The organism is Vibrio sp. 1167 (assembly GCF_033340375.1).
Lineage (GTDB): Bacteria > Pseudomonadota > Gammaproteobacteria > Enterobacterales > Vibrionaceae > Vibrio > Vibrio alginolyticus.
On record NZ_JAWOWK010000006.1, the window covers coordinates 115,343 to 230,685 of the forward strand.

Below are 115,343 nucleotides of genomic sequence, written 5' to 3' on the forward strand. Positions count from 1 at the left end.
TGCAAAGAGGCGACGTTTAACGTCGCGGTGGAGAACGTAAAAGTGGATACCTGGTTGGTTTGCGGTATTGAATCCCACATTTGCGTCTATCAAACCGCGGTTTCTCTGCGTCAGTCCGGTTATCGCGTTGAATTAGTCACGGATTGTGTATCTTCCCGAACCGCTGCCAATAAGGCGCTCGCTCTTGCGAAGTTAACCGCTAACGGTGTGGTGCTCACTGGGCTAGAAATGTGTTTGTATGAAATGGTCGAAGATTGCCGAGCACCTGAATTCAAAGAAATTCTGGCGCTCATCAAATAGTGGAATCGCTGTAATCAGCAACAACTTTATTTGAACACGCTATTCAAATTCTCGTTGATATCTTGGCAACATCGACTCGTTGCCAAGTAACCCGCCTTGGTGAATGTAAATCACCGTTTTATCTGTGTTCTCTTCGAACCAAGGTGTTAGGCATTGCCACATATACGGGTCGTATAACAGGTCAAATTCGAGGTCGGTTTGCTCAAAGAGTGCTTTCCATGTGATGTAATCTTCTTCGTACAAGCGACCAAAATGGTGTTTGTTGCGGATGGTTAAAATGGTTGGGTGGCTATTTTCACCGAGCTGGTTGAACTGCTCAGTTAAGTAATCTGCATCGCCTACGCAAGGGCAAGTTAGCACTTCAATGCCGTGTGGACATAAATGTTTATGAAGATATAAAGACGTCGTGCCAGTGCCTGATGGCAGGGCGACCGCAAACTGCTCTTTACCTCTCAATCGCGTCCAATCAAGAATTTCTCGTGCTAACTGTTTGATGCCAGCTTCAGCGAGGTGGGAACGTCCACCTTCTGGAATAAGCAATGTCGACTCATCTAATCTTCGTACCTGGTGGATGTATTCACTAGGGTGGAGTTCGCTACCGATGTCTCGCATGGCGGTGATTTTCATACCCAAATCGAGAGCGCCGCGATAGTTTCCGATGGGGGAGCTTTTTAGCCAAGATGGAATGTGATGAACATAAAACTCAAATGCCCAACCTTTAATCTGGGCGAGAGCTGCTAGCGAATACATCGCGTTGGATTGAGCAGAGCCGTAACTGATGAGGGTTTTGATGTCGCTGTTTTGCGTTTCCATCAACGCCATAAACTTACGTGCTTTGTTCCCTGAAAAGTGAGAATGCAGCATGTCATCACGCTTAAGAAAAAACGTATGACCGTTGAAGTTGTGTTGAGTTATCGGGCTTTCAGAGAGTTTCATGTGACTGCTGACGTGTCCAACCACGCGACCTTGCCGTTAAAAAGGGCGCGTAGTGTAACGCCATTAAACCCAGATAAAAAGTCTGTGTTTCAGTACAACCATTTCGGTTATTCCTGATGCTCTGACGCAAGATCAATTACTGCCTCACAACCACCTTCTGGATGTGTACCAATCTTAAATTGCCAGCCATAGCGTTGGCACAAATCGTCCACAATCATCAAACCTAATCCGTGCCCATCAGAATGTGGAATGGTCGAAAAGCCTTCACCTTCATCGCGCACCGAGATGGTGTTTTCATCCATATTGATATGAATTGATCCCGAAGGTGTCGCAGCGATGCCGTTGCGAATCAGGTTGCCAAGAATAATGGTCAACACGGCATTGGTCGCGCGCGTTCTAGGGTTGCCGTCGATCTGTACATCAAAGCTGAGTGCTTTCTCATCCGCCTGAGCTTGGCTTTGGAAGATGATTTGGTTGAGTTCTTCTTCGGTGATGCTGCGCACTGGTGAATCATCTGCATTACGCTCGTAACGCACTAAGCCGAGTAGGGCATCTACCATGGTCGACATCTGCTGCGTTGCATCTTGAATTCGGTTCACTTGGCGAGTCTGGAAATCCGTGTTTGCACTTCTCGCCAGTAGGCTGCTTGAGCCTTTCATTACGGTTAACGGTGTACGCAGTTCATGGCTTGCGTATCGTGCAAAGGCTTGCTCACGCTTGATGACTTGGTTGATTTTTTGGCGATACTCATTCAACTCATCCGCGAGGGTTTGGAACTCTTTGGCCGAGCCCTCGGGCACACTAAAGGTCTGCGTGGCATCGCCTTGGTGATGATCGAGTTGAGTTTTGAGCGCATTGACGGGTTCAATTAAGCGCTGTGACAAACGCAGTAGCAGGCTACCAAATAGGAACACCAGCACGGCGACAATGGACAGCACCATAGCGACGACGAGAATGAATTCCTCTGAGGTGATCTCGATTTCATCAATCAAGGAAACCAGAATCACAGGATGTTCAACGCCTTTGTAGGTGTAAGTGCTCATGTAAACCATGCGCGAGTATTCACCGTCTTCTACTTCATCGAGAAAGTGCTTTTGACCAATCAGGTATTTTTGGTAGCGCTCGGCAACCAGTGAGATGTCGTTGTAAGCGGTGGTGAGCAGATCAAGCTGAATACTTCCTTGCTCTGGGTGGGACTGGAAATGTTCAATCGCTTCCTTTTTGTCGACCATAATACGACGCTCGCCCACGCGGTCTTCAGACCAAAGCAGGGAGCCGGTAATCAACAAAAAGCAGAAGATGCCAATCACGACCGACACAAAAGAGAAAAACAGAGCGAGTCGCCCTGTCATACTTTGTGTGCTTTGCGTGCTAGCAAGTAAGCGATTGATCATGCACCTGTCTCCAAGCGGAAGCCGACTTTCGGTACGGTGATCAGCACATGTTGTTCAAATGGCTTATCAAGTTGGTTACGCAGTTGGTAAATGTGGCTGCGCAGAACGTCGTTGTTCGGCTCGTTCTCTTGCCAAAGTTGGAAGGCGATTTCTTCGCGTGTCACTACGTCTGGCGCGCTTTTCACAAGCATTTCCAGAATGGTGTAAGTGGTTGGGTTTAGCGCTAGCAGTTTATCTTGGCGGTAAGCTTTACGTGTTTTTTGGTCGATAGAAACTTCACCGTATTCCAACTTACTCGATGCGACAGTGCCACGGTAACGGCGGATCAGTGCCATCATGCGCGCTTCAAGAATATCCAGATCGAAAGGTTTGGTCAGATAGTCATCCGCACCGTGTTGGAAGCCTTTGAGCATATCGTCACGGCTATCGAGCGCCGTCAGCATAAGTACCGGTGTGTTGTTGCCCGCGTCTCGAAGTTTATTACACATGGTCAGGCCATCCATGCGTGGCAGCATGAGGTCGAGCAAGATGATGTCGAAGGTGTTTTCCATCGCCAGTTTCAGGCCGAGCTCGCCGTTGTCTGCATAATCGAGTTCCATACCTGCACACTCAAAATAATCGAACAGCATGCCTGCGATTTCTCGATTATCTTCGACTAAAAGTACGCGTTTCATGTATTTCTCTCCAAGTGGGCAGGTGTTCGAAAATAAGACTTCTTTTTAACCGAACATTATTCACTAAGGGCGTGAAAAAGATGTCAATAACATCTCTTTCACGTTGATGTTTGTAGACTGGATTCATTCATCGGATTTAGTGGAAGAGTAGCATGTCAACCTTCAACATTCACGCTGCAACCTTTTCAAAGGTGAGCCAACACACTGAGCCTAAAACAGTTTTGTCTGTTGTGGTGCCATTCTTTAACGAGCAAGAAGTCTTACCTGAATTTCATCGTCGTTTAGCCGCCGTTTTGGATGAAATGCCAGAACGCTGTGAAATCGTTTATGTGGACGACGGCAGCAAAGACGACAGCCTAATGATCGCGCAAAACTTTTCTCAATCTTCTAGCGACGTTCGTTGTATTGCATTAAGCCGTAACTTTGGCAAAGAGTCCGCCATGAGTGCGGGTCTGGAACACTGCCAAGGTGAAGCGGTGATCGTGATTGATGCCGACTTGCAAGACCCACCGGAGTTGATCCCGCAAATGGTATCAAAATGGCGTGAAGGGTATGACGTGGTGAACATGCAGCGCAGTGAACGCCACGGTGAAACTTGGTTCAAACGCTTCTCGGCCGCTTGCTTTTACAAAGTGCTTAATAGCATGGCGAAATTGGATGTGCCGGAGAACGTGGGCGATTTCCGTCTACTGAGCGCAAAAGTGGTCAAACACATCAATGCGCTGCCGGAACGTAACCGATACATGAAAGGTATTTTTTCTTGGCCGGGTTTCAAGCAAGTGACGGTTCAGTTTGAGCGTGACGCTCGTTTCTGTGGTGAAACAAAATGGAACTACCTCAAGCTGATTGGCCTTGCAATGGACGGCATTACCTCGTTTTCCATTCGTCCTTTGCGCTTAGCGACACTTGCCGGTGCGTTAGTGGCGTTCAGTGCCTTTATCTATGGCGCATTCATAGTGATAAAAACTGTTGTGTTTGGTGAGCCTGTCACTGGCTACCCATCCATGATGGTCGTCCAACTTGCCTTGGGCGGTGTGCAACTGCTGTCGATTGGCCTTTTGGGCGAATACATTGGCCGCATTTTTGTCGAGACCAAGCAACGTCCTCTTTATCTTGTTCAGTCTGTTTACGAGCAGCCTGCAAAACATCAATCCATCCAAACCATGAAGTTTAAACTGGAAGAAACCGCGTAATCATGAGTATTAATAAAACCCATCTGTGGTTGTTGTTGGCGTTTGCTCTTTTACTCCGTCTTATTTCACTTGCCGCTTACCCTTTGATGGACACCACGGAAGCCCGCTACGGCGAAATGGCGCGCTTAATGGTGGAAACCGGCAATTGGCTTACCCCACAGTTTGATTACGGCGTGCCTTTCTGGGGGAAGCCACCCCTGTTCACTTGGATGAGTGCTTACGGTATTGAGCTGTTTGGATTGAATGAATTTGCAGTGCGCGCGCCTCATTGGTTAGCGGGTGTTGCGACGATTGTTTTTGTTGCTTTCATGGCGCATCGCGCTGGCTTTAATGCAGTCATCGCAGCGTTGGTACTGGCGACGTGTGGCATCTTTTCAATTGCTGCGGGTGCGGTGATGACAGACATGGCACTGACGTTGGCAATGACGATGGCGATGGTTGGTTTTTACTATTGCTGGCTCGGCAAAGACAAACACAGCCGACTGTGGGGTTACCTCGGTTTCTTTGGCTTGGCTTGCGGGCTGTTAGCAAAAGGTCCAGTGGCGATCGTGATCATGGGCATCGCAGTGTTTCCTTGGCTTGTGATTCAGCATGGTTTTTTTGGTGCCTTCAAAGCCTTGTGGCAGCGTTTTCCAATTGTATCGGGGTTGGCGCTCATGCTAGCGATTGCTCTGCCTTGGTACATCATGGCAGAAATGGCGACGCCTGGATTTATTGATTACTTCATTGTTGGCGAGCACTTTAAGCGTTTTGTTGTCAGCGGTTGGGAAGGGGACCTGTATGGCTCTGCTCATGATCAACCACGTGGGATGATCTGGGTATTCTGGCTGCAGTCGGCTGCGCCTTGGTCAATCGTATTGCCTATCTTGGCGTGGAAACGTCGTAAGGTGCTCAAAGCCATTGAAACCGATCATCAAGGTTTGTTTAGCTTCCTGATGTGTTGGCTGATTTCACCAATGATCTTGTTCACCATGGCTGGGAATATTTTGCCTGCTTACGTACTACCGGGTGTGCCTGCATTGGGGATCTTGATTGCAATGCTGGTGGATAAACACGATTTCAAATGGCTGACCGGAACGGCAGCGGTGTTGCCAGCCCTGCTTATGATTGCGATGTTGGTTTTGAATATGGGCAAAGCAGACAGTCGCAGCGACCGCATCATCTTCGCGCAAATTAATGACAACGCTCCGGTCTTTTATATTGGTAAGCGTCCGTTCTCAGGCCAGTTCTATAGTCATGGTCAGGCGAAAAAGCTTGAAGATAAGAATGACTTAAACAATCTGAAGAAATTCCACCTGATTGGTAAATCGCAGCAAGTGGATGGCATGATTCATGAAAATGCGTTGAGTTGTACCAACGAGTTCACAGCAAAATCGAAACGCTCACTCTACACCTGTGTGGTTGGATAACGGAATGCGCAAATTACCAAAATTTACTTCGCTGGAAAGGTTTGCTTCGTTAACAAGGTTTGCTCTAGTAGGTGGTGTCGGCTTTATGGTCGACACCCTTATCTTTTCTGTGTTGTTCCATTGGTTTGGTCTGGAGTTGATGCTGGCTCGTGGGATTGCATTTTTGTTTGCGGCAACCACGACTTGGCTTGGCAATCGCTGTCTGACTTTCTCTCAAGCAGAAAAAACCAACCCTTTCGCTCAATGGCAAAAATTTATGGCGAGTGCCTTTATCAGTGCTTTGCCTAACTTTATTGTGTTCAAAGGCGTAACGCTCGCGCTAGGAACGCAAGGGGTGATGGTCTATTTGGCTTTGATCTTAGGCATATTGGCAGGCATGGTGAGTAACTATTTACTCAGTGCAAAATGGGTGTTTAGTTGAGGATAGAAAGGTTCGGGCTTACTATCCTATCCTCGAGTTAAAAATTCGTTATTTGAACCAATTTTTCTTTTTGTACATCAGAGTAAACCTAAAGCTTTTCATGGGGGGATGTAAAAAGGTAAACAAGCCAAGGTTTATACCTTGGCTGCCGTTAGTTCAGATTTTGATTGTTCGATTTCAGACTCGGTTTGCCACTTGCCGTTATATAGGTACTCTCGCTCTGGGAGCGGGGCATTTGACGCCCTTAAATCAAATACCTCATCGGTTTGATATTCTTTATAACAAACTGGCGTACCAAACAGTCTAGCCTCTGGCTTAGCTTCAAATAGCTTTTTGTGGTCGGCGACTTCTGTACAGTCAAGCTTATATTCTGTAGCTAGCTGATTGACCATAGACTCTAAGTCAGACACGGTTTTGAAAAATACGTAATAGTGGAATCGGTTGTGTAAGCGTAAAATCTTAGTATGTTCTATATTAATATATTCGCATGTGTCATGCTTAAAAAAGAACTTAATTACTTTTCTTTTCTTATTGTAATCAGCAAAGAGCCAGTCTTCACGTTCTCCGACCCTCACTTCTGTTGGTTCATCTGGTTGGCGTTTAAGCATTTTAAAGGAGACTAATATAAAAGCACCAGCGCCTGCTAACGCCATCGGGCCAACCATCGCTACCATCACCACACACACCACTGCACCTATCCAGCCAACGGCTTGCGTGGCGGTATTCACCCACTTAGGCATGTTGCGACGTTTCTTCATCACAAAGCCTTTGTCAGAAAAAATATAGTCATAGCGATAGTCGAGGCCAATCGTAAGGTAAAAGGCTCCAGATACAATCACCGACAAAATAAAAGAAAAAATAGTTACGTCAACCGTGTCACTCGTGTGTATAAACAAAGTTAATAGGAATGGAGCGATCACAAATGGAAGCGCAAAAAGTTTAAAGTAATAGCGAAATGGTTCCTCTACATCATACTTGTGCCATGTTCTGACATTATCGCCTGCGAGTATTTCTTGCTCTTGCGCCTCTTGATAAACTGCTAATTCTTCTGGGGTGACGTAAAATGGTGAATATGCCAAGGGTTACTCCTTGGTTGTATTCAGTTCTGTTTTGCGCTGGTCGATTTCCGCTTCGCTTAGCCATAAGTCACCACGCAAGTATTTTAGTTCGGGTAATGTGGCATTCTTATTTCTCAGGCTATCTACTTCGCTTAGTAGATATTTAGTTCCTCTTACTGGAATATCTTGAAGTTTTTCGTACATTAGGCCTGTATTGAAAAGCTGTTTAATGTTGTTTTCTTCAGAGCATTCGATGTTCCACTTGTTAACTAACAACTTCAACAAGTAATCCACTTCTGATTCAGTTTTGCAAAATATATAACTTCGACCACGAGTTTGGTTTCGACTGACTTCTTTATGCTCAATGTCAAAGAAATAGCAGTCGTCAAATTTGTGATAAATCACAATGAGTTTTCGCTGTTTGTTGTATTGAGCAAACAATGAATCTTTGCGAAGCCCCACTCGTACTTCAGTTTCTTCTTCAGGTTGGCGCTTCAGCATGCGAAATGAAACTAAAATAAATCCACCAGCACCGACTAGAGCCATTGGTCCTACTGCGATTACCATAAATACGCAGACTACTGCTCCAAACCAACCCATCACTTGCGCTGCTGAGTTCACCCAAGTAGGGAGATCACGTCTCTTTCTCAAGACCATGCCTTGCTCGGATATGGTGTAGTCATAACGATTGTCTAAACCAAATGTAAGATAAGAAACACCGGACATGATTATCGTTAAGCCTGATAATATGTAGGTCAAGAGCATCTGACTACTATCGTGCAGAAAGTAGGTAAGGAAAAATAATGGGCTGACTGCGGCTATAGCAATTGATAAGTATAAGTATCGAAAAGGCTCTTCAATATCGTGCTTGTGCCAGGTTGTGAGCTCTTTCCCTTTTAGAATTTGTTGCTCTTGTTCTTCTTGATAAGCCGAAAACTCGTCTGGCGTGATGTAAAAAGGTAAATAAGCCAAGGGTTACTCCTGTAAGCTAAGTTCACTAGCATCTGAAGTTAATGAACTTCTGATCGTTGCTTGTTTAGTATTGTCTGAAATCGCCGTATAAGTTGCACGCTGTTTTGCATTATTTTGGAACCAGTACTTACGGCTTAATTCGTTTTCATCATCGAGGATGTATTCTATCTCAAATGCTAGATAGTCAGCTGAGTCTTTCATAGGTAAACTCAATTTATACACGCTTTGAGAGTTTGTGGAGTTCATCGGGCTATTCAAGGTTTCTAGATCTACTCCGGTGTACCAAGTTCCTGATATCAATTCTCCCTTAGTTACAGAAGTATTTGTCCGAAGTTTAATTCCATCTCTTGCTATTTTGGTAGGAACTTGGATATGCAACTCAATACCAAACAGCTCCTGCATTGCTGATGGGTATTGCGTTGATGAATTGGGAACAACCCGCATCATTGGCACTTGGTAGATTGATGGTTTATCTATGATGGTTTGTAAATCAAATAGTGCCTTTTGTACTAATGAAGAGTTGTGTTTTTCTCGTTCTAACAGATCTGGAGACTGACTCCATTGTGCTCTGGCGGAATTATATCCCCACGGTAATTTATCTAACCATTTTTGAAAATCGTCTTGTTTGAACTTGCTCATTACATAGTTGCTCAAAAGGTAAATTGCAGTTAGCCCCATAATGACAAACATGATTGGCCCACCGAAAAGAACGTTTGCTGACCATACGCCAGTTATTCCTCCTACAGCTTGAAAGGTCCCTACTGCTGTAAGTCCAACTAAAGAAGAAAAGTTGAAGTATCCCGCAATTTTTGCAGTGCCATTCAAACTATCAAGTTGTTGTAACGACCGGTAAGCTTCTATCCCTGAAGCTAAAGCACCTATTATTCCTGTTACCGCAAGCCATTTGTTGAAAATTTTAAGATCACTCAAAGAAGAAATAGGTATTGTGGTATCACGTTTCGCCATTTCTTTTAGGGCAGATAAAGAACGTGCTCGTAGCGTTTTATCTACTCTTACGTTGTCCCAAAGTTTACCGGTGCGAATACCCGTCCAAGCGTTGACTGTATAAAAAAGCTTTTGTTGGATATCCAAAAATTCATCTGAGGACATTAATCCAGTGTCTTGAATACTGCTCATGGCATCACCAAGCGCGATGCAGTTAAATACTAATGCCATAAAGCCTAGACCACCGGCATTCTCGAACAGTTTATTCAAATCATTGAGCTTATTCATCACGATCCGCGTTCTAAGCTCGATGGTTCTTTGAGGTAGATCATCAGGTAACTCAATGTACTGTGGGTACTCCAATGTAGCTACAGCGAGTGCCTTCTTAATTCTCTTTTTATTTTTTAAAGCTGTTGTGTATTTAGAGTCGGCTTTGCGGTTGTTTTTCTGGAAGTCAGCAATGACCGCATCGTTTTTCTTGAGCTCACTTGGGTAATCATTTACGCGTGTTTTCCATTTTTTAAAATCGCGAGCGTAGCTTTCATTTACAGTAACTGGCATATTGTGTGCCATATGTTCTGCAATAACGGCAAATAAATAATAGCTATGACGGTTCAGAGGTTTAGCGAAAACAGGCATCAGCGAAATTGATACTTGTGAGGTCATGCTAACACCAAACTCTACAACGCCTTTTGCAAGCGCACCTATTGCAGATTTAAAAATAATATCCAGCTCTTGGAAACCTTTGGCGATATCTTTGAGAAAGGCTGTTTCCGCAGTGTTTGGGTTGGAAACAAAGTCCATGATCTTAGAGTACATATTCACGCGGTTGCTGGTATCAGATATCTGGTCCATCAACTGATTATCAGGATCAGGGTTTTCTGAGACGATCGACTGTTCATCAAGCGCCTCTGTAATATTCTTCTCCATCACTTTAAATAAACTACGACTAAACCCAGAGGCATAGAGAGCAAGTAAACTGGTTGGTTTCTCCCATTGGCTTTCAGCCCATTGGCGGTCTTCTTCTTGTATCACCAAAGTAAATGACTCAACCGCTTGCTTGTGTAGTTGATACAAGCTGTACTGCGTGTCTTCGCTGTATAGGTCGAAGGTTCTTTCGAGATGATGCGGCGTTAAGGACTCCATTACTGCGATAAAGTCGCGTTTGACCGAAACCACTTGGGCTAGCATGGTTTCTTTTTGTTCTGACAGCTCTTGCATCTCGCTCAGCATTTGCTTCCAGTTGAGCTGCTGACGCCAGCGTTCAGTCGCTATCCATTGTTCGTATTTACCAAAACGGCTCGCAGAAATTCGATATTTGTCCTGTATCGCTTTAGCAATGTCACTTTGGGTATGTTGGTGTGATTCAATCGCTCCAGCGGAAAATTTAGCAGGATAGCCGGACTGAACTGAGCTTTTGTTCTGCTCTGCCAAATCAAGTTGGTGAGAGGAGTCATAATAGTCAGCCATGTCGGTATAAAACGACAGCTCTTCGCCGTTACGCTTAACGCTAGCTGGCATGTCTATCTCGTCACTTGCACCAAACATACACAGTTGCATGGCGGTCTGCATCAAGTTCCACTGGTTTGAAAACTGGTCAGTGAAAAGGCGGTAAGGGCTTGCGGCACCAACAAAATGCAGTGACATATCTTGAATGTCTGCGGCGTAATCTTTTATCGCGACGAAGTAGCCTGATTCTTCTTCTGGAATCGCAGAGGTTAAATCGCTTTCGACTGCGACAGGTTTAAAGACAGAACCATCTTCATCTGCTTTGGTGGCGATGCCAGAATCCGCAAAGCGACCATCATCGACGGCAGAAGATTCAATATCAGCGACTTGGGTTAACTTATCTATTGGTGCAATGTTGTGCTGATTCTCGTTTGAGGACAGAACAATGGTTTGCATGCGATCGATATGATTACTCGGATTGTTAAGTACGCGCATGAACGTGTGCCATGTCCACCGGTGCTCAGAGAAGCAAATCGATAGTACGCTTCCGTTGACGTAAGTAAGGAAGGGCTTTGCATCTTGTGGTGTCCCACGCTGCTCTGATTTTGGGCTTTCTGATTCTCCCAACTTATAGAGCGTGAATTGCGTTCCTTTGATTTCGTATTCGTCTAAGCTTTTGTTGATTGCATCATAGACATACAGCCAACCGTCGCGCAGTTGACGCAGGGTGTAACCAACGGTATTGAGTTTGGCTGGGTCTTGGCCTTTCCATTCTTCAGGCAAACCAAAAGGTTGTGTCTCTTCTGTTTCTAGCTGATCGATGGCATAGCGGACAGGGATAAAGTGCGCAGGTGATGCTTCCGTTGCTTCTTTCTCAGTTTTTAAATTGAGAGGCTCTGGTTCAGACGGCGGTGGCGGATCGATTTTTTTTGTTTCTCCCTCCCAAAACATACTGCGCTCTGGGGGTGAGCCAGCAAGATCATCAGATTCCGTGGTTGGAACGATATTCAGCGATTTCAGTGTACCATCGCTTTCAAATGCCTGAACGGCCTCCTCATAGGTATAGCTGTTGTCATACCAGAACATAGAAGTTTTTGGGGGAAGTGGATTATTCATCGTTAGCCCATGTTTAAGAGTTTTACTCTGTTACGCAAATATCGCACCAAAATAAAGCAATTAAAAATCAATGAGTTAGATTTTTATGGTTTTGCGTCAATCAAATAATTGTTTGTTTTTCCAATAAGTTGGTTGGTGTTTACCATTTTTTGTATTGATTGAATCAAAGTTTGAGTTGTGAGTGATGCCTCAATGAGCCGACAAAACAAAAGGGCTCCAGAGTTACCTCTGGAGCCCTTTCTAGTATTAAGCTCTAAATAATTAGCGACGCTTTGGTTTACGTTGACCAGCTGGTTTGCCTTGTCCTTGTGGGCGACCTTGGCCTTGCGGCTTGCTACCTGCCGGGCGGTTTGCACCGTTGCCGCTAGGACGTTGGCCGTTGTTTGCAGGGCGTTGACCACCTGTAGCTTTGCCAGAACCGTTACGGTTACCAGATGGTTTACCATCTTTTGAACCGCCTTCAGAGCGTTTGTTCAAATGACCACCGAAGCCTGGTTGGTTTTTGGTATGTTTGGTTGCAAAGCGGTTTGCCCCGTGACGACCAGATTTACGACGTTGCGCAGGTGTTTGTGCTTCAATGTCTTCTGCAGGAACGAGACAGCCTTGTTTGTCACCAATCAAATGTTTTTTACCCATACTGACTAGGGCTTCGCGGATCATTGGCCAGTTTGCTGGATCGTGATAACGCAACAGCGCTTTATGCAGGCGACGTTGACGTTCACCTTTTGCTACAGGTACATCTTCACGTTTTTTGTACTTCACGCGTTTCAGAGGGTTTGTCTCTGAGTAGTACATCGACGTTGCGTTACACATTGGCGAAGGGTAGAAGTTTTGTACTTGGTCACATTCGAAGTTGTTCTTTTTCAGCCACAGAGCAAGGTTCAGCATGTCTTCGTCTTCTGTGCCTGGGTGCGCAGAGATAAAATAAGGGATTAAGTACTGCTTTTTGCCTGCTTCTGCACTGTATTTCTCGAACATCTCTTTAAAGCGATCGTACGTACCCATGCCTGGCTTCATCATCAGATCAAGAGGACCTTTCTCTGTATGTTCCGGTGCAATCTTCAAGTAACCGCCTACGTGGTGAGTCACGAGCTCTTTCACGTATTCTGGTGATTCAATCGCAAGGTCGTAACGTACGCCAGATGCAACCATCACTTTCTTCACGCCTTCAACTTTACGCGCTTCGCGGTATAAATCGATCGTGTGTTTGTGGTCTGTGTTTAGCTTGTTACAGATGCCCGGGAATACACAAGAAGGACGACGACAGTTCGCTTCCGCTTTTGGATCTTTACAGCCCAGGCGGTACATGTTTGCAGTCGGGCCACCAAGATCGGAAATTGTGCCGGTAAAGCCTGGAACTTTGTCGCGAATTTCTTCAATCTCGTTGATGATAGACTCTTTCGAACGGTTTTGAATGATTCGACCTTCATGCTCGGTAATCGAACAGAAAGAACAGCCACCAAAGCAACCACGCATGATGTTTACAGACGTCTTGATCATGTCGTACGCAGGAATTTTTGCTTTCCCGTACCTAGGGTGAGGGACACGCGCGTAAGGCAGGCCAAACACAAAGTCCATCTCTTCGGTCGTCAATGGAATTGGAGCTTGGTTTACCCAAAGTTCACGATCACCATGGCTTTGAAGTAGCGCTCGACCAGAGTACGGGTTCGTTTCTAGATGCAATACACGGCTTGCATGCGCATAAAGAATACGATCGTTTCTTAGCTTTTCAAACGAAGGTAAACGGACCGCAGTCGTCGCAGCATCGTGGCGTGATGGGCGAATCGTGATTGGTTGTGCAACTGGCTCGTCTTTTTTAGCTTCACACTGAGTTTCTACTTCGTATGGGTTCTTTGGTACGAACGCTTCTTTACGAGGTTTTTCAATGCGAGAAGAATCAATAACCGTGTAGCCTTCTGGCGCGGTTGGCAAGTTCACAGCAGTACCACGAATATTGGTCATGGTGCTGATGTCTTCGCCGTTTGCGATGCGATGTGCTACTTCGACAAGTGCGCGTTCTGCGTTACCAAAAAGTAGGATGTCTGCTTTTGCATCAAACAGTACTGAACGACGAACTTTATCTGACCAGTAATCGTAGTGTGCCACACGGCGTAGGCTGGCTTCGATACCACCTAAAACAATAGGTACTTCTTTGTAAGCCTCACGACAACGTTGAGAGTAAACCAACGTTGCGCGGTCTGGGCGTTTACCACCTTCGTTATTTGGTGTGTACGCGTCATCGTGACGAAGCTTTTTATCCGCGGTGTAACGGTTGATCATGGAGTCCATGTTACCCGCAGTGATCCCGAAGAACAGATTTGGCTTACCAAGTTGCATGAACGCATCTTTATTTTGCCATTCTGGTTGAGCAATGATACCGACACGGAAACCTTGTGCTTCTAGCAGGCGGCCAATGATAGCCATACCAAAGCTTGGGTGATCCACATAAGCGTCACCGGTTACAATGATAATGTCACAGCTATCCCATCCTAGGGCATCCATTTCTTTGCGACTGGTCGGCAAGAAAGGTGCCGTACCAAAACACTCTGCCCAGTATTTTTTGTACTCATGAATAGGAGTGATGTTATTGGTCATATTTTGCTCTCTGTTCCAGGGAGCGCGAATTATAGCGATTTGATTATCAGGTATCTATAACAAACTCATCTATTCCAGCTTAGTTCATCGAGTTTTATTTGGTTTGTAAAAATATCAATGCTCTATCGGCGATTTTCTGTCTAATTTCACCTTGAAAGCCTCATGGTTATAGATCGGTTCATGAAAAATGTCGCAATCTTAATACAAAGCATAAGCAATGGTGTGCTTATATGGGGTAAAGCCTATAATCAAACTAGTGCATATTAAATGCAAAAGGCTGAGCTGCTCTGGAAATAGTTCTAAGTCGATAGGCTTATCGTTGACACAATCCATCTATAAAGAGGATCGGCAGGTCCCAACAGGAATGTCGCGAATTGACTGTGAATTTTGAGCCTTGGGCTAATTACAAGAAAAGGGGCTAGGGTATGAGTGAATCTACGACAACAGTGCATCCAAAAATGCAAACGACTTCCAGTCTAACTCCTGTTATAGAGTGGTCTTACGATATTGATACTCGCGAGTTCGAATGTGATCAGCAAGGAATGGCAAATGCATTTGGGATAAGTACGCCAGTAACCAGCCTAAATAACTTGTTTGATCATATGCTGATGGGGCAACAAGAAACGCTAAAACAACGAATTCTAGAAGTGGAACTCTTTGGCGGACGGGGACGGTTTTCTTGTTGCATGATGCTAAAAAACGTTAACTTAGTGCACGTTACTATTAGTTTTGAAAGGCTCAATAAGCGCATTATCCAAGGCACTATTATTCCACAATTAACAATCACTGGTTGCGAGGAGTTAGCGAAAATTCTCGAAACGATTTTTGATTTGCCAAATGTAGGAGTTTTAGTTGCCGATGAAGATACGCGCATCTTAGGTTGTAACCGTGCCTTTGAGTTACAAATGGGCTATCAAAACCGAGATCTGGTTGGGCTTAAAACTCATATTTTCAGTACCTCTCACCATAGCCAAGCGTTTTATGATCAGCTGTGGCAGCAAATTAATGATGAAGGATGTTGGTGTGGTAACTTGCTGAGCAAAACAGCAAACGGTAGCAACCAAGCTCATCATCTTTGTATTTACCGACTTACGTTTCACTCTGGACGAATTCTTTATCTCGGATTTTCTACGGATATTTCTGCTTCGTTGTTGTGGATGAAAAATCGTTGTGAACAACAGCATGATTGGGCTGCCTTTTTACCGACGAGGAAAGAATTTGAACTCCAATTAGCTACCTTAGCGAATGAAAGCAGAAATAAAGAACTCAACATTGTTATGACACTAAGACCCAAGTTTTCGGAGAGATACTTGCTTGAACAGCAATTAGGTTTTGCAGATTTTATTATGCGAAGTCGCTACACCAGTATTGCGGGGCAGTTATCTCGGGATGTGTTTGTCGTATGCTTGCAGACCCCTCATTGTCAATGGTTGAGCCCGGTTCGTTTGATCCAAATTGCCATGAAAGGGTTCTTTAATGAGCTTAGAAATGAAATGGGCACAAAAATGCATGCCACTATCGTTAAAGGCCAAACTGGTGTGTCAATCCTTGGCTATGATACGAACCGACCAAGACAAGCGCTAGCACATGCAGCGCAAGCGATGTTGTCCTCTATTTCCGGTGAAGGCAGCTATTTCAACTTTTACGATAGTGAACTTCACTCTGAATTAGTGAAGCGCCAACATCTCGAGGCGTTTTTGGAGGCGCAAATAGAGAGTGGGCTAGTGGATGTTTACTTTCAACCGATTATCGACGTTCAAACCGGAAGAGTGGTTAAGTTCGAGGCTCTCGCACGCTTCTATGATGAAAATGATGCGTATTGTACGCAAAAGATGATCGCTATTATTGAAGATCTAGAACTCATAGCGGCACTTGATGATGTGGTCTGCCAAGCTGCGTTGAAGCACTTTCCGCGCTTACAAGAAATTTATGGCGAGGAAGTGGGCGTGACCATCAATCGCTCCCTCAATACGAAATTGGATTCTCTTCAGATCCTTCAGCGGTCGCATGATTTGATTAAAGCCAGTGGTGTAGACCCTAAGCGAGTAACTATCGAGCTAACAGAAACCGCGTATTTTGAACAAGATGAGGAGCATACTCGAGCTCTAGAGGAAGTGCGGAAAGAGGGGATTGAGATCGCGATTGATGACTTCGGTACTGGGTATTCTTCTTTTTCTTATCTAGAAAAAGGGCAGTTTGATTTACTGAAAATAGACCGAAAATTCGTCAAGAACATTCATAAAGGGAGCACTAGCTATAACATTGTGAAAATGGTCACCGAGCTTGCACAGCAAATGAATGTAAAAGTGGTTGCTGAAGGCGTGGAATCTAAGCAAGAACTTCAAGTATTGGCAGAAATCGGTGTCGATTACATGCAGGGCTTTCTATTTTCTGCTGCCGTGCCTGTCGATTTGATGGATAAAGCGGACAGTTATGAGCATCTGTTCTCTGACATCGCGATTGAGTCTAAGCAAAGTGATGTGTTGCAATCTTTGAGCCATGAACAAGTCAGGTCTATGGACCCTGGAGAACCGCTCTCCTTGGCAGTTGAGTACATGAATTTGAATCCAAGCTTGCCTTTAGTTGTTCTCAATGAAAATCGTTGTGTTGGGTTAATTACGAAAGAGACGGTGAATTTACACCTAACGCCCTCGATGGGCACAGAGCGAGAAACTGAACGAGAAAGCCGAATTTGGAAACGTCCTGTTAATCAGATAATGAGCACCGAATTTGTGTTGGTTGATGAGGATTTACCTGTCTCTGTTATTCGAGAGTTGGTTAAAACCGGCATTCGCTTCCCTTGGGTATTGTGTAATACCAAAGAAGAGTACCGTGGAGTTTTAACGCAGGAAGACGCGTTGAAGTATCTTGCTTCTCTGTGAATAAAATTGTCTTACCGTTTTAGCTCATTTGGGGGCCGACTTTCGGTGGTTTGGCGATAGTTGATTTGATATTATCGCCCCCCAAAATGACTTTTGAGCGTGCATTCAACATGATTCAACAATTGCTGGTTACTTTCCCTCCGATGCTATTTGGCGCACAAGCGCTACTGACTTTGCTTCTAATAAAGGGCGATATTTGTCCTGGTCAGCGAGGACGTCTTCATAAAATGTTGCCAGCAGTAGCTGTATTGTGGCTCGCTGTTGCGTCACTTCGCATTGAAGCATTTATGATCGTGTTTGCTATTTTCTACTTCTATTCTCAGGTTCAAACCAAGAAAACGCGTGAAAAAGGGCCACTATGGGCGATGCATTTAGCGAATGGTTTGGCCTTTGCGTATGTGAGTATTCAAGTATTTGAGCAATCAAGCTGGCCAGCATCGATAGCGATGGCGCTAATGATATTTTTCCTTGGGGCGTCATTTTCTCAATTGCTGCTTACGATAGCTCGCAGCAGATTACAGGCATTTCACCGTATTTTACCAGTTACGGGCATCGTGTCTGGAATGCTATTAGTCATCGCAACGTTGTTTGCTTCTTACCAGTTAAATGAAGCTGCACTGAACGCTGCAACACAGCCAATCTTGCTGTCTTTAGCTATGTTAATTTCTTCAATTATTGTGTGGTGTTGGCATATTTTTACGCATAAGAAACCAGAAAAGGTGCAACTGAGCGTTGCCTTGTTGCTAGCACTCGCGTCGATGACGAGCCTGCAAGGTTTATTCTCTCTCGCGGCTTAACCTCTATTCTAAAGACAAAGCTAGACGGCTTATATCCAAGTGCTTTCTTGGTGCTTGGGTATAAGGTGATCACGTTTTAGATCGCACTCACTTTAAATTCGCGTGATTACTACTACGCTTGTTTATATACCTTGTCGAAGAGGAGAGTCGCGATGGATTTAAGCAATGTAGGTAATCTGGACAGCACTATTTTGCTAGGTATCGTCAACGAAAAGCTACGTTTAGAGTGCGACAGTTTTGACGAGTTAGTATCAGTGTATGAGATGGATGTAGAGTCTGTAGTCGGCAAGCTTGATATGCTCGGTTATCAGTACGATCCATTGACTAACCAATTTAAAGCATATCAACGCTAAGCCTTTCATAACGCAAATCTTTTAAGCCACCTTGATTCCGTCAAGGTGGCTTTTACATTGTAGCCTCGCGGTTGCGAAAAAAGCTTGTAAGTAACGCTTCTCTCTCTCTGAGTGACGCGTTGCTGCAAACAAGCGACGCCATAAGCCTTGGCCGAAAGGTTTACTGGTAATAAGACCTTGGCGAGAAAATTCAGAAATCGCCCAATTGGGTAGTGCCGCCACCCCTAATCCAGCAGAGACCATCTGAACTAACATGAGAGTATTGTCGGCTTGCTTCCATTTCGCAGGTTCTATTCCTGCTGGCTGAAGAAAGTGTTTTACGACGTCCAGCCTTTGTTTTTGAACCGGATAAGAGAGCATGGTTTGATCTGCGAGATCTTGCGGATCAATAATTTCTTTTTCCGCCAATGGGTGATTGGTTGCGGTAATTAAACGCATTTCAAAGTCGAATAGAGGCTCGTAGTGGACTTCAGATCGAGGTTGGATATCGGAAGTAATAACGAGATCAAGTTCGCCTGCCAATAGAGCTGGTAGTGGTTCAAAGCCAAAACCAGAGGAAAAGTCCAATGTTACGCTTGGCCAAGCAAGTTGGTACTCCCTAAGTGCAGGCATTAGCCATTGGAAGCAAGAGTGACATTCAATGGCCATATGTAATCGGCCATTGACGTCTTCTTTCAAGCTCGCTAAATCATTTTCTGCTCTTGCGAGTTTCGGAAGGATATCTTCTGCAAGACGCAATAGGATTTCTCCCTCTGAAGTGAACTTCACCGGACGAGTCTTTCTCAGGAACAGTTGCCCTCCAATTCGCGCCTCCAAATCTTTGATCTGATGAGACAGTGCCGACTGAGTGAGATGCAAAGCGGTCGCTGTCGCCGTTAGAGAGCCAGTGTCTCGAAGCGAAGTGAGTGTCCGCAAATGTTTTAGCTCTATCATGAATTCCTTTCATCCTTTGTTGCTCGCTATGAACAGAATAGCAATCGTGTAAATAACTTAACGACAAAAAATGGATATGTAAACGTCTAGACGTCTATTTGTTGTTTTTATTTGCGAATCATGTCGCTTCATGATGAATTTTTTTAATAAACAAGTTGAATAAATGGACGTTGTTCTAATATCAGATGAGAGCGATAGTTTAGCCATCCAGACATCTTATCATTTACCGAAAGATGCTCTGACCCAAACAAATTGAACAAAATTGAGAAAGGAATAGGGACATGGCGACAACGACTCACATACTAGGTTATCCACGCATTGGTGAAAAAAGAGAATTAAAATTCGCTCAGGAGAAATACTGGCGAGGAGAAATTGATCAAGCTGAGCTTAAAAAGGTTGGGGCAGATCTACGCGCCAAAAACTGGCAAACACAAACGGATGCTGGTCTGAGTTTTGCCACCGCTGGCGACTTCGCTTGGTACGATCATGTACTGACGACCACGTTGCTATTGGGTCATGTGCCAAAGCGTCACGCTGATGGTTTCCCTAACCTGGATACGTTGTTTAAAGTGGGTCGCGGTCAATCTCAGGCGGGTTGCAGCTGTGCGGGCGCTGCGGCATCGGATATGACCAAATGGTTCAACACAAACTACCATTACATTGTCCCTGAGTTCAGCAAGGACGATACGTTTGAAGTGAGCTGGCCGCAACTGTTTGAAGAAGTCAACGAAGCGCTTCAAGCTGGCCACCAAGTGAAGCCTGTTTTGCTTGGCCCAGTCAGTTACCTTTACTTGGGCAAAGAGGTCGAAGAAGGGTTTGACCGCTTAACCCTGCTACCACGCTTACTTACTGCTTACCAAGCTATTTTGGCAAAGCTAGCAAGTCAAGGTGTTGAGTGGGTTCAGATTGATGAGCCAATTTTGTCACTGGAGCTAGAAAGCAAATGGGCTGATTCGTTTAAGCTAGCCTACCAAGTGATTCGAAGCGATGTAAAAGTGCTGCTAACGACGTACTTTGACTCCGTAAGCGATACGCTAGACAAAATTGTAGAGCTACCGGTGGATGGTTTGCATATCGATTTATCTGCCGTCCCTCAGCAGCTTGACGATGTGGTTGCCAAGTTACCGGAGGGGTGGGTGCTTTCTGCCGGCGTTGTGAATGGTCGTAACGTGTGGCGTTCAGATTTAAGTGCCCAACTCGAGCGTCTACAGCCAGTCAAAGAGAAACTGGGCGACAAACTTTGGGTTGCCAGTTCATGTTCTCTGCTACATAGCCCTGTTGATTTAGCACTGGAAACAGAACTGAGCGAAGAAGTAAAAAGTTGGTTTGCCTTTGCAAAACAAAAAGTGGCAGAAGTCGCCTTGCTTGGCCGAGCGCTCGATGGTGACCAAAATGCGATTCTCGCTTGTGATACCTATAGCCAGCCAATCAAAGCGCGCAAGACAGCAACACATGTGAATAAACCTCAAGTACAAGCGCGTTTAAACAACATTACCGCGTCACTTGCCGAGCGCAACGCACCTTATGCAGAGCGTGCTGCGCATCAAGCTGAAGTATTGGGCTTGCCTTTGTTGCCAACAACGACAATCGGCTCTTTTCCTCAAACGGGTGAAATCCGGGTGCAGCGCAGCGCTTATCGTGCAGGTCAATTATCTGAGTCTGAATATATCCAAGCACTTAAAGGACATATTGCTGACGCAGTAAAACGTCAAGAGGCGCTCGACCTAGACGTGCTTGTTCACGGCGAAGCAGAGCGTAACGACATGGTGGAATACTTCGCTGAGAACTTGGCGGGTTTTCAAACGACCAAATTTGGTTGGGTACAGAGTTATGGTTCTCGCTGTGTGAAACCTGCCATTGTAGTTGCTGACATTGAACGTGAAAAACCGATCACAGTTGAATGGTCGACGTACGCACAATCGCTAACCAGCAAACAGATGAAAGGCATGTTGACTGGACCAGTAACGATTTTATGTTGGACGTTCCCACGTGAAGACATCACACGTCAAGAAATTGCGCAGCAACTTGCTTTGGCACTGCGTGATGAGGTGTCTGACCTGCAAGATGCAGGCATCAATATCATTCAAATTGATGAGCCAGCCATTCGAGAAGGTTTACCACTCAAAAAACGCGATCACAAAGCGTACTTAGAATGGGCCGTAAATGCGTTTAAGGTCTCTGCGGCAAGTGCAAAACCAGAAACTCAGATTCACACTCATATGTGTTACAGCGAGTTCAATGAAATCATTGATTCGGTTGCGGCACTCGATGCGGACGTCATTACCATTGAAACATCTCGCTCGAATATGGAGTTGCTGAAAGCATTTGAAGAGTTCAATTACCCGAACGAAATTGGCCCTGGTGTTTATGACATTCACTCACCAAACATTCCTACGGAAGAATGGATTGAAGGTTTAATCAAGAAAGCGGCAGAAAAAATTCCGGCTCAACGTTTGTGGGTAAACCCAGATTGTGGTCTGAAAACACGAAACTGGAAGGAGACAGAAGCCGCATTGGCAAATCTGGTTTCAGCGGCGAAGAAGCTCCGTGCTGAGCTGGCGTAACACATCGTTACAGCAAATAAAAACGGAGACTGTGGTCTCCGTTTTTCTATTCTTAATTGTTAACTTTCGTTTTCAGATTATCCAATAATAGCGAATCATCGTCTCATGCCGAAAGCAACAAAAATTACTGTAGCTACTTCACCTGAGTACAAGTCTGTGCGGAAACCAACTCATCTGCCATCAACTGACCGCGAGAATTACGTACCTTAATACGATACATCAAGCCCATATCAATTTGCTTGCGAACTTCTGGGTTGCTGCAGTAGGTATAGATACTGGTATTCAGTACTTGATTTAACGGCTTTGCACCGAGTGCGCCATCGTTATAAATCATCATCATCTCTACAACATTTTTGTTGGATGAGACACGCATTATTTGCAGTGGACCGTACTCTAAAGGGAGGCCCGCTGACAAGACTCCTGCTCGGTTTGATGCCATAAGCTCAAGTTGGCGCTGATTATCATCGGTTGATGAACAGCCAGCCAGAGCACCAAATACCAAGAAAAGACACAGTAATTTTTTCATAAATTAAAACACTTTTTTGAACGGTTTCACGATTACATTATCGTAAACACCAGCCGCTACATAAGGATCGGCTTCTGCCCACGCTTTAGCATCCTCTAGAGAGGCGAATTCAGCGATGACAGTTGAGCCCGTAAATCCAGCTTCACCAGGATTGTCAGAATCTATCGCAGGCATCGGACCAGCTGTAAGAAGGCGACCTTCGTCTTGTAGCTTTTGTAAGCGATCCAAGTGTTGTGGGCGAACGCTCATGCGTTTTTCCAACGAGTTCTCAACGTCCTGTGAAAAGATGACATACCACATAGCATAGTTCCTTAATTGGTAGGGTAAAGTGTTAATTTAACGCCTTTTTTGTGTCTCTCACAAGTGAACAACAGAAAATGTGAGATCCTTTCTAACTGTTAGCGTTGTAGGTTGACTAATTCTGAACCGGACGTGGTTTACCTTCACTGTCAATGGCTACGTAGTTGAAGGTCGCATCACAAACCATGAAGCGTTCGCCAACACCGTGAGCTTTGACGGGTTTGACCCATACTTCCAAATCGACACTCATGGATGTGCGGCCGATCTTAGTGCATTCGCCGTAGCAGCATACGACATCGCCCACACCAACAGGTTTTTTGAACGTAATGCTTGATACCGAAACGGTGACAACGCGACCACAAGAGATCTCTTTTGCCAGAATCGCGCCCGCTAAGTCGAGCTGAGACATTATCCAACCGCCAAAAATATCGCCATTGGCGTTTGTATCTGCAGGCATTGCAAGGGTACGAAGCAGCATTTGACCTTTCGGAGAGCTAATTTCTTGACTCATTGTGACATCCTAAATCTTAAAGGCGCTCAAACTAAGCGCCAACATAGTAAATACCTAGAACCAAAGGTCCTTAAAAAACCGCAGATACCGGACCAGAGAAAGTTGGTTTACAGCAGCAAGAATGGTCTGAAAACGGTACGTTGTTTGAGCGGTTTACTGATACATGGAGCAAAACAGCGACCCTAAGGTCGCTGTGAAGTCGCGGATTATAGCAAAACTGAGTTTTTAATCATCAGTGGACACATCGGATGAGTTATTTTTTTGTTCTTTTGGCATGTGTTTATAAATGTAAAAGCCAGTCGCAATCATGTAGGCAAATGTCGCGATCAACATTCCAAATACTTTGAAGTTAACCCAAACATCCAACGGCAATTCGTAAGCAATATAAATGTTTAGGCCAGCGAAGAATGAGAAGAAGCCAACCCAAGCCCAGTTAATCTTTGCCCAAACAGCGTCAGGTAACGTAATTTCCTTGCCTAGCATACCTTTGATGGCTGATTTTCCCAATGCGTGGCTCACTGCTAAGCCAATCGCCAGAATCGCGTAAATGATGGTGACTTTCCACTTTATAAAATTGTCGTCGTGGAAGAAAAGGGTCATGCCGCCGAAGATAGTGACGATAACAAATGTTATTAGCTGCATCTTTTCGACTTTCTTATACAGCGCGTAGGTGACGACAAGTTGAATGGCTGTTGCTACGATCAGTGCACCTGTCGCCACGTAGATGTCGTACAGCTTGTATAAAGCGAAGAAAACGATGAGTGGTATAAAGTCTAGGATCTGCTTCATGATGGCAAAATCTACCTAATTATTGAATTGAAGACAGTCTAACGGAATCTGACAAGATGTGAATACTGAGGAAGTTAAGGTAAGAATAGTAACGCTTAGTATATCGTATAGACCGCAAGATTCTTCCATGTCGAAACAGCATATGGAAGGAATAAAAATTGCCGCGATGAGGCGGCAATAAAGTTGAGAGTTTTAAACCTTAAGCAACACGTTGATATTGGGAAATAAGCGTTTTTACATCTTCTAAATAGCCTTCCCGTAGTAAGTTATCGACCGTTGCTTCTAGCTCTTCAAGAGACATCGTGAAGCAAGTGGATTTACCAGTCATCAGGCTCAGATAGTGATGATACTCTTCTTCTGTATAGTGGCCTAAGCGATCAAGTAACAGTGTTTTGATTCCATGATGAATCAGGCCGTAGTATGTATGTCGATGAAGTAACATGGCGATCTCCTTATCAAGCTCATACGCTACTCTTTTGTAGCCTGCTTGACCTTCTGGATAATTCGATTTACTCCAATAATGCACATCTAGTGCCAATTCTATATTTGCAGATTAAAAAGTGTTGGAAGGTGCAAAATTCTCGTTCTGTAACCATCTTTGGATGACGACTTGAAGTGCATTTAACGTGGTGGGCTTTTCGAGTCTGTCATCCATGAGTTTCGAAATTAGCTCCAACTCTCTAGCTCCAGACTCACCAGATAAGGCAATGATTGGAACGGAGGATGTGATTTGCTTAATCCGTTGGCTTGCGTCAAATCCATTCATTACCGGCATTTGGACATCCATAAGAACGAGATCAATCTTGTGAGAGTGGAATAGTTCTACCGCAGAGGCTCCATTATTTGCTTGTAAGCTGTTGACTCCCAGCCTTTTTAAATACATCTGTACCAAGGTGCGTTGCACCTCTTTGTCATCAACAATGAGCACTGTTGGTGCATCTTTAGATACTTGTACGTGTTGAGCTGAATGATTTTCAAAATGTGATGCAGTTGCTTTCCAGCTATCAAAGTCCGGTGCTCTTAATGTCTCTGGTTTTGGTGCGTTTGGTACGACTGGGAAATACAAGTAGAATTCTGTGAACTCGTTCAATTCAGACTGGCACTCTATTCGTCCTCCGAAGGAGCGCATAACACGTTGGCAATAGCCCAAACCTAAGCCACTGCCTCCGCTTTTTTGATACGAGAAAAAGTCATCAAATATCTTGTGTAAGATACTGCTATCTATACCTGGCCCACTATCTCGGAAGATCAGAATGTTTTCGTAAGCCCCCGTCTGGGTACGAATCTCAATTTGACTGTCGGGATAAGAATCAAAATAGTAGATAGCGTTACGAATCAAATTGAAAATGACAAAGTTAAACAGGGTCTCATTTAACTTCGCGACAAAATCGTGTGCCTGTGGCAGGTTAATTCTCTCTATTATTTGATCGTTTTCAAAACCATAACGGCTTACTGCTTGGTCGATGGCTTTATGTATGGAAGTGAGAGCTAAAGGCTCATGCTCTGGTGAACTGTCGCTAACTTCTCGTAAAATAATATCGATAAGTTGTCTACCGCGTTGTATAGCGGCTTCACCTTTATCAATTTCTCTTTTTAGCGTATCCAGTGAGGCGTTTGACTCTATATGCTGTTTTAAAGCTTCAAATTGTAATTGTACTTGAGCGAGAGGGTTACGCATTTCATGTGCAATGGAGTTAGCCAGCGCACGGCTTTGGCGTACCTTTCTATCGGCTTCAATGGTGCTCTGGATGCGAACTAATAACGTTTGCAGAGCTGAGATTTCTTCATTAGAAAACAGCTTATTATCTATTTTATGTGAAGAAATTAGTAAGTGAGTAACAGACTTTCCACGACCGAAGAGAGGCATAACGAGCGCAGTATTGCTTGAGCGCATACGCTCGTAGAGCTTTCTCATAGACCCTTTAGAAGAGGAGGCATAATCAATTTCTTCAGACAACTCATCAAGCACGAGAACTGACTTGCTTGACGGCAGGTACTCTTCGTAAAACGTTTCTGTGTAATTGCTAGTGACTAGCTGTAGCTTGTTGTTTGGTATGTTAAGTAACGATGCCAACTGATGCATAGCATCATCTATTGAGCGTTTAAACTCTTCCTCTAACCCAAGGATTTGCTGAACGGGAGTGTGTCGTTTCCCATAAATAAAATACGAAGCGAAACGACTGACTCGCTTAAAAAGCAAGTGCCAAGTGATACCGATAAGCGCACATAAAGGTACCGCAACAAGCCATTGGTTATCTTCAGAGATAGGAATAAATATCGCCCCTAGCGGCAGAACAAAAATGGCGCAGACTAAGAGCGCGCTTACCGTTAAGTACGTGAGATATTTAGCGCTGTAGAAGCGAGAGGTAAGTAGGGCATAGCCGACAAACAACATTTCGCTGATTGAAAGTGCTGGTGGTAACCAAGTTAGGGAGAAGTCGCCAAGGAAATACGTCATTCCAAGGTGTATCACTGCCGTAGATAACATGAATACCAAAATGCCAGCGATCATATAGTTGCTTTTTGCTAGCGTGAGCTTGCTGCTGTTAGCGCGCATGGCAATCAAGTTAAGCAGCGTTAGTACCACGAAAGCTAGCAAACTAATGAAAAAATATGAGGTATGTGGGCCAAATTCAATGACGAACTGGCTTGGACCACTAATGGTGACATTTTCGACAGTAAGATTCGGCACTAAGTTGATGTACAGTGAATACGTTGCTAGTGCGACAAAGACGACTTTTTGCCAGACTTTGACCGCTGTTTTTTTAACATCTGCGGTTAACTGGCAAGAAAAATAGAATGCAAACGCAAAGGCGAAAAAAGACGCTAAGTTCGCTAACTTAGCCATAAAAATGCCACCAACAGAGCCTAATTCTGGCAATAAATCGGTATGGAAATAGGCGTTGCTGCTTATCCAAACAATGATACAGCTGGAATAAGCGATGTAAGGCGCGTGATGCGAGCCTAAGATTGATTCACTCTTCTGTTTTAGGCGATAGCAGTAATACAGTAGCCAAGCGAATACTATTAGTACAGTCGCGTACAATGCCATTGCTTTTGGGTAAAAGAGACCGTGCAAATGAACATCAAGCATGCTCATTCACCTTTTTATCCATTCTTTTTGTTCGTACGCAATGTTTGTAGTCGCGAAATTGTATGTCTTGAAATGCTTCAACCATCATACCTAAATTCCAGAAACCGCGGTATGTCTTGGTACCGTCACCGTTAATGTCGCGGTATCCTGAGTGAAAGTAGGCACTTAAATCAATAGATTGATAGAAATTTAACATAAATACTTGCTCAATAATGGTAAAGCCGAGCTTATAGCCTGCTTTATAGAGCTCGCTCATCATAGTTTTTTGCGCCAGATACAAAAAATACAGCTTTTGTTGAATGTTGCCTCCCACCGTAAGACGCAGTACTTCGCAAACCGCTTCACTGTTCTTTACACGAGATTGAAACTGAGCATCAAACTCAATAAGAGTGTGCTCATGAGTTAGAGCACGACACTCCAAAATACCCAGTTGATTGAGAACACTGTACCCATGATTAGGAAAGCAAAACTGCCATTGTTCGTTACTAAACTGTGGTGAGTAACTGAGCCAGTTATTTCGTTGATGCCAGCCTTGCACTAAAGCGGAGGAGACCATGATTGGTGAAGATGACGATTTGAGCAAGAGCGCAAAGTGCTGCCCTTTTTGCGAGAGTGATAAAAGAGGCAAGATTTCAAACCATTGTTCAGTTTGGACGAAAAGCTCAAGATTACTCAGTGTGATCGCTTCGGAAATCGGCATTAACGCTGCATGATTTGGCAGCATTACCTCAAGATCGCAATCTGCGATATCTTCAATTAACACGCTAGTATAGCTGTGGTCGTCAAACGGAAGCGGAGTAGGAATCGCAGCTTCGTTTGAAGGATATTTTTGCTTGATTGCTTCGATCTCGCATTGACACCAGAAAACCATCCAATGCGGGTAACAATCTGCGGCAAGTTGTTCAAGTAAACGAATCTCTTTGGAGAAACCTGTCGGATACTGTTGCACTAAATCTCGATAATCCATTAACTCAAATAGTGCAGAAAGACTTTTTGATGCGTGTTTAGGAAAGAGAGATTTAAGCAGTTTTATTCGATACAGAGCAACCTGTTGAAAAAGAGCATCTCGTTTTTGTTTCGTTAGGGTAAGAATAACTGAGTCAACCAGGGCCTGCTGCTTTGATTCGATCGGCAAATTTATTTTGGTGAGATATTCCAAAGATTGCTCAAGACTCATGATATAACCTAGCTCTAACGTTTTGTTATATTTTGTAATGGTTTATATCATTTTGAAAAATTTATGCCATCGGTTTCTATTTGTATAGTTACGTAATGCAAGAAAAGACAAAAAAACCGCTCATTATGAGCGGTTTTTGGTCTATTCAAGAAAGGGTTAGGCTTCTTGCTTTTTAAGCTCAGCTTCTGCCGTTTCTTCTTCAATTAGCGCATCAACGATAACTGCACATGCAGCATCACCTGTGATGTTCAGTGCTGTACGAATCATATCGAAAATACGGTCAAGAGCGAATAGCAGCGGTAGACCTTCAATTGGAATGCCAGCGGCAAGAAGCACGGCAACCACTAGGAAAGAAGGGCCAGGAACACCCGCTTGACCAACCGCACCCAATGTAGACGTTACGATAATTGCAATGTAAGCGCCCATGCCTAGATCGATATTGAACAGTTGAGCAAAGAAGATAGCAACCAAGCCATAGTAAATCGCATTACCTGACATGTTGATCGTTGCGCCTAGAGGCAGAACAAATGATGCAGTTGAATTTTTTACGCCCAGCTCTTTTTCACAGGTGTCCATTGTAACAGGCAGTGTTGCCATAGAAGACGCTGTTGAAAGCGCAACTGCTTGCGGTTTCTTCATTGAAGACAGGAATTTCTTCGCAGATGTCTTCGTGAAAACATGCACCATTGCTGGGTAAACAACGAAACCGAAGATTAGGATGGCGGCAACGTAAACAACGAACAGTTTAAACACCACCATTAGTGCACCAAAACCGAACGTACCGACGGCTTCTGCCATCAGACCAAATACACCGATAGGTGCAATGATCATTACTTTGTTGATCATCCAAACCATTGCGTCAACGATGCAGTTAACACCATTGATGATTGGTTCACGACGCTCTTTTGCTTGCTTAGAAATCGCAATACCAAAGAACATACAGAAAACGAGGATCTGTAGGATGTTTGCTTCATTTAGTGATTGGAAAACGTTGGTTGGGATCATACCAGTGATGGTTGCCCAGAAAGTAGGTAGTTCACCTTTTGAAGCGTATTCTGCTGAGAACATGCCTTCAATGCCAGAGACGTCGATACCCATGCCTGGTTGGAATACTTCACCCATAAATAGTGCAAGCGCAACGGCTAGGGCGGATGTTAAACCAAAATAACCTAGAGTGACGATGCCAACTTTACCTGCTGACTGGCTGTTCCCAAGACCAGCGGCGCCAGAAATCAAGGCTACAGCGACCAAAGGAATAACCAACATTTTGATTAAGTTGATAAAGATAGCACCTAAAGGAGCGAACACTGTCGCATCATGACCCATCATGGCACCAACGGCTGTGCCCACGATCATGGCGATTACGACTTGTACGCCAATGTTGTTTAGCAAACTCTTTTCTTTTAACACTTCCATAACCTCTGTGCTAATAAAATGTAAAATCCTAAAATTACCCACTAACCATAAATGGATTTACGGATAATTATCTCGCCTTGCTTTTTACACTTATCGTTTACAATTGGCAATATGCAGCAAGGTATTATTGATGGATTAATCGATATTTTATTGACGAACGATAAAGTTTTGTTCAATAGCAAACGTTTGCTATTGATTTTTCTTATAAGGGTCGCGCTTAGGATTGTTCAAGTTTATTTTTCTTTATTTGTTTTCTTTTTGTTAATTTTAACCGCTTTTGTATTTGCTATTGCAGTCAGAGTTTTTAGTGAATTGGGTTGATATTTATAACAATTCATCTCTTTCAAGCTCACACTTTTATTAATTTGCCTTCTGAAATGTTAATTGCTTTACATTCTTGGCTCTAATTGCGTTGTAAACATAATGTTAAATTGTAATGACTGGTGAGACTCAAATGCTGACGATCCAGTGTTAGAGATAACTTGCTTAGTTAATGCTCCTGAGCTGATTAGACGAGAAAGACAAGTAAGAGGTGAAGAGACTATGATGAATCTTGCTGCTGCGTTACAAAGAAATGCTGCGAGTAAACCAGATAAAACGGCGTTGATATGTGGCACTGAAAAGATAAATTATGCGCAGTTTGATGCGATCGCCGGCAAGATCGCAGCGTCTTTAATCAATAAAGGCGTAAAGCCAGGTGACCGCGTTGCGATTTCATGCCCAAACATTCCTTTTTTCGCGTTTGTTTATTATGCAATACAAAAAGCTGGCGCGGTTGCAGTCCCATTAAATGTGCTTTTGAAAGCGCGAGAAATTAAGTATCACTTAGAAGATTCAAAAGCGAAGTTTTATTTCTGCTTTGAAGGGACGAAAGAACTGCCAATGGCAAAAGAGGGTGTCAAAGCCTTTGAACAAGTCGATACATGCGAAGGCATAGTCGTATTGACTCAATCTCAAGATGAAAGCTATTGGAATGGTGTAATAACTCTCAATGCGTTTATAGCCGATGTCCAACCGTTGCCGGATTATATACCGCGTAATGCGGATGATACATGTGTGATTTTGTATACATCAGGGACGACAGGCTTACCAAAAGGCGCTGAACTGACTCAGCAGAACATCATAATGAACGCTCTGGTGGCACAAAACATTATGGGCAGCCAGGCCGATGATATTCACTTAGTAACTTTGCCTTTATTTCATACATTTGGTCAAACCGTCCACTTAAATGCTAGTGTTTTGGGCGGGGCAACATTGGTGTTAGTGCCTAGGTTTGAGCCTAAACATGTTCTTGAGCTGGTGGAAAAACATAGGGTGACGATATTTGCTGGTGTGCCAACGATGTACATCGGTCTGCTTCATGTGCAGCATCAATTTGATACCTCGTCATTGCGTGTTGCAGTAAGCGGTGGTGCGCCATTACCAACCGAAATCTTTCGAACCTTTGAAGAAACATTTAATGTGCCGATCTTAGAAGGATACGGGTTGTCGGAGACAAGTCCTATTGCATGTTTTAATCATTTAGATCAGGAGCGAATACCAGGCTCGGTAGGTCAACCGGTTCAAGGCGTCGAAGTAAGAGTTATCGACATTGAAGGCAATGCACTACCGATAGGCGAAGAAGGTGAGATTGTTGTGCGTGGTCATAATGTTATGAAGGGATATCTTGACCGCCCAGAAGTTACTGAATCTGCGCTACAAAATGGTTGGTTCCATACTGGTGATGTGGGCCGCTTTGACAGTTCAGGTAATTTATTTATTGTCGATAGAATGAAAGATCTGATCATTCGAGGTGGATTTAATGTTTATCCCAGAGAAATTGAAGAAGTTTTCATGACTCATCCTGCAGTTTCAATGGTAGCGGTGATAGGGATTCCAAATGAAGAGTATGGAGAAGAGATAAAAGCTTACGTTGTACTTAAACCAAAAGAATATATTGACGCCGATTCATTACAAAAGTGGGGTAAAGAGCAATTAGCCTCGTTTAAATATCCTCGTTATGTCGAAATTCGTGAGCACCTCCCGATGAGTGCGACAGGAAAGATTTTGAAACGTGAGTTGAAGTCTGAATTGAATATAGCTTAGTCAATTCAATGGTCTTTGTGTCACAGCGCCACTTGCCTAAGCGCAAATGGTGTTGTGCTCTTGACCAATTAGATGCATAAGATTTTTAGCTATCGTTAGACAATACTTACCGTTTGTTGAATGGATCTATTGCTCGAGTTCTTTAAAGTATTCTTCTAAGCGTTTCGGATTGGTAATGGTTACTGAGCCATAGTTTAGCTCTAGCATCCCGATACTTTCTAATCGTTTTAGTATCTTGTGTACGCTCTGACGAGTTAGCCCCATCATGTTAGCGATATGTTCTCTTGTTACCCTGACAACGCATGGTCGAGTATCGATCGCTTGATTAAGTTGGTATTCTGCAAGCAGCAGTAACCTTTTGGCGACTCGTTCTTCAATTCCTCTAATCGCGTCATCTTCGATAACAGAAATAGCAGACCACAAGCGGCGGCTAAGTAAGTCGAGTATAGTGGGGTAACTTTGAGGGTATTTGGCGAGTAATTGGCGAAATTTATCTCCAGGAAGCTCCATTACAGTCACGTCAGAATGCGCGGTCGCACCAAAAATACGAGGCATACCGGGAGAAAAAACATTGTCTCCAAACCAGCCACCAGCTTCGAAAATCATCAGTGTGACTTCTTTGCCTTTTGAACTAATTGAGTTCACTCTCACTGCACCTTGAGCTATGACCATAAGAGAAGATTGAAGCGCACCTTTATTGCAAATCAGTGCTTTTTCGTCGAAGCAGCGAACCTTAGTCATTTGCGCAGCTTCACTAAGCCCTTTATCTGGCAGCCCTGATAGTACAGGACATTTGGCTAGCAGTGTTTTGACTTCTTCCATGTAGCAACCTTACTGCACATTGCTTTATTGAGTTAGTTAAGTTACCCAAGCTTAACACTCTTTGAGTGCTCTGCTTGAGATAGATTTGGAAAGTGCGGGCGTTGAACAAAAAATGACGTGGTATAAACACGATAGTAAGAAAACGCCCACTAAACATAATGTTAAGCGGGCGTTGTTGTGTCATATCAAACTGAAATTATTTTTGAGTGGCAGCTTTCATTGCAGAAACGAATTCACCAAGTTTATCGAGCATAATTTGTGGCTGCTCAACGTTCGCTTCAATAATTTTTACCACGGCTGAACCAGAAATTGCACCAGCGGCGCCAGATTCTAGTGCTTGTTTCACCTGTGCAGGCTCTGAGATGCCAAAACCAAGTAGCGCTGGTGGCGCATCAAATTTGTTCAGTCTATCCAGCATATGACCTACAGGCATGTTTGCTTTGGTTTCTGCGCCAGTAACACCTGCACGAGAGAGTAGGTAAGTGTAGCCGCCACCTAACTCAGATACTTGCTTCAGTGTTTCATCACTTGCCGTTGGTGGTGCGATGAAGATTGGGTGAATACCAAACTTCTCTGCAGCAGCAACAAATTCAGCACTTTCATTAGTTGGTACGTCTGCAATCAAAACAGAATCGATGCCTGCTTTTGCACAACGCTCATAGAAGTTCTCGATACCACGAGAGTAAACAAGGTTCGCGTACATCAGAAGGCCAATAGGTAGCTCTGGGTACTTAGCTCGGATCTTACCAATTTGTTCGAAGCAGATATCCGGTGTTGCGCCTGAATCTAGAGCACGAATGTTCGCACCTTGGATAGTCGGGCCATCCGCAAGAGGATCTGAAAATGGAATACCGAGTTCAAGGGCATCTGCGCCAGACTCGACCAGTGTTTCCATGATTTTGTAAGATTGCTCTGCGTTTGGATCGCAAACCGTTACGAACGGTACAAATGCGCCTTGGTTCTTTTCGTTTAGGCGCGCAAACATCTTCTCATAACGGCTCATTAGATTGCTCCTTTTTCTTCTAGGATGGCATGTACAGTGAAGATATCTTTATCACCACGACCAGATAGGTTAACAACCAACAATTGCTCTTTTTCTGGGTTCTCACGAGCCATACGCAGTGCATGAGCCAGTGCGTGAGAAGATTCTAGAGCAGGGATGATACCTTCGTGACGCGCAATTTCTTGGAATGCTTCTAGTGCTTCATCATCCGTCACGTTGTCATATTCAGCACGGCCAATTGCGTTTAGATGTGCGTGCTGTGGACCAACTGAAGGGAAATCAAGACCAGCAGACACCGAGTAAGACTCTTCTACTTGGCCGTTTGGATCTTGCATCAACGGTGCTTTCATGCCGAAGAAGATGCCCGTTTTACCGTGTTTAAGTGGTGCACCGTGCTGGTCAGTATCGATACCTTTACCTGCTGGCTCAACACCAATTAGGCGAACGCTTTCTTCTTCGATGAAGTCAGCAAACATGCCAATCGCGTTTGAACCACCGCCCACACATGCGATAACCGCATCAGGAAGACGACCTTCACGTGCCAAAATCTGATTCTTCGTTTCTTCACCAATCATGCGTTGGAAGTCACGCACGATTGTTGGGAATGGGTGAGGACCTGCCGCTGTACCTAATAGGTAGTGTGCATCTTCATAAGTTGCAGACCAGTCACGCAGCGCTTCGTTACATGCGTCTTTAAGTGTTGCTGAACCCGAGTGGACAGGAATAACTTCTGCGCCCATTAGCTTCATACGGAATACGTTCGGGCTTTGACGTTCAACGTCTTTTGCACCCATGTAAACGCGACACTTGAGGCCAAGTAGTGCACACGCTAGTGCGGTTGCAACACCGTGTTGGCCTGCGCCTGTTTCTGCGATGATTTCGTTTTTACCCATGCGTTTCGCAAGCAGAGCTTGACCTAACACTTGGTTGGTCTTGTGCGCGCCACCGTGAAGTAGGTCTTCACGTTTTAGGTACAGTTTGGTTTTCGTACCTTTGGTTAGGTTACGAGTTAGAGTCAAAGCCGTTGGGCGGCCCGCATACTCTTGAAGAAGCGTCATGAATTCGCTGCGGAATTCTGGATCTTCTTGCGCGTCGATAAACGCTTGCTCTAGTTGCTCCAGTGCTGGAACTAGAATTTGCGGAACGTACTGACCGCCGTATTCGCCAAAGTAGGCATTCAGTTTTGCCATCGTTATATTCCTTCTCGTATTTTTCGCTACGAATAGCTTTAAATTTTTTAGCTGATATCCAGCTTTAGTAGTTGCGAATAGCGGTGAATGCCGCGAGCAACTTCTGTGAATCTTTTTTGCCTGGTGCGCTTTCTACACCAGAGTTTAAATCTAATCCCAAGCAACCTAGTGTCGCTGCTTGTTGAGCATTTTCTGGCGACAGTCCGCCCGCTAGCATAATTTGACTTGGGTCGCCGATCAGTGACCAGTCGAACACTTGACCAGTTCCGCCAGTTTGAGTGCCAACTTGCGCATCTAATAGATGGCGATCAATGTTGTCTGCTAGTAGTTCTGGCTTGGCATCAGTAACGCCGTAAGCTTTCCAAATTTCTACCGCTGCTGGCAGTTCGGTTTTGAGTTGGTTTACGTAAGCTTGGTCTTCTTGACCGTGCAGTTGCACCGCTTTTAAACCCAAAGAGGTCACGACAGAAGCAACAAAATCGATATCGTGATTTTGGAAAACGCCTACATAGTTCAGCGGAGCACCGCTCATGGTTAAGCGCGCACTCTCAAGGTCGACCGCACGCTTCGACTTCTCGACAAAAATCAGGCCACCAAATACTGCGCCAGATTGATACGCTTTTGCTGCGTCATCTGGATGAGTGAGACCACAGACTTTATTTTCGCCCAGCGTCACTTTGCGTACTGCTAGCTCTAGGTTATCTTCCGCCATCAGTGAACTACCAATCAAGAAGCCGTCTGCGTATTCCGCTAAATCACGAACTTGTTGATGTGTATAAATGCCAGATTCTGAGATTACTGTTGCGTTAGGAGCCAGTTCACGAATTGTCGGTGCCAGTTCTTTCGTACGATTCAAATCAGTACTTAGGTCGCGAAGGTTACGGTTATTGATGCCGATAACGCGTGCGCCTAGCTTAACAGCACGATGAAGCTCTTCTTCGTTGCTGACTTCGGTCAGGATACCCATGTTCAGGCTGTGTGCTGCTTCTTCTAGCGCTTTGTACTCTTCGTCATTTAGGACAGAAAGCATCAGTAGCACGGCATCAGCACTGTAATGACGTGCTAGGTAAACTTGGTAGGTATCTACCATGAAGTCTTTGCACAGAACGGGTTGTTTGACTTGACCGCGCACTTGAGGAAGAAAGTCAAAGTTGCCTTGGAAGTACTTTTCGTCTGTCAGTACCGAAATCGCGTCAGCATGGTTGTTGTAAACTGATGCAATGTAATCCAAGTCGAAGTGATCACGAATCAAACCTTTAGAAGGAGATGCCTTCTTACACTCGGTGATGAATGCCGTCTTTTCGCCACTCAGAGCATCGTAGAAACTGCGATCCGATGGCAGCAAATCAGACTGAAATGTGCTTAGCGGTTGAGAAACCTTACGGTCTGCTACCCACTGATATTTGTCGCGGACAATTTTCGCCAGTACTTCTGCCATTTCTGCTTCTTTTTTAGAAACGTGTTCAGACAGGTTGTCAGCTTGCTGAGTGTTGAAGTCAGTCATCTTCTTCAATTCCTTAAGCGTGTGCGGCAAGTTGTTGTACCAAATGGTACGCCTTGCCTGAATTCATTGCCTCAATCGCTTGTTGCGTGTTGGCTTTTAAATCTTCGTGGCCGAATAGACGCATTAGCAGAGCAACGTTTACTGCCACTGCACCCAATTGTGCGTCTGTACCTTTACCCGTCAGAATATTGGTAATGATCGCTTTGTTTTCTTCAGGATCGCCACCTTTGATTGCTTCTAGTGGGTGCGCGTCTAGACCGAAGTCTGCAGGCGTTAATTTGTATTCTGTGATCTCACCGTCTTTGATTTCGGCAACGGTTGTTTCACCGTGAATCGCGACTTCGTCCAAGCCACTGCCGTGTACTACAGCGGCGCGCTTCATACCCATTTGTAGCATGGTTTCTGCGATAGGACGAACCAGTTCTTCACTGTAAACGCCCATCAATTCGATGTTAGGACGAGCAGGGTTAATCAGTGGGCCAAGAATGTTAAAGATGGTGCGTGTTTTCATGGTTTGACGCACTGGCATCGCATGGCGCACACCACCGTGGTATTGAGGTGCAAATAGGAAAGCAACACCGATATTGTCTACCGCTTTGCGCGTATCTTCTGCGCTCATAGCTAGGTTGATACCAAATGAATCAAGAAGGTCAGAAGAACCCGATTTGCTCGAAACGCTGCGGTTACCGTGTTTTGCTACTTTTAGACCACATGCTGCAGCAACAAACGCCGCAGTGGTTGAAATATTGATGGTGTTGTGACCGTCGCCGCCAGTACCTACGATATCTGCGAAATCGTAATCTGGGCGAGGGAATGGGTTGGCGTTTGCCAGCAGTGCTTTCGCTGCGCCTGCAATTTCATCCGGTGTCTCGCCTTTGATTTTTAGTGCAGTCAGTGCTGACGCCATCAAAATTGGGTCTAGCTCCCCACGGATAATGATGTCGAATAGCTGTTGGCTCTCGTCCTGAGTAAGCGATTCTTGCTCGTACAGTTTGGTAATAATAGGGTTGATGATTGCTTCCATATTTCCTCTCCTAAATTTCTTATGTGCCAAGTGCTTTTTAAGCAGTGAGTGGGTTCGCTGAAGTTTGTTCTTCAAGTGCCCATTCAATGGCATTGGCCAACAGTGTTGCTCCGTAGGTCGTCATAATAGATTCCGGGTGGAACTGGAACCCGCAAACTTTATCTTCTTCATGTACAACAGACATGACCAAGTCATCCACTTCTGCTGTGATGGTTAGGCTCTCAGGAACCTTGGTCGCAACCAGCGAGTGGTAACGTGCAATTGCAAGTGGTGATGGTAGGTTTTGGTAAATCGCATGGTTTTGGTGCTCCATCATAGAGACCTTACCGTGAATGATTTCGCCCGCGCCAGCAACAGTACCGCCGTACGCTTCAACAATTGCTTGATGACCAAGACAAATGCCGATCATCGGTACTTTGCCTTTCATACGTTGGATAAGCTCTGGCATTGAGCCTGCCTCTGACGGTGCACCAGGACCTGGTGACAGCAGAACCACCGGGTTTTCAAGCTCGTTTATCGCTTGTTCAATGGTTTCTGCTGGAATGTTGTTTCGGTAAATCTTGACTGAGTGACCTAGCGAGCGGAATTGATCCACAAGGTTGTAGGTGAACGAGTCAAAGTTATCGATAAAAATGATATTAGCCATCTCTGAACCCTATTCCTTATTGTGACTTATGCGCTGCTTGGATAGCAGAGATTACCGCTTGTGCTTTGCCGCGCGTTTCGTCTGCTTCCGCTTGTGGATCAGAGTCGAACACCACGCCAGCACCAGCTTGAACTTGAGCAATGCCGTTCTCAACGTACGCTGAGCGGATCACGATACAGGTGTCGAGTGTGCCTTCACCAGTGAGGTAGCCAACAGCGCCGCCGTAGCTACCGCGTCGTGCGCCTTCTACATCGCGAATCAACTGCATGGCACGAATCTTAGGTGCGCCGGTGAGCGTACCCATGTTCATACATGCTTGGTATGCGTGCAGGGCGTCTAGGTCTTCACGCAGTTGACCAACCACACGAGACACCAAGTGCATTACGTGGCTGTAGCGGTCGACTTTTAGAAGGTCTGCTACGTGGCGAGTACCAGCTTGAGCAATACGAGCGACGTCGTTACGTGCCAAGTCAACCAACATCATGTGTTCTGCGTTTTCTTTCATGTCTGTGCGCAGTTCAAGTTCGATGCGGCTATCTAGGTCGAAATCAATCTCTCCATTCGGGCGTTTACCACGGCGACGTGTGCCTGCGATTGGGTAGATTTCAATTTGGTTGGTATCGGTTTCATACTTAAGCGCGCTTTCTGGTGATGCGCCAAACAGAGTGAACAGCTCATCTTGCATGTAGAACATGTAAGGGCTTGGGTTACTTTGTTTCAGTTCTTTATAAGCCGCCAGTGGAGAAGGACAAGGTAGAGTGAATCTACGAGACGGTACAACTTGGAATACATCGCCTTTCACTACGAACTCTTTTAAGTCGCGAACGGTTTGGCAGAAGTCTGCATCAGACACGCTAGGTTCTACCGTTACATCTGTTATTTGCTCTGCACTCGGCAACAGTTTTGGCGCTGCACACTGGGCGCTAATTTCTGCAATACGAGTCTCCAACGTTGTTTTCTCTGAACCATCAACAAACAACGTCGCTTGAAGCTGGCAAGATTCCGTTTGATGGTCGACAACAAGTAGTGTTTCCGCGACGTAGAAAACGTAATCTGGACACTGATTTGTTGCTTCGGCATTACCAAGCGGCTCAAAGTTTGCGACTAAGTCGTAGGCAAACAGACCACCAAGGAAAATTGCGTGTTTGTCTTGCTGTGAAATATCAAAACTATGCTGAACCAAACGCAGCGCATCGAAAGAAGAGGCTTCACGTAGGCGAGAGTCTTCATCTAACGTGTCGCATGGCTGGTTAAACTGCAAAGTTAGCGTTTCGCCATCGAACTTGCTCTCAACGTCACCACGGATGTTCTGGTTTAGGTGAGACAGTAGGTTTTTACCGTTATTGGTCAAGGCGTGCATGCTAACGGTATGGCCGAAGCAAACAATGCGAACCGCTGAATCTACGATCAGCAGGGATTTTAAATTTTGCTTTGAATCGATCTCAGCAGATTCCAGCAATAGGCTGTCAGTTTTGTTCTCACATAGTGTGTGGAACAAGCGAGTCGGGTCTTGAGTATAAGGGACGGAAGCCGTTAGCGCTTCAAGCTGTCCAAGTTTCTTAATTTCAATGGCCTTGTTCACAAGACCTCCTTGTAGCTGTTTAAATCTTCCTGCCGTACATAGTCGCATAAAGCAAACGTTCTCCCAATCTAGAGTTGGCTATATTCGATTAATGTTTAGGCAGTTGAATGTGAAATGAGCAACAAAACAAAAAAGCCCGCTTAAGTAGCGGGCTTTACAACGTTTGGTTCTATAAACTAGAAGTATACGTTTGCCCACCAAGAACTAGTCCAAGTGCGCCACCAAGCAAGATCTGATGAGTTTGCCTTATTAAGACAAACCGCAACTTTCGCTTTTTGGTTTTGGTTAAATTCTTGTAACATGGTGAACCTTAAATTACGTACTTTGTATTTGTGTACTAGTTAACTAGTGCGAGAGTAAAAAGTCAACCCCAAAACGGCATTAAAACGATAAAAATATGAGAATTGATTTACATAGTCACACCACTGCATCGGACGGTCGGTTAGAACCTAAAGATTTAGTGGAAAGGGCGCTGAGTTTTGATATCGAGGTTTTGGCGATCACTGATCATGATACGGTTGACGGTTTGGCGTTAGCTAAGCAATACGTTCAAGATAATAATTTGCCGATAAAAATCATCAATGGCATTGAGATATCGACCGTCTGGCAAAACAAAGATATTCATATTGTCGGCCTGAATATCGATCCGGAAAATGAACAATTATCTGCCCTCATAGAACAACAGAAGCAGCATCGCATAACACGATCTGAGTTAATTGCAGAGCGACTACAAAAAGCAACTCGAGTAGGTGTGCTTGAAGAGGTAAGGCAAATCGCCGGTGATGCTCCAGTGACAAGAGCGCATTTCGCGAAATGGTTGGTAGATAATGGTTACGCAAAAACCATGCAAATGGTGTTTAAAAAATACCTAACGCGTAATAACCCAGGTTATGTACCACCGAATTGGTGTTCGATGAAGGATGCGGTTGATGCTATCCATGCGGCTGGTGGAATGGCGGTATTAGCGCATCCTGGTAGATATAAGTTGACAGCGAAGTGGATTAAGCGTCTTCTAGCAGCGTTTGTCGAAGCGGGTGGTGATGCGATGGAAGTTGCACAGCCACAGCAAGCGCAACAAGAAAGGCGCAACTTGGCTGATTATGCTATACAATACAAACTATTAGCCTCTCAAGGCAGTGATTTTCACTACCCATCACCGTGGATGGAGCTAGGAAGGAACCTATGGTTGCCTGCTGGCGTCGAACCAGTTTGGAAAGATTGGGGAATAGATCCTTCGTTGAATAATACTCAGTAATACGAAGTCGAGAACCCATAAAAATATAGAGCCGAGAGGCTCGATAATGAGGAATTACAATGAGCCAGTTTTTTTACGTTCACCCAGAAAACCCACAGGCTCGCTTGATTAATCAAGCAGTAGCAATCATTCGTAACGGCGGCGTTGTGGTTTACCCTACTGATTCAGGGTACGCACTTGGCTGTCAGTTGGAGAACAAACAGGCACTGGAACGAATCTGTCAGATTCGTCGTCTGGATGATAAGCATAACTTTACTTTACTGTGTCGTGATTTGTCGGAGCTTTCTCTCTATGCGCGAGTGGATAACTCTGCATTCCGACTGCTGAAAAATAACACACCAGGTCCTTACACCTTCATCTTCAAAGGTACTAAAGAAGTACCGCGTCGTTTGATGAATGCAAAACGTAAGACCATCGGTATCCGTGTCCCAGACAATCAAATTGCCTTGGACTTGTTGGAAGCATTAGGTGAGCCGATGATGTCTACGTCGTTGATTCTACCTGGCAGTGACGTAACAGAATCTGATCCAGAGGATATTCGCGATAAACTAGAACATGCGGTTGATGTGATTCTTAATGGCGGTTACCTAGGTGAACAACCTACGACTGTAATTGACTTTAGCGAAGGTGAACCTGTTGTAGTTCGTTTGGGATCAGGTGACCCTGCACCATTCGAATAGTAGACGCACACCACCGCCAAACAAAATAGGAGGCATCGCGCCTCCTATTTTAGTTGTCATATCGAATATCTCATTGAACTTAACTGATTGAGGTTAAGCGAAATCGAAAATGTCGATACCATTTTGTTCTGCATAGTTGATGTATGCAGAGCTCACACCGTTTAGTGTCACTTCAACATTGTATTCATCACTTGAGAATACTGCCCAGCCACATTCATTGTAAGATAAAGTCAGATCATCCGCTGAATCCAAGAACGTATCTCGAATGCCATCGTTATCAGTGTCTCGGCCCATATCAAAGACAAGTTTGTCATGGAAGATATTAAAATCGACAATGTCGGCTTTGACATCAATATCGTTGGAAGATACTGGCTGATCAGGTACACCAATAGCCAGGCGGTTTGTAAGCACGAAGGTGTCGTCTCCACAGCCACCGCTCAGTACTGATTCACCATCACCAACAACGAGTGTGTCGTTACCCCAGCCACCATTCAAGTAGTTGTTGCCTGAATAATCAAAAATTGTGTCGTCGCCACAGCCACCAAAGAGTTTGTCGTTTCCTAATCCGCCGGATAGGAAATCGTTTCCAAAGCCGCCAGAAACAAAGTCGTTACCTCGGCCACCAAGCAAGGTATCGTCTCCCCAGCCACCGAAGACAATATCATTACCTCCGTATCCTACAAACTTATCATCACCACAGAAGCCGAAGAAAATATCGGTTGTTTCAGAGCCTTTTGTGCCTGTCATATCGTCATCTTGAGATGTCCCAAAAATCCAATTTAGGTCGAGATTTAGCATAGACATTGTTCTATTCCTTTTTGTCTGATTTATGCCAATCACCGAGAGTGCAGAGCGAACCTAGTGAGTCAGAGTACACGATAGCATTAGTGTTATTTTTGATGTGAACTAATGACTTAAAGACAATTTTTGTCTTGTTACCCACGACCTTGCTTTGCTATGAGCGCTCATTGTCTGCGGTGATTGGTATTACTTAGCAGCAAACAGGGACGGCTTATTCTTCGTTGCTTTCTAGCAATACGAACAGTAAACACACCCCAAGTGGTTATTGTTGTAACCCTGACAATTTTATCAGGTACCGCGTGGTTAAAGTGGTTCAGGAAGACCGATATTAGTGGGATTCTCGTTGAGCAATGCCTGCTTTAAGTAGTAAAAAAGTTGCAGAATAGGACAAATATTTCGGTCATTTTTGAAGTGAATTTTGGTGTGGAGAATGGCGCCGATTTAGCTTACATTAACTAAGAAAGTTACGTATAATGTCCGACCGAAAAATCCCACTGAAATGGGTAAATAGCAAAATACAGACCAATCCTGGTCTAGACGTCTGTGAAGACGAAATTTAAATACAATAAAGTCAACCAAATCAGCAAGTTACTCAATATTTTTATGTGTTACACAAAACTTAGTTAATGTGTGATAGTGATTATGGCATAAATTTTTAATATTGAGCAAACAAAAGCCCCACCAAAAAGGCAGGGCATTCTCATAGTTTTATCACACAGGGTGCTATGTTTTAGTTACTAATTTGAAGCTGAGAGATTTTGATAAAAGCCTATCATCCTTTGCTCTTCAGCGTTGTCTATCTCAGAACGAATTGTGTTAACAATGTTCCCGTTATGATTCACATCGGATACGATATTGAGGTTAACATCTACTTTTTGATGTTGTGTTTGAATTGAACTAATCTCTCTACCAGCACGACCAAGTAGATCAAAGATATCGGTATTTAAGAACTCGGTAAATTTATTTCTACCAAAGAAGTTTTCAGGGTCTAACAAGCCGCCTTTTCTGCCCTCATATACAGCGTACGCCCCAGCAAGGTAAGGGTTCGCTCTAGATGCTAAACCTAAACCTGCTGCTGCTCGTGCTCCACCTGCTGCTCGTGCGGCTGCACCACCTTTAACACTTGCACTTGTTGCACTACCAAATCCTAATGCACCAGCGGCTCGACCTATTAGTTTGAACAAACCTTTGAATGCATTTGTTAATGTATTTACAACACCCAAGCCACCGCTTAATACAGTAAAGATTTTCGAACCGACCCAAATTGAAGCAATTGTTTTACCAATCGTGATAATCTCATCACCATGTTTAACAGCTGTGTTAACGAAAGACCTTACAGATTCACCCATTTGTCGGAAAGTAGGCTGTAATTCTTTTAAGTCAGTCATAATGGAGTTGATATTACCTCCACCAAACCCAACAAGAAATTCATCCATTAGGCGACCAAACCCTTCCCCGATTAACGAAATGTTTTGACGTGCTTTTACTAATGTTTCAATATCTTGCTGTGTGAGGTTGAGGTTAAATCGTTCTCGTTGTGCTCGAATTTCCTCAATGTTTGCCATCGCTTTGAACTGGAGGATTGCGTCATTTCCGAATGATTCCATAATGAAGGTTAATTTATTCATGTCCGTTCCACGGCGTTTAGCTTCTTCTTGAATCAACTTCATTGCTTCGAGAGGTTTTAGCTCTTTTAGCATCTCCTCGGAGATCTTATTGCTCTTCTTCAACCACTCAGCCACATCGGAGAATTCGCCTCCACCTGTTAGTTGGTAGTCTCCGAGCTTGTCTGCGAAGTCCTTATATTGATCAGATACTTGATCCATGCTCAATCCATACTTGGCACTAGCTGCCGCAATATCTTGGAATGTTTTAATATTATCTAAACCACTCTTCTTGAAAGCAGCGTCCAGCTCGGTAGCTCGTTGTAACGATTGTTGCATACCTAAAGCGGCTAAACTACCAACCGTCAAACCTGCCGCCATTCCTGCATTTTTAAGAGATGATGCTGCCGCCATTCTACGCTCATTGTTTTGGCGAGTGATTAACGCTGCTTGTTTAGATAGTTCTCGTGTTCGGGCTTTCTCTTTTCGATTGGTATCACTTACTTGATTCTTGAGCTTCTTCTCAAGGTGTAACAACTCATCGGTAGTTTTTGCTTGCTTGAGCTTATTTAATAGAACCTTCTTTTCTGCCCCATTCATATCTCGAATTGCACTTGTGGATTGTGTAAATCGTAGCAACACTTTCTTCTGGGTGGCTTCGAATTTCTCTTGTTCAAGCTGTAATTTTCGATAATGTTTTATGTGAGAATCTTGATCTTGTTGTCGTTGTCGCCTAGAGCTAGGCGAACCACCAACACCAAGAACATTTTCAGGGTTAGCTTTCTCAAGTTGTCTTGCAAGCTGCTTGGACTGTTTTAATACTGAGTTCCAACTGGGGCGATCTAATTTCCATGCAACGGTATTTGTAAATTTATGGAGTTGTCGAGCCATAATTATTAACCTTCTCTGTTAAAAAATTCTTTAATCTTTTGTTCATTCGATTTTTGTTCTAACCCCATGAGATTTACATAACCATCTTTATATAAATCAGGTAGTTTATTCACCTTCGAACTAAAGCCATTATTAGAGCTGTTAGTTTTACGTTGACCATCAAGTGACTTTTGTTCATCGGCAAACGTTAGAAGGTATCCCTTTTCATAAGACACGTTGCGGATATGTTCTAATAGGAGTCGATATTCCATAGAATCAGTTGTGTTGACTTGTCGAGGCGTATATTTAACAATGACGTAGTCATTTAAATTGTAAAACTCATTCACGATTGTTAACTTAGTGCTTTTGTTAAACCAAGTGAGAAGAATTTCATGGGCATTCAAAGGGCGTTGCTCTTTGTCATCAATACTTAACAAATTACCATTTATATTTGAGAGGGGATTCTTACCAACGTAACAGGTAAGTGATAATGTAGGGTTGCTCTTAACTACATTTGAAGTGATAACGCTCTTATCGCTTACTGGGTATTTGGTAGCATTAGCTTGATAACTAGGTAGGATTTCGGTAAAAGCATCGGCATAAAATCTACCAAGGTCATCATTAGACATCAAATAGGTAGGTGTGATCATAATCTTTCCTTATTTTCTCAGTTCTTCATCCACAATCTTCTTTATCTTCTTCAATACTGTTCGATAATCTTCTTTAGGATCTTTCTCTTTTGGTTTACCAAATAGGGTATTGATAATTAGAATAGGGATGAGGATCAGAAGGAGGGGAGGTAGTTGTATAAATTCCATAGGCATTTTATTAACCCCTTAGTTAAAAGGGGCAGTTATCATTTTATTTGTTATATTCGATACTCTTGTAATCGAGATTTTCAGCTTCACTTTCTTTCACCCAAAGTTTATGCTGTTTATCATCAGCGAGATATTTACGAAGAGGGATGAAATTTAAATGGGTAAGAACTTCTTCAATATCTTTATTCGCAGCATCACCACACATTGCTTGTACATCCTCGAAGAACCAATAATCTCTTGACTCAATGCTATCAAAGTATTGTGAGAAATTAACATACATATCATTTAGGCTATTAGCTTCACTAGCGGCTAATTCAGCAATAGCTTTATCATAAGCTGCTTTCTGTTCAGAATGCTTGTTTTGAGCCCAATTCGTTGCTTTTACAACATCCATTTTTTCTTTACGTTCGATTTCGTTGAGTTCATCAAGAAGAGATACAACTTGCTCTTTGATAAATTTAATATCTTTTTCAATCAAGCAATCAGGCTTCTTCATGATAAGCTTATTAACACTCAATTGATGGAATAAATTGTGTTCTTGACTAGAGACTGTTTTATATCCTTCTTTCAACAATTCATCATGAGTCACTAAAAGGTGTTGCAAACCCAAATTGCAGTGCTCATGATGGTAGGCACACAGTTTATTTTCATTGACAAAGTTATTACCACTTAAAAGATATGTAATTTGATCTTTGCGTGAGATAAATGGTTTAGGTGCTCGTGATGACATGTAAGGTAGGTTGTAAGATGCTAGGTTGAAATTAACCACTTTATCTACACGTTCTAGATCAATCTCTGATTTAACTTGAGTGCGGTAATACTCTTTAATTAATTCTTCAACAGTTTGGACATTTGGTAGGGTGTTAGTAGTTGCAATGCTCATTATTGTTATCCTTATTTTTGTTTTTTAATTAGAGATTGGAGGGCTTTAAGTTTTTGTAATACTAGTTTTGTTTCGTCTGACATATTACAAACCTCGTTTCTCTTTCGCTCGTTTCACAGCTTGTTCTAACTTGATGCGGTGTTGTTCTTTCTCTTGCTCATAAGTTAGTTCTGGTTCTGGCTCATCACTCTTGACTACGGGCTTAACACTTGCTTGTGCTACGGCTTTAGCACGTTCATAGCCAGTTAAAGTACTTGAAGTTGGTTTAGAGGTTGATGTAGACGCTTTTGTTTGTGAATTAACAGGTTGATGTGGTTTTGAATTTTTCAAAAACCGAAGAAACTCATCTGGTGTTTTGATTCCATTAACTAAGCCAATATCTAAACATTTATTGGCAGAGAAAACCTTAGCTTGCGTATCTCTTACTTGTTTAGCTGACATAGGGCGGTTAGATGCTACATGATTGATAAAATCTGTATAAAGTTCATCGACGCTTTGCTGAAGGTCTGCTAAAAACTCATCTTTGAAGTGCCCTGATGAATTCACGCTAATTTTGGACTCACCTGCAGTTACGAAAATTCTTTTAATTCCCGCCATATCAAGAGCTTTTGATGTATCAGTAAGCTGAACAACTACACCAATAGAACCAAGTTGACCCATAGGATGTGTATAAATGCTTTCACAAACCGCTAAAAGTGCATAACAAGCGCTGGCTGCCATTCCATCGCAGTACCCAATTAGATTGATATTATTCTCTTTGGCAATACGTTTGATTGTGGTTGCAGCTTGAAACACTCCCATAGCCTCACCGCCGCCAGAATCGGCAAGCATGACAATGGTTTTAACTCCATTAGCTGCATAGCTTTCCATCTGGGATACAAGGTTTTGGTATGAACAGCCACCACACAACATTTGATATGGGTTGCTACGATACGTACATGCACCCTCTACATTTAAAACCTTCGTGTTGGGTAATGCCTCAATTTTATCAATCAAAGTGTTTGTAGATTTAAAACCGCTATTATCAGAGGTTAATTGTTTTCGAAGTTCTCTATCTTCAAGAATTTCACCAACAGTTGTAAAAAGTTCAACGCTCGCTAATTGAGGCCGTGATAAGATTTCTTTTGAAAGGTAATTCATGATATTCCTTGTTATAGTTATTTGATGTAGGAAATTTTGATATAGCCACTTGTTACGCCATCGGTTACAGTAATAATTTTATTATCTTTTATACGACGATATAAGGTGGCAAGTGAAATGTTTAAGACATGCTTATTGATTTCATAGAAAAGATTAACACTATTGAAATACTCGACCTTTCCAGTCAGACTGTCGTAAATCTTGAATTCATATCCAGAACTTTCTCTAATGTTTTGCTTCCTACTACGAATAATACAGTTAGTCGTGGAATACTCACCTTTATCGAAGAGTCTACAAACATGTGGATTTTTGATTGTAAAGTAATCACGACCTTTCGATTTTTCAGATAGAATAAAGTCGATGAATTCAATTAAGTCTGTAAAGTTAAAATCAACATCGTGATAGTGTTTATGATGATCACATTTACTATTACAGCGACCTTTAATACTGTAAAAATGACTTCTCAATTTAATTAATTGTTGTTTGTTTAGCTGTGGGTATAGTTCGATAAGCGCAGTTATCTTCATGTTACTTCCTTTTTATTATTATAGTGTTGCTGCTATTGGTAGGGGATAGATTAGAAATCGATTAATTTTATTTTGTTTGATGCTTGGTACATTTTTATAGCTTCGTCTATGATCTGAAATTGCTCATAGTCATCATAAACGTTCAAAGCTCGATAACGTAATATGTAAGTATTTTGGATTGTTCGTTTACCTGTAATAAGCTCATCAAGTAAAGCTTCAGGGGAATTATACAAAAGCCTTTTTCGCATGGTTTTGTCTCCATTAATTGGATTAGGTTTAATTTAAATTAGGTAAGTTTTGATAACTTGGTTTCACTGGAGAGGTGAATAGGTATGTATAGAGTATTGTAATCAAAATGTTTACAATTCAATCTTGCAAAACCTCAACTTAAATAATAGCTAAGGGAAAGGAGGTGCCCGTCACTACTAATTAAGTTGAGTAAACATGAGAAATGTTTAAAGCATTGCAACACTAGAGATAACAAAGGAAAATTTTATCGAAAACATAGGAAGGATGTCGAATAAAACTAGAGAAGTCTTTTAAATCACTCTATACAACTATTATATCAAAAATATATTTATTTGTATAGTAAATACATTAAAATAATATAGACTATTGCTTATTTTTGTGTTAACTGATCATGAATTTCTTGAATTAAAATACATAGTTCAGCATGGGGTATCTTAGTATTATAAAACCAATCGTAAACGGTAGGCTGTCTTTTACAGTTTATAACATTCTTCATATGTGGAATTAATCGGTTTACTTCGGTTAAAGTTGGCATGTGTTTATCTACACCTGCGCCAGAGTCGAAGTCTTTGAGCATCTTAATGAACCTTGCACTCAGTGCCTTAACGGGTTTTTGTCTCTTAGGAGGTGATAAAGAACGTTCTAACCAGTTATTTAAATAAGGCATTCGTGCCTTTTCAGGTTTGCTTTTATAAGCGTTGAAACCTACATCTAAAAGAACGGTTTTGCATGTCTGTGAGTGTTTTAGGTAAGCTTGAAACCTCATCTTAGAAACTGATAATCCACCACCCATAGGTATCAATTGAGGGCTTTGCTCGATGACATAATCAGTGTTAGCTAGGACACAAACTAAATCTTGTTTGTAGATTGGTAGCCACTCATTAACCAGTTCCTCAAGTTTTACCTGTTTCTTTGGCTCTAGTTTTGAAAGAAGCATTTCATATCGTTGTTTTAAATTTTCCATTAACCCACCATTGCATAGTTAAAACGGCGGCGAAATTGCTTCAGCTTTCTAATTCGGTATTTCTTCACGTTATGATTTCCTTATTGTTATATCTGCCCTATGTAACGTGCGAAAACGTGCCTACAAGCGATTAAGCACGTATAGAGGGCGATTGTATTAGGTTTTATTTAGATGGGTGTTAAGGTGGTGCAGAGAGAGAGTATTAAGGAGAGTTTAAGCCTTCTTACAGTTCTTCAAGGAAAAACTTATACAATTCTTGCTCTAGTTCTTCAGTGATTTCTTTACACCCCTTGTAACTGTCAACAGTGATCATTTTGTTCAACATATTTGGGTGCATAACAAGAAGCCCTAAAAACTGTTCACTTGATAGAGTTGCATATGTGTAAACACTACCGTTCTTTTCACAAGGATATTTAAACTCATTGAGATGTAGGTCTAACCACTCATTCTCATATAGTTCGACAAGATCTTGTGTGTCTTGATTAGTAATTGGCATCCCAGCAATTTGTAAAGGTACGGTTGAATTATTAAAAACTCGTTTAGCTGTATCTTCATCTTGAGTGATAAAAATAGTGTTAAGATCTTGTTCTGGTTTTAATACAGTGAAATGTGTGTTCATAAAATTTTCCTCTGTGTTGTTTTTGGTACATTTTCAAAGCTCACTAGAGTGTCTACGTTGTGCTCAAAGCATGTATCAGATTTATTTCAGTGTAGTCTATGGTAGCTAGGTAAGTTTTGGTGTCAGCGTTGCGCTAAAAGGGGATGGGTAGATTATCTCTATTGTTTATCATTAATGGGGTTAACTCACGACCTGACTGCCGCCAAACTCCTGCAAGTTGTTCCCAATCAAAGAAGTGTTGAACCGCACCGTTAACAAATAATCGGCGTTCTTGCTCGGTAGTTGTTTCCATCCAAAGATCATAATCTTCACGTTCTTCTAGTTCTTCCGTTGGTGCTGGTTTACCGTATTTGAAATCAACCTTACAATTCATGTCTGAACCCAATACTTCTCGCCAGCCATAAAACATTGCATCAACTAAGGCTTTCCATGCAGATGAGAAAGTAATGAAACTATCATGTATACAGATGTATGGTAGGCCATGCGCTTTCAGGTAGAGCATTACTTGCTCTGCAATACGACTATCATAATTTTGTAGTAGGGCAGCCGATTTACCATCAAAATACTTTTCTATCTTATGGTTCTTTTTCCGTAGCTGGCGAACAATATCATGACACTCAGTTTCTGTTGGTTGTCTGTGCAGGTCTTTGAAGACTAAAGCCTTATCACCGACAATTTCAGAGGGTAAATAGTTATCCAGTTTAGTGAAAATCTTATCTATTTCATTGAATAAACTCTTACCAGGATTACCACTGTTAAACATCATCATCATTGCGAGTTTATACACAGCACGTTTAGCCTCTTGGGTTCCTTTAATTGGGCTATCACAATCAGGGATCATGTATGGCTTAAACTCTCCGTGCGCTTGCTCTGGCCTAATGCCTTCTAATTCGTAGGCAATGAAAGCATGATTCGATGAATAGTCTCCTTCACATACTGGTAAATCATTAATCGTAATGTCCTTACGCTGTGGCTGTCTCATACTTTGAAATGCATTCACATAACGACCATAGCTATCGAACATCGTTAAACCATTATTCTTTTTATCATTGGAGTACAAGGAGAATTTTCTACCCATTTGTGGATCGACAATTACACCAAGATGATTTTTGAAAGTGAAATCGAGTAGATGTGTGTTCAGTTCGTTCAATCGTCCCTGTTGAATCTTTTTACCCTTTGCTGGAACTTCTTCTTCCCAAACTTTACTGTGTTTGATAGTTGTACTTACGCTGTTTCTAAGGGTTTTAATCTTGGTATTCGGTGCTTTATCTTCGTTCATCCCATCAAGTAAAGTGAATGCTTTATCACTAAGTTGAAACACGCTTACGTATTGTTTACAGATCCCTTCTTCGTTTGTACTGTCGCCAATGTAAAGTGCCCCATATCCTTCATTGACCGCAACCTGAAGCATGTCTATCCATGATTGAAAAGATACATCATCCTTACCTTTGTCTTTGAATAGATGTTTATCTAGGCTAACTTTGAACCCTACGTTATTACGGCTTTTTGCAAGATTAACCATGTAAAGGAAAAGCCTTGCACCATAGGATTTTTTACTACCTGATAGGGTTTGTAGTTGTGTAATGACACGGTTGTATTGTCTGTGAAACTTAACACCGCCGTTATATTCTATATTGATTTCGGTTTGTTTTAATGAAGAGTAAACGTTGTCAATGAAGTGAGGGGATTGCTCTCTTACTTTAGGGTGAGATTTATTATCGTACTTCGTTCCCTGCATATGTTTCCGTCTCCTCTTGTTGGGATATAGCTTTGTAAACAAGTTGGTTAATGATGTAACTAATAGATTTGTTTTGTTGCTGTGCCATTTCTGCAATTACTTGCTTTGATTGCTCGTTATATATTGTTGCTCTCATTGATATTCTCCGTTGATTTTTAATTTCAGTTTATAGTTAAAATTAACTCAATCCCTTATGTGGCTTGGGTTACAGAGTATCTATAGTGTATATGAGTGGAGGATTAGATTAATAGGATAGGAATGATTCAGGAGTAAGCCATATCATATAATTCCCAGTTACTAAGTAAGCATATTCCTCACCGTCTTTATGTTCCCATTGTCCTTTATAGAATTTACGTTCTAACTCAATAACACGGTCTATAGTTTTCTTTCTCTCTTCATCAATTTTATTCATCAAACTTCCTCTTCAATATTACTGTTAAATTCTTCAATCAATCGAAAGATATACACTGCTAACCCATAATGAATAGCCTCGCTGAATTTGCCTTCTTTAGTTCTAACACTCTTTCGTTGACTAACATTAGCTGGAGTGGTGTCACCATTCATTAACCGCCGAAGTTGTAACTGAGTAATAAGCGGTAGGGTAGTTAAGTTGATTTCATCTGGTAGTGTGTATGTCATATTAAAAATCCTTATATTGCAGATACGAGAAAACCACCAACGTGTGGTTCTGAACAAGTTCAGCACGTAGTGTATAAATTAGATTGTGAGGTGGTAAGGTGATCGGGGACGATCTGAATGCTAGAGTAGTAAACTGAATTACTATTCTTATATAATAACACTAAATGAGAATGATTGTCAACAACTATTTGTGATGAATGTCGCTTTTTAAGTTATTTGAGTTGACTTTTGTTTATATCTATACCTACCAATCTACCATTTAAAAATAGTTTGTCAAGCGAGGGTAGGTAAGTTGTTGAAATCACTGGCAACGCTGTTTTATAGCGTTTCCGAATATATCAACCACGGACAACGATTTCCGACAACAATGTCGAAAAGTCCATCCCATCTTGACGAATCTTTGGTAACACTTCCTCGCACACCCAATCTTGGAACTTTTCAGCGTCGGGTTTGTTAGAGCGCATAACTAGTCGGTAAATATCGTTCTCAGGTATCCAAACATTCTTGACGATAATTTCATTATGACTTAAACCTTCACTGACAAGTGTCTGATAAGGTGTTCGTAAGTTACTGTTTTTACTAGAAAGCTCTTTTTTAGAGCTTTCTTCTTTAAGTATATCCAACTTAGAAAGTTTAATTTTATTTTTACAAAGCTCGTAAGATTTACTGATCTTCTCATAACCTAAAATAGTGGCTACAGCCTCAGCTTTAAAGTAAGGAACAACCTTACCCTTGTGGTTCTCCCACATGATAGTTTCAATGTCCATGCCATCGTAATCAAAAATCTGCATTTCTTTGTTCATATATATTATTTCTCCTCCTCTTCCATCCTCCACTCATATACACTATGTAGTAACCAGAACCCTTGATACATAAGACTTCCGAGTAATTTTAACTAGGAAATCAAATTAAAACTTGATGATATTGCTATACTCAAACATGTTGTTTGGACCCTGTTCAGAAGTACAAGAGTCATCACCATGAAACGATTATTACTAGCTACTCTCTGTCTACTCCCAGTTGTTACCCAAGCAGAAACCATCTGTAAAACCGATGCGATAGGAATAACACGTTGTAAGGACTCCAATGGGGTAGAGACAAGGTACAGGACGGACACTCAAGGCACTGTTAGATCATCGGACGGAACAACGTATAAGGTTGACGCTCATGGAGCTATACGAGGCTCTGACGGCTCAATATATAAGACTGATGCAAACGGAATCATTAGGGATAACAAGGGTAATACATGGCGTGAGGATACGCATGGTAAATTGAGGGGGTCGGACGGATCAATCTGTAAGAAAGATCCTCACGGTGCCGTAAGATGCACAGATTAAGATAGTTGAATAAGTAAGTTTCTACGTTGATTTCCTTGTCACAATCTTGTTGCATATAAGCTGGTACAGTTTCCTTATTCAATCCAAACAAAGGAATAAAAGGTATGAGTTGGGATATAAACAAGGCTATGGAATTCCTACCAGAGATAGTCAACAGACCATTCAATGAATCGACCAACCCTAAAGGTATGAAGTGTTTTACATGCGACCCAATCTACACATCGGGTAATATTTATAATAATAATATGATTTCATATTATGGTTACGGTTTAGAAAGTGGAGAGATACGCCTCTTAGAATTAGGACTTTCTACACAAAGTGAGAAGTACTTAAATATGGCGATGACTAAATTTAAAGAGCTAGTATTGTCTTTAATTGAGTTATCAACAGGTAGTATTATTAGTGGTGTTGAACTATCCAAGGATACAATATTAAACTTAGGCGAATACCAAGTTAATGTATGCTCTCCTGAAGATTTCACGGTAAAAGTATTCGTTACTAGAACAAGTAGTAGTGAGCAAGATCTATTGCTGAGAAATTGTTTTTTGTATCCTGACAATTACAAGTTTGAAGAGATAAAGCAGTACTAAAATTCATATCAAAATTCTGGAGAGGTGCTAAACAAACCTCTCTATCCATTCTTACCCCACAGATTAAAACTTTTCATAAATGGTAATCAACTTACCAAAAATGCAACAATCGCCACTGAATAATAATTCAATAAATGCATATAACCCATTTGTGCAATATAAATGCAAATACTCAGATATTAAGTCGATTTGTGCACTGGATGTATGATTGTGGGGTAATTGGTGTGCAAATGCTTCTGTGTCGCCAGTAGAAGCGTTTTAGCGGTGAATTAGTATGAATGTATTAATGTTGATTAGGATGTGCTGAGAGGACAGGGATAATGAACGATGAATTAGTAAATTCTAATTTATCTTTATATACGATGTTGGTGAGGTATCTATACAAAGCTACCTGTTTTTGCAATGCCCCAATATAGTGCAAATAATTTCAAACTTTTCTTGTTCAAAACTCCCAACTTTAAAGATAGAAAACTATCGAAAATACACCATTCAACCTCAATTCATAAATATTAGAATGGCCTAATTTAACATAATGGATCTATCGCGCACTTGAAATGTTATTATTACGGTAATAAAACGCTCGAATCCCTTACTGTATAAGGCTTGGTGTATGATTGTGGTTTGGTGCGCACATAATAATTTTTGTATTGTTAAATGAAATTATGTTGGTCACACCGTGACAATGTATTGTAGCTGCAACATCGTTGCAAAGGGTAGTGTTTAAAGCTTATGTACGCTTCTGAGAGAAGGTTAATTGTGTGAAGAATGCACTTGCATCGAGTTGTCCTAAAGCGGCTGTGTGTGCTTGTACGGACGTACATAGAGTGGGGTGTTTGAATAGAGTGTCTTCTGTATGCAGGTAAGGTGCATAAATATTTCTACATTTCTACGATTTTCACATCTGGGCGTGTGTGCTGTGCTCAGTGAGTCGATCTCTCAATTTTGAACTTCAAAACCTTGCCACCATTAACTTATCTATCCATTTAGATATTTTGCCATATCTACACTAGAGCCAATATTTTAAATGTTTATGTATCATATTTTACTTTATAAACATGCAGACTTTCAGGAATAAATATGCTGTTTATGGTATAATTGGACATATAGAAATATTTCTATCCTTCCCGAACTAGTCCAAATACCCCAATTTTAAGCAGTACACCAAAAATTTACATAAGGCACTGAAATGTAAGTAAATTTTATTAAATCTTGGCGTATTTACACAAAAGTAAGCAGCACACCTTTTTACACGATATTTCAGCACATCAAGGTATCCCAATGACAGCAAAACAACGCCTTGCAGAATTAATTCAATCAGATTTAAGAACTCTTACGTTCTCATTGATAGGTGATACACCAAGGATCGCAGAGAGTACGGTAATCACAGTCTGGTTATTAGGTTTGAACCTAACTCCTAAGCAAGTGGTAGAGCTTCAGCCAGCCGTACACAACTCATCCCCGACACTAACAACCGTTTATAAGATTTCTAGTCGATTCAAAGACACAGTGAAGTTACTAAAGATCGAATCTCACGAACTCTACGCAAAAGCCAACCTACTATAAAAATAAGGAAGTAACACAATGTCAGCCGTAACAGTGAACATCCCAGTTCAACCAAAAAATACAAGCCAGCGCATTCTTGACAATCAACTAGATCAAATCCTAGACCTGATTACGCAGAAAAATAAAAGCTTAGGCGATCTCACGAAAGCATTCCCAAAGCTCACAAAGGTTATCCTCGACGCTGCCACAGGTAAGAACAAGGATATTTCAGGAGTCCAATTGAAAGCGGTTCAAATGGCCTTATCAATGGTTACAGATTTAGAAAAATCTATCAAAGACAGTGAGCAGATTGTCTTAGCTCTTGAAGCTGTCAAAGAGGCAGAGAAGGCAACACCGAAAGCGAGTGATAGTAAAACATCTGCAAGCTTACTTCCTAAACTGTAATCGAGAGGTGTACTATGCAAATCCGATTTATAGGTGAACACATCTCACTGTTATACAGGTACTTAACACATATTGGTTATAGCGAGGAAGACGTTCAGGAGAAGGGCGTTTATCGTCCCTTAATCACACTCACATCTTCAGATACTTCTCAAACGATGTTTGACTTCTTACTCACTAAGCATGAAACACTGTTCGAAATCCTTAAAACTGGTGGGTTCAATCATCTGGTGTTTGTGCTACAGCAATTTGTTGAAAATACAAGCTTACCGTTCACCCCTCCAACACAAGAAGAACTCACACAAGCGTTCAATGAAGCTGTGAAGCTATACGACAAAGAGAAGGTTGTGGGATGTGAGATTGTAATGGGTTTTTGGCGAAGTAATTGAGAGATTAACCGCTACGTAAATCATTGAATATATAATAAATTATTAAGTGTAAGGTCGCATTCTACAGAGATAAAATGCGGCGCACATACGTATAATTAACGTTAGGCTTTCGAGGGAATTTCATAAACAATATGTGGCATAAAAAGCGTTAGATCACTTATATTCAACATGAGATTGTGTATAATGCTCGGCATAATAATTAACAATTACTAGAGATTGTCCGCTTGACTACAACAATTTTCCGTAAAAACAATGATCAAGCATGTATTGCAAGTGATAGTCGTGTAACGTGGGTTGATAAGAATCAAGGCTTACCGACGAAGTGGTTTGATTCAATTGATTTCTTGAAAACCATGATGATAGATGGTGTTATGTACGGTTTTGCTGGTACTAACGTGATGTTTAAGCTTTTTTTGCAAAATTACACAACTAAAGCTGATTCTGAGTTTCTACTTGATACAATCGTCCAATTAGCTCAGGTTAATCAAGTTCAGTTTTTTATCATTAGATTTGATGGTACTAATTTGAAGTTGTTCGCCTACTCCCCACCCGGAGATGCTCCAGAGATATTGAGAATATCTACGGACCCAGCTATCGATAAAGGAATGTATGCTATTGGGTCTGGTAAGTATTCTAAAGAATACAAAAAAAACCGTGCGAACAAAAATGCACAAGTACCTATTCGTAAAATTATTACAGCGAACCGTCTAGGCTTAAAGAAAGCTCGTATACTAGACTTGGATAAAAAAGTATCTTCAGGTGTGCTTACACATGAAGAATCTCAGCAAGCTTATTTTGCTTGCCAAAGTAAAGGTGGTGACTTATTCACCGGTGGAGAAGTGAAGATGACAAAAAGTGTAACAAGACAGCAAATGGATGAACAAGTTGCAATTTTGGATCGCATGGATCAGCAAGCGAAAGCTACAGGGGCAGTATGTGCCAGCCCAGTAGACGCAAGCTTAGAAGTGAAACAACTTCATTCCTTAGGGCAATACGCTGTCAGTCCTAATTCAATTGAAGTATCTGAAAAACGTACTGTTTTGTTAGAGAAAATGCAAAGTGTTCTTCATGCTTCTATCTAATCACATATGAGATTTAATCAAGCCGCACTCTTAAGTGCGGCTTTTTGTCTTTGGCATTTGTATTAAGAAGCAGCCTAGCACATATGAGCCTTAAGCCTGTCAATAGACAATAACAACAGCAAAGTTATCTGATATGACGAGGAGCCTATTGGCTCCTTTTTAGTGCCTGTAAGAAAGGTTCTGGCTAGAGATTTCGGTGTGTAACCTCATGTTACTTGTGCATGTAACGCACAGTTACAAGAACACGATCTACGATCTAATAGATTAATAACAATACGATTTTTCTACTTTAAATCTTGCAGTATTCCGCTTTCCTGTTGTAAGATCTCTGTGTTGGCGTAAGAACCCAACACCAATGTTTATCAGCGTAAGAACCTGATAAGCAAACTTTAACGGGGTAAGAGCCGTTGAGGGAAAACTAGAGAAAATACATATCTGATTTCTAATGCTTGCCATATACGGGAAGTGTTTTTCATATACAGGTCGGGCAGGGGTCATAGTACGCCTGTATCTACATGATGTTCTCTCTAGTCGTCAAGTAGCTTTGCAGCTCCTGCCCTCCCTAACGGTTCTTATCTCTAAAAACTAGAGAACAGAACTATGATCATCAAACACCATTCCCAACTAGTGAACGCTTGCGCCAGTGCATGTATTCAACACATATCTCCAGCCGAAAAAGCCGTGTTAGTGTCGTTACTATCACACCTGAACTTATCACATAATAAAGCTTTCCCATCTCAACAAAGACTTGCTTCTATCACTGGATATTGCAGGGCAACAGTTAACCGATCTATCCAGAAGCTAAAGAGCTTAAACCTTATTAAAATTAGTAAGATAGCGCGTATTAACGGGATCGGGTTACGCAATCAATACTCAATCACAAACAAACTATTAACTCTATTGAATGTTGTGTTAAAAGCTGGATTTGGTGTAAAGAGTAGTAAATCAAAAGTACCTGCCACCACTACTACACCACAACACAAAACACCTTCTCAAACCTCCCTGATTGATGCTGCTAACGCTGATTTCGATAAACATTACCAATCTATTGCTGATACAAAAAGGTCAGACATAAGCGTTGTACAAGCACTCAGAGCCACTATTAAACGTGGGAGGGTGTAACCATGTCTAGCAAACAACTACTAATTATTGCACATCAAGTAAGGCAAGCATTCGAGCAACGTACACCATGTAAATTACCTGCATTGAGTAGAGAAGATTTGATTATTCTGTTGGTACTGATACATAACTGATAATTGTATATGTTGGAAAGGTGGGGGAGGAATATCACGCCTCCCCCAATGACAGCAAGCAAAGGTGTCACAACCAGTAATCTAACCCAGCTATAACAATGTTCCAACTTCAAGGGCTGAACATTGCGGGTGAGTGTGCAGTTTAAAAATAATTCAGGCGGCTAATACTTCACCTTATCAATAGCCGTCTTCAATGCCTGTATGTTGGTTAAGTGTGCATAGTGGGCGGTCATGTCACCAAATGTAGAACCGGAAGAGTGACCAGTTATAGCCTTTATAGCAAGGTCATGTACGCCTACTTCTATCAAGCTTGTGTTCATCCTGTGTCGTGCTGAATAGGCTGATAACTGTAGGTCTGCATTATCTGTGTCTGGTAGGTTAATTGCTTCTTTTGCTTGTTTATAAACTAAGGTCAGACTCAAGTTAGTAGGGAATAGTCTTCCGTCTTCACATGATGCTAACCAAGTTTCAAACCCTAGCTCGATTAAACGTTGATGCACTGGGATATTGCGGTTACTGCCTTTAGTTTTTACCTTACCTGCTTTCTCCGATACTCGGATATATAAGATCCCTGTGTCATCATCCCTGAGCACATCTTGTTTGCGCAATTGTTCTACTTCCGCATTTCGGCAACCAGTAAAGATCTGAATTAGTGCAGCCCAATTATCCAGTGTTTTATCAGTGGTATTGTGATAATCAATCAGTTGTCGTGTCTGTGTTAACGTAAAACATCCACGTTTAGTTGTTGCTTCAAGTTTAATGGTGAGTTTTGGGGCTTGTTCGATGTACTCTTGATCAATACAGTATGTGAAAATTGGGCTTAGATGCTTCCATCCATTACGTAAGTTAGCCCCTTGTGTTTCTTCTGGTAGTAGGTTGCCTTCTTCAGCTACTTCAATGAGCTGCTCTACTGTCATCTTATAATATGGACTACCAACCTTTAGATGGGGGAAACTGCACAATTGGTTGAACATACCATTCAAAGTTTTACGAGTAATCTTATCAACTGGTAGCTCCCCAAGATAATGAGTAAACCACTTGTAGAACTTCTCGCGCTCTCGTAGCATCCTAGGGGTAAGCTTCCACGTTTTCCGCCATTCTTCCAACACTTCATTGAAAGTAGGGGCATTATTAACAGGTTCTTTCAATTCGCCCCGTAGCGAATCAGAGTAACGTTCCTGTATTGAATTTGATTTCTGTTTAGATCTGACAATGTCGCTAGATAGAATGGACTCACCCAGTTTCATTACTAAATCTGTAGCCTTTTTTAGTTCTGTAAGCACGATTTGATTTTGTCTGGATGAGTTAATCTCGTGTTTTGTTAGCTGATTTACGAACCATCGTTCAAGGTCTGGTAAAGAGATTTTAGCTAATTCCTCTGAATCATTATCTACCTGATTGCAAAGATTCTTTATTTCATAATATGGCTTAGATGTAGGCTTTAAATCACAACCAGAAAGATAGGGTGTGTGTCCCACTTTATCAGTTAAAAGTGTTTCTATGACGTCACTCAGAGATTCTTTTGTGATTGCCTCTTGACGCAACATCTTATGCCTGATTTGACCAATAATATTTTTAACCAACCGTTTGCAAACCCTTGAGCTATCAGTTCGTAAGCTCTTTTTAAAAACCGTACCACACTTAGGTAATCGGAAATTGAAATAATATATACCACCTCTTTGGATAGTGTGTTGAACCGCCATTGTGTTACACCTTATGTGTTACAGTCATGTGGTACACATCAATATTGAGTAATTTTCCTATCCTTAATCATCAACCCTGTTAACGTATAAAGTTATGTGTCCTAGCTTTGATCCCCAAGGGATTAGGTTGAATTTTGGTGTGGAGAATGGCGCCGATTTAGCTTACATTAACTAAGAAAGTTACGTATAATGTCCGACCGAAAAATCCCACTGAAATGGGTAAATAGCAAAATACAGACCAATCCTGGTCTAGACGTCTGTGAAGACGACACATAGGTAGATAAATGAGCGAAAAGTTACAAAAAGTATTAGCACGTGCTGGTCACGGTTCTCGTCGTGAGATTGAATCGTTAATTAAATCTGGTCGCGTTAGCGTGAACGGTGTAGTCGCTAAGCTTGGTGAAAGACTTGAAGACGAGAGCAGCGTAGTTCGTATCGATGGTCACATTGTCTCTGCAAAGATTCAAGAAGAAGTGATTTGTCGTGTACTTGCGTACTACAAACCTGAGGGTGAACTGTGTACTCGTCACGATCCAGAAGGTCGTCGTACTGTTTTTGATCGTCTGCCAAAAATTCGTGGCTCTCGTTGGATTTCAGTTGGTCGTCTGGATGCGAACACTTCTGGTCTTCTACTTTTCACAACGGATGGTGAACTGGCGAACCGCTTAATGCACCCAAGCCGCCAAGTTGAACGTGAATACCTAGTACGTGTGTTCGGTGAAGTAACTGAACAGAAAGTTCGTAATCTAGTAAAAGGTGTTGAACTGGAAGACGGTTTAGCTCGCTTTGAAGATGTTGTTTACGCGGGTGGTGAAGGCATGAACCACACGTTTTACGTTGTTATCAACGAAGGTCGTAACCGCGAAGTTCGTCGACTATGGGAATCGCAAGAGTGTACCGTTAGTCGTCTGAAACGTGTTCGTTACGGCGACATCTTCTTAGACAAGAAACTGCCTCGTGGCGGTTGGATGGAGCTTGACCTGAAAGAAGTAAACTACTTGCGGGAGCTTGTAGAGCTTCGTCCAGAGAAAGAAACCATGCTTGATCTGAACAAAGACAACACGTCACGCAAACGTGAGCGTGCACGCAGCCAAAAAATTCGTCGCGCAGTTAAGCGCCATGAAGAGCGTGTTAACACGCCAAAAGGTCGCAGCAACAACCCTTCTCGTCGTAAGCCGAAGAAGACTGCTGGTGACCAAGGCGCACGCAACAAGCATCGTTAATCGATAGCAAAACATCAGAAAGGCTTGCCAATTCGGCAAGCCTTTTTCTTATCTGTTACATAACAAAAGGATCTAAAGCCTATATAGAGCAGGGTGCTTTGTATAAACATATATCTCAGCTAGACGAAAACAACAGATAAAAAATACCAGCACTAGGCTGGTATCTTTGTTCATGATGAAGAAACGTTAATCGCGTTTCCAAAGCATATGGCAGAACTTATGTTCAGGGTCTCGGCTGATTAGCATACGAGCAAATACGTCATCAAGAACGTCATTTTCCTCATTTACTAGGCCGATACGAACCTCTGCATATACTTCTTTGTCGATCTCGAAGCCAACATGTTCAACCCAGTCATCACCGGTTTCAACAAGTTCTGCGGCACCACGATCTTCAAATTGCGCAGTAAACAGAATCACGTCAGCAGGCTCTAGGTTATCTGGAGCCATCTCAAGGAAAATGTCGTACGCTGCGTCGATGACGTCGTCGTAAGAAATCAAATCAGACATGCTTATGCTCGGCTCATGTATTTACGTTCAGCTGTGTTAATGATAACACGGTCACCAGTTGCAATGTACTCAGGAACCTGGATGACAAGACCTGAAGCGAAGCGTGCTGGCTTAGTGCGAGCAGATGCAGAAGCACCTTTGATTGAAGGGTCAGTTTCTTCAATCACTAGCTCAACAGAAGATGGTAGTTCAATACCCACTGCAGCACCGTTAACAAGGATAATGTGGATACCTTGTGTATCTTCGTTGATGAACAGCATGTCGTCTTCAACTTCATTGTGCTTGAATGTGTATTGTGAGTAGTCTTCGTTATCCATGAAGATGTGCTCATCGCCGTCAGCGTATGAGTACACAACTGCACGTTTGTTCATTTCTACCGTTTCAACAACGTCATCAGACTTGTAACGCTCATCTACACGTGCGCCCGTGTTTAGATCTGTACAACGCATTTTGTAGATTTTAGCGCCGCCACGACCGCCTGGAGTCGTTACTTCGATGTCTTTAACTAGAAGAGTTTTACCATTAGACTCGATTGCGAAGCCTTTTTTGATTTCACTTGCCTTTGGCATTGTATATTCCTATTCATACTTATTAAGCAAAACTCGGTGATTATAGCGCTAAGTTAGCCGCCTAGCATTAAAATTCATTGCAGAAATTTGTTGTTACTCCCATGACTAAACACCTGAATGGACTTGATTCAGTGAGTCGGCTAAGAGAACATATAGTCCAACTTCTTGAACCATCTGAGAACACGTTTTAAGTCATGTCTCTGCCTGTTATCGATCCTAAACAACCATTTCAACCAGAGTTTGCGCCTTTAATTAGGGAAGTCATCGCTTGTCTCAAAGGTGGACTGGGGCAAAACTTACACAGCGTTTATGTATACGGTAGTGTTGCTCGTAAAACAGCGATCGTTGGGAGGTCGAACTTAGACCTGGTTGTCGTTACTCAATCATCCTTTGAGCACAATCTCGCGACTTTGCTCAACACAATTAAGTGGCGTGCGCAGCAGAGTTACCCTCACGTGAATGGTGTATCGGTCCGTACAGCCTTAGTGAGCGAAGTAGCTAATTTAGACAGTATTTTCACTTGGGGTTTTATGCTTAAGCATTGCTGTGTCTGTGTTTATGGTGATGATCTAGCAGACTGTTTTGGTGATTACGTCCCAAGTTGGGAAATTGCTAAGCACTGGAATATGGATGTGGAAGATTGGATTACGGTGTATCGCAAAAAAATCGTACAAGCGAAGACGATAGAAGAGCAGGTGGCCGCCCAGCGCGTGATTGCAAAAAAGTTACTAAGAGCGTCATACTCTTTGGTGATGTATCGAGATAAACGTTGGTTTGATGACCCTATACAATGTGGCAAGGTATTCTTAACTTATCATCCTGAAAAGCAGCTTGAGATCGAGCGGCTAGAAATTTTACTTTCTGGCCGGGGTATTCCCAAGCGTTCTGTTATCGGGCTAATTGATGCGTTTGGTGATTGGTTAGTCAAACAGTACCAGAAAACAGAGTTTCGTATCGGCTAAAACAACCCCATTTGTGGCGCTGAAAGCCTGTCAAAGTCCGTCCCAATGAAAGGGAGAATCGCATCCGCAACGGGTTTGAGTTGTTTATCAATGTAATGTTGATAATCAATCGGGCTATTGAGGTACTCATAAGGTTCAGGGCCGTTCACGGTAATAATGTATTCAATTCGCCCTTTGTTTTGATACTGTAATGGGCGGCCAAGCTTGGCATTTATCTCATCGGCTAAACGAGCTGCACGCACTTGTGGCGGGACGTTCTTCTGATACTCATGCAGTTTTCTTCGCAGTCGCTTTTGATACACCAACTGTTCATCAAATTCACCGTTGTTAGTTTTCTCAACCATCTCTCGGACATAGTCGCTTGGATCTTCACCATGGAAAATCATGCTATAGAGTGTATTTTGAAATTTCTGTGCTAACGAGGTCCAGTCAGTACGGGCACTTTCTAACCCTTTAAATACAATCCGTTCTTGCTCTCCTTCACCGATTAAACCCGCATAGCGCTTTTTCGAGCCAGTTTCTGCGCCACGAATCGTTGGCATAAGGAATCTGCGATAATGGGTTTCATACTCGATTTCCAACATAGATGTTAGGTTGTACTCAGAACGCAGGTGTTCTTGCCACCAAGAGTTGATGTAATCAACTAATTGATTTCCAACAGCGTCAGCTTCTACTTGACTGTATGGTCGATTCAACGACACGAATGTGGAATCCGTATCGCCGTAAATCACTTGATATCCTTGCTCCTCAATCAGCACCTTAGTTTGCTTCATGATTTCATGTCCGCGCATGGTAATACTAGAAGCTAACCGAGTATCAAAGAAACGACATCCCGATGAGCCCAGTACGCCATAAAAGGAGTTCATGATGATTTTGATTGCCTGAGAAAAAGCTTTTTCATTGTTCTTCTTTGCCACATCACGTGCTGCCCAAAGCTTTTCAATCATTTCTGGTAAAAAGTGTTTCGTACGATGGAACTGCCCACCGCGAAAGCCAGGTACAGCCTGATTTTCTTCTTTTCCAATATCGAGCAATAACCCCTCAACTAAACCCATAGGATCAATCAAGAAAGAGCGAATAATCGATGGATATAGACTCTTAAAATCCAATACTAAAACAGAATCATATAGGTTAGGGATGGAGTCCATCACGTAACCGCCGGGGCTGGCAATCCAATTTTCAGGGTGTAGGTTCGGAGCAACGTAGCCTGCTCGGTGTATCTGAGGCATGTATAGGTTTGTGAATGCTGCAACCGAACCGCCGACACGATCCAGTTCGACACCAGTGAGACGAGAGCGCTCTATTGCAAAGTCGAGCAGGTGAGTGTGATTGAAAATCTTATTCACTAACACGCAGTCTTGTAAATTATATTTAGCCAGCGATGGTTTGTCGGAGCGGTACATACGATTGATCTCATCCATGCGGTCATGAACGTTGTGGATTTCTTTCCCTTCCCCTAAGAGTTCTTGAGATACAGACTCTAATGACCAAGACCGAAAGTGATAAGTCGCCGTTTTTAACGTATCGATACCGTCCATTACAACTCGCCCTGGAATGGAAATAAACCCTTGTTGGCTTTGAGATGAACTTCTGAAAAAGCTGGCTTGGTCTGCTCTACCAAGCATTAGCTTCATGTTGTGCCATTCTGCTCGTTTGTGTAGTAGACGAAAGTCAAAATCAATGACGTTCCAACCGACAATGACATCGGGGTCGAATTGTTTAAACCAAACGATGAGTGCTTCTAGAAGCGCTTTTTCATCCTTAACCCATTGTATCGGTGTCTCCGAAGGTTCTGGTTCTCCGATCATGATAACGCGGGAATCCATGACGCTGTCTAATCCGATTGAGTAAAGAATGCCTTTCTCAGAGCATTCTAGATCTAGCGAGACAACGTTTAACTTCGGCTCATATTGCCCCGAACGGCATTTTGCGCTCTGGACGCGTTGGTAGCCATTGGTGCGAGTCACATTGCCTGTAAACTCGATACTGCCTTTGATAAAACGCTCCATTAGGTAGCGATCGGCGAGGCGAATATCACTTTCATACGTAGTGATATCTTTTTGAGCGAATGTGTCTTTGAGTGCGAGAGCGTCTCTGGTTACATTGGTATAGCAGGCAGCAAGAGGCGTATGTTCAAACGTTTTGAGATCCAAAAGGCGGATGTCGACGAATATGTTTTTTTCTCGTGCGAGTGTCTTTGCTTGCTCTGAGTGTTTCTGAGCGATGAAAAATACTGGCTTCTCACCATTAATAAGTAACTGAGTAGGACCTGCTTCTGTCGAAAGCCACAACTCGATTTGAGTTTGACCTTTGATGTCTCGTGCCTGTCGAGTAAGCAGAAAGCCTTGTTGGATATTCAAATGTGAGAAACCTTAGAAAACTTGAAGAACGTTAGTTTAACACTAAGAACTGTAAAAATAACCAGTAAAGAAAGCGTCTCAAATTTTTGCTGGAATTAGTGATTACAAGTTAGTCTTTGGTGCAAGAGGGACAGTGTCATTTTAAGTTATAGCGTGTTTCTCTGGGCAATATGAAACCTAGTTACTTGATTTATTGTACTTAATGTTGTTAATTGTCTTTTCTTAGATTTCGGTTCTGCTCATCACGCTCTAAAATAATAGAGTGGTTTATGAATAAGTTCTTGCTAAAGTTTGCGTTTCAGCACATATTCATAGAAAGCAATTTTTTGTCGATTACGTTAGTATATAGGCAGTCATACTGATATCCACATTTAACAAATAATGGTTATGTGGGTGCAGAACCAATACAAAGTGTGGAGATACAAGTTTGATAAATGTTTTCCTTGTAGATGATCACGAGCTGGTTCGCACAGGGATACGACGTATTATTGAAGACGTCCGTGGAATGAACGTAGCAGGAGAAGCTGACAGCGGTGAAGATGCAGTAAAATGGTGTCGCAGTAATCATGCTGACGTCGTTTTAATGGACATGAACATGCCAGGAATTGGCGGCTTGGAAGCCACTAAAAAAATTCTTCGCGTGAATCCTGATGTGAAAATCATCGTACTTACCGTTCATACAGAAAACCCGTTTCCAACCAAGGTGATGCAGGCAGGTGCGTCTGGTTATTTAACCAAAGGTGCTGGCCCTGACGAAATGGTGAATGCGATTCGTGTAGTTAATAGTGGGCAGCGTTACATCTCGCCAGAGATTGCGCAGCAGATGGCATTGAGTCAATTTTCTCCAGCCTCTGAGAACCCTTTTAAAGACTTATCCGAACGTGAATTGCAGATCATGCTTATGATCACCAAAGGCCAAAAGGTAACGGATATTTCTGAGCAACTTAATTTAAGTCCAAAGACAGTCAACAGCTATCGCTACCGACTCTTTAGTAAATTGGACATTAATGGTGACGTTGAGTTAACTCACTTAGCGATTCGCCACGGAATGCTGGACACCGAGACCCTTTAGCGTGAATCCTCCTTTCGATTCGGCTTCCTTTCTCAAGACAGTAACTCATCAGCCCGGCGTTTACAGAATGTACAACGCCGAAGCTGTTGTAATCTACGTAGGTAAAGCCAAAGACCTTAAAAAGCGCCTTTCAAGCTACTTTCGAAAAAAAGTAGACAGTGAGAAAACTCGCGCGCTTGTCAGTAATATCGCCAAAATAGACGTCACGGTGACTCACACTGAGACAGAAGCGCTGATCCTAGAGCATAACTACATCAAGCAGTATTTGCCGAAATACAATGTGTTGCTGCGAGATGATAAGTCTTACCCTTATATCTTTATTAGCGGTCATAAGCACCCACGGCTTTCTATCCACCGTGGTGCCAAGAAGCGCAAAGGTGAATATTTTGGCCCCTACCCAGATTCTGGTGCAGTAAGAGAAACATTGCATTTGCTGCAAAAGATATTTCCTGTGCGCCAGTGTGAAGACACTGTCTATTCCAACCGAACGCGCCCATGTTTGATGTACCAAATTGGTCGTTGTGCAGGACCATGCGTTAATACCATCATTTCTGATGAAGAATATGCAGAGTTGGTTGGCTTTGTGCGCATGTTTTTGCAAGGCAAAGATCAGCAAGTACTCAAACAGTTGATTGAGAAAATGGAAGTTGCCAGTCAGCAATTGCGCTTTGAAGATGCCGCTAAATTTCGCGATCAAATCCAAGCGATTAGGCGTGTTCAAGAGCAGCAGTACGTCTCAGAAGACAGCATGGATGATATGGATGTACTCGGGTTTGCTCAGGAGAATGGTATCGCGTGTATCCATATCCTGATGATACGCCAAGGCAAAGTGCTTGGTAGCCGTAGCCATTTTCCGAAAATCCCACAAAATACAAGCCAGCAGGAAGTGTTCGATAGTTTTCTGACTCAATACTATTTGAGCCATAACGAAGCACGTACAATTCCTTCTCGTATTATTTTGAATCAAGAGTTGGCAGAAGATATTGCGCCAATACAGAAAGCGTTAAGTGAAGTGGCAGGCCGTAAGGTTCATTTTCATACGTCGCCAACTGGCTCTCGAGCAAGGTATCTCAAGCTTTCGAACACGAATGCACTAACGGCGATTACCACCAAAATCAATCACAAGATGACGATTAATCAGCGTTTTCATGCGCTTCGCGAAACATTGAAGTTGGAGTCTATAGCTCGAATGGAATGTTTTGATATCTCCCATACGATGGGGGAAAGCACGATTGCGTCATGTGTGGTGTTCAACAACGAAGGCCCCGTAAAGCAAGAGTATCGTCGCTACAACATTACTGGGATTACCGGTGGTGATGATTACGCAGCAATGGGACAAGCGTTGGAGCGCCGTTATTCGAAGCAATTGGACGTAGAGAAAATTCCCGACATCATCTTTATCGATGGCGGTAAAGGTCAGTTAAATCGTGCGCATGACATCATTTCGCAATATTGGGGGGATTGGCCAAAGCGTCCCATCATGATTGGTATTGCAAAAGGCGTTACTCGCAAACCAGGTTTAGAAACGCTGATTACAGTCGATGGGGAGGAGTTTCATTTACCAAGCGATGCTCCTGCGCTGCACCTTATCCAACATATTCGTGATGAAAGCCATAACCATGCTATAGCGGGGCACCGTGCTAAGCGAGGTAAAACCAGACGTACGAGTGCACTCGAAGGGATTGAGGGAATCGGCCCTAAACGACGTCAGGCGTTACTCAAGTACATGGGTGGGTTACAAGAACTTAAACGTGCAAGTGTCGAAGAAATCGCCAAAGTACCGGGAATAAGTCACTCTTTAGCAGAAATTATTTTCCAAGCATTGAAACAATAAGGAAAATCGCGCAACATTAAGCCGCAATGTGTAAGAGAATAATAAAATGCGTTTGAATATCCCGAACATTCTGTCTCTTCTTAGACTGTTCCTAATCCCTGTTTTTGTGGTTGTCTTTTATCTACCTTATTCATGGGCACCGTTTGCAGCAGCAATGGTGTTTTGGGTAGCGGGTTTTACTGACTGGCTTGACGGCATGTTGGCCCGTAAACTTGGCCAAACTTCTCGTTTTGGCGCGTTTATTGATCCTGTCGCTGATAAAGTGCTAGTGGCAACGGCATTGATTCTAATCACGGAACATTATCATTCAATTTGGGTGACCATTCCTGCGGTAACGATGATTGCGCGAGAAATCATTATCTCAGCATTGCGAGAATGGATGGCTGAAATCGGTAAGCGAGCAAGTGTTGCGGTATCTTGGGTTGGCAAAGTAAAAACTGTTTCGCAAATGTTCGCCTTATGGGTGTTGATATGGCGTTACGATGAATGGATGGTTTGGCTAGGCTTTGCGGCCTTGTATGTGGCAACTTTCTTGACATATTGGTCAATGATTCAATATTTGGCTGCTGCGAAAGACGATCTGTTGAATGAAGAGCACCATTAAATTCTGATGTTAGAAAGCAGGCTTAATAGCCTGCTTTTTTGTATCTAAGACAATCTACAGCATTTTTTGGCTTCTCTCGCTTTTCAATGCTTGCTAACGGCCATGTTTGCAATTTGTATCTGGGGCTTTTGCTTCGATAGAGTTCTATTTGTGATCTAAGTCTTGTTTTTGTCCTTGGAGAGTCTTAGAGAGGCGAGTCTTCTGATTATTAATACTTCAATGCACGCAACGCACGGCCAGCAGTGTAAGGCGTAGCCAAAGTTTTATGATAAACAAGTGTATTTAAGCGATTTTTAGTATTAAAACTAAGCAATCCATCGTCTTTCGCACAAATTCTAGTCAAACGATTTAAAAAAATAAAAATAGTGTTGACTCGATCGCTCGAATCCGTAGAATGCATCCCGTACCCAAGAGAGCACGGCTCGAAAGGGTGGTGAAAAAGCTTAGCTTTATTCACAAATGAGGCGCCTTGGCAGAGTGGCTATGCAGCGGATTGCAAATCCGTGGACCTCGGTTCGACTCCGGGAGGCGCCTCCATTATTCTTTTGAGAGTGAATGGCTTTCGAGAATAAATGCGACACTAGCTCAGTTGGTAGAGCGCAACCTTGCCAAGGTTGAGGTCACGAGTTCGAACCTCGTGTGTCGCTCCAAATTTTATTGATATGGCATTTAGCGGTATCAGATGGTGTTTTACTTTTCTGTAAAGGCATCACAAAGAATATTTGTGTGCCCTGGTGGTGGAATTGGTAGACACAAGGGATTTAAAATCCCTCGACGTTCGCGTTGTGCCGGTTCAAGTCCGGCCCGGGGCACCATCTCATATTAAATGCGACACTAGCTCAGTTGGTAGAGCGCAACCTTGCCAAGGTTGAGGTCACGAGTTCGAACCTCGTGTGTCGCTCCAGATTTAAGGCCTAACATGAAAATGTTAGGCCTTTTTCGTATTTTTTGAAAATCTCAAACTTCTTTTCTGTCACAGGCTTCGTTAAGTAACGAACCCTTTGTCTCATTGACTCAAGTGATTGTTCATTCTGCCATTGCAAAGCATCTTAGCCATTCCTACTAGTCTATGTTTAAACCATCACTTGTGGAGAATAACTACTCTTGATCCAGGCAAAGCTGTGACGAGAATGCTATCTTTTTAAATGTTCCGGATATAGAAAGGAATGTTTTACGATTAAGCAGCACAACCTTAAACCTCTGTTAGATGAGGTGATGATATCTCAAGAATATTTGTTTAAATAACAGCTATTTGAGAGAAGCAGAAAAGCATAGCTCATGAATATGAACATGTGAGTTGCAATGGGGTATGTTTTGTTGTGATTTACATCACTGTTACTAATATGAAAAATCGTTGCCAGAAGATTTTATTTTGTGATAAATTCGCGCGCAATCTCGGAGCGTAATTAACAACGTTTGATCTCTGGGGGATACGCGTAGTGACCATTCAAGCTGATTGTGACACTGCGTAGGGTAGGTATCGGCAAAGCCTTTTGTCGATAGACGGGATACTAATGCTGTAAACGCGGCATATTAATGGGAAACCCAACATTGAAACCTTTGAATAAACACACACTAATCAGCTTCATACTGCCGAAATGTCCTGTTTTACAAAACGGGTGCATTACAGAACCTTGATTAATCCCTTTTACATATAAAGCCGCGAGTATCGTGGCGGATGATCTGTATTTGTCATTTATGCACTGACAAATGCGGAGGGGTATTCACACCTCCTGTAATTTCATTCTAATGATTATTAATACAGGATACAGAATTATTATAATTCAAGGGATTATGTAGTATGAGCACTGCCTTTGAAGTCGATAGCAATATCGCAAACATTTTTTCGTCTCAGGTTCCTATCGTTGAGGGAACGTATGACTTAACGCCAGATCAAGTATTGATTGATCAGGCTGAGCATGAATCTGAAGTACGTTCTTATCCACGTCGTTTGCCGATCGCAATTAAACAAGCCTTTGGGTGCTTGGTTGAAGATACGCGTGGACAGATCTTTCTAGACTGCCTTGCGGGGGCAGGCACTCTAGCTTTGGGGTATAACCATCCTGAAATAAACCAAGCGCTGAAAGAACAATTAGATTCAGGACTGCCATATCAGACGCTAGATATTGCAACATCAGCAAAAACGACGTTTATTCAATCCGTTAAGTCTTTTCTTCCTCAAGAGTTAAGCGAGAACAGCGTTATCCAATTTTGTGGCCCGTCTGGAGCTGATGCGGTTGAAGCTGCTATCAAGCTCGCGAAACAGACTACCGGTCGCAACACTATGTTTGCCTTCCGTGGCGCATACCATGGTATGACTAATGGTACGATGGGGATGATGGGTAACTTAGGCACGAAAGCTCGTCGAACTGGTTTGATGTCGGATGTGCACTTTATGCCTTTCCCATACAACCTGCGTTGTCCTTTTGGGCTTGGCGGTGATGAAGGTGCGAAAGCAAGTATTCGCTATATCGATCGTCTTTTAAACGATGATGAGTCAGGCATTATGAAGCCTGCCGCGATTATCGTGGAGCCAGTGCAAGGTGAGGGTGGTGTTGTTCCTGCGCCAGCATTCTGGCTACGAGAGTTACGTCGTATTTGTGATGAACACGGTATCTTACTGATCTTCGATGAGATCCAGTGTGGTGTTGGTAAAACTGGCTACAATTTCGCGTTCGAAGAGTCGGGCATTGTTCCAGATATTCTGTGTTTATCAAAAGCAATTGGTGGTGGCTTACCAATGTCGCTATTGGTTATCAACAAGCAACATGATACATGGAAGCCGGGCGAGCACACAGGTACATTTCGTGGTAACCAGCTAGCTATGGTCTCTGGTGCGAAAGCATTAGAAATTATCCAGCGTGATAATCTTGTTGAGCATGCCAATATTGCGGGTCAGTACTTGCGCTACGGCCTTGAAAGTATTCAAAAGCGTGTGAACTGTATCGCAGAGGTTCGTGGCAAAGGTTTGATGCTAGGCGTGGAGATTAAAAATCCAGACGGTGAGCTCAATAAATTTGGTGAACCTCAAGCGGATAGTGAACTCACACTTTCTATTCAACGCGCAGCACTCGAGCGTGGTTTGATCGTTGAGAAAGGTGGACGCGAAGGCGCAGTAATTCGTTTCCTTCCTCCTCTTATCATCTCGTTTGAGCAAATCGACTTTGCTTTACGTGTATTTGAAGACGCGATTTTAGCCGCTGGCGGTAGTCACATCGAAACTCAGCCACAAGATGAATGGAAGAAGCATTTCATCCACACTGGAGAGATGGGCAGCAATGAATTTGCTTCGGTGATGAATCACACGACTACGGCAATGAAGTCAGTGTTTGAACAAGTGACTGCACCGTATTCAGGTATGGATCCAAAAGCATTGGAAGCAGCGATTCACGACGTTGATCTTGATAATGGAAATGCGCCTCTTAAAACCGTTATCGACGATGCTGCTGAGCTGGTCGCGAAAAACGCAATTTTTACTCAACATCCAGATTGTATTGCTCACCTACATACTCCACCGTTGATGCCAGCGATTGCGGCAGAGGCAATGATTGCGGCTTTGAACCAGTCGATGGACTCATGGGATCAAGCTTCATCAGCGACTTATGTTGAACAGAAAGTTGTGAACTGGCTATGCGATAAATATGAGTTAGGTGAAAAAGCGGACGGTATCTTCACGAGCGGCGGCACGCAAAGTAACCAAATGGGTTTGATGCTTGCGCGAGATTGGATTGCTGACAAACTCAGTGCACACTCAATTCAAAAGCTTGGCCTTCCTGAATACGCAGACAAGCTACGTATTGTATGTTCGAAAAAATCCCACTTCACGGTTCAAAAATCAGCGTCTTGGATGGGGTTGGGTGAAAAAGCGGTCATGACTGTCGATGCTAATGCCGATGGAACGATGGATGTCACTAAATTAGACGAAGTTCTCAATCAGGCCAAAGCAGAAGGTTTGATCCCATTTGCCATTGTTGGTACAGCGGGTACAACGGACCACGGTGCTATTGATGACTTAGACTTTATCGCCGATATGGCAGCGAGACATGACATGTGGATGCACGTCGACGGTGCATACGGTGGAGCTCTGATTCTAAGTAGCCAAAAAGCGCGTCTGAAAGGTTGTGAGCGTGCACATTCCATCAGCGTAGACTTCCATAAGCTGTTTTACCAAACCATCAGTTGTGGTGCGCTATTGGTAAATGACAAGTCTAACTTTAAATTCCTGCTTCACCATGCAGACTATTTGAACCGCGAACACGACGAACTACCGAACTTGGTGGATAAGTCTATTGCGACAACTAAGCGTTTTGATGCGCTCAAAGTGTTTATGACGATGCAAAGCGTAGGGCCAAAAGCCCTAGGCGATATGTATGATCATTTGCTTGAACAGACGCTTGAAGTGGCGGACATGATTCGAGATAACAAACACTTTGAGTTGTTGGCTGAACCATCACTATCTACGGTTCTGTTCCGCGCGACACATGAATCAGCGGATCTTGATGAACTGAACAAAACGTTGCGCTTAGAAGCGTTAACACGCGGTATCGCGGTATTGGGTGAAACCATTGTCGACGATAAAACTGCATTGAAATTTACGATTTTGAACCCGTGTCTGACGACAGCGGACTTTGAATCTTTGCTCTCAAAAATCAATACGCTAGCGGCAGAGCTAGTTTAACAAAGGTAACGGAAAACTATGGCAATTCTACAGATTGGTGCAGGCGGCGTTGGCTGGGTAGTTGCACATAAAGCAGCACAAAACAACGACGTTCTGGGTGATATCACAATCGCATCACGTACCGTAGGTAAGTGTGAGAAAATCATCGAATCGATTCAGAAGAAAAACAATCTGAAAGATTCAACTAAGAAATTAGAAGCGCGAGCGGTAAACGCGGACGACGTAGATTCTTTAGTTGCTTTAATTAAAGAAGTACAACCTGACTTAGTGATCAACGCAGGTCCTCCTTGGGTGAACATGTCTATTATGGAAGCATGTTACCAAGCTAAAGTGTCATACCTTGATACATCTGTTGCGGTTGACTTGTGCTCTGAAGGCCAACAAGTACCTCAAGCTTACGATTGGCAGTGGGGCTACCGTGAGAAGTTTGAAGAAGCGGGCATTACAGGTATTCTTGGTGCTGGTTTCGATCCGGGCGTAGTATCGGTGTTTGCCGCATACGCAGTGAAGCATCTGTTCGATGAAATCGATACTATCGACGTAATGGATGTAAACGCAGGCGACCACGGTAAGAAGTTCGCAACTAACTTTGATCCAGAAACGAACATGCTTGAGATTCAAGGCGATTCGTTCTACTGGGAAAACGGCGAGTGGAAACAAGTACCTTGTCACTCACGTATGCTTGAGTTCGAATTCCCGAATTGTGGTTCACACAAAGTGTACTCAATGGCGCACGACGAAGTTCGATCTATGCAAGAGTTCATCCCGGCGAAACGCATCGAATTCTGGATGGGCTTTGGTGACCGTTACCTAAACTACTTCAATGTGATGCGCGACATCGGTCTACTCAGCCCAGATCCACTAACGCTTCACGACGGTACGGTTGTTCAACCTTTGCACGTGCTAAAAGCACTACTACCAGATCCAACATCTCTCGCACCAGGCTACACTGGCCTAACGTGTATCGGTACTTGGGTTCAAGGTAAGAAAGATGGTAAAGAGCGCAGTGTATTTATTTACAACAACGCTGATCACGAAGTCGCATACGAAGATGTTGAACACCAAGCTATCTCATACACCACTGGCGTACCTGCGATCACTGCTGCTTTGCAGTTCTTCCGTGGCAAATGGGCAGACAAAGGCGTGTTCAACATGGAGCAGCTAGATCCTGACCCATTCCTAGAAACCATGCCATCTATTGGTCTAGATTGGCATGTTCAAGAACTGGAGCCAGGACAACCTGTTATCCATAAATTGAAGTAAGAATTTAGCGACTCTTATTTGTACGTTTAAGCCGATGCACTTGCGTCGGCTTTGTTCGATTTTATAGTGTCTTTGCTAAGGCGAAGGGACGTAAGGTATCAAAATGCAACAAAACGAACTAAAAACGCCATACTTCATGATCAATGAAGACAAGCTGATTGAGAATCTAGAGAAAGCAAAACAGCTAAAAGACATCTCTGGTGTGAAGCTTGTATTAGCACTGAAGTGCTTCTCAACATGGGGTGTATTCGACATCATCAAGCCTTACCTAGACGGAACAACAAGTTCTGGCCCGTTTGAAGTGAAGCTTGGCTACGAAACGTTCGGTGGTGAGACACACGCATACAGTGTGGGTTACAGCGAAGATGACGTTCGCGATGTGGCGGACATCTGTGACAAGATGATCTTTAACTCTCAGTCACAGCTAGCGGCTTATCGTCATATTGTCGAAGGTAAAGCATCGATTGGCTTGCGCCTAAACCCAGGTGTGAGCTATGCAGGGCAAGACTTAGCAAACCCAGCGCGTCAATTCTCTCGTCTTGGGGTTCAGGCTGATCACATCAAACCGGAAATTTTTGATGGTATTGATGGCGTAATGTTCCACATGAACTGTGAGAACAAAGACGTAGATGCGTTTATCGGCTTACTCGATGCTATTTCAGATCAGTTTGGCGAGTACCTAGATAAGCTGGACTGGGTGAGCATGGGCGGCGGCGTGTTCTTCACATGGCCGGGGTACGATATCGAGAAGTTGGGGTTAGCACTTAAAGCGTTCTCAGAGAAACACGGCGTACAAATGTATTTAGAGCCGGGTGAAGCGATAATTACTAAGACCACTGATCTCGTTGTAACAGTGGTTGATATTGTAGAGAACGTAAAGAAGACGGCGATTGTCGATTCAGCCACAGAAGCTCACCGCTTAGATACGTTGATCTACAATGAGCCAGCGTCAATTCTTGAAGCATCTGAAAATGGTGAACATGAGTATGTGATCGGCTCGTGTTCTTGTTTGGCTGGTGACCAGTTCTGCGTAGCGAACTTCGAACAGCCTCTAGAGATAGGACAGCGTCTACATATTCTAGATAGTGCCGGTTACACCATGGTGAAACTGAACTGGTTTAACGGTCTACGTATGCCGTCGGTTTACTGTGAACGCTCGAATGGTGACATTCAAAAACTGAATGAATTTGACTACTCTGATTTCAAACGTTCACTGTCTCAGTGGTCAGTGAAATAAAACGTATTGAGTATTAGAACGACAAAGAGCAGCTGAATTGCTGCTCTTTTTATTGGGGAAGCGTTAAAGGTATGCAGTTAGCTTTCTACAATTACACGAGTGTCTTCACTCAGAGATTCTAATTCATTGGCTATGTCTTCAATTTCTAGCTCGCTAGGTAGTTTTATCGCCATTTTAGCGCTGAATAAGCTAGAGCTTACCCCTCCGCCTCCAGCAATGAATACACGCTGACAATCCATATCTAAAATTGAGATACCTTGATTATCGAGAACGTGAGTAATTTCATTCACAATACCCGCTCTATCGTTGGCATCTAAACGAAGTTGGAAGATAGTGTCTTCACGATATGAATGAGGTTCAGAGTCGACGAACCTAACAACAAGAGTCTGACAAGAAGAGAACGCCTGTTTAACGATGTCGGCATTTTCTCTTGGAAGCTCTACTTTGATGACACCTGCAACTTGGTCTTCGATAAAGTTTACTTTGCTGATCAGCCATTTCCCGCCGTTTTCGTGTGTGATTGCAGCGAGCTCTTTAATCGTGGCGGGTGACGCTTGTCCGACAAAATTAACAATAAATACGGTGTTCATAATGTCCCCTCCTGGAATCAAGGTTTGGACGCAGTACGAATAAACGTGCTACTTAAGTTATTGGAATAAATCCTTTTATTTAGTGTAGGTGCTAAGGGCGGGTAAGGTTTGATGAAAGTCAATTTTTAACACTAATTCGTGATGCAAATAATTAAAACAATGTTCAGAGCACAAAAAAGCAGCCATCGTAAGGCTGCTTTTTACCGAGTATCAACTTAGGATTAGAACGTTACTTTTAACTCGACACCATAAAATTGACTGTCGTAGTTTGCGCCTGCGTCCATGGCGAATTTTGCAACATCTTGGTTTCCAAACCAAGGTGATGAATTGAATTGTAGTTCTGCACTACCGCCCCATGCATCAGTTACCCAATAATGAATATGTCCAACAGGGTTTAAGAAGAAGAGCGAAACATCACCTGCGGTTTCAGAGCCCATAACTTCGCCGCCGTTTGCAATAATGTCTTGCTCAGCCGTTAACATCATTTCACCAACAACAGCACCAAAGAATGGTGTGATAAAAATATCCTGCCAAGATGGTACTTCTGCGAACGCCTCCACGCCATACTCCCAAAAGAACGTCGACATAGTTGCGGAGTACAAAAACGACTGAAATTCATTATAGCCAGCATGACGTGCTGCCGTGTAGTAAACGCCGCCAAAATATGGGTGCATGATGTAATTGAGAACATGTTCATCACGATCCCAAACGGGGCCGTCAGAGACATTATCTTTCCACTTTTGCCCCAACTTACTCATGTCTCGGTCTTCTTCGTCCCATTTGGTGATACTTTCTGGAAGAAAAGTCATCATGCCTACGGTCGCGATACTGAGACCTAGAATGGTGTAGGTTTGACCCATCAGATAATCCCAGTCTTTATCTTGAGGGATGATGAGATGTTTAGGCTGAAGCCCTGCGTCAAGGTTTAGCGAATCATCATTATTCTGTTCATACATAACACCGCGATTTTGAGCCTCGAAGGTGTACAGAGTCGTCGTTTCGCAGTAACCTGACAAGCAATCAGGTGTGTAAGAAAACTCTGTATGACGGCTTAGGTCATAGTGACTTGCTTGCGCAAGCGCTGACGAAGCCAAGCAAAGGCCTGTTAGAGTCGTCTTGAACATGGATGATTTTGACACAAAGGTCTCCGAGTTAATGGTGTATGTTCGGGCTCGTAATTATCCCTCAAAACATCAATCATTTAAACACTTGACCCTTATTTAGTCCCAACAAACCTCGGCGAGATTTGTCCAAATAAAAAGAAAAATAAGCGCTATAACGAAAATAGGATTGTGCTTACGTTCAGGAGTCAGTTGTGAAAATAGCAATGCTTAGTACTGGTGAGGAAGTCCTCCACGGTGATATTGTTGATACTAATGCGGCATGGTTGTCTAGCCTGTTTTATCAACATGGATTTGGCTTAACAAAGCGCTCTACGGTTGGTGATAGCCTATCGAGTTTGGTTGAAGAGTTTTTAATGCTCAGCTTTAACAACGATGTGGTTATTGTTAATGGTGGTTTAGGCCCTACAACGGATGACATGAGTGCTGCCGCCGCCGCGAGAGCCGCCGATTGTAAACTGGTGCTATTCAAAGAGTGGTTGCAGCATCTAGAAAGTTTGTATGCTCGACGTGGCATCCCTATGCCGGACAGTAATTTAAAGCAAGCAATGCTGCCAGAAACGGCAGAGATATTGGACAACCCGATAGGCACTGCTTGCGGTTTCAAAATGCTGATTAATGATGCCATTTTTTATTTCACACCGGGTGTACCAAGTGAATTTAAGCTCATGGCAGAGACGCAAATTCTTCCCGATCTGAGAAGAGTGTTTCCCGATGTGCAAGGTTCATGTTGTAGCCGAATCTACACGTTTGGTCTGTCTGAATCCGGTATTTCAGATAAGCTAGATCAGCTAAAACTTCCTCAAGGCTATGAGCTAGGGTATCGCTCTTACTTGCCTTTTATTGAAGTGAAACTTTTTGGTCCTTCAGATCAGCTTGAACAGCGTTTGAAACTCGTACAGATAATTAATAAACACCTTGAGAGTAATACCGTTAGTATTGATTTACCTATGGTTGAAAATGTCGGCCAGTTGTTGGTCGATAAAGGACTAACAGTGTCGACCTCCGAAAAAAGTAGCAGGGGATACTTAACGTACTGGCTAAACAGTGATGAAAACGCTGAAAAGCAACTAGGGCATGGTTGGGTACTACCGAGCCTGACTCAGGCGATGGGCAACAGCGGAGATCCATTAGCAGAAACGTTTGCTCTGGCTGGTGCTACGCGAGAGAAGTGTGGGACGGATTTATCACTCGTCACTGGCCATATTGAAGAGGGCGTTTTTTCCGTCGCTTTATCGACACCGTCAGGCGAGTGGGGAGCATTATATAAACTCTCGAAAAAGTATCAGCGCAATGATCAAGTTAAAGTGATCAGCACGGCAGCACTAGACTTGTTGCGTCGCTACCTAGAACGTAAACCGATGTTTGCGCATTATGCATTTTTAGAGAAAGTTAAAGAGATGCACCTCCCGAGCAGTGCTTTATAACCAAAGCTCTCTACAGTAGTCTGAGAGACAAAACACAGAGACAAAAAAGCCAAGGTGATTACCTTGGCTTTTGCATTTTATACCGTCGAGTCAACGTTATGCGCGCTGCTTTTCTTTCATCGCGTAGTTAACGCCACTAAGTGACAAATCTGATTTTGCTTTACAGATACAAGGTAATATTTCATCACTTTGTGTGTAAGCCATGGCAAAACCAACATACTCCACTTCACCAGACTCCAATTTGCAGCGACAGGCGCCGCAGTGCCCATCACGGCAGTTGTATTCTGGTAATAGGCCAGCTTGCTCCATTGTTTCCAAAATCGTATTGGAAGGGTTGGATTCAATGCTGATCAGTTTGTTGATTTTGAGTGTTGCCATTACAGCTCGAATCCTTCGAAGTCATCTGCGCGAACTTCATTGTCAATTTGACCCACAAGGTAAGAAGAGATTTCTGCTTCTTGAGGCGCAACTTGAACGTTATCTGAAGACAACCAAGCGTTAATCCATGGAATTGGGTTAGTTGTTGCTTCTGGATACGCTGCTGGTAGACCTACCGCTTGCATACGAATATTTGTGATGTATTCAACGTATTGGCTTAGGATGTCTTTGTTTAGACCGATCATAGAGCCATCTTTGAATAGATACTCTGCCCACTCTTTTTCTTGCTCAGCCGCTTCTTTGAATAGGTCAAAACAGTCCTGTTTTGCCTCTTCTGCGATTTGCATGAAAGTGAAGTCATCTTGACCGTTACGTAGCAGGTTGATCATGTGCTGCGTGCCATTTAAGTGAAGTGCTTCGTCACGAGCGATCAGCTTGATGATTTTCGCGTTACCTTCCATTAGTTCGCGTTCTGCGAAAGCGAAAGAACATGCGAAACTTACGTAAAAACGAATAGCTTCTAATGCGTTAACAGACATCAGACAGATGTACAGCTTCTTCTTAAGATCGTACAGACTAACCTTAACCGTTTCACCGTTAAGGACATGCTCACCTTCACCGTAGCGATGGTAATCATTCGTCGCTTGAATCAAATCGTCGTAGTAGTGCGCGATGTCTTTTGCACGCTTCAGAATGTGCTCGTTCTCAACGATATCATCAAACACTACAGCAGGGTCGTTCACGATGTTACGAATAATGTGTGTGTAAGAACGAGAGTGAATCGTTTCAGAGAAAGACCAAGTCTCAATCCAAGTCTCTAGTTCTGGTAGAGACACAAGCGGCAGCAGTGCCACGTTAGGGCTGCGGCCTTGGATAGAGTCAAGAAGCGTTTGGTACTTCAAGTTAGAGATGAAGATGTGCTTCTCGTGATCTGGCAGTTTGTTGTAATCGATACGGTCGCTAGATACGTCTACTTCTTCTGGACGCCAGAAGAAAGAAAGTTGTTTCTCGATAAGTTTTTCGAAAATCTCAAACTTTTGTTGGTCGTAACGTGCAACGTTTACTGATTGACCTAGGAACATTGGTTCCTTCAATTGGTCATTCTTTTTTTGGTTAAAAGTACTGTAAGCCATAATGCCTCAATTCCTTTTAAACCTCCCCGTAAGGGGGAGGTTATCGATAGTCTGTCTTTACGGGTTCGCTAGGTACGGGAAGATTAAATCTTACAACCGCCGCCAGCACAATCGTCATCTTGTGGTTGAACAGCGTCTTTCTGTTCATCTTTCGCGCCATCACGAGTGTTGTGGTAGTAAAGCGTTTTCACACCAAACTTATACGCTGTTAGCAGGTCTTGAAGTAGTTTCTTCATTGGAACCTTGCCAGTCTCGTAACGTGACGGGTCGTAGTTAGTATTAGCAGAGATAGCTTGGTCAACAAACTTCTGCATAATACCCACAAGGTGTAGATAACCGTCGTTCGAACCGATATTCCAAAGCAGTTCATAGCTGTCTTTAAGTTCTGTGAACTCAGGTACAACTTGCTTCAGGATACCGTCTTTCGAAGCTTTTACTGAAACGTAACCACGTGGTGGCTCAATACCGTTAGTTGCGTTTGAAATCTGAGAAGAAGTCTCAGAAGGCATTAGTGCAGTCAGTGTTGAGTTACGTAGGCCGTGCTCCATAATTTCTTTACGTAGGCTGTCCCAGTCGTAGTGCAGCGCTTCGTCACAAATTAGATCGATATCTTTCTTATACGTATCAATCGGCAGTAAGCCTTTCGCGTAGTTCGTCTCGTCGAATGAAGGACACTTACCTTGTTCTTTCGCCAGTGCTACAGATGCTTTCAATAGGTAGTACTGCATTGCTTCGAACGTACGGTGAGTTAGGCCGTTCGCGCTACCGTCAGAGTATTTCACGCCATTCTTCGCTAAGTAGTAAGCAAAGTTAATCACACCAACACCTAGCGTACGACGGTTCATAGTCGATTTGTATGCCGCTGGTAGAGGGTAATCTTGGTAATCAAGCAGTGCATCTAACGCACGAACAACAAGATCGGATAGCTCTTCGAAATCATCTAGAGACTTGATAGCACCTAAGTTGAATGCAGAAAGCGTACACAGTGCGATCTCGCCTGAGTCATCTTCAACGTTAGTTAATGGTTTCGTTGGCAGTGCGATTTCTAAACATAGGTTCGACTGACGAACTGGAGCGACTTCAGAATCAAATGGGCTGTGAGTATTACAGTGGTCCACGTTCTGGATGTAGATACGACCCGTTGATGCACGCTCTTGCATTAGCAGAGTGAACATTTCAATCGCTTTAACCGTTTCTTTCTTGATTGAAGGATCGTTCTCGTACTTCACGTATAGACGCTCAAACTCTTCTTGGTTTTCGAAGAATGCGTCGTACAGACCAGGTACATCAGATGGTGAGAATAGCGTAATATTGCCGCCTTCAACTAAACGTTGGTACATCAGTTTGTTTAACTGAACACCGTAGTCCATGTGACGAACACGGTTTTCTTCAACACCACGGTTGTTCTTAAGTACCATTAGTGAGCGTGCTTCACCGTGCCACATTGGGTAGAAAACAGTAGCTGCGCCACCACGTACACCACCTTGTGAACAACATTTTACTGCTGTTTGGAAGTACTTGTAGAACGGAATACAACCAGTGTGGAATGCTTCACCACCGCGAATCTCTGAGCCTAATGCACGGATACGACCTGCGTTGATACCAATACCAGCGCGCTGAGATACATAACGAACAATTGAGCTTGCTGTTGCGTTAATAGAATCAAGACTGTCTCCACACTCGATCAGAACACATGAGCTGAACTGGCGAGTAGGGGTACGCACGCCAGACATAATTGGCGTAGGTAGAGAAATCTTAAATGTCGATGTCGCATCGTAGAAACGTTTGATGTAATCAAGACGTGTCGCTTTTGGATATTTCGCAAATAAGCACGCTGCTACAAGGATGTATAAGAACTGAGCACTTTCGTAAATTTGGCCCGTAACACGGTTCTGTACGAAGTACTTACCCTCTAGCTGCTTAACTGCCGCGTATGAGAAGTTTAGGTCGCGTTTATGGTCGAGGTACGCATCAAGTTCGTCGAGTTCTGCTTTTGTGTAGTCTTCTAGAATATGTTGATCGTACTTACCCATATCGACGAGGCGAGACACGTGATCATAAAGCGTTGGTGGCTCGTATTGGCCATACGCTTTTTTACGCAGATGGAATACCGCTAGGCGAGCAGCTAGGTATTGGTAATCCGGAGTCTCTTCAGAGATCAGGTCTGCCGCAGACTTGATGATTGTCTCGTGAATATCTGTCGTTGTGATGCCGTCGTAAAACTGGATGTGAGCGCGAAGTTCTACTTGAGAAACCGAAACATTATCTAGACCTTCTGCAGCCCAAGTGATAACGCGGTGGATTTTATCCAGATCGATACTTTCTTTACGGCCATCACGCTTGGTGACGGTAAGTTGTTGGTTCATTCTGCTTTATTTCCCTAAGAAAACTGATAAAAGCCGTATTTTTGTTTGTTTATGTGCAATATGAGTAAAGCTTGCGGCGGCTTTGTGATCAAAGTCTATCTATATATTGTCGCTTAAACACAACATATAGGGGTTCATTTGTTTGCGGGTTACAAGATAGTGCTATTACACTGATTTATCAAGGTACAGTTCGGGGATGACTTGTGGATAACTGACAAAATGAAAAAAATCAGTAAGTGAACACTAACCGATGAGAAAAGGGCAGACTTGAATGGTTAAAAGTACGGTTTCGAGATCGGTTTAGAAATAACCGCATGCAAAAATATTTTCCTTGATCTTTGGCCGTTTTTATCTACGAAAAATGGCTTGGTCAAAATGGAATCTAGAGCACGAATTTTAGCCATAAAAAGACAAAAAAAGCGGCAACTTTGTGCTACCGCTTCCGATTCATTTTCTTTAAAAAATGTCAATCACAAAACTCATTTTTTAACTTAATAGCGTTCAGTATTTTTTAGTATGAACGATGTAGTTTACATCTACATTACGACCGAGTTTGTAGCTGTCATTTAGAGGGTTGTAATGAAGCCCAGTAATGCCCATTTCCGTCAAGTCAGTTTGGTCTATCATCTTCATCATTTCGGCTGGCTTGATAAACTTATCGTGCTCATGAGTGCCTTCAGGAACAATCTTAAGAAGCTTCTCAGCACCGACAATAGCAAATAAGTACGACTTAATGTTTCGGTTCAAAGTTGAGAAAAACACGTGACCACCGGGTTTGACTAGCGCAGCACAAGAGCGGATAACGGAGAGAGGATCTGGAACGTGTTCAAGCATCTCCATACAAGTCACGACATCGTAAGTTCCTGCGTTTTCTATAGCGTGGTCTTCTATTGTGCTCTGAATGTAGGTCAGTTGAGTGCCTGTTTCTAATGCATGTAGTCGCGCGACTTCTAATGGTTCTTTACCCATATCAAGCCCCGTCACAATAGCGCCTTCTTTTGCCATGCTTTCAGCAAGAATGCCACCACCACAGCCGACATCAAGTGCGCGCTTGCCAAACAAGCCATTTGCTTTTTCAAGTACATAGTTCAAACGAAGTGGGTTAATTTGATGAAGTGGCTTAAACTCGCCTTCTAAATCCCACCATCGAGAAGCCATGTCCTCGAATTTCTTAATTTCACTTGGGTCGACGTTTTGTGCTTTAGTCATAATTGGTTTTATTGCATTCAATCTGAGTCCTTTAGAGGGCGCCAGTATACTCCAACGTTTTATACCCAAACAACCTCGATGTGCTTAGTTAAGGGACAATGACAGAGTTCACTGGCGCGGCAATCGAGACAGGTGCCTGTAATTTGTAAAGCGCTCGCTATTGTTTTTGGTTCATCCTTGAACTGGTGCCAGTGACAATAACTCTAAAACCTGCATTTTCGCGTTGTGTAGTTAAAGGAATTTACCTCGCTTTTCCGCGTAAAGAGTCCGATTTTGCTCAATATTGACCGAAATGTAACCACTAATCAGAAAGATATGGGATGAGTGTGCAAATTCTCGACATTTGATTCATAACCAAGCTCACAACCTGATAAAAGGAGAGGGAAAGTGATGCCGAAGTGATGAATTGTGTGTTATATTTTTGCACCTTACACGTATCGTAATTACGATCAGATAATAGAGGGATAATGGCTCTATGAGCGATTTAGCTAAAGAGATCACGCCCGTAAACATTGAAGATGAGCTTAGAGGTTCATACCTAGACTATGCGATGTCAGTCATCGTGGGTCGTGCTCTTCCAGATGTGCGTGATGGCCTAAAACCAGTACACCGCCGCGTTTTATTCGCGATGAACGTACTAGGCAACGATTGGAACAAACCATATAAAAAATCAGCCCGTGTTGTCGGCGACGTAATCGGTAAATATCACCCACATGGTGATAGTGCTGTGTACGACACAATCGTACGTATGGCTCAGCCGTTCTCGCTTCGTTACATGCTGGTCGATGGTCAAGGTAACTTTGGCTCGATCGATGGCGACTCTGCTGCGGCAATGCGTTACACCGAAGTTCGAATGGCAAAAATTGCCCATGAACTATTGGCTGACCTAGATAAAGAAACCGTAGACTACGTACCAAACTACGACGGTACTGAGCAGATCCCAGCGGTTCTTCCAACTAAAATTCCAAACCTATTGGTTAACGGTGCTTCTGGTATCGCAGTAGGTATGGCAACCAACATCCCGCCTCATAACCTTGGCGAAGTGATTGATGGCTGTCTTGCATACATCAATAATGAAGAAATCACTATTGATGAACTAATGGATTACATTCCTGGTCCTGATTTCCCAACGGCGGCGCTTATCAGCGGTCGTAAAGGCATTGTAGACGCGTACAAAACAGGTCGCGGCAAAATCTACATGCGTTCGAAAGCGGACATCGAAGTGGAGAAGAATGGTAAAGAGACCATTATCGTCACTGAAATTCCTTACCAGGTGAACAAAGCTCGCTTGATCGAAAAGATCGCTGAGCTAGTTAAAGATAAGAAAGTAGAAGGTATCAGTGCACTACGCGACGAGTCAGATAAAGACGGTATGCGCATTGTTATTGAGTGTAAGCGCGATGCTGTGGGCGAAGTAGTTCTAAACAACCTTTACGCTCAGACTCAGCTGCAAACCACTTTCGGTATCAACATGGTGGCCCTAAACAATGGCCAGCCACAGCTATTCAACCTAAAAGATATGTTGAAGTGCTTTGTTGATCACCGTCGTGAAGTTGTGACACGCCGTACTATTTTCGAACTGCGTAAAGCGCGTGAACGTGCTCATATCCTTGAAGGTTTAGCTCTAGCGCTTGCTAACATTGATGAAATTATTGAGCTTATCCGTAAGGCACCTACACCGGCTGAAGCAAAAGCGGGTCTTATCGCTCGTGGTTGGGATTTAGGCAACGTTTCAGCAATGCTAGAGCGTGCTGGTACAGATGCTGCGCGCCCTGAATGGCTAGAGCCTGAATACGGTATTCGTGATGGTCAGTACTTCCTGACTGAGCAACAAGCACAAGCTATCCTAGATCTACGTTTACATAAACTAACAGGTCTAGAACACGAGAAGATTCTTGGCGAATACAAAACACTTCTAGAAGAAATCGCTGAACTCATGCATATCCTTGCGAGCACTGAGCGTTTGATGGAAGTGATCCGTGAAGAACTTGAAGCGGTTCGTGACGGCTTTGGTGACGCTCGTCGTACAGAAATCACAGCTGCGAGCCATGATATTGACATGGAAGAGCTGATCGCACGTGAAGACGTTGTGGTTACTCTATCTCACGGTGGTTACGTTAAGTACCAAGTACTGAGCGACTACGAGTCACAGCGCCGTGGTGGTAAAGGCAAGAGTGCGACTAAGATGAAAGATGAAGACCATATCGAGCGTCTTCTAGTGGCGAATACCCACGATAACATCTTGTGTTTCTCTACTCGTGGTAAAACATACCGCCTGAAAGTTTACCAATTGCCTCTAGCGAGCCGTACTGCGCGTGGTAAGCCAATCGTAAACATCCTTCCACTCGAAGAAGGTGAGCGCATTACCGCGATTCTACGTGTTGATGAATTCTCTGAAGACAAATTCATCTTCATGGCAACAGGTGACGGTACGGTTAAGAAAACGCCGTTGAACCAGTTTGCAAACGTACGTTCAAACGGCCTAATCGCTGTGAACCTACGTGAAGACGATTCGTTAATCGGTGTGGATATCACTAACGGCGAAAACGAAATCATGCTGTTCTCTAAAGCGGGTAAAGTGGTTCGCTTTAAAGAAGCAGAAGAGATTCCAGTACTTGATGAAAATGGTAAACCAGTTCTTGATGAGAATGGTCAGCCAGAGATCAAGTTTAAAGGTGTTCGTCCTATGGGTCGTACCGCCTCTGGTGTTCGTGGTATGAAACTGGCTGAAAATGACCAAGTTGTATCACTTATTGTTCCTTCGCACGAAGGCGACATCCTAACGGTTACAGAAAACGGTTATGGTAAACGTACAGCACTTAGCGAGTACCCGACAAAAGGTCGTGGCACTCAAGGTGTAGTTTCTATCAAAGTTTCTGAGCGAAATGGCCCGGTAGTTGGTGCTATCCAGGTTGTTGAAGGTGATGAAATGATGATGATCACCGACGCTGGCACGTTAGTACGTACTCGTGTGGGTGAAGTTAGCCAGGTTGGTCGTAACACACAAGGTGTAACGCTTATCCGTACTGCGGAAGATGAATCAGTTGTTGGTTTGCAACGTATTGAAGAAGTTGATGATGAAGAGCTGCCTACTGATGAAGATGCAGAAGCGTTAGAGTCAACAGGCGAAAATACGCAGCAAGACGCTTCAGAAGCTCCAGCTGCTGATGATGCAGAGGAAGGTAACGAAGAGTAATCTTACATCGTTATCCTGATATGAAAAGCCGAGCCTTAGTTGCTCGGCTTTTTTGTATCTGTATCAACGCATTTAAAGTAAGAAATGCGTACACTGACGTTATCTTTGTTTACAGGACGTGTTATGTCTGTTTGGTTTTTCGCTGCCATCACTCTGATGGGGCTGTTTATCGTACTCTTATCACTGAGTGCATCAAAAGTTAAACCTGCTCAATGGTTTGGCTTTTGCCTGTTAGTACTTGTCGTGACGAGTGCCAGTTTCTTATTGCTGCATCAAACTCCGCCTAAACCAATACAAGCGGAAATGTCACGAATGATGACTGCTCGTGACATCATGAAAGAGATTCAAGACCAGTTGCGTGAAGATCCGAACAACGCTGAATTGTGGTTCCAACTCGGGCAGGGCTACCTGCTAGAGGGGGAATTTGATGGCGCGCTGATTTGTTTTGATTACGCGATCCAGCTGACTGAGCCAGTCAGTGCCACGCAATTTGCCGCAAAAGCGACGACCTTGTACTACATTCACCAGCAATCAATGACGCAAGAAGTTAGCTTGCTTTTGGAGCAAGCTTTGCAGATAGAACCGCACAATGAAGCCGCTTTGTCTTTGATCGCAAATGACCATTTTCTGTCATTCCGCTTTCAGGAAGCCATTGATACTTGGGTACTATTATTAGATTCTAATGATCCAAATTTAGATAGAGTGCAAATCATTAACTCTATCAACAAAGCAAAAGAGCTGTTGTAAGCGTACAATTTAATAAGCAGTAGAGGGAAAGGTGGGCAACGAATGAAAAATAAGGCACTAAGCATATTGGTTTTGCTGTGCGGCTCTGTGCTGGCGGGTTGTAGCTCTTCCGATCATTCTGGCTCTTCCTCTACGGTTTATTATTCATCGGGTTACTACGACCCGTGGTGGTACGATCATGACGACTACTGGATTTATTACTATCCGGGCTGTTGCGATAACGACGATGAATACAAAGAGAAACTGGAAGAGTGGTGGAATGGTTTAGATGAAGACCAACAGCAATCCATCAAAGACAAAATCGAAGATTGGAAAGACGACGATATGTCCGCCAATATCGATAACATGAAACGCCAACTTGACGATCATTGGCAATCACTGCCTGACGAGCAAAAGCAAGAGATTCGAACCCAATGGGAGAATCGTCCGGAGCATATTGAACCAGCGACTTTACAAGGCAAGGCGGTGAAAGAAAAGGTTCAACAAAGAAAAGCATTACCGGAAACGAAGATCCAGCGTCCAGTTGCTCGTCCAAATGTGCAGATACCTAAAGCACGTCCAAATATTCAACCTAGACCTAGGCTTCCTCGTCGCTAGTACATTCGATTTTTGTCTCTCGATAGAATCAGGATGAAGAGATAAAGATAATAAAGAAAGAAAAGGGGCGTTCAGTACGCCCCTTGTTGTATCTATAAGTTAACCGTTGCCAGTTAGACTAATACGTGGCTTCGCGTTCAGCTGCTGCTTTATCCCACTCTGGCGCTACTGTTTCTAGGAAGTGTTTCTTGTCTGCGTTCATCTTATCCATATCCATGCCCAGTGCTTGTTGTGCTTTCGCTTTGGTCGAGATATCTGGAATTTGAACAGGGTCAGTAATGCCTTTGGTTGCCAGTAAACGAACCAATTTGGTACGGGCGTCAGCAGCGCGGTCAACTGCAGTACCTAGTACTTCAAGTGCTACCTCAGGAGCATGCATGTGAACACCGTGAGAAGCAATCGCGTAGTCCCAACGCCATTGTGCATGGCGAATATCTTGTAGGATAGGTTCCATCTCTGCTTCTGTTGCACCTGCTTTCCACGCTGCTCCTGCTTCAAAGTGTGCCGCTACGATTTGCTTCTCGGCGGTTAGCTTCATGTTCAGTACTTGCGCTTTGCGAGTCGAGACGATGCCTTGTAGCTGCTCTTTAGTTTGGGTATGGCATTGCGCACAGGTGTCTTCAAAACGATCAAATGGGTTACCCACTTTGTGGTCTGTGTACACCGTACCGTCTTCTTTGGTCACTTTAGGCATGTGGCAGTCCACACACACCACTTTGTTTTTACCATGAATACCCGCTCTCCAAGTTTCGAAACCTGGATGTTGCGCTTTTAGCATCGGCGCTTTAGATACGGCATGCGTCCAATCTTTGAAATTCAACGCGTCGTAGTATTTCTCCATGTCATTAACGGTGGTGCCCATATCCCATGGGAATTTAACCGCTTTAGTTGGGCCGGTGAAGTAGTATTCAACGTGACATTGAGCGCAGACCGATGCTTGCTTATCTAGGCGAGACTGTTCATCAAAGTTTTTACCAATAGTATCAAAAGCACGCTCGACGTATGGGCGAGTCAGTGCTAGCGCAGGTTCGCCTTTCTTGAAGGCTTCAGAGCCTGTGTTGTGGCAATCGGAACAACCGATAGGGTTGACGATTTCTGAGCCTAAGCGTGCCCATTTACCTTCGAAATAACCGTCTTCACCACGTTCATCAATCACGCGAGCAACGTCTGGGCTTTTACAGCTCCAGCACGCCATCGGCATAGGCCCGGACTTCTCGTCGGTTGGTGCGCCAGTACGTAAGGTTTGGCGAACATCATCAAGTGCGTAAAAGTGACCGCGCGCTTTGTTGTAGTCTTTCGCGAAGCCATAACCTGCCCACAGGATAACCATGTTTGGGTCTTCACTTAGAGCATCTTCAATGTGCTCACTTTCGGATGTTGCTTTCCAAGAATGGTATTGATCAGGGTGGTTCTGTTCAAAGACATCGTTACGAGGATCGATAAAATCCTTCTCTTCTGCCGCTAACGGAGCGTCAACCAAAAATAATTGGCTGGCGAATAAGGTCGCAACCGCAATAGGTGCGCTCATCCAGTGTTTTATGCTCACAGTGTTATCTCCATATTCGTTTTTATTAGCAGCGTTGTGAGGAGCTATTCCAAATAAGAACTGGAGATCTACGATTAATAATATTGCTTAATTGGATAGATGAAATAGTGAGTGAATCTTGTCTTGTTTTAGATCAATTTACACCAGTGATCTCAGTCATGTTTGAATTTATATACCTCTAAAGTGGTAGTTGTTAAGTCATTGTTCTGCAATGCTTTGGGTTTTTAACCTCTTTAAAAATAGGGTGATTTAGTTCGCTTTTTGAGCAGGCGTTTCTACCCCTTATGAATAATAGAGGTATTATAAATATAGGTTTAGCGTTGTGGCTTTCCGAAATAAGAATTGATGTCATTTGAAGATCTAAAAAATATCTTCAGAGGAAATTAATTGTCGCTCAAATAAATAATTGAGAATAGTTATCAATTATTATCGAGCTAAGGAAAGAACAATATGGGCAATATAAAATTGACCATAGAGACAATGCTGAAACTTCTCTTCGTCTTTGCCATCTATGGTTTCTCCATCGCCGCCCATGCGACTTCTTCAGAGCCAATTGATGGAGCTCAATCTGAGCGTCATCAAGTCGAGTTAATCCGTGACAGAGACTATAAATGTCTGCAATGTCACAAGGATGCCAAAGAGACTCTGAACCTTTCGCATGATCCTCAAGCGTTACTCAGTCAGGGTAAACAGCTTAATTGCACCAACTGCCATAGTAATATCGGTCCTGACCATCGAGAAGGCGCGCCTGATGTAATCAAGTTTTCAGCGGCTCAATCGAAAGCGGTGCACGACAAAGTGTTCTTAGACCCAAGCTTGATCCTCAAAGCGAACAGCCAATGTGTGGATTGCCACGCACCGACACAGCTGAGAGAAAGCCACTGGACGCACGATGTGCACGCCAAAAACCTCACTTGTTCAAATTGCCACGATGTACACGCAGCGAAAACCAAAGCGTTGTCGTACGACAGAAAACAACTGATCAAGCAGTGTGTGGATTGTCACTCTGAATTTGCCGTCGAACCTGAACTTGCCAAAGAAGAGGAGAGATAGCATGAAATGTTCGAGAAGAAACTTTTTAGCCGGCAGCGGCGCGTTGATTTTAACTACAGGCGTTGCAGGCACTTCCGTTGTTAGCTCCTCTCTCTATGCCAGCAACAGTGAACAAGCGAAACGCATGGGTATGGTTCATGATGAAAATGCCTGTATTGGCTGTACCGCTTGTACCGATGCTTGTCGCGAAGTAAATAAAGTCCCTGAAGGCGTAATGCGACTTAAAATTCATCGCAGTGAACCGATTGGCGAATTTCCAGATGTGGAATACCAGTTTACTCGCGAATCCTGTCAGCACTGTGATAACCCACCATGTGTGTACGTTTGTCCAACAGGCGCTGCATACAAAGATGAAGCGACCGGCATCGTGGATGTGCACAAAGAGAAATGTGTCGGATGTGGTTATTGCCTTGCCGCTTGCCCTTACCAAGTGCGCTTCTTTAATCCAGTCGATCACTCTGCGGATAAATGTAACTTCTGCCGTGATACCAACCTAGCGCAAGGTAAGCAGCCAGCTTGCGTGGAATCTTGCCCAACAAAAGCACTCATCTTTGGTGATTTGAATGACCCAACTAGCGAGGTGAGCAAAGCTATCGAAAGCCATGTTGTCTATCGCGATAAATCGCATTTAGGTACGCAACCTAAACTGTACAAAATTCCGCATAGCAAAGGGGAGGTGTCATCATGAACGGCTTCGAAAGTGCATTCCACTTTGACTCGTTAGTCTGGGATTGGATCATCGCGATTTACTTATTCCTTGCTGGGATGTCAGCAGGTGCGGTGATGATTTCTATCTATTTAAAACGCAAAGTGATTGAAGGTGATCCCGCAAACAACGGCATCATGAAAGCTATGGCTTGGCTTGCGCCATTTGGCATCATTGCTGGGTTGGTAATTTTGATTTTCCATTTAACCAAGCCTTTAGAGTTTTGGAAGATCATGATCTACTACAACCCAACGTCTGTGATGTCGATGGGCGTGATCTTGTTCCAAGTGTACATGCTGGTGCTGTTTGTTTGGATTGGCGTTATCTTCCGCCATCAAATCATCAGCTTCTGTGAAGGGAAGTTACCAAGCAAACTGCTGGATTTTGCCGATGGCATTTTGATTAAGGCGGGGAAAGCCAACAACGCCATTGAATTGTTCTTGGGCTTCTTAGCCATCGTGCTTGCAGCGTACACTGGCTTTCTATTGTCTGCATTGAAGACTTACCCAATGCTAAACAATCCAGTACTGCCAATCTTGTTCCTGTTCTCTAGTTTGTCCTCGGGTGCAGCGGCATGCTTGATGTTCGGCATCTTGGTGTTTAAAGAGTCGACCAGCAGCCCAAGTGTGTCTTGGGTACACGGATTTGAACGCCCAGTAGTATTGTTTGAGCTGTTTGTCTTAGTGACATTCTTTACTGGACTGATCTTCAGCGGTGGTCAGAACGAAGTCGCGGCTTGGAATGCTATTTCGAGTGGATTCTGGGCTCAATGGTTCTGGGTTGGCGTAGTGTTCATCGGCATGATTACGCCTTTGACTCTCAATTGGTTAACGCCTTCAGAAGTGCGCCACAAAGGCAGTTACGTTTTTGTGGTCACGACGTTGAGCTTGGTTGGCGTACTTATGCTACGTACTTTCATTCTCTATGCCGGTCAAATGACCATAGTGTAAGGGGGAAAAATGGAGGCTGAGCTAGGGTTCTTCTTACTGATATTGGTGGCTGTAACATCGACTTGTGCATCGTTGCTGCATTGGCTACGTCGTGCTATGGGTAAGAAGGCGACATTGCCGCATCAAGTCGCGATGTCCCACATCATTAGCTTAGCTTCCATCATTTGTTTAGCACTTCTGATCGTCTGCTTCGTGCAAGACAACTTCGCGTTGGAATATGTTGTTACGCATTCCAACAGTCAACTTCCCGTGGCGTTCAAAATTGCTGCCGCTTGGGGTGGGCACCAAGGCTCCATGTTGTTTTGGGTCGTCACCTTGAGTTTATGGGCGTCGTTTATTGCATTTAAGTCACCGCTCAACGCCCAATATACTTGTGACTGTTTAGGAATCATGAACGTTCTTATTGCGACATTTGCTTGGTTCACGTTAATGACCTCTAACCCGTTCGAGTATGCCCAAGTATTGGCGTCGGAAGGACGAGATCTAAACCCAATGTTGCAAGATGTTGGGCTTATCATTCATCCACCATTGCTTTATCTCGGTTATGTCGGTTACGCAGCAATATTAGCTTTTGCATTAGCAGCGCTATTGGGTAAACAACCGATGAGCGATTGGTATGTGGTTGCTCGAAGCGCAGCGTTTTTTGCATGGGGAACGCTCACGTTGGGTATCTTGGTGGGATCATGGTGGGCGTACAATGAGCTAGGGTGGGGCGGCTGGTGGTTTTGGGACCCTGTGGAGAACGCTTCTCTACTCCCTTGGCTTACTGGTACTGCTTTGTTGCACAGCGGTGTTGTCGCAACACGTAACAGAGGCGCAATTTGGAGCACCTATGCACTGGCGTTTGCTACGTTCAGCCTAAGCATTTTAGGGACATTCGTGGTGCGCTCTGGCGTGCTGACTTCAGTGCATGCTTTTGCGGTGGACCCAACTAAGGGTTTAGTGCTGCTTGGTGTATTGAGCTTGCTTATCATCATCACTTTTGGCGTATTGATTTTGCGAGGAGAACAACTCCCTCGCTTCAAACTTCAATCTCTAGCGAGCCGAGCTTACACTGCTTACATCGCCAAAGGGCTGCTGGTTATTGCGACTGCTATCGTTTTTCTTGGCACTTTTTATCCGATGGTTTATCAACTGCTCGGTTTAGGGAACATTTCAGTTGGCGCACCTTATTTTAATAGTCTGATCTTCCCATTAAGCATACTGGCTCTGATTTCCTTAGCTTTCACGCCGCTGCTGAAATGGACAAAAGGCACAGTGCCGAGTGTAAGCGCTGATATTGCGATCAGTATTGCGTTATCTCTTGTCTCTGGGATCGGGTTTATCTTCTTAGTGCACGCACTGCATTTCGAAGTATTGCTAACCATAACGTTGGCTACTTGGGTGATTGCGGCGCATCTCGTTATGCTGTTTCGTTGTTCCAATAAGCGCAAACTCATGCCAATCGTGATGGCACATATCGGTTTTGCGCTGGCGGTGAGTGGAGCTGTATTCAACAGTCACTACTCATATGAACACAATTTACGTGTCGAACCCGGCAGTTCTCAACAAAGGGCGGGGATCACTATCGATTATCATGGTATCGAATGGCTGGTGGGGCCAAACTACACCGCTGAACAAGGACAGATCACCTTGCACTTGGAAGATGGCCGCATGCTCAATTTCAACCCGCAAAAGCGTCATTACCCTGTGCGAGTGATGAATATGACCGAGCCTGCGATTCGTTCACTATGGCATGGCGATTATTACGTGACATTGGGTGACAAAGTCGATACTCATGCTTATGCGATTAAAGTTCAGTACCGCGCAGGTATTTGGTGGATATGGTCTGGCGGGCTACTAGCTGTGTTTGGCGCGCTATTAACCGGCCTAAAGAAAAGAAGAGAGGCTATCAATGCGATCGAGAAATACGCTTAAACTCGCAGGTCTGTTTGTGGCTGTTGCCGTGTTTGCTGTAGTAACTGCGGTGGCTTTGTCTGAGGGACCACATGTTGAATTGTCCCCACAACGAAATTTAGAGACACCTAATTTTCGCTCTACTTCTCTGATCTCTGATGACATGGTTTCTGAGCAGTTGTTCAAAAGCGACGGATATAAATTATTGAATGTTTGGGCATCTTGGTGCGGAGTATGCAAACGAGAGCATGAAGAATTATTGCAGTTAGCAGAACTCGGTGTGCCTATTATTGGGCTGAATTATAGAGATCAAAAACAAGCCGCTCGTGAATATTTGAGCTCTAAACGAAATCCATATATTGAAGTAATTAGTGACCCTAATGGAAAGCTCGCTGTGGAGCTAGGTGTTATCGGAACGCCGGAAACTTACTTGATTGATCCAAATGGTCGTATATTGATCAAATATCGTGGAGAGCTAACGGCAGATAAATGGAACGATATATTTTCAGGATACTTGAATGTTTCGATTTAATAATCTTCTCCTCACTTTAATCCTATTTATACTATTTTCTCCTTTCACGAGAAGTGCGGATATAGAACAGAATGTTGATCTGTTTGAATTTCATTCTGTTGAAGTGCAACAGCGTGCAACCTCGTTAGCCAAGACATTGCGCTGCCCGCAGTGTCAAAACCAAAACCTTGTCGAGTCTAATGCACAAGCGGCTAAAGACCTGAGGTTGAAAGTGTATACGATGGCCAATGAAGGCAGCTCAGATCAAGAAATAAAGGACTATCTAGTTGCTCGTTATGGGAATATTGTTCTGTATCAACCACCATTAAATTATTCCACGGCGCTGTTGTGGATCTTTCCTGTGCTATTTTTGATCTTTTTTGTCTTATATTCGATCCGAATGGTGAAGCGTAATTAATGTGACCATTATTCCACTATTAAAAATAAATTGTGCACTTAACAAGCAGAATGTTATCATTTTTCCGAATTTATGAAGTTTCCAGTATAAAGAAAATAAAAATTTTGAGCTGGATAAGTAATAAAAGAACGAATAGGTGCACGCAGTGGATTCAGTTATATTACAACTTAAAAAAGACTTCTATTCGCAGATTCGTGCATTGCAATCACCGAACCTGCCTCAAGTTACTTCAACGCTCGCCGTGTTGACCGACGAGGAAATCCAAGAACTCGAAGCAGTTTGGATTGAACTCGCCGTTTGGAAGCGCAGTCAGACCCATTAAAAGATAGACCAAACGACCTTCTTGAAACCCCAGACAAAATTTGTCTGGGGTTTTTTATTGTAGTTTTTTTAAATTGTTATAATATAACAATTGTTCAGTTGGAGAGTGGTTCTCTTTTGCTGTCTTGAGTGGATAACTGCCCTCAATTGTGATCTCTATATTGCAAAATGCGGTATCAGTCCCCATAGTTGAAGAGCAACGAGTAAATCCCATGAATGCAATAACGAAAACGCATCAAGCGCATCAAGCAATAAATCGAGTGAGTATAGATATGGCGGAAGTACGTGCCAGAGTAGATTTTAAAGTCGGGGCAAAAAGTAACATTGATGCCGAAATTCTGTCTTTCCATGGTCTGAAGACAGACAAAGAGCATGTTGCTATTATCTTTAAACAAGCGGACCAAACTCAGGACATGCCTTTAGTTCGTATGCACTCTGAGTGTTTGACAGGCGATGTGTTCCACTCTTCACGCTGTGACTGTGGTGAGCAACTAGAAGAGACGATCAATCGCATGGGCGAGTCCGGTGGTATCATCTTGTATCTCCGTCAGGAAGGTCGTGGTATTGGTTTGTACAATAAGATCGATGCATACCGCTTACAAAGCCAGGGCATGAACACGTACGAAGCTAACAACCATTTGGGCTTTGATGATGACCTGCGTGATTTCACAGAAGCAGCACAAATGCTAGAAGCTTTAGGCGTGAATAAGATCCGCCTCGTGACGAACAACCCTAAGAAAATTCGTGAGTTATCTGAGTACGGAATTGAAATTGGCGAGGTTGTCAATACCTCTGCACATATCAAAGATGGCAACGAAAATTATCTGAAGGCAAAAGTCTCTCACGGAAAACATGACCTAAAGGTTTAATCCTAAAGATAAAACTGACAATAAAGTCTGTGAAAAACCTCATTTTTATGAGGTTTTTTTGTATCTGGAGTTGCAAATAAATTGTAAATTTGTATTATCTCGAGACTAAAGTGCAAATAAGAATAATTAGCACTACCAATACGATAATTGAAAAGCTCAACAAGGATGCTTCAGATGAATGCAAAAAAAGTTTTAGTCCAATCTATTGCTGCATCACTCCTCATTGCCAGTGGTTCTACCGTTGCTGCCACAGTAACTAAACAACAAGTAGTCGAACATTACGCGGACGTTGCCCATGCTGTATTTGCTGATTCAGTAACAACAGCGAAAGCGCTTGATGTGAAAATCGACGAATTTCTACAATCACCATCAGCGAAAAAGCTTGAAGAAGTAAAACAAGCTTGGCTAGATTCTCGCGTGCCTTACCAACAGTCTGAAGTTTTCCGTTTTGGTAACGCGATTGTTGATGATTGGGAAGGTCAGCTGAACGCATGGCCACTTGATGAAGGTTTGATTGACTACGTAGCGGCTGATTACCAATACGAATTGGGTAACGAGGGCGCTGCTGCCAACATCATCGCGAACACAAGTCTGCAGATTGGTGCTTCTAAACTGGACGTTTCAAAAATCACTCCAGAATTGCTAGCGGATCTAAACGAAGTAGGCGGTTCTGAGGCAAACGTTGCATCAGGTTACCACGCGATTGAATTCTTGCTTTGGGGTCAAGACCTAAACGGCACTAACGCGGGTGCAGGTCAACGTGCTTACACTGATTTCGTCGTTGGCTCTGAGTGTACGAATGGTCATTGTGATCGTCGTGGTGAGTACCTAAAAGCGGCCGCTGATCTACTGGTTCAAGACCTAGAGTGGATGGAAAAGCAGTGGTCTGCAGAAGTGAAAGGCAACTACCGTGAAGAGCTATTGAACGAATCTGCTGACAATGGTCTTCGTAAGATGCTATTCGGCATGGGTTCTCTTTCTCTAGGTGAGCTAGCGGGTGAGCGCATGAAGGTGGCACTAGAGGCAAACTCGACTGAAGACGAACACGATTGTTTCTCAGACAACACGCACAACTCTCACTACTACAATGAGCAAGGCATCTACAACGTTTACACAGGTACATACAAAGGTGTAAACGGCAAAGAGCTATCTGGTCCAAGTATCGCTGACCTTGTTGCTCAAAAAGACAAGAAAGCCGCGACCGAAATTCAAAAGCAGTTTGATACAACACGTAGCCAAGTTGGTGAGCTAGTGACTTCTGCAGAGAAGAACAACCAGCACTTTGACCAACTTATTGCAGCGGGTAACGCACAAGGCAACGCGCTAGTAAACGACACCATCATGTCGTTGGTAGCACAAACCGGTGCGATTGAGCGTGCGGCAAGCATTGTCGGCATCGACAGCCTAAGCCCTGATACTGCTGACCACGAGTTTTAATAAGAAAACCATAATAAATAAGGGCTCTTTGTGAGCCCTTTTGACGTTTGAGCTCGTTGTTATCACCCTTGTTGTCTATGTAGAGCAATGATATGAAGCCATACCTAATTTCTGCGCTAGCCGCGATCCTTTCTTCTTCTGCCATGGCTTATGATGTTAAGTCTGGTGGCAAAACCAGTGTTAAAAAAGACGGCGCGAATGCCTATTCTCTTCCTGCTGCTAACTTGCCAATGAGCAAACGCCTCGACTTTAGCGTAGGTAACAGCTTTTTCCGTAACCCTTGGGTACAAGCGCCAGCGTCAACGGACGCTCGTGATGGCCTAGGCCCGCTTTTTAACACCAATGGTTGTCAGAATTGTCACATCAAAGACGGTCGTGGTCATCCGCCAGAGAAAGATGATTTACATGCCGTGTCTATGTTAGTGCGCTTAAGCATTCCTGCGATGACGCCAGAACAAAAGAAAGCTTACATCAAAGATGGCGGCATACCTGAGCCGACTTATGGTGGCCAGCTTCAAGATTTCGCTCTGCAAGATCAAACGCCAGAAGGCAAAATCGAAATCACTTACACCGATGTCCCAGTGAAATTTAAAGACGGTACGACGGTGACGCTAAGAAAACCTCATTTGAACATTACCGATCTGGGTTACGGCGATATGCACCCTGATACCGAGTTCTCAGCACGCGTGGCACCGCCAATGATCGGCCTTGGTTTGTTAGAGAGTATTCCCGACGAAACGCTACTTGCTTGGGCTGATGAACAAGATGCCGACAAAGACGGTATCTCAGGCAAAGTCAATAAGGTGTGGGATATTGAGAAGGACGACTTCTCGATTGGTCGTTTTGGCTGGAAAGCAGGACAACCGACGCTAATGCAGCAAAATGCAGCAGCATTTAATGGTGATGTGGGTCTTACGAGCCATTTATTCCCAAATGAAAACTGTACCTCGAAACAAAGCATTTGTGACGACATGCCAAATGGCGGCAAACCAGAGGTGAGTGAAAATATTCTCGACTTCGTAGAGTTTTACAGCCAACACTTAGCCGTACCTATTCGCCGTAACGTCAATGATCCTAACGTGAAACTTGGTCAGCAAATCTTTGCTGCGTCTGGCTGTGAAAGCTGCCACAAGACCAGTGTTAAAACGGCGAAACGACCAGAGTTACCAGCGCTTTCTGAGCAGCTTATCCACCCATACACAGACATGCTTTTGCATGACATGGGTAAAGGCTTAGCCGATAACCGTCCGGAATACTTAGCAAACGGCCGTGAATGGCGAACGGCACCGCTATGGGGCATTGGTTATACCGAAGAAGTAAACGGACACACTTACTTTCTACATGATGGCCGCGCTCGTAACCTGATGGAAGCGGTGTTGTGGCACGGCGGCGAAGCTGAAACGGCGAAACAAAATGTTTTAGCTCTGAACAAAAAAGAACGTGATGCTCTCATTGCGTTTCTGAACTCTCTATAAGGAAGCAACCATGAAAAAAACACTGTTAGTGAGTGCGATTGCCGCAACGTTAAGTTTGGTTGGTTGCCAATCGACCATCGGTTCGAGCGTTGCCAAGCCTGAGAGTACAAGTCATATTTCTCAAAGCGTGTACGAGGTTGAGTTTCAATCAGCTCAGACGTTTTTAGCGCAAACCACAGAACTTGAACAGCGCTTCGCGGATTACTGCGCATCAGAGTCGAAAGATGATGCACAAGTAAAACAGCAATGGCATCAAACGATGCTTGCGTGGATGGCATTACAAGGTCAAGAACGTGGCCCTGCTACGGCGTTGGAGCAAAGCTGGAATGTTCAGTTTTGGCCAGATAAAAAGAATACCACTGGTCGTAAAATGTCTGTACTGACGAAATCTGATCAAGCTTGGAGTGCAGAAGATATCTCCACCCAAAGTGTCACCGTGCAAGGTTTAGGTGCATTGGAATGGCTGCTTTACGATAAAGCGTCGACCTTATCTAGCAACGGCAATACTTGTGTGACAGGCGTAGCGATTGCAGAAAACCTCGATAACAAAGCGCAGATCATCGCGGATTCTTGGGCAGAGAACCCTTGGAAATCGCTAGAGATGACGGAATGGGAGTCTGAGTACATTTCACTGCTCTCGAATCAGCTTGAATACAGCATGAAGAAGTTGAGCCGACCGCTAGCGAAGATTGGTAAGCCTCGCCCGTATTTCTCAGAATCGTGGCGTTCAGAGACCTCGCTTTCAAACTTAAAAGCCAACCTTCAAGGGATGGAAGCGTTGTACTTTGCTAACGGGAATGGTCTAGATGCGCTACTTAGAGAGCAAGGCCATGCAGATCTCGCAGACCGTGTCGTTCATCAGTTTGAAATGGCGTTAGAAACTTGGCCAGAAGATAAGAGCTTGTTTGCTGCACTACAAACAAAAGAAGGCTATCGCATGGTGCTCGCTCAATACAATAAGCTAGAGCAATTGAAGTACCTGATTCACGAAGAAGTGGCGATCGAGCTTGGCGTAGTTATAGGATTTAATGCAACCGATGGTGACTGATCAAACCCGCCGAACCTTGCTGAAAGCCGCTCTATTCGGGGCGGCTACACCTATGATGCCATTTGGTTGTTCTTCAACAAGCTCACGTGAGCCTGCGTTGTTCGGCTGCTCTATCATTGGCCGAGACAAATTCGCAGCGGTGGTGGCGGATGAGCATGGTATGCCGCTATCTTCATTGCCGATTCCTGAACGTGGTCATGGTGTAGCAACGAACCAACAAGGCCACGCCGTAGTCTTTGGTCGACGACCTGGTACTTTCTTCATGGTATTTGATTTTCGCTCAGGGCAGATGATCAAACTGCAACTAGCAAAGTCAAATCGTCATTTCTATGGGCATGGCGTTTACTCCCATGACGGCACATTACTATTTGCCACAGAAGGTGAGAGGGGGACAAGCCGTGGGATCATTGGTGTTTATGATGTGCAGAAGCAATATCAAAAGATCGATGAGTTAACGGGTTTTGGTCTTGGTCCTCATGAAGTGATCATGATGCCTGATGGTGTATTGGCGATTGGCGTCGGTGGCGTACACACTAACGGTCGTGAACCTCTCAATCTTGATAGCATGAAACCCAGCCTGAGTTACCTTTCACAGAAGGGTGAGCTACTGGATCAAGTGTCTTTACCGGATCATAAGTTGAGTATTCGCCACTTAGCCCATGATGGTGCGGAAACCGTGCTTTGTGGTCAGCAATATCGTGGTGAGCCGGACGAGTATCCAGCTTTGATCGCCATGCACACGCGTGGTGGTGAAATGCAAGATCTTCAAGCTGAGCCTGAAGAGTGGGCGCGTTTCAATCACTACGTTGCGAGTATTGCAGCAACCGATGAATGGATCTTAGCCACTTCGCCTCCGGGCAGTTGTTATGGTATATGGTCTAAATCTACGGGCAAATTGGTCGAGCTAAGTGCGTTACCAGATGCCTCTGGTGTTGTGGTCTATGGCGATGAGTTCCGAGTCAGCTCTGGGGCGGGAAAAGTGGTAGAGCAAAGACCAGAGGAGTCAAAAAGTACCTTCGCAAGCGGAGTGCAATGGGACAACCATTGGTCGAGAATTATCTAGAAAGATCATTGAGTAATTACTTATAGAGAGTTTTGTTGTCGTTTTCGGCATCAGATTCTTAATTTTAAACCTGCAAGCTGTGAGATATTTGCCATACTTTTTATTATGGCAAGTAGCGCAAGGATCATTTCAGTGTTTGCTAGGGTTTTAATCATGACGGCACTTCTGGTGCCGTTTTGCAGCTTTTCCACCGTCGTTTCTCTCGAAGCTTCAGCGCAAGTCGAGCAAGAGGGAGCGGTACAAAAGCTGTCTGTAGAAAAAATGATCCATTATCCAGAGGTTATTGATCAACTGTATCAAAGCACCAATTACCGTTTGAACTGGGAAAATGAAAGTGATATTGAGCAGTTTCTTTTTCAAGTAAACCTGGTTGCACTTGCGGATGTCACCGATGAATTCGAAAATCAACTTCACCGGATAAACCAAGTAAGGTGGCAGGGAGATAATCTCGACTTCGATTTAGTGATGACAGACTCACTCTTGATGTACCTTAGTTATCTTGAGCAACTCCCCGAAGAAGGGATTAATTGGCTATTTACAGACAAAGCCCATGTTACGTTACCCGCTCCTAGCATCGATACTTTATCGGTTCTGAGTAATGAGATTACGGTTGGCAAACTTGGTCAGTTTTTGGCAAGTCTCCGGTCTCCATTACAAACAGATGATGCTTTCTACTCCGCCTATTCTTCGCTATCGGAACATTCTCAGTACCAATATCCTGCCTATCAACAAACTGGGCTAGCACGTGTTGGCGATATATTAGAAAACAGACCCCTATTGATTGAGCGAATGGAGATCGTAGGCGTAGATGTTTCTTACTTGGATTTAGTCACTGAAGAATATGACGAACAATTAGAGCTTGCGATAAAAGAGTTCCAGCGTATTCATGGTTTGAAAGAAGATGGCGTTATCGGCCCGAATACCATTCGATGGATCAACTTTTCTCCTCAAGAGCGATTGCATCTGCTGGCGTTGAATTCTGAGCGTTCAAGAATTTGGTCGAAAGAAAGGGATAATGTTGTCTTTGTTAACGTGCCTGGATACGAAGTCACGTATTGGCATGACGGTCAACCCTTGTTTGAGTCTAAAGTCGTGGTAGGGAGAGCATCAAGAAAAACGCCCATCATGTCGGTAGCACTGGATTCAGTTATTCTCAACCCAACTTGGAACGTGCCTTGGACTATCATGGTTAAAGACATTATTCCTAAAGTAAAACGTAATCCGATGTATTTGATTAACCATAACATTCAAATCATTCGGTCTTGGACTTCGAACGAAATTATTGACCCTACAACCATCAATTGGGCAACGGTGAATCCGAGAACATTTCCTTATCGTATGCGACAGGCGTCGGGCTTACAAAATGCACTGGGATTGTACAAGTTCAATATGCCTAACCCACAAGCTATTTATTTGCATGACACGCCAAGTAAGAACTTGTTTGAACAGGACAGACGCGCATTCAGCTCAGGATGTGTTCGTGTAGAACATGCAGACCAGTTAGCAGAACTTCTGTTCAAAACTCAGGGGTTGGAAGAACGTTTAGCGAAAAAGCGAGAAAGTTCTCGTCGGTCTAACACGTCAGTTCCTTTGGGAGAGCGCATTCAAGTACACATCATTTATCAAACAGCATGGTTGGAAGAGGGAACGCTTTACTACCGTGATGATATCTATAAGTACGATCACCGCAGTTGAAATCTTTAAGGAAAATTTACAAAACGAAGAATTCTCTTTTCGTTCAATAATTAATCAATAATTACTGCATCTGAAAATCAAGATGGAGCATTTTATGCATTTGACGTGACAAATGTGTTTGGTTAATGTCCACGACTTGTCTAGTTGTTGAGCACTGTATTTTGAAATGGTAAGTCGTAACTTTTCCCGCCGAGATTTCCTTAAAATGACCGCTGGTGGTGTGGTGTTGGTGTCTGCCCTGCCATCATTTTCTTGGGCTTCACTCCCTGACGAGCCACGTGCGCTGGCGATGAACAATCTTAATACTGGAGAGATCCTCGAAACATGCTATTTCGATGGAAAACGATACATTAATGATGAACTTCAAAGGCTGAATGAGTTTTGTCGAGACCATCGACGGAATGAGGTTCATCCGATGGATCGACGCTTGTTCGATCAAATAAGCCAAATTCAAAAGTTAATTGGTACAGAAGCAGAGGTGATCGTCATTTCAGGTTACCGTTCTCCTGCCACTAACGCCTCGCTGCGCAACGGGTCTTCTCGTGTAGCGAAAAAGAGCATGCACATGGAAGGAAAGGCCATTGATTTTCGTTTAGACGGCGTGAAGCTTTCAACGGTTCGTGATGCTGCATTAAGCCTAAAAGCCGGTGGCGTGGGTTATTATCCAGGTAGTAACTTTGTTCATATCGATACGGGAGCTGTTCGTTCCTGGTAGTGCTAGTTGAGACAAGGTTTCTAGTCTCAGAACGTCGTCGATTACCCACAGTTCAAAGCTTGAAGTCGCTAGGCCTTAGTGTCATAGTTGCGGCAGTTTTCACGCAAATTTATTCGGTATAGGTTATCTATGGCTCTGAAATACCAAGTTGTTCCAGTAACATCTTTCTCTCAAAACTGTTCTATTGTCTGGTGTGACGAAACCATGAAAGGTATTGTGGTTGACCCAGGCGGCGATGAAAAGCAGCTCGCTATGCTTATCAAAGAGCTGGGTGTTGACGTGGTAAACCTAGTGCTAACACACGGTCACTTGGACCACGTAGGTGGCACGCAGCCGCTGTCTGCACTGCTTGGCGGTACAGAGATTGTTGGCCCTCACAAGGCAGATAACTTCTGGTTGCAAGGTTTGGAAGGTCAGAGCCAAATGTTTGGTTTCCCGCTGACAGAAGCGTTTGAACCGCACCAATGGCTAAATGAGGGTGACACTGTCACTTTCGGTAATCAAGTGCTGAACGTATTCCACACACCTGGTCATACACCTGGTCACGTTGTGCTTTACAGTGAAGAAGCGCGTTTAGCGTTTGTGGGTGACGTTTTGTTTAACGGTAGCATTGGTCGAACTGACTTCCCACAAGGTGATTTCAATACGTTGATTAGCTCTATCAAAGAGAAATTGTGGCCTTTAGGCAATGATGTCACGTTTGTCCCTGGTCACGGCCCTCAATCGACTTTCGGTCATGAGCGTAAAACTAACCCGTTCGTTGCTGACGAGATGCCGCTTTACTAAAAGTGCGTGTACTAAGCATTATTCTGGCTCGGCGGCAGCTAAGTATCGCCGAGTCAGTCCCACAAAATCCTCAGCCTCACGATCTAGATCACTTGCTGATATAAATAGATCGTAGCCGTAGAAACCTCTCTGATACTTCATCCGGTTGGCGAGCATCGCTAACAAACCTTTGTACTCAATCCCATCTCTGTTTATATACGGTTTAGGGTCAAGCACCATATCCTCAAACTTATCTTCACACTGATTTTGTTTCGCGCCTAAGTAAAGCAGTGCTCGCTGGCTGAGGAGAATTTCTGTCGCTATACGAGGGCAGATTGAATTTAAGTAGGGTGAGTAGTGTTTTAGACGAATACCGATCCAAGGTAGCGGTTGGTGCCACCCTTCCTGTTGGTAGCTACAAATACCGATTGACTCAATATTTCGCCATCGGACGACCCAACCTCCTTTAAAAAGGTGTTGCTGAAAGTGAGAAGCTGTCAGCGTAAAAGTGACTTGGCTTTTCTTAATCATCAAGATGGCGAAACCAACGATTGCAGACATCAAAATGACCGACAACATGGCTTGCTTCCATCCCGGAGAAATGGCAACCAAAAACAAAGTGATGAGTGCAACGAGCAACAAAAGTATTCTGTTGATAGGGGAGTCGGGTTTGAAATGTGAATTTGTTAGGTGCAGCGTTTCCATGCTTATAACCTCATCGAATACTTGTCCAAAAATAAGTGGGTAGCTTTATGTGCATTGATTTGCATTTAAAATAAAACAAACCTCTGTTTTTATACCCAGTATTCAATAAATCCGTTCATAAAATATCTGATTAAATAGTAGACGTTCTATGCTTTGAGCGCATTTTTCATCGCGTTTCGCCGCTAAAACCTACAAATTGCTTGTGAATTTTGGTATAAAACGCGCTTCAAATTTTCATCCCTGCTGAGATGCAGTGAACTGGAGAAATATTCAATGAGACTTGCTCATAAGCGTAAAGTGCAGATGAAACTGCAAAAACGCATTAAAGCGACAGTAGCAAACTTAGCTGCAGCACCTAAAGCAGTGAAGCCTGTTGCGGAAAAAGCAGTAGCACCTTCTGTTGCTGAAAAAGCTGTTGCGGAGAAAGTAGTAGCTGATAAAAAAGTAGCTGCAGTGAAAACAGTTGATGTTGCCCTTACTCCTAAGCAACAACAAGTATTAGACATCGTTATGGCGAATGCTGAAGGTATTAACCCTAAAGGCATCGGTCTAGCTGCAGGTCAAGAAGATACTAAAGCGGCATCATGGGCTACTGGCGCACTAAAGAAGCTTCTTGAAGAAAACCTAGTTCAAAAAGAGCAGTTAGCAGGTAACAAAGTTATCTACAAAGCAGTTTAATTACCGCTACCGTTCTGGATTGAATACCTCGGCCGATGCCGAGGTATTTTTTTATCTTGGTATTGGAAATAATGCATTAAGTACTGACTTTAACACTACCAATAAGTGGTTTGTCACATTTTCTTAAATACTATGTAAATTTTTTGGCAGAAAAATACGTACGTATTGTCTTTTATTTTTATTCATAGATAAAAATATAATTTATTGATTTTGCTATTAACAGTCTTTTGTCATGACGATTGTCCTACGTACTTGTACGTAATACCTTAGGCTAATGCCTTATTGATGAATTACTCGCTTCCGTGTTCATGCCCATTTCGCATTAGACAACATTGTTACATCTTTTATACCGAATACAGCCAATCCTAATGAAATGGATGACAACAATAACCTTGGTGATAAAGGACGTGAACGATGAGTCTAATCCAAAAATCTTTAAAACGAGTGCTCAAAACAACCGCTGTCGCTGCCGCGATGGCACTCGCAGCGACTTCTGTAAACGCTGCTGAAAAAGTCTATCGTTTAAAGCTTGCTGAAACTTGGGGGCCTAATTTCCCAATTTTTGGTGATACCACAAAAAACATGGCCAAAATGGCGGAAGAGATGTCCAACGGACGTTTGCAAATCCGCATTGATTCCGCAAACAAGCATAAAGCGCCTTTTGGGGTGTTTGATATGGTTAAGTCGGGTCAGTATGACATGGGTCACTCAGCGTCTTATTACTGGAAGGGTAAGGTTCCAAACACACTTTACTTCACTTCTATGCCCTTCGGTATGTTGCCAACTGAGCAGTATGCATGGTTTTACTACGGCGGTGGTATGGAGCTGATGGAAAAAGTGTACTCTCCACATAACTTGATGTCTTTCCCTGGCGGTAATACCGATACTCAGATGGGCGGGTGGTTCCAAAAAGAGATCAAGTCCGTCGAGGACTTACAGGGTTTGAAAATGCGTATCCCAGGGTTTGCTGGTGAGATTTTGGCTGAGTTAGGTGCCAAGCCAACGAATATCGCCCCTGGTGAGCTATATACTTCTCTAGAGCGTCGCACAATTGATGCCTTGGAATGGGTTGGTCCATCGCTGGATCTACGTATGGGCTTCCACAAAATCGCGCCTTACTACTACACAGGTTGGCATGAGCCAGCGACTGAGCTTCAGTTCCTCGTTAACAAGCGTACCTGGAATCGTTTACCTGATGATCTAAAAGCGATTTTGCAAGTAGCCATGAAAACGGCCGCTTACGATATGTACACGCAATCGAAACACGAAAGCGGCAAAAACTGGGCATCTATTAAGTCTGAATACCCAAATGTTGAAGTAAAAGATTTCCCACCTGAAGTAGTAGCTGCGTTGCGAGAAGCAAACGATCGTTTGTTGAAAGAACATGCAGAAAAAGATGCTTTGGCGAAAGAGATTCAAGAGTCGCAAGCGAACTATATGAATCAAGTTCGACCATGGTCAGATATTTCGCACCGAGCGTACTTAAACAGTCAAGCTCAACAATAACGTTATGAAGCAGGCGATGCCGAGAGGTTTAGCCTGCTATCGAAGCCCAAGAAAACTTCATAATGAATGCTCCGCACCATAGCGGAGCGCATCTAAACGTTCCACGGAGTTCGGAATGAGAAGTCTTATTTATATTGAGCGATTATTTAACCGCTTTAGCGATTTCCTCGGATGGTTATCCAGCATCCTGTTTATTTTGTTGTTAGCAAACGTTGTGTACGACGTTGTCATGCGTTACGTGTTTAATGATGTGTCTATCGCATTCCAAGAAATGGAATGGCATCTATTCTCTGCCGTGTTCTTGCTTGGTGTGCCTTACGCAATTAAGTCCGGTGGCCATGTTCGCGTCGACATTTTTTATGAACGCTTATCTTACAAAGCACAATCCATCATCGACATCATAGGCACACTATTTTTCTTATTCCCTTTTTGCCTACTGGTAGCTTGGTTTGGTATTGATTTCGCCAAGGAAAGTTACGCGTTAGGCGAGACGTCTGGTGACCCAGGTGGCTTACCATATCGTTGGATTATCAAAGCGATGATTCCGCTGTCATTTTTCTTTATGGCGGTGAGTGGTATTGGATTGTTACTTCATTCAATCAACAAAATTGTCAACCCTCATCTCATCTATGCCGGTAATAACGGTAAGTCGTAAAAGGAAGTCATTATGATCGGTATAGTGATGTTTTTTGTTGCGCTCTTTGCGCTTCTATTGGGATTTCCCGTTGCCTTTACTTTTGGTGGTATCGCGCTGATTTTTGGTGTTTGGGCTGAAGGCATCGAGATGTTTGCTTTTATGCCATATCGAATTCAGTCCATTATGGAAAATACGGTGCTAATGGCCGTACCGCTGTTCGTTTTTATGGGGCTAGTGCTACAGAAAACGAAGCTTGCTGAACAGCTACTAGAATCAATGGGGCGTTTGTTCGGTGGCGTTCGCGGTGGTATCGCTATTTCTACCGTGTTAGTTGGCGCATTGCTTGCAGCTTCAACGGGTGTGGTAGGCGCATCAGTTGTTGCGATGGGCTTAATATCTCTTCCTGTGATGCTCAAGTACAATTACGACAAAGGTTTAGCGTGTGGGACTATTTGTGCGTCTGGCACGTTGGGCCAAATTATCCCACCTTCTATCGTGTTGATCTTGTTGGGTGATGTACTTGGCGTACCGGTAGGGGACCTATTTCAAGCTGCGATCTGGCCCGGTATTACACTTGTTGGCGCCTATGTGATCTACATTCTCATCTACGCGAAGTTGAACCCTCAAGCCGCACAGGCGATAGAGCGTGATGAGTCGATCAGTCGTAAACAAGAAGTGCTCACCGCACTGAAAGCTGTATTGCCACCTTTAGCATTGATCATCGTGGTATTGGGCTCCATCTTTGCAGGGATTGCAACACCAACAGAGTCAGCGGCACTGGGCGGTGCAGGTGCGATAATTTTATCACTATTGTATAAACAGTTTAGTTGGTCGATGATTTATGATGCATCAAAAGAGACAGTTAAAGTAACCGCAATGGTCTTTGCGATCTTACTTGGTGCGACCGCCTTTTCAATGGCATTTACCTACACTGGTGGTGATTATTTAGTTGAAGAGTGGATGTTAGAACTGCCGGGTGAAAAGTGGGGATTCCTTATTATTACCATGGTGGTGATTCTGATTTTAGGTTTCTTTATCGACTTCGTTGAAATCTGTTTTATCATCGTGCCAATTATTGCGCCAGTCGCTGAATTGATGGGCATTAATATGACGTGGTTTGCGATTCTTATTGCGATGAACTTACAGACGTCGTTCCTCACACCGCCATTTGGCTTTAGTTTGTTCTATCTAAAAGGTGTCGCTCCAGCAGGGGTTACTACGCGAGATATCTACAAAGGTGTGATGCCATTCATCGCGATTCAGATTGTTGTGTTGGCGTCTTTGCTGTTTTTCCCAGGTTTTTACGGTATGAGTTAATCACTCGATAATAAAGAGATTTTGTGAACTGAGAGTTTTTACCTTTTGAGACAAGTTGTTAAGCTGTTAATTATGTCTATGCAGACACAATCGATTCGTTTGTACTGCTAAGATAGTAAGCTGTAAAGGCAGCGTTTCATGGAGGGAAGGGATGCCTCTCAAAGCAAAGTTAATTCTGCTGACACTGATACCCGTGGTATTGGTGTCAGCGAGTATCAGCTGGATCTCTATCTATCAAACTAAGACCCTTGGCAAAAGGGAGGTGGAGATCTTTCATCAAAACCTGATCCAATCAAAAGAAGCGGCGCTGAAAGATACGGTCGACGTCGCTTTTGACTCCATTTCTTACATCTACAACGATCCGACTTTAGAAGAGAGTGTTGCCAAAACGCGTGTGAAAGCGATTTTAAATCGTTTGAGTTATGGGTCGGACGGCTATTTTTTTGCTTATGATAAATATGGTACCAACCTTGTACACCCAGTTCTTCCGGAGCTTGTCGGGGAAAACTTACTCTATCTTGAAGACGAAAATGGCGATCGCTTAATCGAAGCTCTATTGTATCAAGCGCAATCCGGTGGTGGATTTCATCAGTACCTGTGGCAAAAGCCATCTACGGGTGAAGTTGTCCCTAAGCTTAGTTACGCTGCATGGCTCGATAAGTGGGAATGGATGATAGGGACTGGGCTGTATATTGAGGATGTAAGCCGAGAAGTCGCCAATATGCGCGCGGCGGTGAACAAAAATATCGAAACGACATTTTTCTCAGTCGTCGTGATCTTAGCGGTGACCGTTGCTGTAATCATTGTTCTCACTCTGGCGATCAATCTGCACGAGCATCGCCTCGCTGATAAGAACCTGAAAGAATTGGCACATAAAACCGTGATGTTCCAAGAAGATGAGAAAAAGCATTTAGCGCGAGAACTGCATGATGGAATCAATCAGTTGTTAGTCTCCAGTAAATGTCATTTAGACTTAATGAGTCATAGACTGGAAGACGAAAAACTCAAATCCCACTTAGATAAATCACAACGATCGCTCGTCACCGCGATAAATGAGGTGCGGCATATTTCTCATCAGCTCCGTCCAAGCGCCCTCGATGATATCGGTTTAGAAGCAGCACTGACGACCTTGCTACAGGATTTTCATTCCCATTCCGGGATTGATATCGAGAGCAATTTCGATACTCAGCAGCACAAACTGACTTCGGAAGTCGCAACGACGCTATATCGCGTCGCTCAGGAGTCTTTGAATAACATTGAAAAACATGCGCGAGCGAAAAAAGTAACGGTTACTTTGCAAAAAATGGGCAATATGCTGCAATTACTCATACGTGATGATGGCGTTGGATTTGTGGTTAACCAAGCAGTGCACCAACAAGGGATTGGGTTAAGGAACATGCAAGAGCGTGTAGAGTTCATCGGTGGTGAATTTGAGCTAATGAGTGAGCTTGGCTTGGGAACAGAGATTACTGTGCTGCTTAATTTGGATGAAATAGTTTATGGATAAACCGATTAGTGTAGTGATTGTCGATGATCATCAAGTGGTATTGGATGGCTTCATGGCTCGTTTGGAGTTAGAGCCTGACATCGAAGTGGTGGGTACAGCAAGCAATGGCTTGGAAGCGATAGAGGTCGCAAAGCACTTGCAACCGGACGTCATATTGATGGATATCAGCATGCCAATAATGAACGGTATTGAAGCGACTGGTGGGATTAAAGAAGCTCGCCCAGAGAGCAAAATACTTATGTTGACCATGCACGATAATCGCGAGTACATCATGAAGGTCATGCAAGCTGGTGCCGTAGGATATATGCTCAAGGAAATCTCGGCCGAGAAAATGGTGCAAGCAATAAAAACGGTGAACCAAGGCTCGACGTATTTCTGTGAATCCGTCACACAAACACTCTTTACCCAAGAAGTGGTGCCTGCCACGCAAAAAACGAATCCTCTCAGCCGCAGGGAAGAAGCGGTACTTAAATTAGTTGCTCAAGGAAACAGCAGCAAAAAAATCGCCACTTTACTCAATATTAGTTATCGAACGGTAGAGACGCATCGCCATAACATTAAGCACAAGTTGGACTTACATTCGACGGCAGAGTTAGCAAAATATGCGTTTGAAACTGGCTTGACTGAGTAGGAGAGTAGTGCCCGCAAAAAGCGAGCACGTGGGAGCGAAACTAATCGGCTTTGGTAATGCTACCAAGCTCTAGCATTGGAGCAACATCGATGTCCTCTGCATTCATCATCGTCGAGATGCGTTGAACGGAAGATAGTAGAAGGGATTGCTCCCATTCTTCCAATTTTTGGAATCGATTAATGAAGTGCTCTTGCAGCGGCGTTGGTGCTTGTTTTAAGGCTTCTTGGCCCTTGCTCGTAAGTACAGCATGCACTTTACGCTTGTCTTGAACACTGCGCTGACGCTCAACAAACTGGCCTCGTTCTAGTCTATCTAGAATGGTCGTTGCGGTCGCTTGGCTCATGTTAGTGTGGCTAGACAACTGTTTAATCGTCACGTTATCTAAGTCATTGATAGCGCGCATCAAAATCAACTGTGGAGCAGTCAATCCAGACTCTTTGCTCAGCTTTTTAGAATGTAAATCAATAGCGCGGATGATCTGACGAATCGAGACCAATACTTCTTCGTACTTTTCCAATTTATTCATCCAGTCTGTAGGGAACATTTATCGAGGCGACACTAACTTAAATGCGCCCTTATTTAAAGGGGGGAAATCAAAAATTACCCCTACAATTTTACGCCGTGTCCTCAATACCATTTTGTCGCGCCTTTTCGACAAAATAAGAAGAGCTAAAATTATTATAGCAATAAATGTTTGTGGTCTAACTATTGTAGTAGTGATTTGTTCTATCAAAGGCCGTAACCACACAGTGAAAAGTAAGTTATTGGATTTTTTAATAGCAAAAAGATAGACAAAAACGTGTCAAATGATAGTATCTTTCGCCTTCACGGAATGCAAAACGTATCGTGTTCGAAAGATTTTTTTGTTTGGTACGTAAAAACACTACAAAAATAGAGAGGAACGATGACAAAGGGTATAGATAAGTACAGTATCGATAGTACCGACTATACGGTAGGTCAGGACAACGTTCAAAAATGGGGTTTTGATGTTCATAACCCAGTTTTTGGTATTAGTGCAGGTTTAATTGCGCTGTTTCTTGTCGCTGCATTAGTTCTAGATGCACATACCGCAAAGACGGCACTTGATGGGCTGAAGTGGAAAATTATTGGTTCATTCGATTGGTTGTTCATTATTGCAGGTAACATTTTCGTTATTTTCTGTTTGGCGCTTATCGTCTCACCAATGGGTAAGATCCGACTAGGTGGTAAAGACGCTGTTGCCGATTACTCGTTTATGTCATGGCTTGCAATGCTATTTGCAGCTGGTATGGGTATCGGTTTAATGTTCTGGAGTGTTGCAGAACCTGTCGCTTACTTCACCGGTTGGTATGAAACGCCACTTGGTGTTGAGGCAAATACACCAGAAGCTGCGAGATTGGCACTGGGTGCAACGATGTTCCACTGGGGCCTTCACCCATGGGCAATTTACGGTGTTGTAGCACTTTCTTTAGCATTCTTTGCCTACAACAAAGGCTTACCGCTATCTATGCGTTCGATCTTCTACCCACTTCTGGGTGATCGTGCATGGGGTTGGGCTGGCCACATTGTGGACATTCTGGCTGTGCTTGCGACTTTATTTGGTCTTGCTACATCCCTAGGTCTAGGTGCGCAGCAAGCAGCAAGTGGTATTCATCACGTATTTGGTGTTGAGCCAGGCCTAGGTCTGCAAATCGTCGTTATTACCGTGGTGACTTTACTTGCTGTTGTTTCAGTCGTACGCGGCATCGATGGTGGTGTTAAAGTCATTAGTAACATCAACATGGTTGTGGCGTTCTTGCTACTTCTCCTTGTTGGTCTTATCGGTTGGGCGGCGAGCCTAGGTTCGATTCCAACCACACTTATGGCATATGTAGAGAATATCATCCCACTAAGTAACCCGTTTGGTCGTACGGACGAAGCTTGGTTCCAAGGCTGGACAGTGTTCTACTGGGCTTGGTGGATTTCATGGTCGCCATTCGTAGGCATGTTCATCGCGCGTGTTTCTCGTGGCCGTACCGTTCGCGAGTTCATCACAGCAGTTCTGCTGGTTCCAACTGCGGTTACCGTTGTTTGGATGTCTGTATTTGGTGGCCTTGC

General features: G+C 43.4%; 101 protein-coding genes, 4 tRNA genes and 1 other annotated feature (2 of these 106 running past the window's edge). Of the genes, 55 read left to right on the plus strand and 50 right to left on the minus strand.

The genetic code is table 11. The annotated features are described in order from the left end of the window. On the plus strand, positions 1-300 hold the 3' portion of the coding sequence (locus R7Z78_RS15080; RefSeq protein ID WP_054577054.1) for an isochorismatase family protein. Its footprint begins 243 nt before the window's first position; the window shows 300 of its 543 coding nt (coding positions 244-543); its start codon lies off the left edge, out of view; it ends in the stop codon at positions 298-300. 39 nt (positions 301-339) lie between these two features. Here R7Z78_RS15080 and R7Z78_RS15085 read toward each other — a convergent pair whose 3' ends face one another. From R7Z78_RS15085 to R7Z78_RS15095, 3 genes are all read right to left on the minus strand, one after another. Then, positions 340-1,236 (minus strand): 1-aminocyclopropane-1-carboxylate deaminase/D-cysteine desulfhydrase, encoded by an 897-nt coding sequence (locus R7Z78_RS15085; protein ID WP_104975472.1) that lies wholly within the window; start codon positions 1,234-1,236, stop codon positions 340-342. A 107-nt stretch (positions 1,237-1,343) separates the two neighbouring features. Beyond that, positions 1,344-2,630 (minus strand): sensor histidine kinase, encoded by a 1,287-nt coding sequence (locus tag R7Z78_RS15090; protein ID WP_104975471.1) that lies wholly within the window; start codon positions 2,628-2,630, stop codon positions 1,344-1,346. Then, positions 2,627-3,304 (minus strand): response regulator transcription factor, encoded by a 678-nt coding sequence (locus tag R7Z78_RS15095; protein ID WP_005389368.1) that lies wholly within the window; start codon positions 3,302-3,304, stop codon positions 2,627-2,629. The genes R7Z78_RS15090 and R7Z78_RS15095 overlap by 4 nt, the downstream gene beginning before the upstream one ends. A 152-nt stretch (positions 3,305-3,456) precedes the next feature. Here R7Z78_RS15095 and R7Z78_RS15100 point away from each other — a divergent pair, with 152 nt between their 5' ends. The 3 genes from R7Z78_RS15100 to R7Z78_RS15110 are packed head-to-tail and all read left to right on the plus strand — an operon-like array spanning position 3,457 to position 6,327. Then, the gene (locus tag R7Z78_RS15100; protein ID WP_104975470.1) at positions 3,457-4,497 is read left to right on the plus strand and encodes a glycosyltransferase family 2 protein; all 1,041 of its coding nucleotides are present in this window, start codon (positions 3,457-3,459) and stop codon (positions 4,495-4,497) included. 2 nt (positions 4,498-4,499) lie between these two features. Continuing rightward, positions 4,500-5,906, plus strand: coding sequence for an ArnT family glycosyltransferase (locus R7Z78_RS15105; protein ID WP_104975469.1), 1,407 nt, complete (start codon positions 4,500-4,502; stop codon positions 5,904-5,906). A gap of 4 nt (positions 5,907-5,910) precedes the next feature. Then, positions 5,911-6,327: a GtrA family protein gene (locus tag R7Z78_RS15110; RefSeq protein ID WP_031781328.1), complete on the plus strand. Its 417-nt coding sequence runs from the start codon at positions 5,911-5,913 to the stop codon at positions 6,325-6,327. Between the two features lie 134 nt (positions 6,328-6,461). Here R7Z78_RS15110 and R7Z78_RS15115 read toward each other — a convergent pair whose 3' ends face one another. The 4 genes from R7Z78_RS15115 to R7Z78_RS15130 form a co-directional block, all read right to left on the minus strand. After that, positions 6,462-7,406: a hypothetical protein gene (locus R7Z78_RS15115; RefSeq protein WP_104975468.1), complete on the minus strand. Its 945-nt coding sequence runs from the start codon at positions 7,404-7,406 to the stop codon at positions 6,462-6,464. Positions 7,407-7,409: 3 nt separating this feature from the next. Then, the gene (locus R7Z78_RS15120; protein WP_104975467.1) at positions 7,410-8,357 is read right to left on the minus strand and encodes a hypothetical protein; all 948 of its coding nucleotides are present in this window, start codon (positions 8,355-8,357) and stop codon (positions 7,410-7,412) included. A 3-nt stretch (positions 8,358-8,360) separates the two neighbouring features. Next, positions 8,361-11,867, minus strand: a complete 3,507-nt coding sequence (locus R7Z78_RS15125; RefSeq protein WP_104975466.1) for a T6SS effector BTH_I2691 family protein — start codon at positions 11,865-11,867, stop codon at positions 8,361-8,363. 261 nt (positions 11,868-12,128) lie between these two features. Further along, positions 12,129-14,462, minus strand: coding sequence for a YgiQ family radical SAM protein (locus R7Z78_RS15130; protein ID WP_169644165.1), 2,334 nt, complete (start codon positions 14,460-14,462; stop codon positions 12,129-12,131). Between the two features lie 425 nt (positions 14,463-14,887). Here R7Z78_RS15130 and R7Z78_RS15135 point away from each other — a divergent pair, with 425 nt between their 5' ends. From R7Z78_RS15135 to R7Z78_RS15145, 3 genes are all read left to right on the plus strand, one after another. Beyond that, on the plus strand, positions 14,888-17,344 hold the full coding sequence (locus R7Z78_RS15135) for an EAL domain-containing protein (protein WP_104975464.1): 2,457 nt from the start codon (positions 14,888-14,890) through the stop codon (positions 17,342-17,344). 86 nt (positions 17,345-17,430) lie between these two features. Continuing rightward, the gene (locus R7Z78_RS15140; protein WP_064354144.1) at positions 17,431-18,141 is read left to right on the plus strand and encodes a hypothetical protein; all 711 of its coding nucleotides are present in this window, start codon (positions 17,431-17,433) and stop codon (positions 18,139-18,141) included. Between the two features lie 152 nt (positions 18,142-18,293). Then, complete coding sequence (locus R7Z78_RS15145) at positions 18,294-18,494, plus strand: DUF4250 domain-containing protein (RefSeq protein WP_005376762.1); 201 nt, start codon at positions 18,294-18,296, stop codon at positions 18,492-18,494. Positions 18,495-18,515: 21 nt separating this feature from the next. Here the strand turns inward: R7Z78_RS15145 and metR are convergent, their stop codons facing one another. After that, on the minus strand, positions 18,516-19,427 hold the full coding sequence (metR, locus tag R7Z78_RS15150; RefSeq protein WP_054730490.1) for an HTH-type transcriptional regulator MetR: 912 nt from the start codon (positions 19,425-19,427) through the stop codon (positions 18,516-18,518). 281 nt (positions 19,428-19,708) lie between these two features. Between metR and metE the strand changes: the two genes are divergently transcribed. Next, the gene (gene metE / locus R7Z78_RS15155) at positions 19,709-21,991 is read left to right on the plus strand and encodes a 5-methyltetrahydropteroyltriglutamate--homocysteine S-methyltransferase (RefSeq protein ID WP_042522829.1); all 2,283 of its coding nucleotides are present in this window, start codon (positions 19,709-19,711) and stop codon (positions 21,989-21,991) included. A gap of 133 nt (positions 21,992-22,124) precedes the next feature. Here metE and R7Z78_RS15160 read toward each other — a convergent pair whose 3' ends face one another. From R7Z78_RS15160 to R7Z78_RS15195, 8 genes are all read right to left on the minus strand, one after another. Beyond that, positions 22,125-22,517 carry a GspS/AspS pilotin family protein gene (locus R7Z78_RS15160; protein ID WP_005386726.1) on the minus strand — a complete coding sequence of 131 codons (393 nt, stop codon included), beginning with the start codon at positions 22,515-22,517 and terminating at the stop codon, positions 22,125-22,127. Between the two features lie 3 nt (positions 22,518-22,520). Continuing rightward, positions 22,521-22,817, minus strand: a complete 297-nt coding sequence (locus R7Z78_RS15165; protein WP_005376766.1) for a YciI family protein — start codon at positions 22,815-22,817, stop codon at positions 22,521-22,523. Positions 22,818-22,932: 115 nt separating this feature from the next. Then, on the minus strand, positions 22,933-23,328 hold the full coding sequence (gene yciA, locus R7Z78_RS15170; protein WP_005376768.1) for an acyl-CoA thioester hydrolase YciA: 396 nt from the start codon (positions 23,326-23,328) through the stop codon (positions 22,933-22,935). Positions 23,329-23,553: 225 nt separating this feature from the next. Then, positions 23,554-24,117 carry a septation protein A gene (locus R7Z78_RS15175; RefSeq protein ID WP_005376769.1) on the minus strand — a complete coding sequence of 188 codons (564 nt, stop codon included), beginning with the start codon at positions 24,115-24,117 and terminating at the stop codon, positions 23,554-23,556. A 199-nt stretch (positions 24,118-24,316) separates the two neighbouring features. Next, positions 24,317-24,559 (minus strand): hypothetical protein, encoded by a 243-nt coding sequence (locus R7Z78_RS15180; RefSeq protein WP_169644167.1) that lies wholly within the window; start codon positions 24,557-24,559, stop codon positions 24,317-24,319. Positions 24,560-24,670: 111 nt separating this feature from the next. Next, complete coding sequence (locus R7Z78_RS15185) at positions 24,671-27,211, minus strand: hybrid sensor histidine kinase/response regulator (RefSeq protein WP_104975462.1); 2,541 nt, start codon at positions 27,209-27,211, stop codon at positions 24,671-24,673. Further along, entirely contained in the window at positions 27,204-28,388 is a 1,185-nt protein-coding gene (locus R7Z78_RS15190) for an acyl-homoserine-lactone synthase (RefSeq protein WP_104975461.1), read from the minus strand. Before R7Z78_RS15190 ends, R7Z78_RS15185 begins: the two co-directional genes overlap by 8 nt. A 156-nt stretch (positions 28,389-28,544) precedes the next feature. After that, complete coding sequence (locus tag R7Z78_RS15195; RefSeq protein WP_104975460.1) at positions 28,545-29,804, minus strand: dicarboxylate/amino acid:cation symporter; 1,260 nt, start codon at positions 29,802-29,804, stop codon at positions 28,545-28,547. Positions 29,805-30,347: 543 nt separating this feature from the next. Here R7Z78_RS15195 and R7Z78_RS15200 point away from each other — a divergent pair. Continuing rightward, complete coding sequence (locus R7Z78_RS15200; RefSeq protein ID WP_054577046.1) at positions 30,348-31,889, plus strand: long-chain-fatty-acid--CoA ligase; 1,542 nt, start codon at positions 30,348-30,350, stop codon at positions 31,887-31,889. Positions 31,890-32,015: 126 nt separating this feature from the next. Here the strand turns inward: R7Z78_RS15200 and R7Z78_RS15205 are convergent, their stop codons facing one another. The 8 genes from R7Z78_RS15205 to R7Z78_RS15240 form a co-directional block, all read right to left on the minus strand. Next, entirely contained in the window at positions 32,016-32,711 is a 696-nt protein-coding gene (locus R7Z78_RS15205) for a Crp/Fnr family transcriptional regulator (RefSeq protein WP_005376777.1), read from the minus strand. 196 nt (positions 32,712-32,907) lie between these two features. Beyond that, complete coding sequence (gene trpA / locus R7Z78_RS15210) at positions 32,908-33,714, minus strand: tryptophan synthase subunit alpha (protein ID WP_104975458.1); 807 nt, start codon at positions 33,712-33,714, stop codon at positions 32,908-32,910. After that, a complete protein-coding gene (trpB, locus tag R7Z78_RS15215) occupies positions 33,714-34,904 on the minus strand; it encodes a tryptophan synthase subunit beta (protein WP_005445041.1) in 1,191 nt (396 codons plus the stop codon). The genes trpA and trpB overlap by 1 nt, the downstream gene beginning before the upstream one ends. A gap of 64 nt (positions 34,905-34,968) precedes the next feature. Next, entirely contained in the window at positions 34,969-36,408 is a 1,440-nt protein-coding gene (trpCF, locus tag R7Z78_RS15220; RefSeq protein WP_104975457.1) for a bifunctional indole-3-glycerol-phosphate synthase TrpC/phosphoribosylanthranilate isomerase TrpF, read from the minus strand. Positions 36,409-36,421: 13 nt separating this feature from the next. Continuing rightward, entirely contained in the window at positions 36,422-37,432 is a 1,011-nt protein-coding gene (gene trpD, locus R7Z78_RS15225; RefSeq protein WP_104975456.1) for an anthranilate phosphoribosyltransferase, read from the minus strand. A 37-nt stretch (positions 37,433-37,469) separates the two neighbouring features. Next, positions 37,470-38,078 carry an aminodeoxychorismate/anthranilate synthase component II gene (locus R7Z78_RS15230; RefSeq protein WP_054577683.1) on the minus strand — a complete coding sequence of 203 codons (609 nt, stop codon included), beginning with the start codon at positions 38,076-38,078 and terminating at the stop codon, positions 37,470-37,472. A gap of 16 nt (positions 38,079-38,094) precedes the next feature. Then, positions 38,095-39,660, minus strand: a complete 1,566-nt coding sequence (locus tag R7Z78_RS15235) for an anthranilate synthase component 1 (RefSeq protein ID WP_065274672.1) — start codon at positions 39,658-39,660, stop codon at positions 38,095-38,097. A 126-nt stretch (positions 39,661-39,786) separates the two neighbouring features. Then, positions 39,787-39,890: a sequence feature (Trp leader region), on the minus strand. Next, the gene (locus R7Z78_RS15240) at positions 39,837-39,962 is read right to left on the minus strand and encodes a trp operon leader peptide (protein WP_005376787.1); all 126 of its coding nucleotides are present in this window, start codon (positions 39,960-39,962) and stop codon (positions 39,837-39,839) included. It overlaps the preceding feature by 54 nt. A 95-nt stretch (positions 39,963-40,057) precedes the next feature. On the opposite strand from R7Z78_RS15240, the gene rnm reads away from it, so the two are divergent. Continuing rightward, positions 40,058-40,915: an RNase RNM gene (rnm, locus tag R7Z78_RS15245; protein WP_005386777.1), complete on the plus strand. Its 858-nt coding sequence runs from the start codon at positions 40,058-40,060 to the stop codon at positions 40,913-40,915. A 59-nt stretch (positions 40,916-40,974) separates the two neighbouring features. Continuing rightward, positions 40,975-41,595 carry an L-threonylcarbamoyladenylate synthase gene (locus R7Z78_RS15250; protein WP_005376791.1) on the plus strand — a complete coding sequence of 207 codons (621 nt, stop codon included), beginning with the start codon at positions 40,975-40,977 and terminating at the stop codon, positions 41,593-41,595. Positions 41,596-41,688: 93 nt separating this feature from the next. On the opposite strand, the gene R7Z78_RS15255 is transcribed toward R7Z78_RS15250, so the two are convergent. The 13 genes from R7Z78_RS15255 to R7Z78_RS15315 form a co-directional block, all read right to left on the minus strand. Beyond that, positions 41,689-42,399, minus strand: a complete 711-nt coding sequence (locus tag R7Z78_RS15255; RefSeq protein ID WP_104975455.1) for a calcium-binding protein — start codon at positions 42,397-42,399, stop codon at positions 41,689-41,691. 734 nt (positions 42,400-43,133) lie between these two features. Next, entirely contained in the window at positions 43,134-44,891 is a 1,758-nt protein-coding gene (locus R7Z78_RS15260; protein WP_169644169.1) for a hypothetical protein, read from the minus strand. 5 nt (positions 44,892-44,896) lie between these two features. Next, a complete protein-coding gene (locus R7Z78_RS15265; protein ID WP_169644171.1) occupies positions 44,897-45,520 on the minus strand; it encodes a phage baseplate protein in 624 nt (207 codons plus the stop codon). Positions 45,521-45,529: 9 nt separating this feature from the next. Next, complete coding sequence (locus tag R7Z78_RS15270; protein ID WP_169644173.1) at positions 45,530-45,694, minus strand: hypothetical protein; 165 nt, start codon at positions 45,692-45,694, stop codon at positions 45,530-45,532. A 37-nt stretch (positions 45,695-45,731) separates the two neighbouring features. Beyond that, positions 45,732-46,571, minus strand: coding sequence for a hypothetical protein (locus tag R7Z78_RS15275; protein WP_169644175.1), 840 nt, complete (start codon positions 46,569-46,571; stop codon positions 45,732-45,734). A gap of 84 nt (positions 46,572-46,655) precedes the next feature. Continuing rightward, a complete protein-coding gene (locus tag R7Z78_RS15280) occupies positions 46,656-47,711 on the minus strand; it encodes a S49 family peptidase (protein ID WP_169644176.1) in 1,056 nt (351 codons plus the stop codon). Positions 47,712-47,728: 17 nt separating this feature from the next. Then, positions 47,729-48,238, minus strand: coding sequence for a hypothetical protein (locus tag R7Z78_RS15285; protein WP_169644178.1), 510 nt, complete (start codon positions 48,236-48,238; stop codon positions 47,729-47,731). Positions 48,239-48,857: 619 nt separating this feature from the next. Next, the gene (locus R7Z78_RS15290) at positions 48,858-49,451 is read right to left on the minus strand and encodes a hypothetical protein (protein WP_169644180.1); all 594 of its coding nucleotides are present in this window, start codon (positions 49,449-49,451) and stop codon (positions 48,858-48,860) included. 223 nt (positions 49,452-49,674) lie between these two features. Beyond that, entirely contained in the window at positions 49,675-50,070 is a 396-nt protein-coding gene (locus R7Z78_RS15295) for a hypothetical protein (protein WP_169644183.1), read from the minus strand. 133 nt (positions 50,071-50,203) lie between these two features. Further along, a complete protein-coding gene (locus R7Z78_RS15300) occupies positions 50,204-51,808 on the minus strand; it encodes a hypothetical protein (RefSeq protein WP_140101681.1) in 1,605 nt (534 codons plus the stop codon). 244 nt (positions 51,809-52,052) lie between these two features. Further along, positions 52,053-52,220 carry a hypothetical protein gene (locus R7Z78_RS15305; RefSeq protein WP_154204372.1) on the minus strand — a complete coding sequence of 56 codons (168 nt, stop codon included), beginning with the start codon at positions 52,218-52,220 and terminating at the stop codon, positions 52,053-52,055. Continuing rightward, positions 52,220-52,447, minus strand: coding sequence for a hypothetical protein (locus R7Z78_RS15310; protein ID WP_025606976.1), 228 nt, complete (start codon positions 52,445-52,447; stop codon positions 52,220-52,222). The genes R7Z78_RS15305 and R7Z78_RS15310 overlap by 1 nt, the downstream gene beginning before the upstream one ends. 338 nt (positions 52,448-52,785) lie before the next feature. After that, positions 52,786-53,250, minus strand: a complete 465-nt coding sequence (locus R7Z78_RS15315; protein WP_169644185.1) for a Bro-N domain-containing protein — start codon at positions 53,248-53,250, stop codon at positions 52,786-52,788. Positions 53,251-53,888: 638 nt separating this feature from the next. Here R7Z78_RS15315 and R7Z78_RS15320 point away from each other — a divergent pair. The 6 genes from R7Z78_RS15320 (at position 53,889) to R7Z78_RS15345 (ending at position 58,911) form a co-directional block, all read left to right on the plus strand. Continuing rightward, complete coding sequence (locus tag R7Z78_RS15320; protein ID WP_169644186.1) at positions 53,889-54,374, plus strand: hypothetical protein; 486 nt, start codon at positions 53,889-53,891, stop codon at positions 54,372-54,374. A 1,278-nt stretch (positions 54,375-55,652) separates the two neighbouring features. Then, the gene (locus tag R7Z78_RS15325; protein ID WP_169644188.1) at positions 55,653-55,937 is read left to right on the plus strand and encodes a hypothetical protein; all 285 of its coding nucleotides are present in this window, start codon (positions 55,653-55,655) and stop codon (positions 55,935-55,937) included. A gap of 18 nt (positions 55,938-55,955) precedes the next feature. Continuing rightward, positions 55,956-56,321 carry a hypothetical protein gene (locus R7Z78_RS15330; protein ID WP_169644190.1) on the plus strand — a complete coding sequence of 122 codons (366 nt, stop codon included), beginning with the start codon at positions 55,956-55,958 and terminating at the stop codon, positions 56,319-56,321. Positions 56,322-56,335: 14 nt separating this feature from the next. Next, positions 56,336-56,707: a hypothetical protein gene (locus R7Z78_RS15335; protein ID WP_169644192.1), complete on the plus strand. Its 372-nt coding sequence runs from the start codon at positions 56,336-56,338 to the stop codon at positions 56,705-56,707. A gap of 224 nt (positions 56,708-56,931) precedes the next feature. Then, positions 56,932-57,789: a hypothetical protein gene (locus R7Z78_RS15340; protein WP_169644194.1), complete on the plus strand. Its 858-nt coding sequence runs from the start codon at positions 56,932-56,934 to the stop codon at positions 57,787-57,789. A 600-nt stretch (positions 57,790-58,389) separates the two neighbouring features. Next, on the plus strand, positions 58,390-58,911 hold the full coding sequence (locus tag R7Z78_RS15345; RefSeq protein WP_169644196.1) for a helix-turn-helix domain-containing protein: 522 nt from the start codon (positions 58,390-58,392) through the stop codon (positions 58,909-58,911). Between the two features lie 292 nt (positions 58,912-59,203). Here the strand turns inward: R7Z78_RS15345 and R7Z78_RS15350 are convergent, their stop codons facing one another. After that, on the minus strand, positions 59,204-60,745 hold the full coding sequence (locus tag R7Z78_RS15350; RefSeq protein ID WP_169644198.1) for a site-specific integrase: 1,542 nt from the start codon (positions 60,743-60,745) through the stop codon (positions 59,204-59,206). A 284-nt stretch (positions 60,746-61,029) separates the two neighbouring features. Here R7Z78_RS15350 and rluB point away from each other — a divergent pair, with 284 nt between their 5' ends. Continuing rightward, positions 61,030-61,968, plus strand: coding sequence for a 23S rRNA pseudouridine(2605) synthase RluB (rluB, locus tag R7Z78_RS15355; protein WP_005376798.1), 939 nt, complete (start codon positions 61,030-61,032; stop codon positions 61,966-61,968). A gap of 186 nt (positions 61,969-62,154) precedes the next feature. Here rluB and R7Z78_RS15360 read toward each other — a convergent pair whose 3' ends face one another. Together R7Z78_RS15360 and yeiP are read right to left on the minus strand one after the other, a co-directional pair. Beyond that, positions 62,155-62,475: an HI1450 family dsDNA-mimic protein gene (locus tag R7Z78_RS15360; protein WP_005376800.1), complete on the minus strand. Its 321-nt coding sequence runs from the start codon at positions 62,473-62,475 to the stop codon at positions 62,155-62,157. 2 nt (positions 62,476-62,477) lie between these two features. Next, a complete protein-coding gene (gene yeiP / locus R7Z78_RS15365; protein ID WP_005376801.1) occupies positions 62,478-63,044 on the minus strand; it encodes an elongation factor P-like protein YeiP in 567 nt (188 codons plus the stop codon). A 194-nt stretch (positions 63,045-63,238) separates the two neighbouring features. Between yeiP and R7Z78_RS15370 the strand changes: the two genes are divergently transcribed. Next, positions 63,239-64,006 (plus strand): nucleotidyltransferase, encoded by a 768-nt coding sequence (locus tag R7Z78_RS15370; protein ID WP_104975454.1) that lies wholly within the window; start codon positions 63,239-63,241, stop codon positions 64,004-64,006. Here R7Z78_RS15370 and R7Z78_RS15375 read toward each other — a convergent pair. Next, positions 64,003-66,366, minus strand: coding sequence for a DNA polymerase II (locus R7Z78_RS15375; RefSeq protein ID WP_042522809.1), 2,364 nt, complete (start codon positions 66,364-66,366; stop codon positions 64,003-64,005). The two genes, R7Z78_RS15370 and R7Z78_RS15375, sit on opposite strands and share 4 nt — an antisense overlap. 427 nt (positions 66,367-66,793) lie before the next feature. On the opposite strand from R7Z78_RS15375, the gene uvrY reads away from it, so the two are divergent. The 10 genes from uvrY to nspC all read left to right on the plus strand — a co-directional run bounded on the left by uvrY (position 66,794) and on the right by nspC (position 77,054). Further along, on the plus strand, positions 66,794-67,438 hold the full coding sequence (gene uvrY / locus R7Z78_RS15380; protein ID WP_005386783.1) for a UvrY/SirA/GacA family response regulator transcription factor: 645 nt from the start codon (positions 66,794-66,796) through the stop codon (positions 67,436-67,438). 1 nt (position 67,439) lies between these two features. Continuing rightward, entirely contained in the window at positions 67,440-69,272 is a 1,833-nt protein-coding gene (uvrC, locus tag R7Z78_RS15385; RefSeq protein ID WP_025998705.1) for an excinuclease ABC subunit UvrC, read from the plus strand. Between the two features lie 46 nt (positions 69,273-69,318). Continuing rightward, the gene (gene pgsA / locus R7Z78_RS15390) at positions 69,319-69,876 is read left to right on the plus strand and encodes a CDP-diacylglycerol--glycerol-3-phosphate 3-phosphatidyltransferase (RefSeq protein ID WP_005394805.1); all 558 of its coding nucleotides are present in this window, start codon (positions 69,319-69,321) and stop codon (positions 69,874-69,876) included. Positions 69,877-70,339: 463 nt separating this feature from the next. Further along, a tRNA-Cys gene (locus R7Z78_RS15395) sits at positions 70,340-70,413 on the plus strand. A 37-nt stretch (positions 70,414-70,450) separates the two neighbouring features. Then, a tRNA-Gly gene (locus R7Z78_RS15400) sits at positions 70,451-70,526 on the plus strand. A 78-nt stretch (positions 70,527-70,604) separates the two neighbouring features. After that, positions 70,605-70,691 (plus strand) — tRNA-Leu (locus R7Z78_RS15405). Positions 70,692-70,704: 13 nt separating this feature from the next. Then, a tRNA-Gly gene (locus R7Z78_RS15410) sits at positions 70,705-70,780 on the plus strand. A gap of 897 nt (positions 70,781-71,677) precedes the next feature. After that, entirely contained in the window at positions 71,678-74,554 is a 2,877-nt protein-coding gene (locus tag R7Z78_RS15415) for a pyridoxal phosphate-dependent class III aminotransferase (protein ID WP_104975453.1), read from the plus strand. 18 nt (positions 74,555-74,572) lie between these two features. Beyond that, positions 74,573-75,817, plus strand: a complete 1,245-nt coding sequence (locus tag R7Z78_RS15420; RefSeq protein WP_012841628.1) for a carboxynorspermidine synthase — start codon at positions 74,573-74,575, stop codon at positions 75,815-75,817. 103 nt (positions 75,818-75,920) lie between these two features. After that, positions 75,921-77,054, plus strand: a complete 1,134-nt coding sequence (nspC, locus tag R7Z78_RS15425; RefSeq protein ID WP_025767273.1) for a carboxynorspermidine decarboxylase — start codon at positions 75,921-75,923, stop codon at positions 77,052-77,054. Positions 77,055-77,131: 77 nt separating this feature from the next. Here nspC and R7Z78_RS15430 read toward each other — a convergent pair whose 3' ends face one another. Together R7Z78_RS15430 and R7Z78_RS15435 are read right to left on the minus strand one after the other, a co-directional pair. Next, positions 77,132-77,644 (minus strand): glycine cleavage system protein R, encoded by a 513-nt coding sequence (locus R7Z78_RS15430; protein WP_005376814.1) that lies wholly within the window; start codon positions 77,642-77,644, stop codon positions 77,132-77,134. Between the two features lie 221 nt (positions 77,645-77,865). Beyond that, complete coding sequence (locus tag R7Z78_RS15435; protein ID WP_033905662.1) at positions 77,866-78,768, minus strand: DUF3943 domain-containing protein; 903 nt, start codon at positions 78,766-78,768, stop codon at positions 77,866-77,868. A gap of 191 nt (positions 78,769-78,959) precedes the next feature. Between R7Z78_RS15435 and R7Z78_RS15440 the strand changes: the two genes are divergently transcribed. Continuing rightward, positions 78,960-80,192, plus strand: a complete 1,233-nt coding sequence (locus tag R7Z78_RS15440) for a CinA family nicotinamide mononucleotide deamidase-related protein (protein WP_033905660.1) — start codon at positions 78,960-78,962, stop codon at positions 80,190-80,192. Between the two features lie 96 nt (positions 80,193-80,288). Here the strand turns inward: R7Z78_RS15440 and yfaE are convergent, their stop codons facing one another. The 4 genes from yfaE to ubiG form a co-directional block, all read right to left on the minus strand. Further along, entirely contained in the window at positions 80,289-80,570 is a 282-nt protein-coding gene (gene yfaE, locus R7Z78_RS15445; RefSeq protein ID WP_005376817.1) for a class I ribonucleotide reductase maintenance protein YfaE, read from the minus strand. Then, on the minus strand, positions 80,570-81,703 hold the full coding sequence (gene nrdB, locus R7Z78_RS15450; RefSeq protein WP_005376818.1) for a class Ia ribonucleoside-diphosphate reductase subunit beta: 1,134 nt from the start codon (positions 81,701-81,703) through the stop codon (positions 80,570-80,572). Before nrdB ends, yfaE begins: the two co-directional genes overlap by 1 nt. Before the next feature lie 83 nt (positions 81,704-81,786). Continuing rightward, positions 81,787-84,069, minus strand: a complete 2,283-nt coding sequence (nrdA, locus tag R7Z78_RS15455) for a class 1a ribonucleoside-diphosphate reductase subunit alpha (protein WP_005376819.1) — start codon at positions 84,067-84,069, stop codon at positions 81,787-81,789. Positions 84,070-84,570: 501 nt separating this feature from the next. Beyond that, positions 84,571-85,278, minus strand: coding sequence for a bifunctional 2-polyprenyl-6-hydroxyphenol methylase/3-demethylubiquinol 3-O-methyltransferase UbiG (gene ubiG / locus R7Z78_RS15460; protein WP_005376820.1), 708 nt, complete (start codon positions 85,276-85,278; stop codon positions 84,571-84,573). A gap of 475 nt (positions 85,279-85,753) precedes the next feature. Here ubiG and gyrA point away from each other — a divergent pair, with 475 nt between their 5' ends. The 3 genes from gyrA (at position 85,754) to R7Z78_RS15475 (ending at position 89,818) form a co-directional block, all read left to right on the plus strand. Then, positions 85,754-88,474, plus strand: a complete 2,721-nt coding sequence (gyrA, locus tag R7Z78_RS15465; protein ID WP_042522797.1) for a DNA topoisomerase (ATP-hydrolyzing) subunit A — start codon at positions 85,754-85,756, stop codon at positions 88,472-88,474. A gap of 123 nt (positions 88,475-88,597) precedes the next feature. After that, complete coding sequence (locus tag R7Z78_RS15470; protein ID WP_169644200.1) at positions 88,598-89,221, plus strand: tetratricopeptide repeat protein; 624 nt, start codon at positions 88,598-88,600, stop codon at positions 89,219-89,221. A 42-nt stretch (positions 89,222-89,263) separates the two neighbouring features. Continuing rightward, entirely contained in the window at positions 89,264-89,818 is a 555-nt protein-coding gene (locus tag R7Z78_RS15475; RefSeq protein ID WP_017636126.1) for a hypothetical protein, read from the plus strand. Positions 89,819-89,936: 118 nt separating this feature from the next. On the opposite strand, the gene nrfA is transcribed toward R7Z78_RS15475, so the two are convergent. Next, positions 89,937-91,364 (minus strand): ammonia-forming nitrite reductase cytochrome c552 subunit, encoded by a 1,428-nt coding sequence (gene nrfA, locus R7Z78_RS15480; RefSeq protein ID WP_025998734.1) that lies wholly within the window; start codon positions 91,362-91,364, stop codon positions 89,937-89,939. Between the two features lie 450 nt (positions 91,365-91,814). Here nrfA and nrfB point away from each other — a divergent pair, with 450 nt between their 5' ends. From nrfB to R7Z78_RS15555, 15 genes are all read left to right on the plus strand, one after another. Then, positions 91,815-92,417 (plus strand): cytochrome c nitrite reductase pentaheme subunit, encoded by a 603-nt coding sequence (nrfB, locus tag R7Z78_RS15485; protein ID WP_054866141.1) that lies wholly within the window; start codon positions 91,815-91,817, stop codon positions 92,415-92,417. A gap of 1 nt (position 92,418) precedes the next feature. Further along, on the plus strand, positions 92,419-93,105 hold the full coding sequence (nrfC, locus tag R7Z78_RS15490; RefSeq protein ID WP_104975451.1) for a cytochrome c nitrite reductase Fe-S protein: 687 nt from the start codon (positions 92,419-92,421) through the stop codon (positions 93,103-93,105). Then, positions 93,102-94,073: a cytochrome c nitrite reductase subunit NrfD gene (gene nrfD, locus R7Z78_RS15495; RefSeq protein WP_005443386.1), complete on the plus strand. Its 972-nt coding sequence runs from the start codon at positions 93,102-93,104 to the stop codon at positions 94,071-94,073. Before nrfC ends, nrfD begins: the two co-directional genes overlap by 4 nt. Before the next feature lie 9 nt (positions 94,074-94,082). Further along, positions 94,083-95,990, plus strand: coding sequence for a heme lyase CcmF/NrfE family subunit (locus R7Z78_RS15500; RefSeq protein WP_104975450.1), 1,908 nt, complete (start codon positions 94,083-94,085; stop codon positions 95,988-95,990). Then, the gene (locus R7Z78_RS15505) at positions 95,968-96,501 is read left to right on the plus strand and encodes a DsbE family thiol:disulfide interchange protein (protein ID WP_062730522.1); all 534 of its coding nucleotides are present in this window, start codon (positions 95,968-95,970) and stop codon (positions 96,499-96,501) included. Before R7Z78_RS15500 ends, R7Z78_RS15505 begins: the two co-directional genes overlap by 23 nt. Then, a complete protein-coding gene (nrfF, locus tag R7Z78_RS15510) occupies positions 96,488-96,898 on the plus strand; it encodes a heme lyase NrfEFG subunit NrfF (RefSeq protein ID WP_025767282.1) in 411 nt (136 codons plus the stop codon). Before R7Z78_RS15505 ends, nrfF begins: the two co-directional genes overlap by 14 nt. Positions 96,899-97,043: 145 nt before the next feature. Beyond that, positions 97,044-97,220, plus strand: a complete 177-nt coding sequence (locus R7Z78_RS15515; RefSeq protein WP_020480909.1) for a hypothetical protein — start codon at positions 97,044-97,046, stop codon at positions 97,218-97,220. Positions 97,221-97,491: 271 nt separating this feature from the next. After that, entirely contained in the window at positions 97,492-98,088 is a 597-nt protein-coding gene (locus R7Z78_RS15520) for a GTP cyclohydrolase II (protein WP_025767283.1), read from the plus strand. A gap of 174 nt (positions 98,089-98,262) precedes the next feature. Next, entirely contained in the window at positions 98,263-99,525 is a 1,263-nt protein-coding gene (locus R7Z78_RS15525; RefSeq protein ID WP_053304295.1) for an imelysin family protein, read from the plus strand. A 92-nt stretch (positions 99,526-99,617) separates the two neighbouring features. Beyond that, positions 99,618-101,000 carry a di-heme oxidoredictase family protein gene (locus R7Z78_RS15530; RefSeq protein WP_005376848.1) on the plus strand — a complete coding sequence of 461 codons (1,383 nt, stop codon included), beginning with the start codon at positions 99,618-99,620 and terminating at the stop codon, positions 100,998-101,000. Positions 101,001-101,010: 10 nt separating this feature from the next. Then, positions 101,011-102,048, plus strand: a complete 1,038-nt coding sequence (locus tag R7Z78_RS15535; protein ID WP_104975449.1) for an imelysin family protein — start codon at positions 101,011-101,013, stop codon at positions 102,046-102,048. After that, positions 102,029-103,111, plus strand: a complete 1,083-nt coding sequence (locus R7Z78_RS15540; RefSeq protein ID WP_104975448.1) for a DUF1513 domain-containing protein — start codon at positions 102,029-102,031, stop codon at positions 103,109-103,111. Before R7Z78_RS15535 ends, R7Z78_RS15540 begins: the two co-directional genes overlap by 20 nt. A 153-nt stretch (positions 103,112-103,264) precedes the next feature. Further along, positions 103,265-104,806: a L,D-transpeptidase family protein gene (locus tag R7Z78_RS15545; RefSeq protein ID WP_005376852.1), complete on the plus strand. Its 1,542-nt coding sequence runs from the start codon at positions 103,265-103,267 to the stop codon at positions 104,804-104,806. A gap of 166 nt (positions 104,807-104,972) precedes the next feature. Next, positions 104,973-105,521: a DUF882 domain-containing protein gene (locus R7Z78_RS15550; protein ID WP_025998732.1), complete on the plus strand. Its 549-nt coding sequence runs from the start codon at positions 104,973-104,975 to the stop codon at positions 105,519-105,521. A gap of 129 nt (positions 105,522-105,650) precedes the next feature. Then, on the plus strand, positions 105,651-106,307 hold the full coding sequence (locus R7Z78_RS15555) for an MBL fold metallo-hydrolase (protein ID WP_054577695.1): 657 nt from the start codon (positions 105,651-105,653) through the stop codon (positions 106,305-106,307). Between the two features lie 18 nt (positions 106,308-106,325). Here R7Z78_RS15555 and R7Z78_RS15560 read toward each other — a convergent pair whose 3' ends face one another. Beyond that, positions 106,326-106,991 carry a DUF2982 domain-containing protein gene (locus R7Z78_RS15560; RefSeq protein WP_005376857.1) on the minus strand — a complete coding sequence of 222 codons (666 nt, stop codon included), beginning with the start codon at positions 106,989-106,991 and terminating at the stop codon, positions 106,326-106,328. Between the two features lie 273 nt (positions 106,992-107,264). Between R7Z78_RS15560 and R7Z78_RS15565 the strand changes: the two genes are divergently transcribed. From R7Z78_RS15565 to R7Z78_RS15590, 6 genes are all read left to right on the plus strand, one after another. Next, a complete protein-coding gene (locus tag R7Z78_RS15565; RefSeq protein WP_005376863.1) occupies positions 107,265-107,669 on the plus strand; it encodes a hypothetical protein in 405 nt (134 codons plus the stop codon). 414 nt (positions 107,670-108,083) lie between these two features. Next, positions 108,084-109,175: a TRAP transporter substrate-binding protein gene (locus R7Z78_RS15570; RefSeq protein ID WP_017636112.1), complete on the plus strand. Its 1,092-nt coding sequence runs from the start codon at positions 108,084-108,086 to the stop codon at positions 109,173-109,175. Positions 109,176-109,290: 115 nt separating this feature from the next. Continuing rightward, positions 109,291-109,830: a TRAP transporter small permease subunit gene (locus tag R7Z78_RS15575; protein ID WP_005376869.1), complete on the plus strand. Its 540-nt coding sequence runs from the start codon at positions 109,291-109,293 to the stop codon at positions 109,828-109,830. Between the two features lie 12 nt (positions 109,831-109,842). Next, on the plus strand, positions 109,843-111,129 hold the full coding sequence (locus R7Z78_RS15580) for a TRAP transporter large permease (protein WP_005376871.1): 1,287 nt from the start codon (positions 109,843-109,845) through the stop codon (positions 111,127-111,129). A gap of 151 nt (positions 111,130-111,280) precedes the next feature. Beyond that, the gene (locus R7Z78_RS15585) at positions 111,281-112,636 is read left to right on the plus strand and encodes a cache domain-containing protein (protein ID WP_005386831.1); all 1,356 of its coding nucleotides are present in this window, start codon (positions 111,281-111,283) and stop codon (positions 112,634-112,636) included. After that, a complete protein-coding gene (locus R7Z78_RS15590) occupies positions 112,629-113,267 on the plus strand; it encodes a response regulator (protein ID WP_104975447.1) in 639 nt (212 codons plus the stop codon). The genes R7Z78_RS15585 and R7Z78_RS15590 overlap by 8 nt, the downstream gene beginning before the upstream one ends. Positions 113,268-113,307: 40 nt before the next feature. Here R7Z78_RS15590 and R7Z78_RS15595 read toward each other — a convergent pair whose 3' ends face one another. Next, the gene (locus R7Z78_RS15595) at positions 113,308-113,784 is read right to left on the minus strand and encodes a MarR family winged helix-turn-helix transcriptional regulator (RefSeq protein ID WP_005376877.1); all 477 of its coding nucleotides are present in this window, start codon (positions 113,782-113,784) and stop codon (positions 113,308-113,310) included. 387 nt (positions 113,785-114,171) lie between these two features. Here R7Z78_RS15595 and R7Z78_RS15600 point away from each other — a divergent pair, with 387 nt between their 5' ends. Beyond that, positions 114,172-115,343: the 5' portion of a BCCT family transporter gene (locus R7Z78_RS15600; protein ID WP_005376879.1), read on the plus strand. The gene runs 400 nt beyond the window's last position; 1,172 of the gene's 1,572 nt are visible here — the first part of the coding sequence; its start codon is at positions 114,172-114,174; the stop codon falls past the right edge of the window.

Coding starts and splice junctions, on each gene's coding strand:
- R7Z78_RS15085 (WP_104975472.1), bottom strand. CDS start 1,236: ATGAAACTCTCTGAAAGCCCGATAACTCAACACAACTTCAACGGTCAT.
- R7Z78_RS15090 (WP_104975471.1), bottom strand. CDS start 2,630: ATGATCAATCGCTTACTTGCTAGCACGCAAAGCACACAAAGTATGACA.
- R7Z78_RS15095 (WP_005389368.1), bottom strand. CDS start 3,304: ATGAAACGCGTACTTTTAGTCGAAGATAATCGAGAAATCGCAGGCATG.
- R7Z78_RS15100 (WP_104975470.1), top strand. CDS start 3,457: ATGTCAACCTTCAACATTCACGCTGCAACCTTTTCAAAGGTGAGCCAA.
- R7Z78_RS15105 (WP_104975469.1), top strand. CDS start 4,500: ATGAGTATTAATAAAACCCATCTGTGGTTGTTGTTGGCGTTTGCTCTT.
- R7Z78_RS15110 (WP_031781328.1), top strand. CDS start 5,911: ATGCGCAAATTACCAAAATTTACTTCGCTGGAAAGGTTTGCTTCGTTA.
- R7Z78_RS15125 (WP_104975466.1), bottom strand. CDS start 11,867: ATGAATAATCCACTTCCCCCAAAAACTTCTATGTTCTGGTATGACAAC.
- R7Z78_RS15130 (WP_169644165.1), bottom strand. CDS start 14,462: ATGACCAATAACATCACTCCTATTCATGAGTACAAAAAATACTGGGCA.
- R7Z78_RS15135 (WP_104975464.1), top strand. CDS start 14,888: ATGAGTGAATCTACGACAACAGTGCATCCAAAAATGCAAACGACTTCC.
- R7Z78_RS15140 (WP_064354144.1), top strand. CDS start 17,431: ATGACTTTTGAGCGTGCATTCAACATGATTCAACAATTGCTGGTTACT.
- R7Z78_RS15145 (WP_005376762.1), top strand. CDS start 18,294: ATGGATTTAAGCAATGTAGGTAATCTGGACAGCACTATTTTGCTAGGT.
- metR (WP_054730490.1), bottom strand. CDS start 19,427: ATGATAGAGCTAAAACATTTGCGGACACTCACTTCGCTTCGAGACACT.
- metE (WP_042522829.1), top strand. CDS start 19,709: ATGGCGACAACGACTCACATACTAGGTTATCCACGCATTGGTGAAAAA.
- R7Z78_RS15160 (WP_005386726.1), bottom strand. CDS start 22,517: ATGAAAAAATTACTGTGTCTTTTCTTGGTATTTGGTGCTCTGGCTGGC.
- R7Z78_RS15165 (WP_005376766.1), bottom strand. CDS start 22,817: ATGTGGTATGTCATCTTTTCACAGGACGTTGAGAACTCGTTGGAAAAA.
- yciA (WP_005376768.1), bottom strand. CDS start 23,328: ATGAGTCAAGAAATTAGCTCTCCGAAAGGTCAAATGCTGCTTCGTACC.
- R7Z78_RS15175 (WP_005376769.1), bottom strand. CDS start 24,117: ATGAAGCAGATCCTAGACTTTATACCACTCATCGTTTTCTTCGCTTTA.
- R7Z78_RS15180 (WP_169644167.1), bottom strand. CDS start 24,559: ATGTTACTTCATCGACATACATACTACGGCCTGATTCATCATGGAATC.
- R7Z78_RS15185 (WP_104975462.1), bottom strand. CDS start 27,211: ATGCTTGATGTTCATTTGCACGGTCTCTTTTACCCAAAAGCAATGGCA.
- R7Z78_RS15190 (WP_104975461.1), bottom strand. CDS start 28,388: ATGAGTCTTGAGCAATCTTTGGAATATCTCACCAAAATAAATTTGCCG.
- R7Z78_RS15195 (WP_104975460.1), bottom strand. CDS start 29,804: ATGGAAGTGTTAAAAGAAAAGAGTTTGCTAAACAACATTGGCGTACAA.
- R7Z78_RS15200 (WP_054577046.1), top strand. CDS start 30,348: ATGATGAATCTTGCTGCTGCGTTACAAAGAAATGCTGCGAGTAAACCA.
- R7Z78_RS15205 (WP_005376777.1), bottom strand. CDS start 32,711: ATGGAAGAAGTCAAAACACTGCTAGCCAAATGTCCTGTACTATCAGGG.
- trpA (WP_104975458.1), bottom strand. CDS start 33,714: ATGAGCCGTTATGAGAAGATGTTTGCGCGCCTAAACGAAAAGAACCAA.
- trpB (WP_005445041.1), bottom strand. CDS start 34,904: ATGGCAAAACTGAATGCCTACTTTGGCGAATACGGCGGTCAGTACGTT.
- trpCF (WP_104975457.1), bottom strand. CDS start 36,408: ATGACTGACTTCAACACTCAGCAAGCTGACAACCTGTCTGAACACGTT.
- trpD (WP_104975456.1), bottom strand. CDS start 37,432: ATGGAAGCAATCATCAACCCTATTATTACCAAACTGTACGAGCAAGAA.
- R7Z78_RS15230 (WP_054577683.1), bottom strand. CDS start 38,078: ATGGCTAATATCATTTTTATCGATAACTTTGACTCGTTCACCTACAAC.
- R7Z78_RS15240 (WP_005376787.1), bottom strand. CDS start 39,962: ATGTTACAAGAATTTAACCAAAACCAAAAAGCGAAAGTTGCGGTTTGT.
- rnm (WP_005386777.1), top strand. CDS start 40,058: ATGAGAATTGATTTACATAGTCACACCACTGCATCGGACGGTCGGTTA.
- R7Z78_RS15250 (WP_005376791.1), top strand. CDS start 40,975: ATGAGCCAGTTTTTTTACGTTCACCCAGAAAACCCACAGGCTCGCTTG.
- R7Z78_RS15255 (WP_104975455.1), bottom strand. CDS start 42,399: ATGTCTATGCTAAATCTCGACCTAAATTGGATTTTTGGGACATCTCAA.
- R7Z78_RS15260 (WP_169644169.1), bottom strand. CDS start 44,891: ATGGCTCGACAACTCCATAAATTTACAAATACCGTTGCATGGAAATTA.
- R7Z78_RS15265 (WP_169644171.1), bottom strand. CDS start 45,520: ATGATCACACCTACCTATTTGATGTCTAATGATGACCTTGGTAGATTT.
- R7Z78_RS15270 (WP_169644173.1), bottom strand. CDS start 45,694: ATGCCTATGGAATTTATACAACTACCTCCCCTCCTTCTGATCCTCATC.
- R7Z78_RS15275 (WP_169644175.1), bottom strand. CDS start 46,571: ATGAGCATTGCAACTACTAACACCCTACCAAATGTCCAAACTGTTGAA.
- R7Z78_RS15280 (WP_169644176.1), bottom strand. CDS start 47,711: ATGAATTACCTTTCAAAAGAAATCTTATCACGGCCTCAATTAGCGAGC.
- R7Z78_RS15285 (WP_169644178.1), bottom strand. CDS start 48,238: ATGAAGATAACTGCGCTTATCGAACTATACCCACAGCTAAACAAACAA.
- R7Z78_RS15290 (WP_169644180.1), bottom strand. CDS start 49,451: ATGGAAAATTTAAAACAACGATATGAAATGCTTCTTTCAAAACTAGAG.
- R7Z78_RS15295 (WP_169644183.1), bottom strand. CDS start 50,070: ATGAACACACATTTCACTGTATTAAAACCAGAACAAGATCTTAACACT.
- R7Z78_RS15300 (WP_140101681.1), bottom strand. CDS start 51,808: ATGCAGGGAACGAAGTACGATAATAAATCTCACCCTAAAGTAAGAGAG.
- R7Z78_RS15305 (WP_154204372.1), bottom strand. CDS start 52,220: ATGAATAAAATTGATGAAGAGAGAAAGAAAACTATAGACCGTGTTATT.
- R7Z78_RS15310 (WP_025606976.1), bottom strand. CDS start 52,447: ATGACATACACACTACCAGATGAAATCAACTTAACTACCCTACCGCTT.
- R7Z78_RS15315 (WP_169644185.1), bottom strand. CDS start 53,250: ATGAACAAAGAAATGCAGATTTTTGATTACGATGGCATGGACATTGAA.
- R7Z78_RS15320 (WP_169644186.1), top strand. CDS start 53,889: ATGAGTTGGGATATAAACAAGGCTATGGAATTCCTACCAGAGATAGTC.
- R7Z78_RS15325 (WP_169644188.1), top strand. CDS start 55,653: ATGACAGCAAAACAACGCCTTGCAGAATTAATTCAATCAGATTTAAGA.
- R7Z78_RS15330 (WP_169644190.1), top strand. CDS start 55,956: ATGTCAGCCGTAACAGTGAACATCCCAGTTCAACCAAAAAATACAAGC.
- R7Z78_RS15335 (WP_169644192.1), top strand. CDS start 56,336: ATGCAAATCCGATTTATAGGTGAACACATCTCACTGTTATACAGGTAC.
- R7Z78_RS15345 (WP_169644196.1), top strand. CDS start 58,390: ATGATCATCAAACACCATTCCCAACTAGTGAACGCTTGCGCCAGTGCA.
- R7Z78_RS15350 (WP_169644198.1), bottom strand. CDS start 60,745: ATGGCGGTTCAACACACTATCCAAAGAGGTGGTATATATTATTTCAAT.
- rluB (WP_005376798.1), top strand. CDS start 61,030: ATGAGCGAAAAGTTACAAAAAGTATTAGCACGTGCTGGTCACGGTTCT.
- R7Z78_RS15360 (WP_005376800.1), bottom strand. CDS start 62,475: ATGTCTGATTTGATTTCTTACGACGACGTCATCGACGCAGCGTACGAC.
- yeiP (WP_005376801.1), bottom strand. CDS start 63,044: ATGCCAAAGGCAAGTGAAATCAAAAAAGGCTTCGCAATCGAGTCTAAT.
- R7Z78_RS15370 (WP_104975454.1), top strand. CDS start 63,239: ATGTCTCTGCCTGTTATCGATCCTAAACAACCATTTCAACCAGAGTTT.
- pgsA (WP_005394805.1), top strand. CDS start 69,319: ATGCGTTTGAATATCCCGAACATTCTGTCTCTTCTTAGACTGTTCCTA.
- R7Z78_RS15415 (WP_104975453.1), top strand. CDS start 71,678: ATGAGCACTGCCTTTGAAGTCGATAGCAATATCGCAAACATTTTTTCG.
- R7Z78_RS15420 (WP_012841628.1), top strand. CDS start 74,573: ATGGCAATTCTACAGATTGGTGCAGGCGGCGTTGGCTGGGTAGTTGCA.
- nspC (WP_025767273.1), top strand. CDS start 75,921: ATGCAACAAAACGAACTAAAAACGCCATACTTCATGATCAATGAAGAC.
- R7Z78_RS15430 (WP_005376814.1), bottom strand. CDS start 77,644: ATGAACACCGTATTTATTGTTAATTTTGTCGGACAAGCGTCACCCGCC.
- R7Z78_RS15435 (WP_033905662.1), bottom strand. CDS start 78,768: ATGTTCAAGACGACTCTAACAGGCCTTTGCTTGGCTTCGTCAGCGCTT.
- yfaE (WP_005376817.1), bottom strand. CDS start 80,570: ATGGCAACACTCAAAATCAACAAACTGATCAGCATTGAATCCAACCCT.
- nrdB (WP_005376818.1), bottom strand. CDS start 81,703: ATGGCTTACAGTACTTTTAACCAAAAAAAGAATGACCAATTGAAGGAA.
- nrdA (WP_005376819.1), bottom strand. CDS start 84,069: ATGAACCAACAACTTACCGTCACCAAGCGTGATGGCCGTAAAGAAAGT.
- ubiG (WP_005376820.1), bottom strand. CDS start 85,278: ATGACTAAAGCACAAAACGTCGACCCAAGTGAAATTAAGAAATTCGAG.
- gyrA (WP_042522797.1), top strand. CDS start 85,754: ATGAGCGATTTAGCTAAAGAGATCACGCCCGTAAACATTGAAGATGAG.
- R7Z78_RS15470 (WP_169644200.1), top strand. CDS start 88,598: ATGTCTGTTTGGTTTTTCGCTGCCATCACTCTGATGGGGCTGTTTATC.
- R7Z78_RS15475 (WP_017636126.1), top strand. CDS start 89,264: ATGAAAAATAAGGCACTAAGCATATTGGTTTTGCTGTGCGGCTCTGTG.
- nrfB (WP_054866141.1), top strand. CDS start 91,815: ATGGGCAATATAAAATTGACCATAGAGACAATGCTGAAACTTCTCTTC.
- nrfC (WP_104975451.1), top strand. CDS start 92,419: ATGAAATGTTCGAGAAGAAACTTTTTAGCCGGCAGCGGCGCGTTGATT.
- nrfD (WP_005443386.1), top strand. CDS start 93,102: ATGAACGGCTTCGAAAGTGCATTCCACTTTGACTCGTTAGTCTGGGAT.
- R7Z78_RS15500 (WP_104975450.1), top strand. CDS start 94,083: ATGGAGGCTGAGCTAGGGTTCTTCTTACTGATATTGGTGGCTGTAACA.
- R7Z78_RS15505 (WP_062730522.1), top strand. CDS start 95,968: ATGCGATCGAGAAATACGCTTAAACTCGCAGGTCTGTTTGTGGCTGTT.
- nrfF (WP_025767282.1), top strand. CDS start 96,488: ATGTTTCGATTTAATAATCTTCTCCTCACTTTAATCCTATTTATACTA.
- R7Z78_RS15520 (WP_025767283.1), top strand. CDS start 97,492: ATGGCGGAAGTACGTGCCAGAGTAGATTTTAAAGTCGGGGCAAAAAGT.
- R7Z78_RS15525 (WP_053304295.1), top strand. CDS start 98,263: ATGAATGCAAAAAAAGTTTTAGTCCAATCTATTGCTGCATCACTCCTC.
- R7Z78_RS15530 (WP_005376848.1), top strand. CDS start 99,618: ATGAAGCCATACCTAATTTCTGCGCTAGCCGCGATCCTTTCTTCTTCT.
- R7Z78_RS15535 (WP_104975449.1), top strand. CDS start 101,011: ATGAAAAAAACACTGTTAGTGAGTGCGATTGCCGCAACGTTAAGTTTG.
- R7Z78_RS15540 (WP_104975448.1), top strand. CDS start 102,029: ATGCAACCGATGGTGACTGATCAAACCCGCCGAACCTTGCTGAAAGCC.
- R7Z78_RS15545 (WP_005376852.1), top strand. CDS start 103,265: ATGACGGCACTTCTGGTGCCGTTTTGCAGCTTTTCCACCGTCGTTTCT.
- R7Z78_RS15550 (WP_025998732.1), top strand. CDS start 104,973: ATGGTAAGTCGTAACTTTTCCCGCCGAGATTTCCTTAAAATGACCGCT.
- R7Z78_RS15555 (WP_054577695.1), top strand. CDS start 105,651: ATGGCTCTGAAATACCAAGTTGTTCCAGTAACATCTTTCTCTCAAAAC.
- R7Z78_RS15560 (WP_005376857.1), bottom strand. CDS start 106,991: ATGGAAACGCTGCACCTAACAAATTCACATTTCAAACCCGACTCCCCT.
- R7Z78_RS15565 (WP_005376863.1), top strand. CDS start 107,265: ATGAGACTTGCTCATAAGCGTAAAGTGCAGATGAAACTGCAAAAACGC.
- R7Z78_RS15570 (WP_017636112.1), top strand. CDS start 108,084: ATGAGTCTAATCCAAAAATCTTTAAAACGAGTGCTCAAAACAACCGCT.
- R7Z78_RS15575 (WP_005376869.1), top strand. CDS start 109,291: ATGAGAAGTCTTATTTATATTGAGCGATTATTTAACCGCTTTAGCGAT.
- R7Z78_RS15580 (WP_005376871.1), top strand. CDS start 109,843: ATGATCGGTATAGTGATGTTTTTTGTTGCGCTCTTTGCGCTTCTATTG.
- R7Z78_RS15585 (WP_005386831.1), top strand. CDS start 111,281: ATGCCTCTCAAAGCAAAGTTAATTCTGCTGACACTGATACCCGTGGTA.
- R7Z78_RS15590 (WP_104975447.1), top strand. CDS start 112,629: ATGGATAAACCGATTAGTGTAGTGATTGTCGATGATCATCAAGTGGTA.